The 82,675-nt window shown below is 72.7% G+C and carries 65 protein-coding genes and 1 pseudogene (1 of these 66 only partly in view); 29 read left to right on the forward strand and 37 right to left on the reverse strand.

Annotation, left to right across the window (positions count from 1 at the left end):
• Both glp and galU read right to left on the reverse strand, forming a co-directional pair.
• Nucleotides 1-607, reverse strand: partial view of a molybdotransferase-like divisome protein Glp gene (glp, locus tag ACWDYJ_RS09665; protein WP_451564949.1) — the 5' portion only. The gene continues 746 nt to the left of window position 1, outside the view; only the first 607 of its 1,353 coding nucleotides appear in the window; it begins with the start codon at nt 605-607; its stop codon lies off the left edge, out of view.
• A 4-nt stretch (nt 608-611) separates the two neighbouring features.
• Nucleotides 612-1,514 (reverse strand): UTP--glucose-1-phosphate uridylyltransferase GalU, encoded by a 903-nt coding sequence (galU, locus tag ACWDYJ_RS09670; protein ID WP_451564950.1) that lies wholly within the window; start codon nt 1,512-1,514, stop codon nt 612-614.
• Nucleotides 1,515-1,608: 94 nt separating this feature from the next.
• On the opposite strand from galU, the gene ACWDYJ_RS09675 reads away from it, so the two are divergent.
• Nucleotides 1,609-2,235, forward strand: coding sequence for a 5-formyltetrahydrofolate cyclo-ligase (locus ACWDYJ_RS09675; RefSeq protein WP_451564951.1), 627 nt, complete (start codon nt 1,609-1,611; stop codon nt 2,233-2,235).
• A gap of 12 nt (nt 2,236-2,247) precedes the next feature.
• Here the strand turns inward: ACWDYJ_RS09675 and ACWDYJ_RS09680 are convergent, their stop codons facing one another.
• Nucleotides 2,248-5,094: a penicillin acylase family protein gene (locus tag ACWDYJ_RS09680; RefSeq protein WP_451564952.1), complete on the reverse strand. Its 2,847-nt coding sequence runs from the start codon at nt 5,092-5,094 to the stop codon at nt 2,248-2,250.
• A 236-nt stretch (nt 5,095-5,330) separates the two neighbouring features.
• Between ACWDYJ_RS09680 and ACWDYJ_RS09685 the strand changes: the two genes are divergently transcribed.
• From ACWDYJ_RS09685 to mscL, 7 genes are all read left to right on the forward strand, one after another.
• A complete protein-coding gene (locus tag ACWDYJ_RS09685; protein ID WP_451565013.1) occupies nt 5,331-6,833 on the forward strand; it encodes a potassium/proton antiporter in 1,503 nt (500 codons plus the stop codon).
• 377 nt (nt 6,834-7,210) lie between these two features.
• A complete protein-coding gene (locus ACWDYJ_RS09690; protein ID WP_451564953.1) occupies nt 7,211-8,533 on the forward strand; it encodes an MFS transporter in 1,323 nt (440 codons plus the stop codon).
• A 67-nt stretch (nt 8,534-8,600) separates the two neighbouring features.
• Nucleotides 8,601-8,909, forward strand: coding sequence for an FmdB family zinc ribbon protein (locus tag ACWDYJ_RS09695; protein ID WP_451564954.1), 309 nt, complete (start codon nt 8,601-8,603; stop codon nt 8,907-8,909).
• A gap of 101 nt (nt 8,910-9,010) precedes the next feature.
• Nucleotides 9,011-9,844 carry an S-methyl-5'-thioadenosine phosphorylase gene (locus ACWDYJ_RS09700; RefSeq protein WP_451564955.1) on the forward strand — a complete coding sequence of 278 codons (834 nt, stop codon included), beginning with the start codon at nt 9,011-9,013 and terminating at the stop codon, nt 9,842-9,844.
• A 258-nt stretch (nt 9,845-10,102) separates the two neighbouring features.
• Nucleotides 10,103-10,660 carry a carboxymuconolactone decarboxylase family protein gene (locus tag ACWDYJ_RS09705; RefSeq protein ID WP_451564956.1) on the forward strand — a complete coding sequence of 186 codons (558 nt, stop codon included), beginning with the start codon at nt 10,103-10,105 and terminating at the stop codon, nt 10,658-10,660.
• A 335-nt stretch (nt 10,661-10,995) separates the two neighbouring features.
• Nucleotides 10,996-11,349 carry a hypothetical protein gene (locus tag ACWDYJ_RS09710; RefSeq protein ID WP_451564957.1) on the forward strand — a complete coding sequence of 118 codons (354 nt, stop codon included), beginning with the start codon at nt 10,996-10,998 and terminating at the stop codon, nt 11,347-11,349.
• 123 nt (nt 11,350-11,472) lie between these two features.
• Nucleotides 11,473-11,964 carry a large conductance mechanosensitive channel protein MscL gene (gene mscL, locus ACWDYJ_RS09715; RefSeq protein WP_451564958.1) on the forward strand — a complete coding sequence of 164 codons (492 nt, stop codon included), beginning with the start codon at nt 11,473-11,475 and terminating at the stop codon, nt 11,962-11,964.
• 13 nt (nt 11,965-11,977) lie between these two features.
• Here the strand turns inward: mscL and ACWDYJ_RS09720 are convergent, their stop codons facing one another.
• Nucleotides 11,978-12,199, reverse strand: coding sequence for a hypothetical protein (locus ACWDYJ_RS09720; RefSeq protein WP_451564959.1), 222 nt, complete (start codon nt 12,197-12,199; stop codon nt 11,978-11,980).
• A gap of 140 nt (nt 12,200-12,339) precedes the next feature.
• On the opposite strand from ACWDYJ_RS09720, the gene ACWDYJ_RS09725 reads away from it, so the two are divergent.
• A complete protein-coding gene (locus ACWDYJ_RS09725) occupies nt 12,340-13,527 on the forward strand; it encodes a low temperature requirement protein A (RefSeq protein WP_451564960.1) in 1,188 nt (395 codons plus the stop codon).
• Nucleotides 13,528-13,618: 91 nt separating this feature from the next.
• Nucleotides 13,619-14,875, forward strand: a complete 1,257-nt coding sequence (locus ACWDYJ_RS09730; protein ID WP_451564961.1) for a cytochrome P450 — start codon at nt 13,619-13,621, stop codon at nt 14,873-14,875.
• Between the two features lie 75 nt (nt 14,876-14,950).
• Here the strand turns inward: ACWDYJ_RS09730 and ACWDYJ_RS09735 are convergent, their stop codons facing one another.
• Nucleotides 14,951-15,445 (reverse strand): DUF5949 family protein, encoded by a 495-nt coding sequence (locus tag ACWDYJ_RS09735; RefSeq protein ID WP_451564962.1) that lies wholly within the window; start codon nt 15,443-15,445, stop codon nt 14,951-14,953.
• 495 nt (nt 15,446-15,940) lie between these two features.
• Between ACWDYJ_RS09735 and ACWDYJ_RS09740 the strand changes: the two genes are divergently transcribed.
• A complete protein-coding gene (locus ACWDYJ_RS09740; protein WP_451564963.1) occupies nt 15,941-16,363 on the forward strand; it encodes a DUF6299 family protein in 423 nt (140 codons plus the stop codon).
• 61 nt (nt 16,364-16,424) lie between these two features.
• Here the strand turns inward: ACWDYJ_RS09740 and ACWDYJ_RS09745 are convergent, their stop codons facing one another.
• The 4 genes from ACWDYJ_RS09745 to ACWDYJ_RS09760 form a co-directional block, all read right to left on the reverse strand.
• On the reverse strand, nt 16,425-16,568 hold the full coding sequence (locus ACWDYJ_RS09745) for a hypothetical protein (protein WP_451564964.1): 144 nt from the start codon (nt 16,566-16,568) through the stop codon (nt 16,425-16,427).
• Between the two features lie 94 nt (nt 16,569-16,662).
• Nucleotides 16,663-18,666: a SpoIIE family protein phosphatase gene (locus tag ACWDYJ_RS09750; protein WP_451565014.1), complete on the reverse strand. Its 2,004-nt coding sequence runs from the start codon at nt 18,664-18,666 to the stop codon at nt 16,663-16,665.
• A gap of 96 nt (nt 18,667-18,762) precedes the next feature.
• Nucleotides 18,763-19,056 carry a hypothetical protein gene (locus ACWDYJ_RS09755; protein WP_451564965.1) on the reverse strand — a complete coding sequence of 98 codons (294 nt, stop codon included), beginning with the start codon at nt 19,054-19,056 and terminating at the stop codon, nt 18,763-18,765.
• A gap of 24 nt (nt 19,057-19,080) precedes the next feature.
• Nucleotides 19,081-19,491 (reverse strand): hypothetical protein, encoded by a 411-nt coding sequence (locus ACWDYJ_RS09760; protein ID WP_451564966.1) that lies wholly within the window; start codon nt 19,489-19,491, stop codon nt 19,081-19,083.
• 171 nt (nt 19,492-19,662) lie between these two features.
• On the opposite strand from ACWDYJ_RS09760, the gene ACWDYJ_RS09765 reads away from it, so the two are divergent.
• Nucleotides 19,663-21,114 carry a glycoside hydrolase family 26 protein gene (locus ACWDYJ_RS09765; protein ID WP_451564967.1) on the forward strand — a complete coding sequence of 484 codons (1,452 nt, stop codon included), beginning with the start codon at nt 19,663-19,665 and terminating at the stop codon, nt 21,112-21,114.
• Nucleotides 21,115-21,119: 5 nt separating this feature from the next.
• On the opposite strand, the gene ACWDYJ_RS09770 is transcribed toward ACWDYJ_RS09765, so the two are convergent.
• The 8 genes and pseudogenes from ACWDYJ_RS09770 to ACWDYJ_RS09805 form a co-directional block, all read right to left on the reverse strand.
• On the reverse strand, nt 21,120-22,262 hold the full coding sequence (locus tag ACWDYJ_RS09770; RefSeq protein WP_451564968.1) for a GNAT family N-acetyltransferase: 1,143 nt from the start codon (nt 22,260-22,262) through the stop codon (nt 21,120-21,122).
• A complete protein-coding gene (locus tag ACWDYJ_RS09775; RefSeq protein ID WP_451564969.1) occupies nt 22,259-22,954 on the reverse strand; it encodes a lipopolysaccharide biosynthesis protein in 696 nt (231 codons plus the stop codon). Before ACWDYJ_RS09775 ends, ACWDYJ_RS09770 begins: the two co-directional genes overlap by 4 nt.
• A 108-nt stretch (nt 22,955-23,062) precedes the next feature.
• Nucleotides 23,063-24,337: a glycosyltransferase gene (locus ACWDYJ_RS09780; RefSeq protein WP_451564970.1), complete on the reverse strand. Its 1,275-nt coding sequence runs from the start codon at nt 24,335-24,337 to the stop codon at nt 23,063-23,065.
• A 20-nt stretch (nt 24,338-24,357) separates the two neighbouring features.
• The gene (locus ACWDYJ_RS09785) at nt 24,358-25,134 is read right to left on the reverse strand and encodes a polysaccharide deacetylase family protein (RefSeq protein WP_451564971.1); all 777 of its coding nucleotides are present in this window, start codon (nt 25,132-25,134) and stop codon (nt 24,358-24,360) included.
• Nucleotides 25,124-26,842 (reverse strand): murein biosynthesis integral membrane protein MurJ, encoded by a 1,719-nt coding sequence (murJ, locus tag ACWDYJ_RS09790; RefSeq protein WP_451564972.1) that lies wholly within the window; start codon nt 26,840-26,842, stop codon nt 25,124-25,126. The genes ACWDYJ_RS09785 and murJ overlap by 11 nt, the downstream gene beginning before the upstream one ends.
• A gap of 766 nt (nt 26,843-27,608) precedes the next feature.
• Nucleotides 27,609-28,932: pseudogene (locus ACWDYJ_RS09795) on the reverse strand (O-antigen ligase family protein); the annotation flags it as partial.
• A gap of 2 nt (nt 28,933-28,934) precedes the next feature.
• Nucleotides 28,935-30,473: a sugar transferase gene (locus ACWDYJ_RS09800; protein WP_451564973.1), complete on the reverse strand. Its 1,539-nt coding sequence runs from the start codon at nt 30,471-30,473 to the stop codon at nt 28,935-28,937.
• A complete protein-coding gene (locus ACWDYJ_RS09805; RefSeq protein WP_451564974.1) occupies nt 30,470-31,648 on the reverse strand; it encodes a glycosyltransferase in 1,179 nt (392 codons plus the stop codon). The genes ACWDYJ_RS09800 and ACWDYJ_RS09805 overlap by 4 nt, the downstream gene beginning before the upstream one ends.
• Nucleotides 31,649-32,218: 570 nt before the next feature.
• Between ACWDYJ_RS09805 and ACWDYJ_RS09810 the strand changes: the two genes are divergently transcribed.
• The 4 genes from ACWDYJ_RS09810 (at nt 32,219) to ACWDYJ_RS09825 (ending at nt 34,889) form a co-directional block, all read left to right on the forward strand.
• Nucleotides 32,219-32,629, forward strand: coding sequence for a rodlin (locus ACWDYJ_RS09810; RefSeq protein ID WP_451564975.1), 411 nt, complete (start codon nt 32,219-32,221; stop codon nt 32,627-32,629).
• Nucleotides 32,630-32,859: 230 nt separating this feature from the next.
• A complete protein-coding gene (locus ACWDYJ_RS09815) occupies nt 32,860-33,093 on the forward strand; it encodes a chaplin (protein WP_451564976.1) in 234 nt (77 codons plus the stop codon).
• A gap of 121 nt (nt 33,094-33,214) precedes the next feature.
• Nucleotides 33,215-34,360 (forward strand): chaplin, encoded by a 1,146-nt coding sequence (locus ACWDYJ_RS09820; protein WP_451564977.1) that lies wholly within the window; start codon nt 33,215-33,217, stop codon nt 34,358-34,360.
• A 181-nt stretch (nt 34,361-34,541) separates the two neighbouring features.
• Nucleotides 34,542-34,889: a hypothetical protein gene (locus tag ACWDYJ_RS09825; RefSeq protein ID WP_451564978.1), complete on the forward strand. Its 348-nt coding sequence runs from the start codon at nt 34,542-34,544 to the stop codon at nt 34,887-34,889.
• A gap of 78 nt (nt 34,890-34,967) precedes the next feature.
• Here ACWDYJ_RS09825 and ACWDYJ_RS09830 read toward each other — a convergent pair whose 3' ends face one another.
• Nucleotides 34,968-35,213, reverse strand: a complete 246-nt coding sequence (locus ACWDYJ_RS09830; RefSeq protein WP_451564979.1) for a chaplin — start codon at nt 35,211-35,213, stop codon at nt 34,968-34,970.
• 159 nt (nt 35,214-35,372) lie between these two features.
• The gene (locus tag ACWDYJ_RS09835; RefSeq protein ID WP_451564980.1) at nt 35,373-35,906 is read right to left on the reverse strand and encodes a hypothetical protein; all 534 of its coding nucleotides are present in this window, start codon (nt 35,904-35,906) and stop codon (nt 35,373-35,375) included.
• 298 nt (nt 35,907-36,204) lie between these two features.
• Between ACWDYJ_RS09835 and ACWDYJ_RS09840 the strand changes: the two genes are divergently transcribed.
• The gene (locus ACWDYJ_RS09840; protein ID WP_451565015.1) at nt 36,205-36,615 is read left to right on the forward strand and encodes a rodlin; all 411 of its coding nucleotides are present in this window, start codon (nt 36,205-36,207) and stop codon (nt 36,613-36,615) included.
• Nucleotides 36,616-36,717: 102 nt separating this feature from the next.
• Here the strand turns inward: ACWDYJ_RS09840 and ACWDYJ_RS09845 are convergent, their stop codons facing one another.
• On the reverse strand, nt 36,718-37,359 hold the full coding sequence (locus tag ACWDYJ_RS09845) for a vitamin K epoxide reductase family protein (protein ID WP_451564981.1): 642 nt from the start codon (nt 37,357-37,359) through the stop codon (nt 36,718-36,720).
• 192 nt (nt 37,360-37,551) lie between these two features.
• Between ACWDYJ_RS09845 and ACWDYJ_RS09850 the strand changes: the two genes are divergently transcribed.
• Nucleotides 37,552-38,331, forward strand: coding sequence for a DUF6227 family protein (locus tag ACWDYJ_RS09850; RefSeq protein WP_451564982.1), 780 nt, complete (start codon nt 37,552-37,554; stop codon nt 38,329-38,331).
• A gap of 33 nt (nt 38,332-38,364) precedes the next feature.
• Here ACWDYJ_RS09850 and ACWDYJ_RS09855 read toward each other — a convergent pair whose 3' ends face one another.
• The 4 genes from ACWDYJ_RS09855 to ACWDYJ_RS09870 form a co-directional block, all read right to left on the reverse strand.
• On the reverse strand, nt 38,365-40,437 hold the full coding sequence (locus tag ACWDYJ_RS09855; protein ID WP_451564983.1) for a PTS fructose transporter subunit IIABC: 2,073 nt from the start codon (nt 40,435-40,437) through the stop codon (nt 38,365-38,367).
• A 20-nt stretch (nt 40,438-40,457) separates the two neighbouring features.
• Nucleotides 40,458-41,408, reverse strand: coding sequence for a 1-phosphofructokinase (gene pfkB, locus ACWDYJ_RS09860; RefSeq protein WP_451564984.1), 951 nt, complete (start codon nt 41,406-41,408; stop codon nt 40,458-40,460).
• Nucleotides 41,405-42,166 (reverse strand): DeoR/GlpR family DNA-binding transcription regulator, encoded by a 762-nt coding sequence (locus tag ACWDYJ_RS09865; protein ID WP_451564985.1) that lies wholly within the window; start codon nt 42,164-42,166, stop codon nt 41,405-41,407. Before ACWDYJ_RS09865 ends, pfkB begins: the two co-directional genes overlap by 4 nt.
• Nucleotides 42,167-42,316: 150 nt before the next feature.
• Nucleotides 42,317-43,894 carry an MFS transporter gene (locus tag ACWDYJ_RS09870; protein ID WP_451564986.1) on the reverse strand — a complete coding sequence of 526 codons (1,578 nt, stop codon included), beginning with the start codon at nt 43,892-43,894 and terminating at the stop codon, nt 42,317-42,319.
• 63 nt (nt 43,895-43,957) lie between these two features.
• Between ACWDYJ_RS09870 and ACWDYJ_RS09875 the strand changes: the two genes are divergently transcribed.
• Nucleotides 43,958-44,902 (forward strand): helix-turn-helix transcriptional regulator, encoded by a 945-nt coding sequence (locus ACWDYJ_RS09875; RefSeq protein ID WP_451564987.1) that lies wholly within the window; start codon nt 43,958-43,960, stop codon nt 44,900-44,902.
• A gap of 310 nt (nt 44,903-45,212) precedes the next feature.
• On the opposite strand, the gene ACWDYJ_RS09880 is transcribed toward ACWDYJ_RS09875, so the two are convergent.
• Nucleotides 45,213-46,196, reverse strand: coding sequence for a sigma-70 family RNA polymerase sigma factor (locus ACWDYJ_RS09880; protein ID WP_451564988.1), 984 nt, complete (start codon nt 46,194-46,196; stop codon nt 45,213-45,215).
• Nucleotides 46,197-46,535: 339 nt separating this feature from the next.
• On the opposite strand from ACWDYJ_RS09880, the gene ACWDYJ_RS09885 reads away from it, so the two are divergent.
• Nucleotides 46,536-47,180: a Uma2 family endonuclease gene (locus ACWDYJ_RS09885; RefSeq protein ID WP_451564989.1), complete on the forward strand. Its 645-nt coding sequence runs from the start codon at nt 46,536-46,538 to the stop codon at nt 47,178-47,180.
• A 4-nt stretch (nt 47,181-47,184) separates the two neighbouring features.
• Here ACWDYJ_RS09885 and ACWDYJ_RS09890 read toward each other — a convergent pair whose 3' ends face one another.
• From ACWDYJ_RS09890 to ACWDYJ_RS09900, 3 genes are all read right to left on the reverse strand, one after another.
• A complete protein-coding gene (locus ACWDYJ_RS09890) occupies nt 47,185-47,940 on the reverse strand; it encodes a dioxygenase family protein (protein WP_451565016.1) in 756 nt (251 codons plus the stop codon).
• A 120-nt stretch (nt 47,941-48,060) separates the two neighbouring features.
• On the reverse strand, nt 48,061-49,596 hold the full coding sequence (locus ACWDYJ_RS09895) for an MFS transporter (RefSeq protein WP_451564990.1): 1,536 nt from the start codon (nt 49,594-49,596) through the stop codon (nt 48,061-48,063).
• Between the two features lie 61 nt (nt 49,597-49,657).
• On the reverse strand, nt 49,658-50,446 hold the full coding sequence (locus ACWDYJ_RS09900) for a TetR/AcrR family transcriptional regulator (RefSeq protein WP_451564991.1): 789 nt from the start codon (nt 50,444-50,446) through the stop codon (nt 49,658-49,660).
• Nucleotides 50,447-50,709: 263 nt separating this feature from the next.
• Between ACWDYJ_RS09900 and ACWDYJ_RS09905 the strand changes: the two genes are divergently transcribed.
• Together ACWDYJ_RS09905 and ACWDYJ_RS09910 are read left to right on the forward strand one after the other, a co-directional pair.
• Nucleotides 50,710-51,990: a M6 family metalloprotease domain-containing protein gene (locus ACWDYJ_RS09905; protein ID WP_451564992.1), complete on the forward strand. Its 1,281-nt coding sequence runs from the start codon at nt 50,710-50,712 to the stop codon at nt 51,988-51,990.
• A 120-nt stretch (nt 51,991-52,110) separates the two neighbouring features.
• Nucleotides 52,111-52,599, forward strand: a complete 489-nt coding sequence (locus ACWDYJ_RS09910) for a RidA family protein (RefSeq protein WP_451564993.1) — start codon at nt 52,111-52,113, stop codon at nt 52,597-52,599.
• 7 nt (nt 52,600-52,606) lie between these two features.
• Here ACWDYJ_RS09910 and ACWDYJ_RS09915 read toward each other — a convergent pair whose 3' ends face one another.
• On the reverse strand, nt 52,607-53,059 hold the full coding sequence (locus ACWDYJ_RS09915) for a hypothetical protein (RefSeq protein ID WP_451564994.1): 453 nt from the start codon (nt 53,057-53,059) through the stop codon (nt 52,607-52,609).
• On the opposite strand from ACWDYJ_RS09915, the gene ACWDYJ_RS09920 reads away from it, so the two are divergent.
• Together ACWDYJ_RS09920 and ACWDYJ_RS09925 are read left to right on the forward strand one after the other, a co-directional pair.
• Complete coding sequence (locus ACWDYJ_RS09920) at nt 53,058-53,204, forward strand: hypothetical protein (RefSeq protein ID WP_451564995.1); 147 nt, start codon at nt 53,058-53,060, stop codon at nt 53,202-53,204. The genes ACWDYJ_RS09915 and ACWDYJ_RS09920 overlap by 2 nt on opposite strands.
• Nucleotides 53,205-53,281: 77 nt before the next feature.
• Nucleotides 53,282-54,952, forward strand: a complete 1,671-nt coding sequence (locus ACWDYJ_RS09925) for a hypothetical protein (RefSeq protein WP_451564996.1) — start codon at nt 53,282-53,284, stop codon at nt 54,950-54,952.
• Here ACWDYJ_RS09925 and ACWDYJ_RS09930 read toward each other — a convergent pair.
• The 5 genes from ACWDYJ_RS09930 to ACWDYJ_RS09950 form a co-directional block, all read right to left on the reverse strand.
• Nucleotides 54,896-56,989, reverse strand: a complete 2,094-nt coding sequence (locus ACWDYJ_RS09930) for a hypothetical protein (protein WP_451564997.1) — start codon at nt 56,987-56,989, stop codon at nt 54,896-54,898. The genes ACWDYJ_RS09925 and ACWDYJ_RS09930 overlap by 57 nt on opposite strands.
• Nucleotides 56,990-57,056: 67 nt before the next feature.
• Nucleotides 57,057-58,196, reverse strand: coding sequence for a glycine amidinotransferase (locus ACWDYJ_RS09935; protein ID WP_451564998.1), 1,140 nt, complete (start codon nt 58,194-58,196; stop codon nt 57,057-57,059).
• 47 nt (nt 58,197-58,243) lie between these two features.
• On the reverse strand, nt 58,244-58,456 hold the full coding sequence (locus ACWDYJ_RS09940) for an MbtH family protein (RefSeq protein ID WP_451564999.1): 213 nt from the start codon (nt 58,454-58,456) through the stop codon (nt 58,244-58,246).
• A gap of 99 nt (nt 58,457-58,555) precedes the next feature.
• A complete protein-coding gene (locus tag ACWDYJ_RS09945) occupies nt 58,556-65,170 on the reverse strand; it encodes an amino acid adenylation domain-containing protein (RefSeq protein ID WP_451565000.1) in 6,615 nt (2,204 codons plus the stop codon).
• A 179-nt stretch (nt 65,171-65,349) separates the two neighbouring features.
• Nucleotides 65,350-66,120: a thioesterase II family protein gene (locus ACWDYJ_RS09950; protein ID WP_451565001.1), complete on the reverse strand. Its 771-nt coding sequence runs from the start codon at nt 66,118-66,120 to the stop codon at nt 65,350-65,352.
• A 244-nt stretch (nt 66,121-66,364) separates the two neighbouring features.
• Between ACWDYJ_RS09950 and ACWDYJ_RS09955 the strand changes: the two genes are divergently transcribed.
• Nucleotides 66,365-67,381 carry a diiron oxygenase gene (locus ACWDYJ_RS09955; RefSeq protein ID WP_451565002.1) on the forward strand — a complete coding sequence of 339 codons (1,017 nt, stop codon included), beginning with the start codon at nt 66,365-66,367 and terminating at the stop codon, nt 67,379-67,381.
• 96 nt (nt 67,382-67,477) lie between these two features.
• Here the strand turns inward: ACWDYJ_RS09955 and ACWDYJ_RS09960 are convergent, their stop codons facing one another.
• The 3 genes from ACWDYJ_RS09960 to ACWDYJ_RS09970 all read right to left on the reverse strand — a co-directional run bounded on the left by ACWDYJ_RS09960 (nt 67,478) and on the right by ACWDYJ_RS09970 (nt 70,489).
• Nucleotides 67,478-68,419 (reverse strand): HAAS signaling domain-containing protein, encoded by a 942-nt coding sequence (locus ACWDYJ_RS09960; protein ID WP_451565003.1) that lies wholly within the window; start codon nt 68,417-68,419, stop codon nt 67,478-67,480.
• Entirely contained in the window at nt 68,416-68,754 is a 339-nt protein-coding gene (locus ACWDYJ_RS09965) for a PadR family transcriptional regulator (protein ID WP_451565004.1), read from the reverse strand. The genes ACWDYJ_RS09960 and ACWDYJ_RS09965 overlap by 4 nt, the downstream gene beginning before the upstream one ends.
• A gap of 103 nt (nt 68,755-68,857) precedes the next feature.
• Complete coding sequence (locus tag ACWDYJ_RS09970; protein ID WP_451565005.1) at nt 68,858-70,489, reverse strand: AMP-binding protein; 1,632 nt, start codon at nt 70,487-70,489, stop codon at nt 68,858-68,860.
• Nucleotides 70,490-70,755: 266 nt separating this feature from the next.
• Here ACWDYJ_RS09970 and ACWDYJ_RS09975 point away from each other — a divergent pair, with 266 nt between their 5' ends.
• From ACWDYJ_RS09975 to ACWDYJ_RS09990, 4 genes are all read left to right on the forward strand, one after another.
• On the forward strand, nt 70,756-74,025 hold the full coding sequence (locus ACWDYJ_RS09975; RefSeq protein WP_451565006.1) for an amino acid adenylation domain-containing protein: 3,270 nt from the start codon (nt 70,756-70,758) through the stop codon (nt 74,023-74,025).
• A complete protein-coding gene (locus ACWDYJ_RS09980; protein WP_451565007.1) occupies nt 74,022-80,525 on the forward strand; it encodes an amino acid adenylation domain-containing protein in 6,504 nt (2,167 codons plus the stop codon). The genes ACWDYJ_RS09975 and ACWDYJ_RS09980 overlap by 4 nt, the downstream gene beginning before the upstream one ends.
• Before the next feature lie 176 nt (nt 80,526-80,701).
• Nucleotides 80,702-81,781, forward strand: a complete 1,080-nt coding sequence (gene gntD, locus ACWDYJ_RS09985; protein ID WP_451565008.1) for a guanitoxin biosynthesis L-enduracididine beta-hydroxylase GntD — start codon at nt 80,702-80,704, stop codon at nt 81,779-81,781.
• Between the two features lie 44 nt (nt 81,782-81,825).
• On the forward strand, nt 81,826-82,596 hold the full coding sequence (locus ACWDYJ_RS09990; RefSeq protein WP_451565009.1) for an SDR family NAD(P)-dependent oxidoreductase: 771 nt from the start codon (nt 81,826-81,828) through the stop codon (nt 82,594-82,596).
• Nucleotides 82,597-82,675 lie beyond the last annotated feature (79 nt).

The following is an 82,675-nucleotide window of genomic DNA, read 5'->3' on the forward strand; positions in this document are numbered from 1 at the left end:
GCCCGATGGCGGCCAGCAGGGCGATCTGCGGCGGGCCGAGGACGGTCCCGGCGGCGAGCGCCAGGTCACCGGCCTGTACGTCGCTTCCGCGCGAGCGGACGTGCGCCCGGGGCTCGGCGGCGCGGTGGACCCGTACCTCGCCGCCCGCGCCCTCGGGCGCGGCGCTGGCGGGGGTCATCCCGAAGGCGGCGCCGCCGCCCGTGCCGCCGTCGGTCCACTCGACCGGTACGACGGCTTCCGCGCCGGGCGGCAGCGGGGCGCCGGTCATGATGCGGGCGGCCTGGCCGGGGCCGACGGTGGGCAGGTCTCCGCTGCCCGCCGCGACGTCCCCGACCACCGTGAGCACCGCGGGGAACTCCTCGCTCGCACCCTGGACGTCGGCCGTGCGGACGGCGTACCCGTCCATGGAGCTGTTGTCGAAGGGCGGGAGGGCGACGGGCACGGTGACGTCCTCGACCAGGACGCAGCCCTGGGCGTCCAGCAGCTGGAGCTCGATGGGCTCCAGCGGCCGGACGGTGGCGAGGATGTCCGCGAGGTGCTCGTCCACCGACCACAGGCGGTGGTGGCCGCCCGCCGGTTGAGGATGCTGCGGTGCGGAACTGCTCAAGGTGCTACATCTCCTCCGTGACGTAACGGTGAAGCCAGGTGCGGAACTCCGGGCCCAGGTCCTCACGCTCGCACGCGAGTCGGACGATGGCCCGCAGGTAGTCCCCCCGGTCCCCGGTGTCGTAGCGGCGGCCTCGGAAGACCACGCCGTACACCGGGCCGCCCACGCTCTCGTCGGCGGCCAGCTTCTGCAGGGCGTCGGTGAGCTGGATCTCCCCACCGCGGCCCGGCTCGGTCTCCCGCAGTATGCCGAAGATCCCCGGGGTGAGGACGTAGCGTCCGATGACGGCGTAGTTGCTGGGCGCATCGGCGGCGTCCGGCTTCTCCACCAGCCCGGTGATCCGGACGACGTCCGGCGCGTCCGTGGGCTCGACGGCGGCGCAGCCGTAGAGGTGCACGCTGGCCGGGTCGACCTCCATCAGGGCGATGACGGTGCCGCCGGTGCGCCCGTAGATGTCGACCATCTGCCGCAGCAGCGGGTCGCGGGGGTCGATGAGGTCGTCGCCGAGCAGGACGGCGAAGGGCTCGCTGCCCACGTGCGGCTCGGCGCACAGGACGGCGTGGCCCAGGCCCCGCGGGTCGCCCTGGCGGACGTAGTGCATGGTGGCCAGGTCGCTGGACTCCTGGACCTTCTTCAGCCGGTCGTCGTCGCCCTTGGCGATGAGCGCGGACTCCAGCTCGTAGTTCCGGTCGAAGTGGTCCTCGAGAGGCCGCTTGTTACGTCCTGTGATCATGAGAACGTCGTCCAGCCCGGCGGAGACGGCTTCCTCGACCACGTACTGGATGGCCGGCTTGTCCACGACGGGCAGCATTTCCTTGGGCGTCGCCTTGGTCGCCGGAAGGAACCGAGTACCGAGGCCCGCGGCCGGGATGACGGCCTTCTTGATCACGGGGTGCAACTGAGTCATGGGCAGAACGATAGTGGGTCGCACCGAACCTGATCCGCAGTACCGGTCAATACGTCCGGATAGCACCCGATGAGAAAGGATATGTGAGTCGACCGTGCAGGAAGATCCGCCCGAAAACGCATCCCGGCCACCCGAAAAAGGAGCTTTGCGCCGAGAACTGCTCGCCGCCCGCCGCGCCTTGTCCCCCGCTTCCCGCCGTACGGCGGCCCACGCGCTCGCCCGCACCGCCCTCGCCCTGCCCGAACTGGCCCACGCGCGCACGGTCGCCGCGTACGTCTCCATAGGGACCGAACCGGGCACGCTCGAACTGCTCGACGTGCTCCGGACCACCGGGAAGCGGGTGCTGCTGCCCCTGCTGCTGCCCGACAACGACCTCGACTGGGGCCTGTACGAGGGCCACGGCAGCCTCGCCGCGACCGCGCACCCCGGCAAGCTGCCGCTGCTGGAACCCTCAGGGCCGCGGCTCGGGCCGGACGCGGTGACCGCCGCCGACGCCGTACTGCTGCCCGGACTGGCCGTGGACGGGCGCGGGATCCGGCTCGGCCGGGGCGGAGGCTCGTACGACCGGGTGCTGGAGCGGCTGGAGCGCGCCGGAGCGCATCCGGCGCTGGTGGTGCTCCTCTACGACGAAGAGGTGGTCGCGCGGATCCCGGAGGAACCGCACGACCACCCCGTCCAGGCGGTGGCCACCCCGTCGGGGGTGCGCCGCTTCAGCCCGTGATGCCCAGGACCGCTACGGCTTGAGGGTGAGGGTCTCGACCGTCGCCTTGTCGACGGCCTCCTTGCCGAAGGGCCACTCCAGCAGCTCGCCCTTGGCCCACATCGTCGTCTGGTCCGTGTAGTTCGAGTGGTACGCGTGTCCCGAGGCGCCGGTCAGGTTGATCCAGCGGGACTTGTCGAGGTCGTTGAGGTTGACGACCATCCGCATCGACGGCACCCAAGTGACGTCGTACCCGCTGGAGGCGTTCCATCCGGTCGCGTTGACGGTGGCCTCGCCGCCGCCCAGGTTCCACGGGCCGCGGTTGAGGAGCCACTGCATGAAGCCGGGGCCCTCCGTGCCGATGGTCTGGTTCTTCAGCGTCAGCTGGTGCAGCCGGCCCCAGCTCCAGGTGGACTGGTCCTTGCCCAGCTTGGCGGTCAGCTCCCAGCGGGCGTCCTCCATGGCCCGCGCGAACAGCCCGTCGCGGGTGGTGACCTCCGCCTTGGTGCGGGTGCCGGGCACCTTCCACCAGGGGGACTTCTCGTCCTTCACGAGGCGGCGGACCACCTCGAACCAGCGGTCGCCGCCGTCCGGCTGCGCCGAGTCGGAGCCGCGGCTGCCGCACTCGCGGACCAGCTCGGCCAGGTCGTCCCTCGGGCCGTTGCCGTTGCCCTGCACGTTCGTGCAACTGCCCTCGACGCGCAGCTCCTTCGGCATCTTGTCGCCGAAGGACAGCTTGAGGATGTTGCGCCAGACCGCGTTGAAGTACGCGGCGGCGGCCGAGTCGGGCTCCTGGGTGTAGTTCCAGCCCTCCAGCAGCTTCTGCGCCGAGCGCACGTCCGGGTCCGAGACCTGGATCTTGGCCAGCATCGGGGTCAGCAGCGCGGCGATCTCACTGCTGTTGTCCATCTGCATGGTGCGCATGTCGTCGGTGGAGATCTTGCCGCTGTCCTTGATCTTCGCCTCGATGAGGTCGTTGATCCGCTGGCTGCGGGCGCCGTAGCCCCAGTCGGTGGTCAGCAGGTACGGGTACTTGCCCTGGCCCGTGCCGTTCTCGGCGACCGCTTGGTTCGCGGTGACGATGTAGCCGCGCGCCGGGTTCAGGTCCCACGGCATCTCGTTCTGCGGGACGTAGCCCGCGTTGCCGTCCTTGCCGCCCTTCCAGGCGTACTTCGGGTCCCAGCCGGGGGCCGGCATGCGGCCGTCGCCCTGGCCGCGGACCGGGATGCGGCCCGGGGCCTGGTAGCCGATGTTGCCCGTGGCGCCCTTGTTGTCGGCGTAGATCAGGTTCTGGGACGGGACCTCGAAGTCCGCGGCCGCGGCCCGGAAGCTGGGGAAGTCCTTGGCCCGGTTCATCTTGAAGACCGCGTCCATGGACTTGCCGGGGTCCAGGGCGGTCCAGCGCAGCGCGATCGCGTAGCCGTCGCCGCGGTCGGGCGCGGAGCTGGCCACGGGCGCGCGGGAGCCGACCGCGGCGAGTTCGTCGCTGCGGTCGGAGATCAGCGGTCCGTTGTTGGTGCTGCGGACGGTGATCGTCTTGCTCGCGGCGCCCGCGATCTTGATCTCCTCTTCACGGACGGTGAAGGGGAGCACCTTGTTGTCGTAGACGTAGCCCTCGGACTGGATCTGCTCCAGGTAGAGGTCGGTGACGTCGGCGCCGAGGTTGGTCATGCCCCAGGCGATGTCGGCGTTGTGGCCGATGACCACGCCGGGCATGCCGGAGAAGCTGTAGCCGGCCACGTCGTACTGGCACCGCGGCGAGGCGGCGCGGCAGTGCAGACCCATCTGGTACCAGACGGAGGGCAGCTGCGGGGAGAGGTGCGGGTCGTTCGCCAGGAGCGGCTTGCCGGTCGTCGTGTACTTGCCCGCGATGACCCAGGAGTTCGAGCCGATGCCGCTGCCGTTGGGGCCGAGGATGGCCGGGATCTCGTCCAGGGTCTCGGAGAGGGCGGCGAGCTGCGTGCGCAGGCCGACGCTCGCACCCTGGGCGGTGGCGTTGCCGGCGAGGCCGGTGGGGGTGCCCGTGCTGGACCCCGTACCCGAGCCCGATACCGAGCCGGAGCCGGAGCCCGTACCGGAGCCGCCGGTCGAGCCGGAGCCCGCGGCGCCCGCGCCGCCCTGGGGCGCGTACTTGCCGCCCGCGACCGCGCCGCCCTCGACGATCGGCTTGTTCCGGTCGAAGGGGTACGGCGGGTACAGCTCGTCGATCTGGGCCTGCGTGAGCTTGGTCGACATCAGCGAGCGGTCGATCTCGTCCTGCATGTTGCCGCGCAGGTCCCAGGCCATGGCCTTGAGCCAGGCCACGGAGTCCACCGGCGACCACTGCTCCGGCGCGTAGCTCTCGCTCAGCTCGAGGGCGGCGTGCTCGACGGAGAGGCCCTTGCCGGACTTCCCCTTGAGGTACGCGTTGACCCCGTCGGCGTAGGCCTGCAGGTACTTCTTGGTCTCGGGCGAGAGCTTGGTGTCGTACTCGGCCTGCGCAACGTGCCGCCAGCCCAGCGTGCGCAGGAAGGCGTCGGTCTCCACCTGCTCCGGGCCGAACATCTCCGACAGCCGGCCGGAGGTCATGTGGCGGCGTACGTCCATCTCCCAGAACCGGTCCTGCGCGTGGACGAAGCCCTGCGCGCGGAAGAGGTCCTCGTCGCTGTCGGCGTAGAGCTGGGGGATCCCCCGCTCGTCGCGCTTGACGTCGACGGTCCCGGTCAGGCCGGGGACCTTCAGGGAGCCGGTGGTCTGCGGGAAGGAGGCGCGCACGGTGTCCACGCTCCAGTACGCGCCGTAGCCGAGGCCCGCCAAGAGCGCCAGGACCATGACGAGCACGAGAAGGCGTGCGCGTCGTCCCTTCTTCTTGACGGAAGGTCCGGATTCATTGGCGGGCATCGCTGTCCTTAGAGGGGCAGGGTGGTCCTGGGAGTGCTGGGAGCAACCATAGGCGCAGGACCGGTGCCGTTGATCCTCCAGGGGTCAAGGTCCACGGGGACAGGGGCGAAGAGGCGTTTCACAATGTGAGGAGCAGGTCAAGGAATCGTCAAAGATTAGGTAAGGTAACGAAGTACTTGCCGAGCGCGCCTTCGGGAGGAACGATCCGCCGGGCGCCTTGAGGAAAGGGCCGCCCGCTGACTGTCCACACGCTCAATGAGCTTCTGCTGGTCTGCTCGCTCGTGTTGCTCGTCGCCGTGGCGGCGGTGCGCCTTTCTTCACGCAGCGGCCTCCCCAGCCTGCTCATCTATCTCGGCATAGGCATCGCGATAGGCCAGGACGGCATCGGCAATGTCGTCTTCGACAACGCCGAGCTGACACAGGTCATCGGCTACGCGGCGCTCGTGGTGATCCTCGCCGAGGGTGGTCTGGGCACGAAGTGGAAAGAGATCAAACCGGCCCTGCCGGCTGCGGTCTCCCTGTCCCTGGTCGGCGTCGCGATCAGCGTGGGCGTGACGGCCGCGGCCGCGCACTACCTCGTCGGCCTGGAGTGGCGCCAGGCCCTGCTGATCGGCGCGGTCGTCTCCTCGACCGACGCGGCGGCCGTCTTCTCCGTGCTGCGCAAGGTGCCGCTGCCGTCCCGGATCACGGGCGTACTGGAGGCCGAGTCCGGCTTCAACGACGCTCCCGTCCTCATCCTGGTGGTGGCCTTCGCCACCGTCGGCCCGGTGGACGACTGGTACGTCCTGATCGGCAAGATCGCGCTGGAGCTGGCGATCGGCGCGGCCATCGGCCTGGCGGTCGGCTTCCTGGGGGCGTACGGGCTGCGGCACGTTGCCCTGCCCGCCTCGGGCCTCTACCCGATCGCGGTGATGGCCATAGCCGTGGCGGCGTACGCGGCCGGCGCGATGGCGCACGGCTCCGGCTTCCTCGCGGTGTACCTGGCGGCGATGGTGCTCGGCAACGCGAAGCTGCCGCACTGGCCCGCCACCCGGGGGTTCGCGGACGGGCTCGGCTGGATCGCCCAGATCGGCATGTTCGTGCTGCTGGGCCTGCTGGTCACCCCGCACGAGCTGGTGCACGACTTCTGGCCCGCGGTGGTCATCGGACTGGTGCTGACCATGGTGGCGCGACCGCTGGAGGTCTTCGTCAGCCTGCTGCCCTTCCGGATCCCCTGGCCGGAGCAGGTCCTGATGTCGTGGGCGGGCCTGCGCGGGGCCGTACCCATCATCCTGGCGACCATCCCGATGGTGTCCGGGATCGAGGGCAGCGACCGGGTCTTCAACATCGTCTTCGTGCTGGTCGCCGTCTATACGCTGGTGCAGGGGCCGACCCTGCCGTGGCTGGCGCGCAAGCTGAAGCTGGGCGAATCGGACGAGGCCGCGGCCGACCTGGGGATCGAGTCCGCGCCGCTGGAGAAGCTGCGCGGACACCTGCTGTCCTTCGCGATCCCGCCCGCCTCGCGGATGCACGGCGTGGAGGTCAGCGAGCTGCGGCTGCCGGCGGGCGCGTCGGTGACCCTGGTGGTCCGCGACGCGAAGAGCTTCGTACCGATGCCCTCGACCGTGCTGCGACGCGGGGACGAGCTGCTGGTCGTGGCGACGGACCCGGTGCGGGACGCGGCCGAGGCACGGCTGCGGGCGGTGGCGCGGGGCGGAAAGCTCGCGGGCTGGCTGGGCACGAGTGGAGAAACGCGGTAGAGCGGAGTTAGAGCGACGTTCTAATTCGGCCATTTTCGGTGGTGTATAGCCGGTTTTTGCCGCATTTCAGGGGTACTGGAATGCGAAGCTCCGGTTAATCGCAGGTGAAGACACTGCCTGTCGCCGTAATCACAGGGCGTGATAGTGGATTCCCCTGTACGATGAAGGCACACCAGATCGAACCAACTCTGCCTGACGCAGAGCTGGCGCGACCGCAAAGCGGCCGTGGCACCACCCGCGGTGGGCGCCCAGGTATCACTCGGTTCTGCGCAAGAGGACAGCTCTCGGGGCTCCCACATGTACGGGTGCGGTCGCTCACAAGGCGGCGCACCGTCCGCAGACGGGGACGCTCTACCAGGCAGCGGAAAGGCCAGGCCGTGACATCCGCGGTCACGACCGACACGTCCGCCCGCCCCGGCTACGGGCAGCTCCTGCGCACACCCGGCGCCCTCAGTTTCGTCCTCCCCGGCTTCGCCGCCCGCCTGCCCTTCGGCATGCTGACCCTGAGCATCCTGCTCCTCGTCCAGCACGCCACCGGCTCCTACGGCGACGCCGGCATCGTCGCCGCCGTCACCGGCGTCTCCATGGCCCTGTTCGCCCCGGTCATGGGCAAGCTCACCGACCGCCGCGGCCAGAGCGCCGTCCTCGTGCCGGTCGTCCTCCTCCACACCACCGCCGTGAGCGCCCTGACCGCGCTCGCCCTGCTCGGCGCCCCGCTGTGGGCGCTCGCGCTGGCCGCCGTCCCGGCCGGCGCCTCCGTCCCGCAGGTCGGACCCATGGTCCGGGCCCGCTGGGCGGCCAAGCTGGAGGGCTCCCCGCTGCTGCCGACCGCGGCCGCGTTCGAGTCCGTCACCGACGAGTTCACCTTCGTCGTCGGCCCGGTGCTCGCCACCGCGCTCTGCACCGGGATCCACCCGGCGGCCGGTCTGGCCACCGAGGCGGCCCTGACGCTGCTCGGCGGCCTGTTCTTCGCCGCCCAGCGCTCCACCGAGCCGAAGTCGGCCCCCCGCCCGGCCGACGGTCACAAGCACGCCTCCGCGCTGTCCTTCCCGGGCCTGCGCGTCCTGATCGTCGCCTTCATCGGCATCGGCGCCGTCTTCGGCGGCATGCAGGTCTCGCTCGCCGCCTTCTCCGAGGAGATCGGCAACCCGGGCGCCAACGGTCTGCTCTACGGCGTCTTCGCCGCGGGCAACATGATCGCCGGCATCGCCATGGGCGCCATCGCCTGGAAGATCGGCCCGCGCCGCCGCCTGATCCTCGGCTACATCGGCCTCACCGCCGCGGCCTCGGTCCTGTGGGCCGCGAACTCGATGATCCTGCTGGGCGCGCTCGGCCTGGTCGTCGGTCTGTGCATCGCCCCGGCGCTGATCACCGGCTACACCATGATCGAGCAGCTGATCCCGGCCGCCTCGCGGACCGAGGCCTTCACCTGGCTGACGGGAGCGGTCGCCTTCGGGCAGGCCGTCGCCGTGACCCTGGCCGGCCGGCTGACGGACGCGCACGGGTCCTCGTACGGCTTCCTGGTGCCGCTGGTGGCGACCGCGCTCGCGCTGGCCACCCTGCTGGCGCTGCGCGCGAAGCTGGCGCCGAAAGCCCCGAGCCGGATCGTCAGCTCGTCCTCGCCGGCGTCCGCGCCGGCCGCCCGTACCCGGGTGAACGAGCGTGGGATCGGTCACCGCACGCCGGTGACGGTGGACTGATCCGCCGGAATACGTCACCATGGAGCGTCGTTAGCACTCATCGAGTCAGAGTGCCAGGAGGAAATTCGTGCCGACCTACCAGTACCAGTGCACCGAGTGCGGTGAGGGCCTTGAGGCCGTGCAGAAGTTCACCGATGACGCGCTGACCGTGTGCCCGAGCTGTGACGGACGCCTGAAGAAGGTGTTCTCCGCGGTCGGCATCGTCTTCAAGGGCTCCGGTTTCTACCGGAACGACAGCCGTGGCGCTTCGTCGAGCAGCACCCCCGCCTCGAAGCCCGCGACGACGTCCGGGGCGTCGACCGCCGCCGCCGCTCCCGCCGCTTCGTCCTCCTCGACGTCGTCGAGCACGGGCAGCAGCTCCACCTCGGCCGCCTGACCGGGCCCACCCGGACTGCGCCCACCGAGGCCACGCCTACGAGACCCCGCCGCCCCCTCCGGGCAGCGGGGTCTTCGGCGTGCCCGGTTAGGGTGGGCGCCATGGCGAACGCAGAGATCGGTGTCATCGGCGGCTCGGGCTTCTACTCCTTCCTGGAGGACGTCTCCGAGATCCAGGTGGACACCCCGTACGGGCCCCCGAGCGACTCCCTGTACACGGGTGAGCTGGCCGGCCGCGAGGTGGCCTTCCTTCCCCGGCACGGGCGAAGCCACACCGTTCCGCCACACAAGATCAACTACCGGGCCAACCTGTGGGCGCTCCGGTCGGTCGGCGTCCGCCAGGTGCTGGGCCCCTGCGCGGTGGGCGGCCTGCGGGCGGAATACGGGCCGGGCACGCTGCTGGTCCCCGACCAGCTGGTCGACCGTACGAAGTCCCGCGCCCAGACCTACTTCGACGGGGAGCCGCTCCCGGACGGCACCGTCCCGAACGTCGTGCACACCACCTTCGCCGACCCCTACTGCCCGGTCGGCCGATCGGTGGCGCTCGCGGCGGCGCGCGGCCGCCAGTGGGAGCCGGTGGACGGCGGCACCATGGTCGTCATCGAGGGCCCGCGCTTCTCGACCCGCGCGGAGTCGCGCTGGCACGCTGCGGCCGGCTGGTCGGTCGTCGGCATGACCGGCCACCCCGAGGCCGTCCTCGCGCGCGAGCTGGGGCTCTGCTACACCTCGATGGCATTGGTCACGGACCTGGACGCGGGCGCCGAGACGGGCGAGGGTGTGTCCCACACCGAGGTCCTGAAGGTGTTCGGCGAGAACGTCGGCCGCCTGCGCGAGGTCCTCTTCGACGCGGTGGCGGCCCTCCCGTCGACGGAATCCCGCGCCTGCCTGTGCACCCACGCCCACGACGGCTGGGACCTGGGCATCGACCTCCCTTGACTTTCGCTCCCCTCCCTGAAGGGAGGGGATTCCTACCACGGTCGGCTGACCGTCTCGGCGGGTTCCTGCTTCTTCGCGCTGTGCCGGGACAAGTCCCGGCTCAAGCCCGATGCACTGCGATTGGTCCCGGTAGCCGACGGCAGGCCGTCCGGCGGGTCGCCCCGCGGGGCTGTCACATTCCGGAGGGCTGTCCGGTCTCAGCTGGTGAAGGGCCGCCGGAACAGGCGGTCCGGGACCACGGCCTCAGGAGACACCGTCATGCCGCGCATCTCGCTCAGCCCGCCCCGCACCCTCCTCATGCGCATCGGCGTCTGGTACTCGCGCCGCACCTACGGCAAGGTGCTCGAACCGGGGCTGGCGTACGGACACAACGCGCGCGTGATGTCCACGTACGTCCGCCTGGAACGCCAGGCGGCGAAGTGGAACGCCCTCGACCCCGGGCTCAAGCACCTCGCGGTGATGGCCTCGGCGGCCCGCATCAACTGCTCGTGGTGCTTGGACTTCGGTTACTGGGAGGGCCGCCGGATGGGCCTGTCGGCGCAGAAGATCGAGCAGGTGCCGCGGTGGCGGGAGGCCCCCGAGACCTTCGATGAGCTGGAACTGCTGGTCATGGAGTACGCCGAGGCGATGACCGAGACCGAGCCGGGGGTCACGGACGAGCTCGCCGCCGGCTTGATCGCGCGGCTGGGCGAGGCGGCATTCGTGGAGCTCACCGCGATGGTCGCCCTGGAGAACTGGCGCTCGCGCGTCAACAGCGCCTTCGGCCTGACCAGCCAGGGATTCGCGGAGACCTGCCGGGTGGGGCCGCGGAGTTGACTCCCCGCGGGTGACGGAGTTGTCCACAACCTGGGGATTGTCCACAGGGGCGAGCGGGATCCGGCGGGGCGGCGGATCGTGAGGGGTGTCCGGGCGCTGGATCCGGGCACCGGAACTCACTCAGCTTGGTGGTGGTCGTCATGTCCGGGACTTCTCCGGCCAGTTCCTCTCCCTTCTCCGCTTCTCCGTCCGCTTCGTCGTCCCCTTCGTCGTCCGCGTGTTCCCCCGCGCGCCCGGTCCCGCTCTTTCCGCCACTGCGTGTCGGGCGGGGCGCGGGGCGGCTGCGGCGCGCGGTGCGGCGGCGGCGGCGGACCGCGTCGGCCGGGCTGGCCGTGGTGGCCGCCGCCCTCGCGGTGAGCGGGACGGAGGCGCGGGCCTCCCTGGTCGCGGCGCCGCCCGTGACGAAGCCGCCGCCCGCGGTCGTACGTATGGTCTCGGCGCCCGTGCGCATCGCGGACGCGGCGACGGTGCGGCTGCTGCGCCCCGGGGACCGGGTGGACGTCGTCGCGGCGGAGCGCGCCGGGCCGCCCCGGGTGGTGGCGGCGGGGGCTCGGGTCGCCGAAGTGCCGGATCCGGAGACCGATGTCGGCGACGGCGGGGCGCTGGTGGTCCTGTCCGTGCCCCGGGACACCGCGCGGACGCTCGTGGGGGCGGGCACTGTGGCGCGGCTGGCGGTGACGTTGTGCTGATTCGCACGCGTGCGCAGTCAAGTCACCTTGCCGTGGGGACCGATTGGACACACCGGGCCCGGACTGCCGTAGCTTTCGGAACCGTTGGCTCCAAATTCGGCACATGTGAAGAAGGGCTCAGTGGTGAGCAAGCAGAAAGAGAGCGTCCTGGCGGGCTTCAAGGCCTTCCTGATGCGCGGCAACGTGGTCGACCTGGCGGTGGCCGTCGTCATCGGCGCCGCGTTCACGAACATCGTGAACTCGATCGTCAAGGGGATCATCAGCCCCGTGGTCGGCGCCATCGGCACGAAGAACCTCGACGTCTACAAGTCGTGCATCAAGGCCCCCTGCGGCCTCGACGCGCAGGGGCAGCCCACGGGCGTCGAGATCCTCTGGGGCTCGGTCCTCAACGCCACACTGACCTTCGTGATCACCGCAGCCGTCGTGTACTTCCTGATGGTGCTGCCGATGGCGAAGTACCTCGCCAAGCAGGAGGACCGCCGCAAGGCCCGCGAAGGCGTGCAGGAGACCATGGAGATCACCGAGCTGGAGGTCCTCAAGGAGATCCGCGACACCCTCGTCACCCAGCGGTCCGGCAGCGGTCCCGCGGCACCGGGGTCACGCGACGCCTTCTGACCGTCGCGGCGGCTCAGATGTGGTGCGGGGGCTTCTCGTCGAGGAAGCGGGCCAGGTCGGCGGTGCTGCCGCCGGCGGTCGGCCGCTCGCCCCAGCCGCGGTCGGTGTCGTCCGAGGACTGCTGGTCCAGCGGGTCGTCGAAGACCAGCCTGGGCTTCGGCCGGGGCTTCTCCTCGGGCCGCGCCGACTGCGACGGCTGTGAGGGCTGCGGTTCGGAGGCGGGGGCGGTGCGCATGCCTCAAGGGTACGGCCGCCCCCACGTCCGCCTCCGCTCCCGATTCCGCTCAGCCCCCGAAGACGCCGACCGGGGTACCGGCGCCGTGCGGACCGCGCGCCTCGCCGGACAGGCAGCCGGGCACTGCTGTCCTGAGCCGTATGACGTACGTACCGATGAGGGCCCGCAGCCGCGACGAGGGCCACCGGGCGGCCACCCCTCTGGAGCTGTTCTTCGATCTGTGCTTCGTCGTCGCGATCGCCCAGGCCGGGGCGCGTCTGGTGCACGCGTTGGCGGAGGGCCATCCGTGGACAGGGTTGATCGGCTACTTCCTCGTCTTCTTCGGTGTGTGGTGGGCCTGGATGAACTTCACCTGGTTCGCCTCCGCCTACGACTGCGACGACGTGCCGTACCGGATCGCGACGCTCGTCCAGATCGCCGGCGTCCTCGTCTACGCGGCGGGCGTGAGCCGGGCCTTCGACGAGAACGACTGGACCGTGGCCGTCATCGGCTACCTGATCATGCGCGTGGCGCTCACCGCCCAGTGGCTGCGCGCCGCGGCCGGGGAGAGCGGCGCGGCGCGGGCGGCGGCGCAGAAGTACGCGGCCGGGCTCGTACTGTGCCAGGCCGGCTGGGTGGCGCTGCTGTTCGCCCCGGACGGAGCCAAGCGCTGGCTGTTCCTGGTGATGGTCGTCGCCGAGCTCCTCGTCCCGGTGGTGGCCGAGCGCAGGCACCAGACGCCTTGGCACGCCCACCACATCGTGGAGCGGTACGGACTGTTCACCATCATCGTGCTCGGCGAGACCATCGCCGCGAGCACCGTGGCCGTGAAGTCGGCGGTCGACGAGCACGAGGCGCTGGGCGAGCTGCTGCCCATCGCCGCGGGCGGGCTGCTGATCGTCTTCGCCGCGTGGTGGATCTACTTCGCGGTGCCGATGCACGAGCGGCTGACCTCCAACCGCGAGGCCATCCCGTGGGGCTACGGTCACCTGCTGATCTTCGCCTCGGGCGCGGCGATCGGCGCGGGCATCGAGGTCGCCGTCGAGCACGCGGTCGGCAAGGCACACGTCTCGCAGCTCGCCGCCAATGCCGCCGTCACCGTCCCGTCGGCGCTGTTCCTGCTGATGGTGTGGTTCCTGCACTCCCGGCACTTCAAGCGCGGCCTCGCCCAGCAGCTGGTCCTGCCGCTCTCCGCCCTCGCGCTCCTGCTCTGCACCTGGGCGGGCCCGTACGCCGTCCTCTACGCGGGCCTCGTCGCGACGGCCACGGTGGTGATCGGCGTCATCCTGAGCACCCGCGCCCGCCGTACGCCGCACACCCCCGCCCGATCCGGCTCCGTCGGCGGCTGAGGCGCGACGGCCCCGCGCCGGACCCGTCACCCCGACGCCTTCCGACCCGTTCAGCAGCACAGCAGAACGGCGACAGGAAGAGAACAGGCCCATGGCGCTCCCGGCACAGCGGCACGACACCCCCATCGGCCCCGGAGGGGAACTGGCCGATCCGGGGTTCTGGCAGCAGCCCCCCGACCACCGCCTGGCCGCCTTCGCCCGCCTGCGCGCCCTCGGCGCTCCCGTCTTCGTCCCCGAAGGGCACGGCGGCCACTGGGCCCTCGTACGGCACGCCGACGTGCAGGAGGCGAGCCGCCTGCCCAAGGTGTTCGCCAGTGCGCCCGGTGTCACCACGCCGGAGCCTGCCCGGTGGGTGCGGGCTCTGTTCGGGGACTCCATGGTCAACCTGGACGGGCCGGACCACGCGCAGCTGCGGAAGATCGTGCAGCGGGCCTTCACGCCCCGGCTGCTGGCGGCGGCCGAGAAGGACATCCACGCGGTCGCGGCCCGGATCGTGGACGACGTACTCGCCGAGCGGCCCGAGGAGTTCGTCTCGGCCGTGGCCTCCCGGCTGCCGCTGGAAGTCATCTGCAACATGATGGGCATCCCCGAGCGCTACCGGGCGGAGATCGCCGACCGGGTCGACCACGCTTCGGAGAACATCGGCGTGGAGCGGGGGTGGGCGGCCCGGCTGCGGATGCCCGGGCGCGGCTTGCGGGCGCTGGCGCGGATGCAGCGGATGGTCGCGGGGATCGGGCGGGAGCGGCGCCGCCATCCGACCGACGACCTGATCTCGGCGCTCGTCCGCGCGAATGTGGACGGCCAGGCGCTCGGCGCCCGGCAACTCGGCGCCTTCTTCTCGCTGTTGATGGTGGCGGGGGTGGAGACCACCCGCAATGCCATCACCCACGGGCTGACCCTGCTGACGGACTTCCCCGAACAACGGGGCCTGCTGCTCAGCGACTTCGAGAAGTACGCCGACGGGGCGGTCGACGAGATGATCCGGCACTCGACCCCGATCATCCAGTTCCGCCGCACGGTCGCCGCCGAACACACCCTGGGCGGGCACCTGTTCCGGCCCGGCGACAAGGTGGTGCTCTACTACGCCTCCGCCAACCGCGACGAGGTCGTCTTCCCCGACCCGGACGCCTTCGACATCACCCGCTCGCCCAACCCCCACCTGGGTTTCGGAGGCGGCGGACCGCACTTCTGCCTGGGCGCGCACCTGGCGCGGGTGGAGATGAAGGCGCTGTTCCGCGAGCTCCTGACCCGGCCCGTGGACCTGCGCGCGGTGGGCCTGCCCGACCTGGCGGGTTCCAGCTTCGACAACCGCGTCCGCTCCCTGCGGTTCGCCTTCGACCGGCCCTGACGCCCCACGGGACCCGGACGGAAGGGACCGGCCACCGGGCGGGCTGGGAGCCCGGCGGCCGGAGGGTGCGTGGCGCTACCGCTGCAGGCTCTGCACCGTGAGGACGCAGTGGGCGCTGCTGGTCAGCACCTCTTCGTCACCCGCGAAGCCCTGGAGGATCTCCGCGGTCACCGGTCGGCCGGGAACGGCCTCGGGCCAGGCGCGCGTGGCGAAGAGGAAGTACGCCTGACCGCTCTCGTTCGCGGCGGCGACCCACTCGTCGGGGGCGGTGCAGGTCGCGTTCAGCCCGGGGAGGGTCAGCGCGATCTGGTTGTCCGCCAGCAGGATCTGCACCGCGAAGGTCTTCGGGCTGCGGGTGCCGTCCATGACCACGTCGCCGATGGGCAGGCCGATCTCCTCCAGCAGCCCGCGCGCGGCCTCCTCTCCGGCCTCGCGGCCCTTGGGGCCGTCGCCGAGCGTGTAGGCGAGGAGGTACGGGATGTCGTGGCCCTCGGAGGGGTCGCCGATCCAGGCGAGCACCGAAAGGGTGCCGAGCTGGGACCGGTCGATTTCGGCTTGGGTTGAAGTCATGCGCCGCACCTTAGTGCTCCCCCGGCCGGGCCTTTCACGGCCTTTCACCCGGCCGGGCTACAGGCTCCAGAATCCCCCTCCGGAATTCGTCTGGATGTTCGCGTCCTGGTCCTGGAGCCGTGCAACGCACCCGTTTTCCGGGATTTCGAACAGACCCGTCCCTCGGCCCGCTCACCGACCTCCGGGGAATCGAAGACGAGCGGTTTGCCGGTCGCCGGCTCACCCGTGCGCACCACCGGGTGGCGCTTCCCCGCGCTGCCGTACGCCCACATGCCCCCGAGCGCCCCGTACGAGGCCCCGCCGATGTTGACGAACGACGTCGAGGCCGGTCTCACGCGCCCGAGCGGGCCATTGCACACACCGACACGAGCGCGACCGCGCGTACGTGCGGCCGGTTGCCGGCCGGCTGCCACCACAATGCGTTCCGGCGGAATACCGCCTTGCGCACCGACCACACGCACCCCCGGAGGAACGATGGGCACGCCCCGCTCCCGAATGGCACTGGCAGCTCTGTCCGCACTGGCGGCAACGGCGGCATTCACCGCCCCGGCCACCGCCACAGTATTCGAGCAGGGAATTTCCGTACAGCCGTACGGTCATATCAGTGACGACGGCACGATCACCCTTTCCGGCACCTACCACTGCACCGCCGTGTCACCCATGGGGACGGTTCAGATCGCGGCGTCCGTCCTCCAGGACGGCACCCGGCTCGCCTTCGGCGGCGGGGAGGCGCACTGCGACGGCGGCGAGCACGCGTGGGAGGCCACCGGCTCGCTCCGCTTCACCCCGGGCGTTCACTCCGGCCCGGCGCTGGCCGAGGTCCGGCTGAACGAGATCCAGCGCTCGGGCCTGATGCCAAAGTCCATCGACACGGTCGCGGAGGACCGCCGGGAGATCCAACTGGTGGCCCGCCACTGAGGCCCGCCGCGGCCGTCCCTCAAGGCCGAGGCCCGCGGAACGCCCGGTCCGGTAGCCGCCGCTACCGGCACTCGGGCGCGACGCCCGTCATCGACATGAAGGCGACCGTCTGGCACCCGGGGTCCGCGTGCGGACGCCCCGTCGTCCAGTCCACGACCGTCGGCACCCCGGCCGCCAGCAGCAGCAACGCCAAGAGGCCCGTCACCGTGCCCCTGCTCAGCCGGCGCACAACGTGATCCTTTGCATAGCCGCATCATCACCCCACGCCCCACTTGCCACAACCCGGCGTGAGCGCGCGTTCACCCTGTGCCGCGCACGCCGCCCCCGACGTCGAACTCGCACCAGACGGCCTTCCCCTCTCCCCGCGACTCCACCCCCCAATGCGTGGCCAGGGCGTCCACCAGCAGCAGCCCGCGCCCCGTGGTGGCCGCCTCGCCCGGGGTGCGCCGGCGCGGCCACACGCTGGAGCGGTCCTTGACCCACAGCCGGATCCTGCGCACCGGCTCGGGGAGCACCTCCATGGTCAACACCGCCCCGCCGTCGGTGTGCAGCAGGGCGTTGACCAGCAGTTCCCCGGCCGCGAGCTCCACGTCGTCGGCGAGTTCCGGCACGCCCCAGTCGCGCAGGGCCTGCCGCAGGGCGTAGCGGGCCTCGGAGAGCCCCTCCGGGTCGGCCTGGTGGATGTACTGGTGGATCCGGGGAGCGCGCCGGGTGCCCGGGTCGGGTGCCCGGCGCAGGACGAGCAGGGCCACGTCGTCGCCGGAACCCCAGCGCTCCCAGAGCCGGTCCGAGAGGTGGTCGGCGAGCGCCCCGGCCTCCTGGGGTCCGCTGCGGACGGCGTGGGCGAGGGCGTCCATGCCCTGGCTGATCGCGGTCCCCGGTTCCTCCACGAGTCCGTCGGTGCACAGGACGAGCGTCTCCCCGGGCACGAGGTCGAGGCGGGTCTCGGGGAACTCCTCCTGTTCGAAGACCGAGGCCAGCCCCAGCGGCAGGCCGCCGCGCACGTTGGGCCAGCCGGTACGCCCGTCCGTGTGCCGGATCAGCGGGCCGAGGTGGCCCGCGCGGACCGCCCGTACGCCTCCGGTCTCCAGGTCCACCTGCGCGTACATGCAGGTGGCGAAGCGCTCGGTGTCCAGCTCGGCGAGGAAGCGGGAGGCGCGCGCCAGCACGGTGGACGGCGGGTGGCCCTCGCTCGCGTAGGCCCGCAGGGCGATCCGCAGCTGTCCCATGATGGCCGCGGCGTGCGTGTCGTGGCCCTGTACGTCACCCACCATGATCCCGACGCGGTCACGGGGCAGGGCGATCACGTCGTACCAGTCCCCGCCGACCTCCCGCCCGCTCCAGGCGGAGTGGTAGCGGACCGCGATCTCCCCGCCGTGGATCTCGGGGATCCGGCGCGGCAGCATGGCCGCCTGGAGCCCCGTCGCGAATTCCCGCTCCTGGTCGAAGAGGAGCGCCCGCTGGAGCGACTGGGCGACGATGCCGGCCAGGCCGAGGCAGAGGTTGCGCTCCTCGGGGCTGAACTCGCTGCGCCGCCGGTAGAAGAGCACGAGGCCGCCGATGGCCTGGGCCTGGGCGATGAGGGGGAGGTAGGCGGCCGCGTCGTAGCGGATCCGGCCGAGGTAGTCCGCGAGCGGCGGGAATTCTTCGGCCAGCGCGGCGAGCGAGGTGACGAAACGTGCCTTCCTGGTGATCACCGCGTGGGACAGCGGCAGCGATCCGTCCAGGCGGGTGAACCTGCGCTCGCCGAGGATCTCCAGCGACTCCCCGCTCAGCGCGATGATCTTGATGGCGCCGTTCTGGACCAGGCCCAGCGCCAGCCCGTCCGCGCCGAGGCGCTCCAGCGCGCCCGCGCCGGTCAGGGTGGCCGTCACGTCGTCGACCGTCACCGCCCGCGAGAGGGCCTCCGTGGTGCGCTGCACGATGGCGGCCTGCTGGGTGCGCGCCGACTCCAGCTTCCGCAGCACCTTCACGTGCGCGAGCTCGGCCGTGGCGTCCCTGACGATCCCGGCGATCCGCAGCGGCCGTCCCGCGGCGTCCCGCACCACCCGGCCCTGGGTGTGCGTCCACTGGTCGCGGCCGTCGCGCCGCCGCACCGTGAAGTACGCGCCGTACGTCTCTTCGCCGCTGTCCAGCACCCCGGCCACGGTGTCGGCCAGGCGGGCCGCGTCGTCGTTGGGGATCCGCAGGCCCAGGGCTTCCGGCGTCTCGTCGAACTCCTCCGGCTCCAGGTCGAAGACGGCCAGGCCCGCCTCGTCCAGCGCCAGGGTCCCGGCCACCAGATCCCACTCGAAGCTGCCCATGCTGTTCAGTGCCAGCCGCTCAGCGGGGCCGGTCACGGGACGGGGACGGTCCGGCCCGGCTGTGTCGCGCTCCGCCGCTGCCAACAGTCACACCACCTAACGGCCGGGCCAGCACGGCTGGGAGATCAGCCGCTCCCACTCCTCGTCAGGATGCCCCGGAAGGGTGCGTCCAGCCTCCTGCCAGCGCGTGAGGAGGGAGAGGTAGATCACGCACGGCTCGCCGGACGCGTACGGCCCGGACCCGTAGGACGACGACCCGTACGGTGCCGCCCCGTGCGCCCCCGCCCCGTACGGCCGCGCCGTGGCCGGCCTGGCCGGTGGCTGCTGCTCCGCCCGGCTGGCGGGGATGCGCACCCAGCCACGGCCGCCCTGTGCTCGCTCCGGCCCCATCGCGGACCCCTCTCACCGTGGATCTCAGCGTAGATACGTCTTCGAATGCCCGGCCGGCGCCCGGTCGAAGCGGTCGCCACCGGTGGAGCCCGGCTGTGGACCCCGCGCGCCGAGGCGCTCCAGGACTCCCTTCACCAGTCTCCCCGCCGTGAAGCCCGCGCCGTGCACGAATCGCATGGAAGGTCCGAATGAGGAGCCGTGGGCGACTCCGCTCCCCCACCGGCCACCGCCCGGTGCGACCAGTGCCCGAGCAGCACCGGGCGCCACACCGCCCAGGGGAGTTCCGACCGGGTGCGGGACGGTGTTCCAGTTCAGCCGGGAACGCCGGGCCGCCAGGGAAGGCCGGGCCCCCGCCTCCGCGAGCAGGGCGGCGATCTCCGGGGCGGCCCGCCCCGCGCCCAGGACGGCCACCGGGTCGCGGGGTCGCCGGCTCATCCGGTTCGTCAGCATCGGCGCGACCCGGGGCTCTTTCACCCGGTTGGGCCAAGCGGGGAGGATGCGCAGCTGCGAATGGCCTATGCAGCGGCCACCGGGCAGGCCGTTCGTCAGATGTGATGCCTAACGTCTTTGGAAAGCACACCTGTTCAGGAAAGCGCGGGAGACGCCATGGCCAGACCACGCCGCCGACTGGCGAGCATGTGCATCGGTACGGTCTCGGCCGCACTGCTCGTCACCGGCGCCGCGCTCGCGGCACCGGACGACGACCCGCCCGAGGGCGCGGACATCGCCATGGGCGCCTACCTCGACTACGGGCCGCCCGGCGTGGAACGGATCCCGTACCTGTCGCGCTGGCTCGGCGGCAAGGAGATCCGGGTCGGGCACACCTACCTGCCCGGCGACCAGTGGGCGGGCATCGAGGGCAACGTGAGCTTCCTGGCCCACTGGGCCGCGTGGCGCCGGGCCCAGGACGACCGGATCTTCGTCCTCAACGTGCCGATGCAGGAGCGCAACGAGGAGCGGGTGCCCGACCACCAGGTGGCTCAGCTGATCCGGGCCGGCGCGGAGGGCCAGTACGACCGGCACTTCCAGAGGCTGGCCGAGCGGCTGGTGGCGCTGGGCGTCCCGGACACGGTGATCGTGCTGGGCTGGGAGATGAACGGCATCACGTACACCCACCGCTGCGGGCCCGACCCGGAGGGCTGGAAGACGTACTGGAAGAGGATCGTCAACGCGATGCGCGCCGTGCCGGGACAGAAGTTCAAGTTCGATTTCGCCCCCAACCGCGGCACGGACGCGATCGGCTGGACCCGGTGCTACCCCGGCGACGACGTGGTCGACATCGTCGGCATGGATTCGTACGACCAGGCTCCCGGCCGCACCTTCGACGACCAGATCAACCAGCCGTACGGGCTCCAGCAGCAAGTCGACTTCGCGAAAGCACACGGCAAGGAGATCTCGTACCCGGAGTGGGGGCTGTTCCGCAACGGGGACAACCCGGAGTACGTGCGGCGCATGCTGCAGTGGATCGAACAGCACAAGCCGCTCTACCACACCATCACCGACTACTGCCCGCACGGCGTGTGGCAGTGCAAGCAGAACCCCCAGTCGTCCCAGGTCTTCCGCGAGGCACTGACCCCGCAGCAGCCCGGCCCGGCCGTCCCGACGCCGGTGATCCCGACGCCGGTGATCCCCACTCCGGTGATCCCCACGCCGGTCGTACCGACACCGGTGGTCCCGATGCCCGAGGTGCCGACGGTCCCGCCCGTGGAAGTCCCCACCCCGCAGGTCCCGACCCCGGAGGTCCCCACACCGGAGGTCCCCACACCGGAGATCCCCACACCGGAGATCCCCACACCCGAAGTCCCGACCCCCCTGCCCATTCCCGAAGAACCCTCGGTCCCGCCCGTGTTCCCACCCGCCCCGACGCCGAGCCCGCTGGTGCCCGAACCCCAGCCGCAGCCCCAGCCGCAACCGCAGCCGGACCCCCCGAAGCCGCCCGCCGACGAGCCGGTGTGGTGCGTGCCGCTGAATTTCAGCGAGTGGCTCTCCAAGCTGGTCGGCAACCAGACGGTCTGCCTCAAGGTCGACTGGCGCAAGGACTCCCGCTGGCCGTTCTAGACCGGTCATCGCACGCGCAGTTCGTTGATCCGCACCCGCCAGTCCCTGGCGGCCGGCAGCGCCTCGCGCAGCGCGTCCACCGCCCGCTCGCGCCCCGACACCTGCGACTCGTGCAGCCGCATCAGGGGCGCGAGCGCGTGCGTCGCCAGCAGGAAGCGCTGGTTGACGACGGTCCGCGGACGCCAGTGGTTCTTGTACGGCTCGTTGCCGCGCAGGAAACTCACCACGGGCCGGCCCTCCGCCAGGGCCCGGCCGGTCTCGTAGCGCAGCAGCAGCGTCGCCACGTCCACCTTCCGGCCGCGCAGGTCCGGATCGGCGCCGTACAGGTAGCCGCCGCTCAGCCCGGCCGACAGCAGCGTGACGTTGGCCGCGACGACCTTCCCGTCCAGCCGGAACTCGGTCAGCCGGCCCTCCCCGGCCCGCACCATCCGCCGCGTGGCCCGGGTCAGGTGCTCGGCGAACCGCGGCCTCAGGTGCTCGGGGGTCACGCCCCGGCCGCGCCACTGCTTCTCGTGGAGCCGCAGCAGGGTCCGTACGGCCTGTGGCACCTCCTGTTCGGTGACCTCGTGCTCCTCGATCCCCGCGGCATCCGTCTTGCGCAGCTTGGCCCGCACCCGCTGGGCACCGGAGGCCGGCATCCGCTTGACCAGCTCGTCGAAGGGCAGCGTCGGCAGCTCCATGCAGGTCGAGTCGGTCAGTTTGCCGCGCACCCCCGGCCACGCCTCGTACAGCGCCTCGGCGGCCGCCCCGGGCCGTACCTCGCGCAGGTCGACGACCGCGCCCCGGGCCGCCCGGTGCAGCCCCCGCGCGAGCGCGGGCACGACCTGGTCGGCGTGTCCGGCGGCCACGAGCACGTCGAAGTAGTCGGTGATCGCGCCGCCGAGCGGCACCAGGCGCGGCAGCGGCCGGTGTACGAGCGTCAGCGCGGCGGCGCCGACCAGCTCTTGGCCGCGCCGCACGAGTACGAGCCGCAGCCGGCCTTCCCTGCCGTACGACAGCCACCAGGAGTGCAGCCAGGCGTGGCTCTGGAAGGGGGTAGCGGTGGAGCAGCGGCGGACGAGCCGGTTCCACGACTCCTCCAGCGCGGCGAACTGCCGGGGGTCGCGGCACAGCGTCACCGACAGGGCCCCGGCGGCGCCCTGCTTCATCGCACGGACTCCTTCTCCTTGGCCGCGGCGGGCTCACCCTGCGCGGGCAGGGCGGCGTACTCCTCGACGACCGCCTGCTCCTCCGGTGCGCCCTTGCGCCGGGCGGGCCGGGCCAGCAGCCACAGGCCGCCGAGCAGCCCGCCCGCGCACAGCCCGACGGCGCCGCTGACGGGGGCGGACGGCGAGGCAGGATCGACCGGGGCGACGGCCTGGTTGAACAGCAGCAGCTGCACGCCGGTGTTCTTGGCGGCCTTGTTGCTGCTCAGCGACAGCGCGTCGGCGACCGCGTTGGCGATGTCGGCCGCCTCGGCGGGGCTCGTGGAGGTACCGGTGATGGAGATCATCGGCGACTCGGGGGAGGTCTCGGCGCGCACCTGGGTCCGCAGCTCGCGGGCGGTGATGCCCACGCGGGGCTGCGCGTGGGCGAGGGTGGAGCTGCTGGTGGCGATGCGGGCGTAGGCCTGGGCGAAGCCGAGGGCGGTGGCCGGCTCGGTGGTGTCGTCCGGCACGGCGACGACGTAGCTGGTGGCGGCGTACTCCGGCGCCTTGAGGACCCCGTACGCCCCGCCCGCGGCGAGCCCGAGCAGGGCGCAGACGGGCAGGGGCCACCAGGCGGGTGGCGGCGGCAGGCCCCTGCGCCGCTTCTTCTCCGAACGGTGGTCGGGCGTCTTCTGGTCGGCGGTGTCGGCCATGTGCGTTGCTCACTTCCTGGGTGGAGGGGAGTTCCTTCGGCCCCGGCCATTGCCCCGGCCGGGGGTGGAGCGACGGATCAGCCGTGGCCGCCCCGCCGAGCCCGGGCGCTACGGCCCGGCTGAATCGAGCCGCGCCGCCGCCTGGGACCCGGACCCGGGCGAATCCGGCCCCGCCGACACCGGAGGGGCTGGGTCCGGGGCGAAGCCCCGGGGGACGTCGGCGAAGCCGGGCGCGGCCACATCCACCCCCGACAGGGGGGGTTGAGGGGCAGGGGCCAGGGCCGAGCCCAGCGCGAGCTCGTACACGGACAGGAGCTGCCGCGCGCTGTGCGCGATGTCGTAGCGGCGCACCACCGGCGGCGGCGGCAACCGCCGCGCCCCCGCCTCCATGTGCCCGCGCAGGGCGGCGACCAGCTCCTCCGTGCCCGGACCGATCCGGCGCGCGCCCGGCGCCTGCGCGGCGGGGAGGTCGTCGATCGCCGGACAGGTGACGTGCAGGACGGGCAGCCCGGCGGCCAGCGCCTCGACCACCGCCAGCCCGAACGCCTCCTCCCGCGACGGGGACACGAAGACGTCCATCGCGGCCAGCAGCGCGGGGATGCCGGGCGTGCGCCCGTCGGCGCTGTCGCCCAGCGGATCCCGCTCCCCCAGCAGGTGGATCCGGCTCTGCGCGCCCAGCTCGGCGGCGAGGAGCCGCAGCGCGGCCCGCTCCGGCCCGTCCCCGGCGAGCAGCAGGTGCGCTCCCGGCAGCGCGGCGACCGCCCGCACGAGTACGTCGAACCGCTTGCCCGGGACCAGCCGCCCGACCCCGCCGACCACGAACGCCCGTTCCGGCAGCCCGGTCCGGGCCCGCGTGGCCCGCCGTACGCCCTCCTCGAAGCGGAAGCGGACGGCTTCGATGCCGTTCGGTACGACGTGGATCCGGGGCGCCGGCACGCCCCATCCCTCCAGCCGGGCCGCCACGGTGTCCGAGACCGCCACGGTCGCCGCGCCGAGCCGCTCGCTCGCCAGGTACAGGGCGCGGACTCCGCCCGTCAGCGGTCGGCCCTCGATCTCGCCATCGCCCAGGGAGTGTTCGGTGGCCACCGTGGCCCGCACTCCCGCGAGCCGGGCCGCGAGGCGCCCGTAGACGCAGGCCCGGTACAGGTGCGTGTGCACCAGGTCGTACCGGCCGCGCCGGATGAAGGTCACCAGCTTCGGCAGCGCCCCCAGGTCGCGGTTGCCCCGCATCCCCAGGTGCACCACCCGGACCCCGTCGGCGCGCAGCCCCTCGGCCACCGGTCCGGGATTGGTCAGCGTCAGTACGTCGCAACGCATCGGCATGTGCCGCAGCAGCAACCGCAGTTGCTGTTCGGCGCCGCCGACCCCGAGCCCGGTGATCACGTGAAGTGCCTTGACCGCCCTCACAGGTGCACCGCCCGCCGCAGGTGCCGCACCCGGTGCCGCAGCTGTTTGATCCGGAGCCGCCCGCCGCCGTCGGCCTGGCTGATGTGGGTACGCGGCAGGGCGTACCGGCCGGCGAACCGCCCGGGGTCGATCCCGCAGGCGTACCCGTACCCGGCGGCCCGGGTCGCCTCGACGACCCGGGCGTCGAGGTACCCGTACGGGTAGCAGAACCCCTCGGGCAGCGTTCCGGTCAGCTCGGCCAGCAGTTCGCGGCTGCCGCGCAGCTCCTGCTGGAGCACGTCGTCGGCCGCGGTGGTGAGGTCCTGGTGGAGCAGCCCGTGCGAGCCGATCTCCTGTCCGGCGGCGGCGACTTCGCGGATCTCCTCGTCGGTGAGCAGCGGCTTGCGCGGGCCCAGCGGGTCCCACACGTTGTCCGCGCCGAGCCGCCCGGACAGCACGAACAGCGTGGCCGTGCACTCGTAGGAGCGCAGCAGCGGCAGCGCCCGGGTCAGGAAGTCGGTGTACCCGTCGTCGAAGGTGAGCCCGACCAGGCCGCGGCCGTGCCCGGCCGCGTGGGCCCGCAGCAGCTCGCGAACGGACACCCCGCGCAGCCCCCGGGCGCGCAGCCACAGCAGCTGGGCCTCCAGGGCGTGCGGGGTGACGGTGATCCCGTACGGGTCCTCGGCGGGATCGGTGAACTCGGCGACCGAGTGGTACATCAGGACCCACGGCGGTGCGGCCCGGCGGGCGGGGCCCGCCGTGGCGGCGGACGCCGTGTCGGTGTCAGCGGACATTGCGGAACCTCTGGGTGAGCTGGGACGTGAGCTGGGCGATCTGAGCGGGCAGGGCGACGACCTCGAGGGCCCGTATGGCCATCCCGGTGGCCCCGAACATGGCCGGGATCAGCAGGCAGCCGAGCGCGGCGCTGAGCATCGGGTCGGGGACCATCGGCCCGGCGAGCCAGCCGGTGCCGCAGGCGGCGACGGCGGCGACCCCGAGGCGGCCGATGCTGACGGCGACCCGGCGGACCTGGATGGCGATGATCCGGGAGCCGAGTCCGGTGAGGAGCAGGACGGCGGTGGTGGAGATGCCGGCGGCGTTGGCGGCGGCGATGCCGTACGTGCCCCACCAGCCGACGGCGAAGGCGCCGGCCACGATGTTGACGAGCAGCCCGACCGCCATCGCGAACGCGGGGAACCAGATGGGCCGGGAGGTCGAGAAGAAGGGCCGGGACAGCGCCCCGACGAGGCAGTGCCCGAGGAGTCCGAGGCCGTAGATCCGCATGACGGAAGCGGTGGCGAGGGTGTCCTGGTGGGTGAAGGCGCCGCGCTCGAAGAGGACTTGGATGATCTGCGGGGCGTAGCCGATGACGAGCGCGCTGCCCATGAGGACGGCGAGCGAGGCCAGGGCGAGGTCGCGCTCGACCCTGCGCCGGGCCTTCTCCAGCTCACCGCCGGCCATGGCCTGGGCGACGACGGGGAAGGTGACGGTGCAGATCATCAGCGACAGCACCATCGGCATCTGCGCGACCTTCTGCGCGTAGTTGAGGTGCGAGATGGCGCCGGACGGCAGGGACGCGGCCAGGAACCGCTCGACCAGCACCTGGGACTGCCGGAAGACCGCGAAGAAGATGACGGGGGCGATGACCCCGAAGGCGATGAGGGTGGGCCGGTCCCGGTCGCGCTGGCAGCGCGGGGCGCCCTTGGGGCGGGACGGCCGGAAGCCCACGTTCCGGATGAACGCGGGCAGTTGGACGAGCACCATCAGCAGCCCGCCGACGGCGACCCCGGCGGCGGCCGCCCGTACCCCCCACAGGGAGTGCAGGGCGACCATCGCGGCGATGATCCCGACGTTGTACGCGACGTAGATCGCGGCGGGCGGCAGGAAGGACCGGTGCGCGCGCAGGGCGGCGCTGAAGTATCCGGCGATGCCGAAGGTGACCACGGTCAGTGCCGTCAACCGGGTGCAGTCGACGGCGAGTCGCGGGTCGGGCAGGCCGGGCGCGAGTACGGCGACGACGAGCGGCGCGGCCACGATGAGCACGGAGGCCACGGCGGCCAGGAGCACGACGAGCCGCGGCAGCGTCGCCCCGACCAGCAGCCGTACCGGGTCCTGCGCGCGGGCCTCCCGCCGGGTCAGCCCGACCCGGCCGGCCGCCCGCCGGGCGAGGGCGTGACTGAAGGCGGGCACCATCAGCAGCGCCATGGCGTCCTCGATCAGCAGCGTCGAGGCCATCTCCGGGACGGTCCAGGAGATCAGGAAGGCGTCGCTGTCGTGCCCGGCTCCGAAGAGGTGCGCGATGGTCTGGTCCCGCACGAGCCCGAACACCGCCCCGGCGGCGGTCAACCCGGCGGTCACGGCGGCGGCCTTGGCCAGGAACCGCCCCAACGGAGCCGGGGCGCCGCCGCTGCGGGAACCGGAAGGCGCGGCCACGCCGCCCGCCCGCCGACCCCGACCCCGACCGCGGCCGGGCGACCCGGGTGACGCGGGTCCTGCGCCCACCCGGCCGGACCATCCTCCCCTCGGGGCACGGCCCGCACCCGAAGAACCGCGCGGCTGACCGCCGCAGCCGAGCACGGGCTCGGGCGAGGGCGGTGCACCCGTATCCGTGCCACCGGCCCGCGCGCCGGCGCGCCCGGTGAGCACCGGGCCCCGCGGCGTACCGGGTACCGGCCCGGCCGAGCCCGACGCCTCACCCACGGATCCGGTGGACAACACCGGCCCCCGCCCCGAGGACCCGGCCACGAACCCCGGATCCGCCGCCACCACGGCGTCCAGCCCGGCGGAACCGGCGGAGCCGGACAACACCGGTCCGCGGCCCGGCCCGGCCGGGTCCGGCGGCGTCGGGCGTGACGGAAGGCCCGCAGCCGCGGCGAGGTCGGTCGCCGCGGCCGCGGGCCGCCAAGGCGTCGTATCGGTCACCGGGCCGCCGCACCGGCGCCGACGTCAGCCCGCCCCGCCCCGCCCGGACCGGTCCCACCGGCACTCCCCCGGAAGGGACCGGCGTCGCTGGGCCCGCCCGGGCGACCATCCCCGGCCTGCTTCCCGCAGGGACCGGCGCTGGACGCGGCCGACTGCCCGCCACCGCGGGGACGGACGGACGCCGCCAAGGGACCGCCACCCGTATCCAGCCCGGAGGCACGGGCGCCGGACCCGCCCGAACCGGTCCCGCCCGCATCCCGCCCGGAGGGACGGACACTGGGCCCGCCCAGGTGACCGCCACCCGCATCCCGCCCGGAGGGACGGGCGCCGGACCCGACCAGGCGGGCATCCCCCGCGCTCCCCCCGGAGGGAAGGGCCCACCAGGCCGCCAAGCCGATGATCACCCCGGTGAGGACGGTGGACGGCCCCCCGATGTCCGCGTAGAGGAAGTCGGTCAGCTGCCACACCAGCAGGCCGATCGCGACCAGCCCGCAGTCCCGGATCCCGCCGCCGGCCGCGTACCGCCGGATCCCGGCGACCAGCAGCGCCGCCCAGCCGCCCGCGAGCGCGGTCAGCCCGATCAGCCCCTGCTCGCTGAGGATCAGCAGGTACATGTTGTGCGGGGACAGAAGCGGCTGGCGCAGGTACGCCTGTCCGGCGCCGGCGGTGTCGCTGCCGGAGGACAGCCCCAGCGAGGAGTGGCCGTCCCGGTGGGCCGGGAAGCCCTTGAGGCCCACGCCGACCGCCGGCCGTTCGCGCCACATCGACGCGGCGGCGGCCCACATCGTGTAGCGGTCGGTCACCGACTGGTCCGGCGCGCTCGACACCTGGGTGATCGAGGTCAGCCGCTCCGCCACCATGGCGGAGCCGACCCCGAGACCGCCCACCAGGACGACCCCGGCCGCGGTCAGTGCCACGAGCACCTTCAGCGCCCGCCGGATCCCGGCCAGCGCCATCACCAGCACGCCCGCGCCGAGGGTGGCGATCCACGCGCCTCGGCTGAACGACAGCACCAGCGGCACCACCAGCACCAGCGCGCAGCCGCCGGCGATCCGCCGGACCCGCTGCGGCAGCCCCGGCGCCAGCGCGGCGGCGGTCGCGACGACCAGCCCGTACGCGACCACCGTGGCCATGCCCATCACGTCACCGGGACCGAAGGTGCCCACCGCCCGGACGTCCTCGCCCTGGTACGAGGCCCCGGTATGGGTCGCGTACTGCACGACCCCCACCGCCCCCTGCACCAGCGCCAGGACCACGAAGCACCCGGCGGCCAGCCGGAACTCCCGGGCGCCCCGCACCAGCAGCACGACGGCGCCCGGCACCAGCACGAAGACCTGGAGGTAGCGCACGAAGCCCGGCAGGGCCGCGTACGGGTCCCCGGCCGTCATCGTCGCCACCGCGAGGCCGACGGCCGGCGTCCCGAGCACGAGCACGCCCAGCGGGGTCAGCGCCCGAACCCGGCCCCTCAGCGCCTGCACACCGCAGACGAAGACCAGCAGCAGCGAGGCGGCGTCGGCGGGGCCGACCTTCCCGGAGGCGGTCGCGTCCCCGGCCGGGAGCGGGGCGAGCAGGAAGAGCACGGTGGCCGCGAGCGGCAGCAGCGGCCAGTGCCGGCGCAGCGGGCCCGGTACGTCGGGAGGCCGGGCGGGGCCCGGCAGGGCGAGGCTCATGCTCAGCTACCTCCCAGCCGGAAGCGGAAGAAGGAGGCCGCGGTCCGGGCGAGGATCCACAGGTCCTGCCACAGCGACCAGGTGTCGATGTAGTGGTTGTCGAAGCGGGCCCGGTCCTCGATCGAGGTGTCTCCGCGCAGCCCGTTGATCTGGGCGAGCCCGGTGATCCCGACGGGCATCCGGTGGCGGGCCTCGTAGCCGGGGTGGATGCTGCTGAACTTGGCGACGAAGAAGGGCCGTTCGGGTCGCGGACCGACCAGGCTCATGTCACCCCGTACGACGTTCCACAGCTGCGGCAGCTCGTCCAGCGAGGACTTGCGCAGGAAGGAGCCGACCGGGCTCATCCGGCGGTCGCCCGCGACCGTCCACCGGGTGGCGGACTCGTGCGGGTCGGCGCGCAGCGTGCGGAACTTCAGCAGGGTGAACGGGCGCCCGTACAGGCCGACCCGCTCCTGTCGGAAGATCACTCCCGGTCCGTCGGAGATCCGCACGGCCAGCGCGCAGAGGCCCATGACGGGGGCCGCGGCCAACAGCGCGAGCGCGGCGAGCGCGGAGTCCAGGGCCCGCTTCGCATGCCGCTCCAGCGGCCGGGCGGGACGCGGCAGCAGCGGCTGTACGGCGTACCCCCACAGCTGGTCGGCGGGCTGCGCCACCCGCATGCCGGTGACTTTGGCGGTCCCGGCCGGGTCGGCGAGCCAGAGCCGGCAGCCGTGGTCGTGGAAGAGCCGGACCAGGGCGGCGGTGCGCTCGTCGGCCTCGGCGGGGCGGGTGAACACGGCGTGCCGGACGGAATTCTGGATGACCGCCCGCCGGACGTCCTCGTGGGTGGCGAGTACCGGGAGCTGACCACCCTTCCCGTCGGCGCCGGATCCGGTGTCGGCGATCCCGACGGGCCGCAGCCCGTACTCGCGGCGCCCGTGCAGGGCGGCGGCGACCGCGCGCGCGCCGTCGCCGGGGCCGACGACCAGGGCGGAGAGGGGCCGGCGGACAGCCGAGCGGCGGTGCACCCGGTTCACGAACCCGCGCCCCGCGCACGCCAGTACGACCTGAAGGCAGACGGCGGTCAGGAGCACGCTCCAGCCGAGCACCTGCCGGGGCTCTGCGGCGGCCAGCACGGCGGCGACCCCGCACCACAGGACGGCGGCCCGCCCGGCCAGCGCGGGCAGTTCGAGCAGCGCGGAGGGCGCGAGCCGGGGCCGGTACAGGCCGGCCTGCGCGTGCAGGGCGGTGACCAGCAGCGCGAGCAGGGCGGTGACCGGTACGGCGGTCCGGGGCGTGAGTTCCAGTCCGGGCACGGCCGTCATGGTCGCCACGGCGGCCAGCGCGTCGGCGGTCAGCAGCGGGAGCACACCGTCGCGGCGTCGTACCCGCCGGGGCCGGACGACGGGCCGCGCCCGGTCGGCCCTGGGGCCGCGCGGCGGATGGATGGCGGCCACGGAGCGGCGGGATTCCGAGGGTGGTGCGGGCGCGTAGGCGCTGCCGCCGGCGGCCCCCGTGCCGCCCTGCCCGGTGTGCCGAGCGGGTGCGCTGTCCATCGTCATCGGCTGATGCGCTCCTGGTTCAAGGGCCGGGGCCTGCCCAGCAGTTCGTGGTACAGGCCGGTGACCGCGTCCGTGGTCCGCCGCACGTCGAAGTCGGTCCGGGCGTGCTGCTGGGCCTGCTCGCCCAGTTCGGCGAGCAACCGCGGTTCGGCGAGGAGCCGGCCCAGGCCCTTGGCCAGCGCCGCCGGATCCTCGGGCGGCACCAAGCAGAGCCGCCCGTGGCCGGACGGCAGGCTCTCCCGGGCACCGCTGACGTCGGAGACCAGGACCGGCCGGCCACAGGCCATGGCTTCGAGCGGGGCCAGCGCCATGCCTTCCCACCGCGACGGAAGTACAACGAGATCGGCGGCCCGAAGCCACGGTCGGATGTCGGCGGCGGCCCCCGCGAAGAACACGCCCGGGGGCGCGGTGCGGCGCAGCCGCTCGGTGTCGGGGCCGTCGCCGACCAGGGCCAGCCGGGCGTCAGGGACCGTGCCCAGCAGCTCCGGCCAGGCCCGCAGCAGGATGTCCTGGCCCTTTTGCGCACAGAGCCGCCCGACGCAGACGGCGAGCGGCCCGTCGCCCTGGAAGGTGGCGGGCAGCGCCAGGGCGTCCCGGGCCTGGGCCCGGTCCTGGTCCCGGTCGGGGTGGCCGGGGCGGAAGTGGCCGAGGTCGACGCCGTTGCGGATCACCGACCAGCGGGCGGTGATGCCCTCGGACTCACCCGCCCGGCGCTCGGACGCGCTCACGCAGAGCACCCGCTCGGCCCAGCGGGCGCCGAACCGCTCCCAGCGCAGCGCGAGCGCGGCGGTCGCCCCGCCGACGGCGTCGAAGGACCAGGCGTGCGGCTGGAACACCGTGGGGAGGGCGCCCCGTACGGCGAGCCGCCCGGCCAGTCCCGCCTTGGCACTGTGGGCGTGCAGCAGGTCGGGGCGCACGCGGCGGATCAGCCGCGCCGCACCGAGCACTTCGGCGGGCAGTCCCGGCCCGGGGGCCCGCCCGGCGCGCCAGGTGAGCACCTGGGCCCCGGCGGCGCGGGCGTCGTCGGCGAGCCGTCCGCCGCGCGGGCAGCCGACGAAGACCCGTAGTCCGGCGGCGGTCTGCGCCCGGACGAGGTCGGTGACGACCCGGGCGACACCTCCGTCGACGGGCTGGACGAGGTGGAGGACGGTGAGGCTCTGTGCTGATGAAGACACGTGGGGTGGTCTCCTGCGTTCAGCGGCGCGCGTCTGTCTGAACGAAGAGCACACCGAGGAATTGGCCCTGCCTTTCGCCTGTGAACGTGGAATTCAGGCTGTGGGCACCACCGGACAGGGCGGGAATCGCATCGAACACATGAGTGAAGGGGGCGCGCGGCAATTCGCGCGGTCCGGCGGTTGCCGCCGACCCCCGCCGCGGAGGCGTACGCGGAAAGTGTGAGGCAGGACAGCAGGCCGAGCGTGCCGAGGATTCTTCGGAGGAACCCAACACCCTGTCTCCATTTTCGATCAAGGGGGCAAAACAGGAGTGAACTTTGTCAGAAATCAGGCTGGAAATCACGTCGGACTCGCTCGTACGGCCTTTTGGGCGATGGCACGCACCGTTGCGGCGGGCGGGTCGTTATGGACTGGAACATTGTTCGAGAGCAAGACCCGCGTGAACGCCTGAACGTCAACAGCGCGGGCCGAAACGGCGGCATCCGGGTGAAGTCACGCAACCCGAACCGGGGGCGGACCGTTGTTCCGGGTGCTCCAGTACCGGGCAGTCCTGCCAAAAAAGGAACGATAATGATCAAGAAGTTTGTGGCCGGCGCAGCGGTTGCCGCCTCCGTCGTGGGTATCGGTGCCGCCATGGCCCCGCAGGCGATGGCCATCGGGAACGACACGGGGATCAACACCGTCAACGGCAACGGTGCCTCGCAGATCTACGGCAACCAGGCCACGTACGGCCACATGAGCCCGCAGATGGCGCTGATCCAGGGCTCCTTCAACAAGCCCTGCATCGCCCTGCCCGCCAAGGCCAACGTGCAGTCGATCCTGGCCCTCGTCAACGTCGGCGTCCAGGACATCCCGGTCCTGTCCAACCCGCAGACCCAGCAGTGCACCGAGAACTCCACCCAGGCCAAGGGCGACGAGGCTCTCTCGCACATCCTCAGCAACATCCCGATCCTCTCCGGCAACGCGTCCGTCGGCAGCTGATCGAAGCCCCGCGCCGGCGAGGCCGCCGCACCTTCGGGTCGCGGCGGCCTCGCCGCGTGCAGGGCCCGCGCATTCCGGCCGCAATAGGCCTCGGAATTCCGGGCACCCGGACCTCCTGGGCATCTGAGTGAATTGCCCGGCAGTCACGGAAAATCTGCGGTTTCTTTTCTCGGAGCCGCTCGTTGTTATTTGTGCAGCGGATACACCTCTGCGGGAAGGATCGAAATCAAATGAAGTACAAGAAGGCAGTGGTGCTGGCCGCCGGCGTTCTGATGGCCGCCGGTGCCGCCTCGCCCGCCATGGCCGGCTCCGACGCCCACGGTGCGGCCGTGGGGTCCCCCGGCGTCCTGTCCGGGAACCTCCTCCAGGTCCCCGTGCACGTCCCGGTGAACGTCTGCGGCAACACCGTCAACGTGATCGCGCTGCTGAACCCGGCGTTCGGCAACACCTGCGTCAACGCCTGACGAAGTGCCTGAGCCCGCAAGGGCAAACCTCCTCGGGGTGGCCTCGGAGTGCACGGCGGTGCACTCCGGGGCCACCTTCGATTCAGCACCGGCCGCAGTGCCGGTAGACAGGGAAGGACCCATGCGACAGGTACTGAGCCGACAGGTACTGGGCAAGGGGATGCTCACGGCGGCGGCCGCCTCCAGCCTGCTGTCGATCGCGACCGGCGCGGCCTACGCGCAGCCCGGGTCGATGGCCGAGGCCTCGCACTCACCGGGCGTGCTGTCCGGCAACAGCGTCTCGGTACCGATCACCTTCGCGCCGAACGTGTGCGGCAACAGCGTGGACGGGGGCGCGGCGCTCAACCCTTCGATGGGCAACACCTGTGCCACCACGACCGGCTCGGACGTCGACTACGACTACGAGCGCCACCTGAGCCCCGAGCACGCGGAGACCTTCGAGCGCTACCTCGACGAGCGCCGGGGCGGCCGACACGCGCTGCCCCCACAGCGCCGGGACGAGCAACGGCGCTACGAGGAGCCCCGCGCGCACGCCCCCAAGCACGCGGCGCCCCGGCACGAGGAAGGCCCCCGGGACGACGGCTACGGCGACTCCGGCGAGGGTGAGGAGCGACCGGAGGGCGAGGAGGAGTGCGACGACCACCCCCCGCAGCCCGCGCCCGAGGCGGAGCACCCGTCCCCGCTGCCCGCGCCGACCCCGCTGCCGCAGCCGGAGCCGGAACCGCTGCCCGAGCCCAAGCCGGAACCGAAGCCCGAGCCCGTCGGGGAGCACCCGGCTCCACCGCCCGCGCCGGCTCCCGAGCCGGTGCCCGAGGTGCCGCCCATGCCGCTCCCGGCGCCGGAGCCCGCCCCGGCCCCGGTTGGGGAGGCACCGCAGCCCCAGCCCGCACCGCAGCCACAGCCCCTCCCCGTCCCGGAACCGGCCCCCGCCCCGGCGCCGCCCGTCGCGCACGAGCCCCCGGCTCCCCAGCCGCCGCACGGGAACAAGCCCGTGGAGCAGCCGGCCCCGGAGCCCGCCCGTCCGGCGGACCAGCCCCCGGCCGCCCCCGCCGGTGACATCCCGGTCGACCTGCCCCCGGCTCCGGCTCCCGTCCCGGCCGCCGCCCCGCCGGTGACGGCCGTCCCCGCGCCGGCTCCCGCGCCCGCCTTCGCCACGCCGCCGGAACTGGCCGCCACCGGTGCGGGTCAGGCCGGCGCCGCCGCGGCCCTCGCCTCGGCCCTGATCCTGGGCGGTGCGATTTTGTACCGGAGGTCCCGAATCGCCTGACCGGGATCAACGGTGATCAGAAGAAATATCGGCCGGAGAATTCCTTGTCGGATTCTCCGGCCGTTGCCGTACGCCGTACCGTCCGCGTTTCCGTATCGGCCGGGAATCGTTACGCAGGTCGAAAGCGGCGCGACGGTCGCCGCTGACGCCTCTGCCCACGAAAAGAATGAGGATTTCGACCATGAAGCTCAAGCAGGTTGCCGCTGTCGTCGCCGGCTCCGTCGCCGCCCTCGGCGCCGCGGCTCCCGCCTTCGCCGCCGAGACACCGGCCGCGATGCCCCCCATGAGCGTGACGAGCGGGCTGTCGGAGGTGCTGAACACCGCCGGACCCGTCACCGAGGCGCTCCCCCAGACGGTGGGCAACGGCCTGGCCGAGCAGGGCGAACACGTCGACAAGGTCGTCGGCACCGTCCAGAGCGTCAACAAGGTCCGCAACGACGCCCCCGCCGAAGCGCTGAACCTCGCGAACGGCGCCACCCAGGCGTCCCCGCTGCTCGGCGGTGTGAAGCTCAACGGCGGCGGCCACTGAACGGCCCCCGACATGACTGTGGGCGCCACCGGCGAGGCCGGTGGCGCCCACAGTCGTACGTGCCGAATGCGACTGACGTCAGTCGTTGACGCAGACGTTGCCGAACGCCGGGTTCAGAGCGCCGATGAACTGCGCGGAGTTGCCGCAGACGTTGATCGGGACGTGGACCGGGACCTGACCCAGGTTGCCCGACAGGACGCCGGGGGACTCCACGGCCGCACCCTCGGCCGAAGAGTCGGCGACGGCGGAGCCGGCGGCACCGGCCGCAGCGAGACCGGCGGTGGCCAGGACCAGGGCGGCCTTCTTGGCAGCAGCAGAGTTCATGGGAAGTGCACCTTCTGTTCGATGTCCTGCCCCGAGGCCGGGGCTCACACCGAGCGAAACGCTCCACCTTCCCGGACGACACGGTTTCGAAGCGGATCAGACCTGTTCAGCCCAATAGTCGTAACCATCCGTCCCGTTCCCGCCGCCGCCTCGCCCCTTCTAGTGGACGGGGATATCAGGGATGTCGGGGATGCCGGGGATCTCGGGGACGAGGTTCACCGGCGGCACGGCCGGAGTCGTGGGAGTGGTCGGAGTGGTAGGGGTCGTCGGAGTGGTAGGGGTCGTCGGAGTGGTCGGCGTCGTCGGCACGGCCGGAACGGTCGGCACGGTCGGAACGGCCGGCAGATTGGGGATCTCGATCGGGAGGTTCGGGAGCCCCGGGATCTCCGGCAGGGCGGGGAGCTTCGGCAGCTCGATCACCGGCAACTTCACCCCGGCGGGCAGCAGGCCCTCCAGCGACTTGAGGAGGTCCTGGATCGTCTTGGTGATACCGGCGAGGAGGTCGTCGATCGGACCCGCCGCCGCGCGCTCCTCGATCCCCTCGATCTTCTCCTGGACGGCCGCCACCCGGTCGTTCAGAGACGCGGAGCTACCGTCCGCGGCGGCCGCGGGGGCAGCCCCGCTGGCCAATATGACGACCGCGAGGGCCGACGGGACAAGGACGCGGAGCCGGGACGGCTTGGTGCGGTGCATGAAGGTTCCTTCTGGGTGGTCGCACGGAAAAGCGGACCGGAGTGATCCGCTTCCTCCTTACCCACCGTGCGAACACCTCGCACGGAGCGCAACCGGATCATGAACGGCCGGGCGGTCGCCGCGGGCCACTGCGGGCTGCGTACGGGCTTCGCGCACGCGTCCGGTACGGCCTCACCCTCCCTGGGGATAAACGCACTCCGTACGGGCCGTTTGAGTGAACCAGCGGAACCAAGACCCCGGAAGCCCAGTTGATCAGGGCGCTCCACTAGCGGGCACTCGTGCGACAAAAGGACCAATGATGCTCAAGAAGATCATGACCGCTGCCGCGGTCTCCGCTGTTGCCGTTGGCGTGGGCGCTGCCGCTGCGGCCCCGGCCATGGCCATCGGAAACGACACCGGGGTCAACACCGTCAACGGCAACGGTGCCTCCCAGATCTACGGCAACCAGAAGACCGAAGGCCCGATGAGCCCGCAGCTCAGCCTGGTCCAGGGCACCCTGAACAAGCCTTGCATCGGCCTGCCGGCGAAGGTCAACGTGCAGTCGATCCTGGCCCTCGTCAACGTCGGCGTCCAGGACATCCCGGTCCTGTCCAACCCGCAGACCCAGCAGTGCGCCGAGAACTCCACCCAGGCCAAGGGTGACGAGCCGCTCTCGCACATCCTCAGCAACATCCCGGTCCTCTCGGGCAACCTCTCGTCCGGCAGCTGACTTCCGCTCCCCTTCCTGGTCAGGGCCTCTGGTGCCCGTGGAGCGATGTGACGAGGGCCCCGGCAGCCTCCAGCTGCCGGGGCCCTCGTACGCGTGCGGCCGTCAGCTGGTCCAGAAGTCCCACCAGCGGGTGAGGACCAACATCCCGATCACCCCGGCGTGCAGGGCGGGCGGGGCCCAGCCGAAGTCGGTGAAGAAGACCCGCAGCGGACCCGGCGCGGGCAGGTTTCCGGTGCGGACGTTGTGCGCGGTGACCGCCCAGAACATCAGCAGCGTCGCCAGCCAGGCCAGGCAGCACCACAGGCAGAGGGCGTTGATCTCGTAGAGCGACTGGACCATCAGCCAGCCGCAGAAGCCGGTGCCGAAGAGGGTCCCGGCGTTGAGCCCGAGCCAGAACCAGCGGCCGTAGCGGGCGCCCGCGAGCAGGCCGGCTCCCACGCAGACCACGACGGCGTACGCGGCCAGGCCCAGCATGGGGTTGGGGAAGCCGAAGGCGGCCGCCTGCTCGCTCTGCATGACGCTGCCGCAGGAGACGACCGGGTTGAGACTGCAGGCGGGCTTGAAGTCCGGGTCCTCCAGCAGGAGGAACTTGTCGAGGGTGATCACCCAGGAGGCCAGCACCCCGGCCGCCCCGGTGAGGGCCAGCAGCCAGGCCAACCCCCTCGGGGCCGCGGCCGGTTCGCGCTCGGGTCCACTGCGGGGCAGGCCCTGTTGACGGGGTACGCCCACTGTATTCGTTGCCATGCGGCCCATAGTCGCGCGCAATGCCATAGACCGGGGCTAACCATGCCTAGATATACGCAAGTTGACCTGAAGGTGTGGCGGGAACCCCAGATTCTTCCCGGACGTTTTACCGAACCCCGGACGTGATGTCAGAGCCAGGGGCTACGTTGTGCTTCCGCGAAGTGACAAGCTGCGACGGCCTGGAGACCCACCTTGAGCGATCCGTACGAGACAACCGAGGCGCACCTCGAGCGACTCCTGGGCCGCGCCCTCAACTCCTTCGACCTGACGGACCGGTTGGTCGAGCGCCTCGGTACGGCGCTCGCCCACAGCTCCGCGCTGTACACCACGCACCACAGCCCGTCGGCGGGCCTGTGGCGGGAGACGCACCGCCACACCTATCTGCTGGCCGACGGCGGATCGGTCTCGCTCTGGGAGGCCGCCTACCGGCTCGAGGGCGACCGGAGCACCCGGTACGAGGTCTTCGCGAGCAAGAGCGAGTTCTCCCAGGCGGTCGCCCGGATATGCGGCGGGATCCCGGCGGAGGCCGTGCTGGACCCCACTCTGACCGCCGCCGAGGAGGAGGACGGGTCCGAGAACGACCTGGCGTTGTTGAGCGCCCTGTTCGCCGCCGCCGCCTCGCCGAGGGAGCGGTACCGGGAGTACACGGTGGAGCAGTCCGCCGACCACGCCCGGCGGGTGCTGCGTCGCGCGGAGAACGCCGACCGGCCCGGCGAGGACGTGAGTACGCTGCTGCGCTCGGCGTACGCCCACCAGATCACCCAGGCCTTCGGCGGCCGGCAGTGCCTGGCCGACGGGCGGGACGCCGGATTCAGCCTGTACGAGCACGCGTTCGTCCTGCTGGACGGACGGGAGTTCAGTCTGTGGGAGGTCGAGCACACCGCGACGCCGGACGGGCGGCACATGTGCGAGGTCTACGAGAGCGAGGCAACCGCGCGCGGAGCGATGGAGCTCCGCGCGCGGGTGCGGTGACGCTGCCGCCGGTGATCGCGGGCGGCGGCCGGATCAGGCCGCCACGGCGACCTTCGGCGGCTCGGCGGGCTCTGCGGTGCGGCGCATCCCCTTGAGGAGGATGACCAGACCGGCGGTGGTCACCATGCCGGCGGCGATGGCGAGCAGGTAGAGGAACGGATACCCGATCAGCGGGACGACGAAGATGCCGCCGTGCGGGGCCCGCAGGGTGCACTCGAAGGCCATCGAGAGGGCTCCGGTGACCGCGCCGCCGGCCATGGCGGCGGGGATCACGCGCAGCGGGTCGGCCGCGGCGAAGGGAATGGCGCCCTCGCTGATGAAGGAGGCCCCGAGGAACCAGGCCGCCTTGCCGTTGTCCCGCTCGGCCTTGGAGAAGAGCCGGCCGCGCACGGTGGTCGCGAGGGCCATCGCGAGCGGCGGCACCATACCGGCGGCCATCACGGCGGCCATGACCTTCAGGCTGCCCTCGTTGGGAGCGGCGAGCCCGCCGATGGCGAAGGCATAGGCGACCTTGTTGACCGGGCCGCCGAGGTCGAAGCACATCATCATGCCGAGGATCACCCCGAGGATGACCGCGTTGGCGCCGGAGAGGCCCGACAGCCAGTCGGTGAGCGCCTGCTGGAGCGAGGCGATGGGCTTGCCGACGACGAGGAACATCAGGAACCCGGTCACGGCGGAGCCGATGAGCGGCAGCACGACGACCGGCATGATCCCGCGCAGCGGGGTGGGTATCTTCAGCCGCTGGACGGCGAGGACGGTGCCGCCCGCGACCAGGCCGGCGATCAGGCCGCCGAGGAACCCGGCGTTGATGGTGAGGGCGACGGCGCCGCCGACGAAACCGGGGACCAGACCCGGGCGGTCGGCCATGCCGTAGGCGATGTAACCGGCGAGGACGGGGATGAGGAAGCCGAAGGCGAGGCCGCCGGTCTGGAAGAGCAGCGCCGCCCAGCTGGCGGCCTCGGTCCAGAGGAAGTGCTCGGCGACGGACGGGGCGGTGTTGATCTCGTACCCGCCGATCGCGAAGGCGAGGGCGATGAGCAGTCCGCCCGCGGCGACGAAGGGGACCATGTAGCTGACGCCGGACATGAGCCAGGTACGGAGCTTGGCGCCGTAGCCGTCGGTGTCCTGGCCGGCCTGCTCGACGGGGGTGGGCGTGTGCGACTCCACCTCGCCGCGGGCCGCCTTGTCACGGGCCTCGACGAGGAGTTCGGCGGGGCGGTTGATGCCCGCCTTGACGCCGACGTCGACGGTGGGCTTCCCGGCGAAGCGGCCGCGGTCGCGGACGGGGACGTCGTGGGCGAAGACGACGGCGTCGGCCGCCGCGATGTCCTGCGGGCTGAGCCGGGTGAAGCCGGCCGAGCCCTGCGTCTCGACGGTGATGCCGATGCCGGCGTCGGCCGCCGCGCGTTGGAGGGCCTCGGCCGCCATGTAGGTGTGCGCGATCCCGGTGGGGCAGGAGGTGACGGCGACGACGCTGAAGCCCGCCCCTTCGGAACCGGTTCCCGAACCGGGCTCGGCCCGGACCCGCGCCCCTGGCGAGACGGCAGAGCCCGCCGCGGCGGTCGGGGTCGGGGTCGGGGGCGCAGCCCCGGGCGCGGTCCCGGGCGCAGCGCCGGTTTCGGGAAGGGGCGGGGTGGGGGAAGGGCTCCGCGCAGCGGACCCGGTCTCCGGGCCGGCCAGGGCGGCGGCGGCCTCCGCCGGGGTGGCGGCCGTGCGCAGGGCCGCCGTGAACTCGGGACGCATCAGGCGGCGGGCCAGGGAGGACAGGATCGTCAGGTGCGCGTCGTCCGCGCCCGTCGGGGCCGCGATCAGGAAGATCAGGTCCGCCGGACCGTCCGGGGCGCCGAAGTCGACGCCGGCCGCGGCCCGGCCGAAGGCCAGGGTCGGGGCACTCACATGGGGCGACCGGCAGTGCGGGATGCCTATCCCGCCCTCCAGCCCGGTCGGCATCTGGGCCTCCCGCGCGGCCACGTCGGCCAGGAAGCCGTCCAGGTCCGTGACCCGGCCCAGCGCCACCATGCGGGTGGCGAGGGCGCGCGCCGCGTCCTCCTTGGACTCGGCGGACAGGTCGAGGTCGACCAGCTCGGGGGTGATCATCTCGCTCATCACGGGCTCCTTCGCGCGCGTCAGACCGTGGCGGGGTCGGTCAGGGGGAGGTCCAGCGGCAGGTCCTGGGTGACGCGTACCGCGTCGGGGCGCAGGTCTGCGGGGGTGGGCATGGCGCTGCCGGGGAGTTGTACGGCGGCCGCGCCGTGGGCCAGGGCGGAGGCCAGGGCGGAGGGGCCGGAGCCGCCGGCGATCAGGAACCCGGCCAGGGAGGCGTCGCCGGCCCCGACGTCGCTGCGTACGGTCGGGGCCGGCGCGGTGCCGTAGAAGGTTCCCTCCGCCGAGACGAGCAGCTGACCGTCCGCGCCGAGGGAGGCGAGGACCGCGCCCGCGCCCCGGCCGACGAGTTCCTCGGCCGCCTTGACCGCGTCGCCGAGGGTGGCCAGCGGGCGGCCCACCGCTTCGGCGAGTTCCGCCGCGTTCGGCTTGATGACATCGGGGCGGGCGTGGAGCGCGGCCGACAGGGCCGGGCCGGAGGTGTCCAGGGCGATCCGGGCGCCCGCTTCGTGGGCGCGGGCGACCAGTTCGACGTACCACTCGGAGCCCAGGCCCCGGGGCAGGCTGCCACAGCAGGCGATCCAGTCCGCGCTGCCGGAACTGACGCGGACCGTGTCCAGGAGCAGGGCCGATTCCTGGGGTGTGAGTTCCGGGCCCGTCGCGTTGATCTTCGTCAGGGTGCCGTCGGGTTCGGCGATCGAGATGTTGGAGCGGGTCTGCCCGGCGATCGAGACCACGGTGACGTCCACCCCCTGCGCGCTCAGCAGTTCGGCGATCAGCGTGCCGGGGGCGCCGCCGAGCGGGAGGACCGCCGTCGTGCCGACGCCCGCCGCCGCGACGGCGCGGGAGACGTTGACCCCCTTGCCGCCCGGATCGACGCGGTCGGCGGTGGCGCGCAGGACCGCGCCGCGGTCCAGCGAGGGGACCTCGTACGTCCGGTCGAGGGAGGGGTTGGGGGTGACGGTGAGGATCATACGAGCACAACTTCCGTACCGGCGGCCTCGATCGCCGCCTTGTGGGCCGGGGCGAGCCCGGTGTCGGTGATGAGCAGGTCCACCTGCGCGAAGGCACCGAAGCGGGCGAACTGCTCCTGGCCGGCCTTCGCCGAGTCGGCCAGCAGTACCACCCGGCGGGCGGCGGCGATCGTGGCGCGCTTGACGGCGGCCTCGGCCAGATCGGGCGTGGTCAGGCCACCCTCGGCGCTGAAGCCGTTCGTGGCGAGGAAGAGGACGTCGGCGCGGATCTCGGCGTACGCGCGCAGCGCCCAGGCATCGACGGCGGCGCGGGTGCGGTGGCGGACGCGGCCTCCGACGAGGTGGAGGTCGATGCCGGTGTGGTCGGCGAGCCGGGCGGCGACGGGCAGCGCGTGGGTGACCACGGTGAGCGCGGTCTCGACGGGGATGGCAGCGGCCAGGCGGGCGACGGTGCTGCCGGCGTCGAGGATGACGCTGCCGCCGTCGGGCAGTTCGGCGAGCGCGGCGGCCGCGATGCGGTCCTTCTCGTCGGCGGCGGTGGCCTCGCGCTCGGTGAGGTCGGGCTCGAAGTCGAGCCGCCCGGCCGGCATGGCGCCACCGTGCACCCGGCGGACCAGGCCGGCCCGGTCTAGGGCCTTCAGGTCACGGCGTACGGTCTCGGCGGTGACCTGGAACTGCTCGGCCAGGGAGAGGACGTCGACCCGTCCGGCCTCGCGGGCGAGGCGGAGGATCTCCTGCTGACGCTCAGGTGCGTACATGTGGGTTTGAGTCCGTTCAATGCCCGAATCTGTTGTTCCTTCCCTACCGTACGCCTCGTCGCAGAAGAAATAAAGAGAAACGGACATGCCCGCCGTGTGAGGGCGGGCATGTCCGTGGAAGTGGGGCCGACGCCCCCAGATGAATGAGTCCTAGCCGGCCGGGACCTTCTCGGCGGCGGGCCGGGCGGGGCCGGCGGGCTCGAAGACCTGGGTGCCGTCCTCCTGCTCGTCCATCGGGATCTGCTTGCGCGGCAGCATGAACATCACCGCGAAGATCGCCACGAGCACCGCCGCGACCCACCAGAGCGCGCCGCGGAAGGCCTCGACGTAGGGGGCGCCGTAGACCATGTCGTCGTCGATCAGGCCGAAGAAGACGACGGAGGTCAGGCCGAGGCCCAGCGCGTTGCCCATCTGGCCGGTGGTGTTGATCAGACCGGAGGCCGATCCCGCGTGCTCACGCGGGACCTGGGACAGGACGGTGTCGGTGAGCGGCGCCACGATCAGACCCATGCCGATGCCCATGAGGACCAGCGGGGCCACCATCTGCCAGGACGTGATCTCCATGCCGTAGTGCTCGGACTCCCAGATGTAGAGGAGCAGACCCGCGGCCATGACCGCGGCACCGGCCTGGAGCACCTTGCGGCCGAAACGCGGGACGAGCTTCTGCACCGAGATACCGGCGGCGGCGGAGACGGCGAGGGAGAAGGGGATGCCGGTGACGCCCGCGTGCAGCGCGCTCCAGCCGAGGCCCATCTGCATGTACAGCGTCCAGACCAGGAAGAAGATGCCGGTCGCGAGACCGAAGGTCAGCTGGACGGCGATGCCGCCCGCGAAGCTCTTGACCTTGAAGAGGGACAGCTCGACCAGCGGGGAGCCGTCCTTCTTGATCTTGTACTTCTCGTACGCGATGAAGCCGGCGAAGAGGAACGGCACGGCGCCCATGCACAGGAAGCCCCACAGCGGCCAGTCGTTCTCCCGGCCGTGGGTGAGCGGGAAGATCAGCATGACGAGGCCGAAGGTCGCGAGCACGACCCCGACCAGGTCGAGGCGCAGGGCCTGCGGGGCCTTGGACTCGGTGATGAACTTGCGGCCCAGGATCACGCCGGCGATGCCGACGGGCAGGTTGATCAGGAAGATCGGGCGCCATTCGAGACCGAAGAGGTTCCACTCGGTGAGCAGCGCGCCGAGCATCGGGCCCGAGACGGCGCCGAGGCCGACGATGGCACCGAACATGCCGAAGACCTTGCCGCGCTCGTGCGGCGGGAAGGTGACGTGGATGATCGCCAGCACCTGCGGGACCATCAGGGCCGCCATGGCGCCCTGGAGGATGCGGGAGGCGACGAGCATGGAGGGGTTGGCGGCGATGCCGCAGAGCAGCGAGGCGGCGGTGAAGCCGGCGATGCCGATGAGGAAGAGGCGCTTGCGGCCGTAGATGTCACCGAGACGGCCTCCGGTGATCAGGCCGGCGGCGAAGGCGAGGGCGTAACCGGCGGTTATCCACTGGATCGCGCTGGTGGAGGCGCCGAAGTCCTGACGCATGCTGGGTATCGCGATGTTGACGATCGTGACGTCGACCAGGTCCATGAAGGCCGCGGTCATCACGATGGCGAGGGCCAGCCAGCGGCGGCGGTCGGCGGGCGAGCTGGGTGCGGTGGCTGTGTCGGTCCGCTCTTCTTGTACGGGCCCGTTCTCTCTTTCGGGCGATGTCTGGGGCGTCTCGGTGCTCATGGAGAGAAACCTAGACGGCATGTAGGTCAGATGGTGACCTATTTCCCTGGCAGCCTTGATCCCATGAACGACACCCCGGCACGGCTGCTCACCCTGCTGTCCCTCCTCCAGACCCCGCGCGAATGGCCCGGCAGCGAACTGGCGGAGCGGCTGCGGGTCAGCGCCCGCACGATCCGGCGGGACATCGACCGGCTGCGCGAGCTGGGATACCCGGTGGAGGCCACGCTCGGCGCCGATGGCGGGTACCGGCTGGTCGCGGGGGCGGCGATGCCGCCGCTGCTGCTGGACGACGAGGAGGCCGTGGCGATCGCGGTCGGGCTGCGGGCGGGGGCCGGCCACGCGATCGAAGGGGTCGAGGAAGCCTCCGTACGGGCCCTGGCGAAGCTTGAGCAGGTGCTGCCGTCACGGCTGCGGCACCGGGTGAGCGCGCTGCAGTCCGCCACGGTCGCGGTGACGCGGGGAGACGGGGCCAGCGTGGATCCGCGGACGCTGACCACGATGGCCGGGGCGGTGGCGGGGCCGGAGCGGCTGCGGTTCGCGTACCGGGCCCGGGACGGGGCGGACACGCGGCGGCTGGTGGAGCCGTACCGGCTCGTGAGCACGGGGAGCCGGTGGTACCTCGTCGCCTACGACCTGGAGCGGGAGGACTGGCGGACCTTCCGGGTGGACCGGGTGAGCGAGCCGTTCGCGACGGGGGCCCGGTTCACGCCGCGGGAGCTGCCGATGGATGCGGGCGAGTTCGTGCGGCGGGGGCTGCGGGGCGGGGAGACGTACGCCGTCGACCTGTCGTTCGCCGTGGGGGCGGGGGATCTGCCGGTGTGGTTGCGGGGAGAGGCGGTCCCGGAGGCAGGGGGTGCGCGGGTGCGGTTCGAGACGGGGGACGCGCCGGAGTGGCTGGCGGTGCGGCTGGCGTTGGTGGGGGTGCCGTTCACGGTGCGGGGGCCGGAGTCTCTGGCAGCCGCCGCCCGTGCGCTGGCCGCGCGGTTGTCGGATGCGGTGGGGGCGTAGGCCCTTGCCCCGGCCGGGCCTTTGCCCTGGCCGGGCCGGGTGCGGGGGCCCTGGCCGGGCCGGGTGGGGGCGGTGGGCCGGTGCCAGGGCGGGGTGTCGTCCGGGACTGCATGAGTTATGGCGCCCGATCCCGGACACAGGCGTGAGACCTCGGTCGCGCCACACATCACGTTTTACGTCCCGGACAACACCCCGCCCCGTCCCCGTCCCCGCTGGGAGGCTCCGTTCCTGGCCTGCCGGATGATGGAGCAGGAAAAAGGGGAGCCCCGGCACCTGGGGGGGGTAGGTGCCGGGGCTCGTTCGGGGGGCCTTAGGCCACGGCGTCGAAGCCGGTGTCGCGGGCCATGCGCTTCAGTTCGAGCAGCGCGTGCTTCTCGATCTGGCGGATCCGCTCGCGGGTCAGGCCGTGCTGCTTGCCGACCTCTGTCAGCGTACGCTCCCGGCCGTCATCGATGCCGTACCGCATCTTGATGATCGACGCGGTGCGGTCGTCGAGCTTGGCGAGCAGGTCCTCCAGTTCCTCGCTGCGCAGCAGCGAGAGCACGGACTGCTCGGGCGAGATCGCGGACGTGTCTTCCAGCAGGTCGCCGAATTGCGTGTCGCCCTCGTCGTCGATGCCCATGTTGAGGCTGACCGGGTCACGCGCCCAGTCCAGGACGTCGCCGACGCGCTTCTCCGTCGTGTCCAGCTCGGCGGCGATCTCCGCGTGCTCCGGGTCGCGGCCGTTCTCGCGGTTGAACTCGCGCTGCACCCGGCGGATGCGGCCGAGCTCCTCGACCAGGTGGACGGGGAGGCGGATGGTGCGGGACTGGTCGGCGATGGAGCGGGTGATGGCCTGGCGGATCCACCACGTGGCGTACGTGGAGAACTTGAAGCCCTTGGCGTAGTCGAACTTCTCGACGGCGCGGACCAGGCCGGCGTTGCCCTCCTGGATCAGGTCGAGGAGGGGCAGCCCGCTGCGCGGATAGCGGCGGGCCACCGCCACGACCAGGCGGAGGTTGGACCGGATGAACACTTCCTTGGCGCGCTCGCCTTCGGCGGCCAGCGCCTCCAGCTCCGCACGTACTGGAGTGGCACCGTCGGGAGTGGCCCCGTCGCGCTCTATCGCTCCGTCGAGGATCCGCTGGGCGTATACGCCCGCCTCGATGATCTGCGAGAGTTCCACTTCCTTGGCGGCGTCGAGCAGTGGGGTCCGCGCGATCTCGTCCAGGTACATGCCGACGAGGTCACGGTCGGCGATGTCCCCGGACGCGCGGCTCGTGGACGGACGACGGGCGGCGGCGCGGGTTGCCATGCGTGCTCCCTTGCGATGCGATGAGTCGGTCGCGGTATGTCCCCCGGACACTCTCCCGAGTGCCGGCTTCCGAAGGAAACAACGACTGGAAACGGGACAGAATTCCCATGCCGGTCCTTCTTTTTCGAGATCTTGCAGTACCCTGCGCCGCCGTCAGTGCGGCGCCCTTCTCTCCGGAAGACGGCCCTCACCGGTTTCTGGTTGCCATCGGCCGGCCCTCACCCGTCCGAGTGAGGGCGGTGGCATATCCCTGCGGCATGGGACATCACCGTCTTAACGTCGGGGCGTCGCTTGTGCCGTCCGGTCGGCGACGCCCACACTGAGAGGAGGTGCTGCACCTTGACCGCTCTCGCCCACGAGACGCTGGAGGCCGTAATGCCGAAGGTCGCGACTCCCCCGTCGGACCTTGACGACGTCCTGTGGCAGGCATGGAAAGCCATGGAACTCCCCGAGGGCTACCACGCCGAGATCGTCGAGGGGTTCATCGAGGTGTCACCCACGGGCCGCTACTCCCACGGTCGGATCGCCAATCGCCTGCGCCGCGCCCTGGACAGGTTCCTGGACGGCAGCGAGTTCGCCGCACATCAGGACATCAACGTCATCCACAAGCGCAAAGTCTGGATCCCGGACCTGTTCATCGCCTTGGAGGACGCCGAGGAGCACGTCACCGAGGACGGCCTGGGCATCGAGGCCTCCGCCGTGCAGCTGATCGCCGAGGTCGTGTCCCCCGGCAAGGACAGCCTGGAGCGGGACCGCAGCCGCAAGCGGCGGGCGTACGCCCGGGCCGGGATTCCGGTGTACCTGATCATCGACGACTACGACGGGCACGGCACCGTCAGCCTGCTGACCGGCCCGGTGCCCGGCGAGGAGCGGTACGCGTCCGAGGTGCGGATGCCGTACGGGACCGAGGTGGTCGTCCCCGAGGGGCCCGCCAAGGGGTTCACCATCGACGAGACGATCACCGGGGCGCTCCGGGAGGCCTAACAAGTCAGCCGAACTGGAGGGAGCGCTTCGAGAGGCCCATCCAGAAGCCGTCCACCGGGGTGCTCTGCGCCGTGAGGTCGGATTCCGCCGCGCCGAGGGTGACGAAGAGCGGGGCGAAGTGTTCGGTCCGGGGGTGGGCCAGGCGGCCCGCGGGGGACTTGGTCTCGAAGTCGAGGAGGGCGTCGATGTCGGCCGCGGCGAGGGCTTCGCGGCCCCACGCGTCGAACTCCGCCGACCAGCCGGGCACGCCCGGGTGCCGCAGGGCCGCCAGGTTGTGCGTGAAGAAGCCGCTGCCGACGATCAGGACGCCCTCGTCGCGCAGCGGGGCGAGCCTGCGGCCGAGGTCCATCAGGCGGGCCGGGTCAAGGGTGGGCAGGGAGATCTGCAGGACCGGGACGTCGGCCCGCGGATACATCTCCACCAGCGGTACGTATGCCCCGTGGTCCAGTCCGCGGTCCGGTATGTCCTGGACCGGGGTGCCGGGGGCGCGTAGGAGGCCGCGGACCGAGGCGGCCAGCTCCGGCGCGCCCGGGGCGTCGTAGCGCACCTGGTAGTAGTGCTCGGGGAAGCCCCAGAAGTCGTACACGAGGGGGACCGGCTCGGTGGCGCCGAGGGCCAGGGGGGCCTCCTCCCAGTGGGCGGAGACCATCAGGATGGCGCGCGGCCGGGGGAGGTCCGCCGACCAGGCGGCGAGTTCGGCCGGCCAGAGCGGGTCGTCGGCCAGGGGCGGGGCGCCGTGGCTGAGGTACAGCGCCGGCATGCGGTCTCGGGTTTCGCTCACTGGGCGCGCTCCTCGTTCATGGGAGTGAAGACTGACCCCGCCCCGTTCAAATTTGAACGAGGCGGGGCCGTCAGTCATTCCCGCGACGCGGGTCCTACGTCAGTGGGCGACCACCGGGACCTTGAGCACCGAGTCCTCGGAGTCGGAGCCCGCCGCCGCGCCGCCCGAGCCGGGACGGCCCGTGTTGATCAGGGTGAGGGCGAGGGTGGCGCTGATCACCAGGATGCCGACGGCCCACCAGATCGCGGACGTGTAGCCCTCGACCATGGCCTGCGCCTGCACCAGCTGCGCCGCCGCGCCGCCCGCTGCGGCCTCGGCCGCGTGGCTGCCCAGGTACGCGGTCGTCGCCGAGGCGGCGATCGTGTTCAGCAGGGCGGTGCCGATCGCGCCGCCCACCTGCTGCGAGGTGTTGACCATGGCCGAGGCCACACCGGCGTCGGCCGGGTCGACCCCGTGCGTGGCCAGGGACATGGCCGGCATGAAGGACGTGCCCATGCCGAGGCCCAGCAGCAGCTGCGCCGGCAGGATCAGCGCCGCGTACGAGGAGCCGACCTCCAGCTGGGTCAGCAGCAGCATGCCGGTGGCGGCGACGAGGAAGCCCGGCCCCATGAGCAGCCGCGGCGGCACCCGGGTCATCAGGCGGGCACCGATCTGGGTCGAGCCCACGATCATGCCCACGATCATCGGCAGGAAGGCGAAGCCGGTCTTGACGGGCGAGAAGCCCTTCACGACCTGGAGGTAGTAGGTGAGGAAGAGGAACAGGCCGAACATCGCTATGACGGCCAGGCCGAGCGAGAGGTAGACGCCTCCACGGTTGCGCTCCAGCAGGACGCGCAGCGGCAGCAGCGGGGACTTGACCTTCGACTCGACGTACACGAAGGCCAGCAGCAGGGCCGCCGAGGCGAAGAACAGGCCGACGGTCGTCCCGTCCGCCCAGCCCTCGGACTCGGCGCGCGTGAAGCCGTAGACGAGCGAGACGAGACCGAGGGTCGACAGGACCACGCCGGGGATGTCGAGCGGCGCCTTGTTGCGGGAGCCGGCCGGCTCGCGGATGACCATCCAGGCGCCGACGGCCGCGACGATCGCGAAGGGGATGTTGACGTAGAAGGTCCAGCGCCAGTTGAGGTACTCGGTGAGGAAGCCGCCGAGGATCAGGCCGACGGCGCCGCCACCGCCCGCGATCGCACCGAAGATGCCGAAGGCCTTGGCCCGCTCCTTGGCGTCGGTGAAGCTGACGGCCAGCAGCGAGAGGGCGGCCGGGGCGAGCAGTGCGCCGAAGGCACCCTGGAGGGCGCGGGCGCCGAGCATCATCGCCTCGCCTGTGGCGGCGCCGCCCAGCGCGGAGGCCAGGGCGAAGCCGATGAGGCCGATGACGAAGGCGTTCTTACGGCCCCACTTGTCGGCGATGCGGCCGCCGAAGAGGAGCAGTCCGCCGAAGGCCAGCGCGTACGCGGTGATGACCCACTGGCGGTTGGCGTCCGTGATGCCGAGGTCGGTCTGGGCGGACGGGAGGGCGATGTTCACGATGGTCGCGTCGAGGACGACCATCAGCTGTGCCAGGGCTATGAAGACGAGGGCCTTCCAGCGACTGGGATCGGCAGCGGCCGGCGGTGCCGACTCGGCTGTTTTTGACATGGGGGTACCCACTTCACTGTGCGGAATGACTGGAAGAGACTAGTTATGAGGGGTTTTCGAGTCACCTGGTTTTACGCCGGAAGTCCTGCAACGTGGCTGCCGCGCCCGGCAGTTCGGAGCGGGCCGGTGCCCGCAGGCCGTCGAGGAAGAGCTGGAGGTGACGGGGGGCGAACCGGTTCGCTTCCGTGCAGCCGATGCCCGGCAGGGGGCGGCTGAGCTGGGACAGGGCCATCATCAGGTCACCGACGCCGATGTCCGGGCGCACCTGGCCGCCCGCCTGGCCGGCGGCGACCAGGGCTTCCACGGCTGCCTCCAACGAGGCGCGGGAGGCCAGGAGTTCGGGGTGGTTGTGGTCGAAGTCACCGGCGAGCATCGGGCACAGGGCGCCGATCCGCTCGTCGGCGGCGGCGTGCGCGAACCGGCACAGGGCGGCGAAGGCGTCCGGCCGCCCCGCCTCGGCGAGGCCCTCCGCGGCGAGCACTTCTTCGGCTAGCACCGTCTCGGCCAGGGTCGCGACCCGGTCCATCACATGGAGCACCACGTGGCGGACGAGGGTGGGCCGGTCGGGGAAGTGCCGGTAGAGGGTGGCGTTGCCGACGCCGGCCCGGCGGGCGATCTCGTCGAGCGGGGCCTCCGCGCCGAGCTCCACGAGCATCTCGCGGGCCGCGATCAGGATCCGCTCCCGGTTGCGCACGGCGTCGGCGCGCGGCTTCGGCACGTGGGTGGGGGTGACGGCAGGGGCGACGGCGGGGACGACGGTGGGGATGTGCGTGCGGGCGGTCGCGGGATCCGCTCCCGGGTCCACGGGAGCACCGGGGGCGGCCGCCGGTGTGCGGGTGGAGCTCTTCATTCCGGGGGCCTTCCTGAGGCAGGGACGCGCAGGGCTGCTCCGAAAAACGGGGAGCCCGTCCCCGCTTTGTGGGACCTCCGTGCAAACGGGGATTGCGTCCCCGCTTATTTCACTCGTCCGTGTGAAACGGGTCACACCATGACGCGGGGCCTTGATCCCGTTTGGCCGCTCCCGGCGCGCGGGCGGCCCGCAGCCGTCGGAGGGTGGGCGCACGGAGCGCAGACCGGGCCCGGCCGGCTGCCGCGGACCCGAAGGCGATCTCCATGCCGCAGACCCGCCACCGGATACGCAGACCCTGTCACCGCACGAGCGCGTACATCGGCCTCACCGCCCTGGCCCTCGGCGTCACGGCCACCGCCAGCGCCGGCATACCGGGCCGGGACCACGCGGCGGCCGGCCCCGTGGCGTCCACCGCCGAGTCGGTGCTGGCGCCCTGCCGGATCGCGGGGACCATGGGTGTGCAGATGTCGGAGGGCCTGCCGACCCCGCCCGGGTACTCGCGCTCGACCGGCGAAGTCCGCGCGCTGAACCTGATGATCGACTTCCCCGACGCCAAGGGCGAGGGCACGGCCATGGACCGGCTGGCGGAGTTCTTCCCCCAGACCTCCGACTGGTTCCGGATCAGCTCCTACGGACGGCTCACCTACCGGCCCGAGGCGCCGGTACGGAACTGGCTGCGGATGCCGATGCCCTTCGCGGCGTACGGGATCGAGCGCGGGTCCCCGTACGAGCCCGGCTACCGGCAGCTCGTCGAGCACATCGCGAAGGCCGCCGACGCCGACGTGGACTTCAGCCGCTACGACCTGATCAACATCCTGGTCACCCCGAACGCCGGGCCCTCCGCGCTGGACACCGTCCTGTCGGTGACCTTCTCGGGCAACGGCGAGGCGCCGATGGCCGACGGGGTGCCGCTCGCGAACACGTCCTTCGTCTACAGCCGCCAGGACGACGGCTCGGGCTCCTACCGGGAGACCGGCTACCGGGTGCTCCCCCACGAGAACGGGCACGTCTTCGGACTGCCCGACCTCTACACCGCCGACGGGGGCGGCGCGGTCGGGCACTGGGACATCATGAGCGAGGACTGGGGTGCCAACAACGACCTGCTCGGCTGGCACAAGTGGAAGCTGGGCTGGCTCGACGGCACCCAGATCAGCTGCGCCTCGAAATCGGGGGTCAGCGATCACGTCCTGTCGCCGCTGGCGGTGGAGGGCGGCACGAAGCTGGTCTTCGTCCCCCTCTCGGAGAGCACGGGCTTCGCGGTCGAGGTACGGACGCAGGCCGGGAACGACGAGGCCGTCTGCAAACCGGGGGTGCTCGTCTACAAAGTGGACTCGGACGTGGACACCGGGCGCGGGCCGGTGACGGTGTCGGACAGCACGGCCGCCAGCGGGGGCTGCACCCGGCGGCCCAACGTGCACGTGGAGCTGTCGGACGCGCCGTTCCGGTCGGGCGAGACCTTCACGGACGAAACGTCGGGCGTCGCCGTGGCGGTGGTGGGCGAGCTCCCGGGCGGCAGCTACAAGGTGCGCGTGACCCGGCCGTGACCCGGCCCTGACGGGACGCGAACCCTCCTTCACCCGGGTGGAGGAGGGCTTTCGGCGGCTTTCGGGTCGGGATGCGGGCATGGTCGGAGCACTCGTCCACTTCCCGCGAAGGAGCCCGTCGTGACCGCGACCCCCACGACCCCCGAAGAGCGTCTGGCCGCGGCCGGGCTGAAGCTGCCGCCGCCCCCGGCTCCCGTCGCCGTGTACGTACCGGCCGTGCTGAGCGCGCACCACGTGTACACCTCCGGCCAGCTGCCGATGGTGGACGGCGCGCTCACGCGGACCGGCAAGGTGGGCGCCGAGGTGACCCCGGAGCAGGGCGAGGAGCTGGCGCGGCAGTGCGCGCTGAACGCGCTCGCCGCCGTCGCCTCCGTCGCCGGGGACCTGTCCGCCGTCAAGCGGGTGGTCAAGGTCGTCGGCTTCGTCGCGAGCGCCCCGGACTTCACCGGCCAGCCGGGCGTCCTGAACGGCGCGAGCGAGCTGCTGGGCACCGCCTTCGGCGACGCGGGCATCCACGCGCGCAGTGCGGTCGGGGTGGCGGTGCTGCCCCTGGACGCGCCGGTGGAGGTGGAGCTCATCGTAGAGCTGCACGCCCCGATGGGGGTGTGACGAAGCGCTACGGGGCGCCGTGCGCGGGACCGGTCGGCGGCTGGTGGAAGGTGCTGCCGCCGAAGTCCTGGCCCAGGAAGACCTGGCTGTTGAAGGTTCCGCCGCTGATGGTGTTGTGGACGGCGGGCGCCGCGGGCTCGCGCCAGCCCGGGTTCACCTCGTCCAGCAGCTCGGCGAGTTCCCGCGCGGCCGCCTCGTCCTGCTGGAGCAGCGCCCGCAGCCGCTCCCGCCAGCCCTCCTCGACCCGGGCCGCGGCGGCCTCGTCCCCGTCGGCGCGCGCCATCAGCAACTCGGCGCGGGACGAACGCAGTTCGAGCGCGACCGCCTCCTCCGGAGCCGCGTCGCCGTCCCCGTGGCCGAGGAGGCGGGCGAAGCGCCCGCCGACGTAGGTCCACGCGTCGGAGGCCATGAGCCCGACCACCGTGGTCGCGCCCGCCGTCACCAGTGCCGAGACATCCATGGCGCCCATGCTAAGGGCTTGCAGGGACTCAAGGCGTGAGCACAAGTGCATCGCCTGCGGCCTGACCGGCAAGCGCGACCTCGTATCCGCCGCCCTCGCCGCTTTCGTCCGCCTCACCGACGTGGACGACCCCAAGACCGCGTAGCGGAACAAGTCTTAGCCGTAGGCTGACGGCTGGGTGGGCGGTTCCGGACGAGGGCCGAGGGGGAAAGACGGGGGCGGATGCGGACCGAGCGGGGGCTTTTGGCACGGCGGTGGCTGACCGTGCCGGCCGAGCGCACGGTGCTGGGCGTCATCCACAACGTCACCTCGGCGACCCGGCTGCTCGACGTGCTCACCGTCTTCGAGGGCGACCCGCGGGTCCGCGTGGTGTTCACCTGCACCGGATCCTCCGCGTTCGAGGACGGAATCGCCGAATTCATCGCCGCGCGCGAGCTGTTCTTCATACCGTGGGAAGAGGCTCTGGCGCGTTCCTTCGACCTCGCGGTGAGCACCAGCCGGGGTGGAAACATGGAAGATATTTCCGCTCCTCTCATTGGCACGCCTCACGGCGCCGGATACAATAAAAAGCTCAGCAGGAATCCGGAATCCGGAATCCGGAATCCGGAATCCGGGGCAGGGGCTTTCGGGCTGTCTCCGGAGTGGCTGCTGCACGACGGCGCGGTCGTACCGGCCGCGATCGTCCTCTCGCACGAGGAACAACGGGCCCGGCTCGACCGTGACTGCCCCGAAGCCGCCCTGCACGCGCACGTCCTGGGCGACCCCTGCGCGGACCAGCTCGACGTCTCCGCACCCTTCCGTACGGAATACCGTGCGGCCCTCGGAATCCGGCCGGAACAGAAACTCCTCCTGATCACCTCCACCTGGGGCGGTGAATCCGTCCTGGGTTCCTCATTCGACGTCGTACGGCGCGCCCTCGCCGAATTGCCGTCCGACGAATTCCGGGTCCTGGCCGCCGTCCACCCCAATGCCTGGTACGGCCACGGCGGCTGGCAGATACGGACCTGGCTCGAACCGTGCCTGCGCGCCGGGCTCCTCCTGCCGCCGCCCGCCGGGGACACCTGGAAGGCCGCGATCTGCGCCGCCGACGCCTACCTCGGCGACCACGGTTCCCTCTCCCTCTACGCCGCCGCGCGCGGCCTGCCCGGACTGCTGGCCGCCTTCGACGAGAACACCGTCGCCCCCGGCTCCCCCATGGCCTGGCTCGGCGAGCGGCTGCCCCGGCTGGACCCCTTCGCCCCGCTGGCCGCTCAACTCGCCTCGGCCGTCGCCCTCCCCGGGGCGGCTGCCCGGGTCACCTCGCGCCCCGGCCGGTCCCTCGGCCTGATGCGCGCCCTCTGCTACCGGCATCTGCGCCTGCCCGAGCCTCCGTACACGTGCCTCGCGCGCCCGGTGGCCCTGCCCGCGCCCGCGCCGGCCGGCGTGCCGGCCGGTCCGGCGCTCCTCGTGGACGCCGCCGTCGCCGGCCGGGAGGTGACCGTACGCCGCTACCCGGCCGAGCCGCAGGGCCGGGGCACGGCCCACCTGGGCGCCGACCCGCACACGGTGGCCGACGCCGCCGAGCCCGATCCGCGGTGGCGCGCGCGGGCCGAGGTGCTGGTGGCGCGGGCGGGGTCGGAGCCGGGGGAGCTGCTGGCCCGGCATCCGGGATGCGTCCTGGTGGCGGGTCCGGGCGGCCGGCTGGTGCTGCGGGACGGCCGGGAGTTCACGGCGACGGGCGGGGCGGGCGCGGCGGGCGGGGTGGATCCCGCTCTGGCCGGGTCGGCGCTGCTGGCCCTGCTGGGCGCGGGCGCCGAACCGGAGGGCGAGGTGGCCCTGCGGGTCGGCGGCACCGTCTCAGCCCTGCGGCTCACCCTGCTCGGGGACGCCGGTGACGCCGCAGGTGCGCGCTAGCCGGATCCGGGGCTCCTCGGCGCGGACGCTGCCGAGCCGCTCGTACAGGGCCAGGGCCTCGTGCCAGTCGGCCCGGGCGGCTTCCGGCTGCCCGAGGGCCGCGCGTACGTCTCCCCGTACGAGCACGGCGTCGGCCCGGTTGACCGTGGGCTGCGTGAATTCCGCGAACGCCTGCTCCAGCGGCCCTTCCGCCTCCTCGGGCCGCCCGGCCGCCAGGCGGGCCGTGGCCAGGCGCAGCCGGGTCTTGGCGGCGTTGGCGGTGTCCGGCCGCTCCAGTGCCAGGAACCGGCGCAGCGCCTCCCCCAGGTGCGCGGCGGCCTCCTCGTGCTGCCCGGCCGCGACGGCCGCGTTGCCCCGGTGGTACTCCAGCAGGGCGTGGCCGCGCGGGTGGTCGAGGTCCCCGAGGGCGGTGCGGGCCTGCCCGTACAGGTCCATGGCCGCGCGCGGGTCGCCGGACCTGGTCGCGAGCTGTCCGAGCCCTTCCAGGGCGGAGGACTCCGTACGGGCGTGGCCGATCCGGCGGGCGCTCTCGCGGGCCTTGTCGTACTGCTCGCGGGCCTCGGCCAGGTCCTCGGCCGAGCCGCGGTCCGCGAGGGCGAAGGCCAGCTCGAAGTGGGCGCGGGCGAGGGCGAGTCCGTCGCCGGTGCGCCCGGCCGCCTCGACGGCCGGGCGGACGATGTCGATCCACAGGCTGTGGTGGCCGCGGGTGAAGAAGAGGCCGTGCACGGCCTCGGCGAGCTGCCCGAGGGCGGCGGGATCGGCCGTCCGGCACAGCCGGGCCACGGCGGCGAGGTTGTGCCGGTCGGGTTCCAGGGCCGCCACCGCCCGCGCCTTGTCCTCCCCGAACACGGCCTTGAGGGCGTCCGGTTCCGCGAAGAGCGGCCCGTAGTGCCAGCGCCCGGACAGCGTGTACTCGGCGGCCGCGGCCCGCCGCAGGTACCAGTCGGTGATCAGCGCCGCGTTCTGCCGCGCCTCGGCGGCCCCCAGCTCCTGGGCGTGCCCGTGCAGGGCACCGTTCAGCCGGGACCGCTCGCGGGTGACGCGCTCCAACAGGCCGGCCGCGTACAGGCCCGTCAGGGCGCCGGGGGCGAGGGCGTCGAGGAGGGCGTCGGCGAACTCCGGGCCGGGATGGGCCCCGAGGAGCCGGAAACCGCGCCGGCCGGCCGGGTCGAGCGCCGCGTACATGAGGTCGAGGGACACCCCGATCACCTCCAGGACGGACGTGCGCTCGGCGATCCGCCCGGCCAGCCCCTCGACCCCGCCGGACAGCGGATCGGCGGCCTGCGCCGCGGCGATGCGCACCACCAGCGGCAGCCCGGCCGAGGCCCGGATCACCGTGCGGAACGCCTCTCCGGCGCCGTCCGCGTCCTGCCCCGCCACGGTGCGGAACAGCTCGGCGCACGCCTCCTCGGCCAGCTCCTCCACCCCGATCCGCACCGGCATCCGGTCGGGTCCGAAGGCGCTGAGGCGGAAGCGGCTGGTCATCACCACCATGCTCGCGGGGTGGCCGGGCAGCAGCTGCGCCACGTCGGCCGCCCGGACGACCCCGTCGAGGACGACGAGCGAGGGCTCGGCGTCCGTCAGGCCCCGGAAGCGGGCGGCCAGGCCGGCCGTGGTGGAGGGGAGTTCGGCGCGCGGGGCGCCGGTCATGCCGATGAACGACTCCAGTACGGCGGCGGGGTCGACGCCCGCGCCGACCCCGTCGGGGCTGAGTTCGGCGTAGAACGCCCCGCCGGGGAACCGCGCCTGCCGTAGGCGCGCCCAGTGCAGCGCCAGGCCGGTTTTGCCGACCCAGGGCGTGCCGTGCAGCAGGACCAGCAGCGGGGTGCCGCGCCGATCCCGCCCGTCGAGCAGTTCGTCCAGCCGGGCGCGCAGTCCCTCGCGGTCGACGAAGCCGTCGGGTCCGTGGGGCAGCATGCGGGGTACCAGCGGTGCGCGCGGGGCCATGGCGCCATGCTGCTGCACGTCGATCTCGCGGCCCAGGATGACCGGGCCGTAGAAGGTGCCGCCGGAGATGCTGTTGTTCACCGAGTCCACGCGGCGCAGTGTTCCACTCCCGCTCCCCGGACGGCGGCCTTCCGCGACATCGTCCGGAAAGTGCCGGTCAGGACAGCGGCTTGTAGTCGAGCTTCGGGAAGTAGTCCTCCCGCTCGCCCTCGCGGCGCACGTCCCAGGTGGCGCAGTGCAGGGAGCCGCCGTACTCGAAGACGTTGCGGAACGGGATCGGGAAGACCTCGAAACCGCGGGCGGCGAGCAGGTCCTGGAGGGGCTTCTCCTGCTCCTCGCAGATGACCTTGGTCGGCGAGATGCTCAGCACGTTCATCGAGAGCCACTTGGAGGACTGGCAGTACTGCGGCATCTCCTCGTTCGTCAGGACGGGCTGCGGAACCTCGACCAGCTCCCAGTCGTTCTCGAGGAACATCTTCTCCTCGCCCTCGCGCAGCGGCCGGTCCGGGTTGGTGAGGATCAGGCCGGGGCGCAGCGGCACGAAGGTGCAGTCGATGTGCGAGGGGAAGAAGTCCAGCGGGAAGTGCACGGGGTGGACGCGGAAGCCGCGCGGCTCCAGGTGGCGCTTGAGCCAGTGGATGCCCGCCCGGTTGGTGGTCATCGACTCCTGGACGAGGATGTCGCGCCCGAACCGGCTCATGTCGGCGGCGTCGAAGACGACCTCGTCCTGGTGGACGCAGAACTCGAACGAGTGCATCTGCGCGTGCCGCTTCTCCAGCGGCCAGTCCCAGAACTCCTCGCGGTACATGCCCTCGGCCATCGACGGCTTGGGGGCGGTGGTCCACTGGGTGCGGGAGTCGGCGTTCCAGTACTCGTACACCAGCTTGCGGTAGGGCTGGTACTCGAAGTAGCGGGACCGGCGCGACATGGTGGCTTCGATGATCTCGTTGCCGATGGTGATCATCACGTCGCGCGGGCAGACGGCGCAGTACTGGTTCTCGACCTCGAAGTCCGGGGTGCGGACGGGGGCCGAGAAGTCGTGCGGCTCGGGGCGGCGCACGGTGACGCCCTGGGACCGCAGCAGGGAGGCGAGGCCGTCGAGTTCCTCGTTGGCCAGGTAGATGGCCTCCTTGGACTTCGGGCCGGTCGGGAACGCCGTGTCCGGGGCGTTGCGTATCGAGGGACGGCTGCCGGGCTCGGTCGGCTCGAAGCAGGCGTTGTCGGCGGAGCCGACCACCATCTCCCGCAGCGGGTCCCACTCGTTCCACGAATTGACGACCGGAGCGTTGTTCTGCATGTCTACGACACCTATCTGTGCAGGGTGTGTGGGCAGCGGGTTCGGGGTCAGGCCGCGTCGGCGGAGCGGGCGAGGCTCGCGGGACGCATGTCCGTCCAGTGCGTCTCGATGTACGTGAGACATTCCTGCCGGTCCGTCGCGGCGACGACGATGTCCCAGCCGGGGGGCACCACGACGAACGCGGGCCACAGGCAGTGCTGGCGTTCTTCGTTGACGAGCACGTGGAACGTGCCGTCCTCGTTGTCGAAGGGGTTTGCCATGGCGTGAGTCCTTCTTGTCCGGGGCCGGCGCTCTGCCGGCCGTCAGGCGGTGTTGACCTCGGGTGGCCTCGAGTGGGCCTCGGGTGACCTCAGGTGACCTCAGGTGAGCGCGCCGGCGAGGGCGCGCGCGGTGCGGCAGCGGAAGACGGCCTCGATGTCGACGTCCCGTCCCAGCACCACTTCGATCCGGCCCGCCAGGCGCAGCGCCGTCAACGAGTCGCAGCCGAGGTCGAACACGTCGTCGTCGGGGCTGACGACGTCGTGTCCCAGCACCTCCGCGATCAGCTCGCACAGGAGCCGCTGCGGCCCGGGTCCGACGGCCGACGGGGGCGGGGACGTCAGGAAACGTTCCGTCGGGACCGTCAGCGATCTGGGCAGCTCGGCGAGCAGGGCCTGCAGTTGGACGGCCATCTGCTGCGCGAGGTCGGCGTCGAAGAGGTCGGGGCGGTAGCTGACCTCCAGGTAGAGCCGCTCACCGGGGACGGCCATCAGCTTCAGCGGATAGTGGTAGGCGTCGTGGCCGGTGATGTCCAGCAGCCGCAGGTCGTCGTCCGGGCCGCTCGGCATGCTGTCGGCGTTCGGATAGTTCTCGAAGACGACGCAGCTGTCGAACAGCGTCCCCAGGCCCGCGACCCGCTGGATGTCGGTCAGGGCCAGGTGGTGGTAGGGGATGAGCTCGGCGTGCTTCTGCTGGAGGCGGTCGAGGAGGTCGCCCACCGGCTCGGCCGGGTCCAGCCGCACCCGTACGGGCACGGTGTTGATGAACAGGCCGACCATTTCCTCGACGCCCGGGAGTTCGGCCGGCCGTCCCGAGACCGTGGCACCGAAGACGATGTCCCGCTGCCCGGTCCGACGGTGCAGGCACAGGGCCCACGCCAGCCGGACCAGCGTGTTGAGGGTGACTCCGTGGCGGCGCGACATCTCGTACAGCGCGGTGGTCCCCGCCTCGGACAGCTCGACGGCGATGCGCTCCGGGAGCGCGCGCACCCGTGCGGTGTCCTCGTCCGGAGTGACCAGCGTGGGCTCCTTCAGGCCCGCCAGCTCCTCCATCCAGGCCGCGCGCGCCTCGTCGAGGTCCTGCTCGGCCAGCCACCGCAGGTAGTCGGGGTAGTGGACGGGCTCGGGCAGGACGCTCTCGTCGCCGGCGTGGTCGTACAGCGCGAGCAGGTCGCGCAGGACCAGCGAGCTGGTCCAGCCGTCCACGAGCAGGTGGTGCATGCTCAGCACGAGCTGGTTGCGGTCCTCGGCCAGGGCGATCCGCGTGCAGCGCATCAGGGGTGGCAGGGCGGGGTCGAACCGCCGCCGCCGGTCGGCGTCGAGCAGCGCGTCCAGCCGCTCCGCCTGGGCCTGCGGGTCGAGGCCGGTCAGGTCGTGGGTGTGCCAGGGCATCGGGACCGGGTCGGGGATGACCTGGACCGGCTCTCCCGACCGGAGCTGGAGGAAGCCCGCGCGCAGCATCGGGTGGCGGCGCAGCACGGCGTCGCACGCTGCCCGGAACCGCTCGACGTCGAGCTCGCCCTGGACGTCCAGGGAGATCTGCACGTGGTAGACGTCCAGGTCCCGGCTGTCGTACCGGGCGTGGAAGAGCAGCCCCTCCTGCATCGGCGTCATCGGCAGTACCTGGGCGAGGGTCATGCCCGTGCGCGAGCTGAACCGGGCCAGTTCCTCCTGGTCCACGTCCCCCGCGCCCTGCGGGAGTGCGGAAGCGGGACGACGCGTGGTCCGCTCGGGATCCGTCCCGTACGCCACCAGTGCGCGCAGCGCCGCGAACCAGAGCCGGGCCAGCTCGTTCAGGTCCGCCTCGGGCAGGACCAGGCGGGCCCACAGCCAGTGGGCGACCAACCGGGGGCCCGACGGGCTGTCGGTGACCGCCGCGTTCAGCTCGATCACGTGCGCCATCGGCATCCGGGGATCGGCTCCGACGGGCAGCGCGTCCGACTCGGGCGCCAGGTCCCAGTCGTCCTGGCCCGCGCCGCCCTGCCGACCGAGGTAGTTGAACCCGATCTGCGGGGCCGGGTGCGCCGCCAGTTCGGCGGCCGTGTCGGGGTTGAGGTGGCGCAGCAGGCCGAAGCCGATCCCGCGTCGGGGGACCGCGGCGAGCTGCGCCGTGATCCGGCGCACGGCCTCGCCGAGACGCGCGTCGGCCGGGTCGCCGACGGGCGTCCAGTCGCCGGTCCCGGCGTCGATCCGTACGGGGTACAGCGAGGTGAGCCAGCCGACGGTCGCCGACAGGTCGATGTCCTCGGCGATCTCCTCGCGGCCGTGTCCCTCGACGTCGACGAGGACCGCGGTGTTGTCGGCCGGTTCCCGGCGGCCGCGCCGCCAGGCGGCGACGGCCAGGGCCAGGCCGGTGAGCAGGACCTCGTTCGTGCGGGTGCCGAAGGCTGCCGGGACCGTCGTGAGCAGCGGCGCGGTCAGGTCCTCGGGGAGGGTGAGGCTGAGTTCGCCGGCCGTCGCGTAGACGTCGCGGGACGGCGAGAGCGCGGCGTCGGTGAGCGCGCCGCCGCCGGCGCCGAGGGTCCTGCGCCAGAAGGGGAGCTCGCCGAGCGCGGCGGGGGCCTTCGCCGCCGCGCGCAGCGTACGGCTCCACTCGCGCAGCGGGAGCGGTACCGGTTCCAGCCGGGGGGCGGCGCCCGCCACCGCGCTCTCCCAGGCGGTGTACAGGTCGGTCAGCAGGATGTGCCAGGACACCGCGTCGACGGCCAGGTGGTGGACGGTGACGAGCAACCGGCCCTGCCCGCCCTCGCCGGCGTCGAACCAGGTGACCCTCAGCATGGCGCCGTCCCGGGGGGCGAGCGCGCCGGCGTCCTCCCGGGCGCAGGCGGCGATCCGCGCGTGCAGGGCGTCGGGGGCGAGGCCCGAGACGTCGACACGGCGCACCCGGTCCCGCTCTCCCGCCGGGTCGGCCGGCCGCGGGGACTCCAGAGGCTTCAGGGGCTCCAAGGGTTCCAAGGGCTCCAGGGCGAGGGACCCGTCCGCCCGCAGGCGTCCGTTCAGTGCCTCGTGGCGTTCTACGACGGCCCGTACGGCGAGGGTCAGCGCCTCGGTTCCGAGCCCGGACGGCACGCGCAGCAGCGTCGACTGGTGGTAGGCGTCGGCCGTTCCGCCGAGCTCGCGCAGCCAGTGCATGATCGGCGTGGCGGCGCTCGCGGTGGGCGCCTCGTCCGCGGTGCGGGAGCCGCCCGCCGTGTCCCCTTCGCCGCGCCGGCGCAGGAAGGCGGCGAGGGCGGCGGGGGTGCGGTGGGTGAAGACGTGCTTGGGGGTCAGCCGCAGCCCCGCCTTGCGAGCACGGGCGACCAGCTGGATCGCGGTGATCGAATCACCACCCAGAACGAAGAAGTCCGACCCCGCCTCCACCCCCTCCACACCCAGCACCTGAGCGAACAGCCCGACGAGCGTCGCCTCCGTGCCGTCGGGCGCCGCGGCGGGCCGCTCGGTGGCGGTGTCCGCCGTGCCGCCCTGCCCGCCGTCCCGCCGGTTGTCCGGCGCGCTGCCCTGTGACAGGAACGCGGCGAGGGCGGCCGGGGTGCGGTGGGTGAAGACGTGCTTGGGCGTCAGCCGCAGCCCCGCCTTGCGAGCACGGGCGACCAGCTGGATCGCGGTGATCGAATCACCACCCAGAACGAAGAAGTCCGACCCCGCCTCCACCCCCTCCACACCCAGCACCTGAGCGAACAGCCCGACGAGCGTCGCCTCGGCGGTGTCGGACGGCCGGGGGCCCTGCGCCTGCGGGCGCTGCGGGCCCGGCGTCGCCGCCGGGCCCGCCTCCTCTTCCGCGCCCGGTTCGGGCAGCGCCGCGCGGTCGACCTTCCCGTTGGGCGTCAGGGGCAGGGCGGGCAGCGTGACGAAGGCGCTCGGGACCATGTACGCGGGCAGCCGCGCCGCGATCCGCTCCGCGAGCGTGCCCGGTTCGGCGTGCCCGTCGGCCGGGGCGACCACGTACGCCACCAGCCGGGGCGCCCCGAGCCGGTCCTCCCGGACCACGACCGAGGCCTGGGCGACGGCGGGATCGGCCGCGACCGCGGCCTCGACCTCGCCCAGCTCGATCCGGAAGCCGCGCACCTTGACCTGGTCGTCGGACCGGCCGCCGTAGACCATGACGCCGTCGGGCCGCCACCAGGCGATGTCGCCGGTGCGGTACATCCGGGTGCCGGGCGCGCCGAAGGGGTCGGCGACGAAGCGGGACGCGGAGAGCCCCGGCCGGTTGACGTAGCCGCGGGCGAGTACGTCACCGCCGATGTACAGCTCGCCGGGGATGCCCGCCGGGACCGGGCGCAGGAAGGCGTCCAGGACGTACACGCGGGCGTCAGGGACGGGCCGGCCGATCGGCACCGCTCCCCGCGGCAGCGGGTCGCCGGGCTCCAGGCGGTACTCCATGCAGCCCACGGTCGCCTCCGTGGGGCCGTACTCGTTGACGACCGTCACCCCCGGGTGGCCGGCGCGCCATCCGGTCAGCGCTTCGCCGGTCAACTGCTCGCCGCCGAGGACGAGTTCGCCGGTCGGCGAGTACCACTCCTGGGAGGCGACCAGGACCGGCAGGTGGCTCGGTGTGGCCTTCACGAAGGCGGGCGCCCGGCCCGCGGATCCGAGGGGGGCGTCGAAGTCGTCCAGGTCGACGACGCGTACGAGACCTCCCGCGAGCAGCGGCCCGAAGATGCCGGTGACGGTGAGGTCGAAGGAGGGGGGCGAGTGCACCAGCGCCTGTTCGGCGAGGCCGGGGTAGGCCGTACGGGCGAAGGCGAGGTAGCCGTCGACGGTGCGGTGCTCCACCGCGACGCCCTTGGGGCGGCCGGTCGAGCCCGAGGTGTAGATGACGTAGGCCGTGTCCGCGAGCCTGACCGGCGCGCCGCGCTCGGCGTCGTCCATCCGGTGCCCCGCGAGCAGCGCCAGTTCGGCCCGTACGGCGGGGTCGCGGACCGGGACCACGGACGGGTGCCCGGCGAGCGCCGGATGGGCGGCGTCGGCGCAGACGACGACCGACGGAGCGGCGTCGTCCAGCATGAACGAGATCCGCTCCTCGGGGTATCCGAGGTCGATCGGCACGTACCCGGCCCCCGCCTTCAGGGCGGCGAGCAGGGCCACGATCAGGTCGGTGGAGCGCGGCAGCGCCACGGCGACCAGGTCACCGGGCCGCACTCCGCGCTCCCGCAGGAGCCGGGCGAGCCGGTTGGACGCCTCGTCGAGCTCGCGGTAGTCGAGGGTGCGTTCCGTGTCGGCCACGGCCGGCGCCGCCGGGGTGGCGCGCGCCTGCTCCTCGAACCGCTGCGGGAGTGTCGCCGGGGTGCGGCCGGGAGACCGGGGCGCCCGCGTACCGGGGTGGCGGCCCCAGTCGCCCAGCACGCGGTCCCGCTCCGCGGGGGTCAACAGCGGGATCGCCGCGACGGGGGTGGTGGGGTCGGTGAGGAAGGTGTCGATCAGCAGCCGCAGCCGGGAGCCGATCAGCTCCATGCGGTCGGCGTCGAACAGGTCGGTGCGGTAGTTGAGTTCGAGCCGCAGGCGGGGGCCGGGGACGGCGAAGACGCTCAGCGGGTAGTGGGTGGACCCGGTGATCTCCTGCTGTCCGGTCGCCTCCGTGTCCCCCTCCAGCATGGCCACGCGCAGGCCGGGGACGATCTCCTGTACGGAGGCCCAGTCGAAGGGCGCGTTGCCGAAGCCGGTCGAGGTGTCGAAGAGCGGGCCGAGTCCGGCCAGCCGCTGCACCTCGGCGAGCCCGAGGTAGTGGTGCGGGTCGAGCCCGTACTGCTCGTCCTGGATCCGGAGGAAGAGGGCGGCCATCGACTCCGCGGGGTCGATCCGTACCCGGACCGGGACCGCGTTCATGAGCAGCCCCACCATGGAATCGGCGCCGGGCAGCCGCGTCGGGCGGCCGTGCACGGTCTGGCCGAAGACCACGTCGTCCCGCCCGGTCAGCAGGCAGAGCACCAGCGACCAGAGGCCCTGCACCACCGTGTTGAGGGTGAGGCCGTGCCGCCGGGCGCTCGCGGTCAGCGCGTCGGTGGTGTCCTCGGGGAGCGTCACGAAGGTCAGCCCGGGCATCGCGCCCGCGCCCGCCGCGGGTACGCCGGGGGCGACGAGCGTCGGCTCCTCCAGGCCCTGGAGGGCGCCGCGCCACGCCTGTTCCGCCGCCGGGCGGTCCTGCCGGGCGAGCCAGCGCAGGAAGTCGGAGAAGGGCGTGACGGGATCGAGCCCCGCGTCTCCCTCGCCGGCGCCCGCGTACAGCGCGAGCAGGTCCCGCAGCACCAGCGGCAGCGACCAGCCGTCCAGCAGGATGTGGTGGTACGTCAGGATGAAGGCGTGCCGCCCCGGCGCCAGCCGGATCAGCGCGAACCGCATCAGGGGCGGCGCCGTCATGTCGAAGCGGCGCAGCCGCTCCTCCTCCAGGAAGGCCATCAGCCGTTCCCGGCCCGCCGACTCGGACTCCTCGGACAGGTCGAGCTCCGTCCAGGGCGTCTCCACCCCGCGGCGGACCAGTTGGACCGGCTGCCCGTTCCCGCGCAGCCGAAAGCCGGTGCGCAGGATGGCGTGACGCGCGAGCGTGGCTTCGCAGGCTGCCCTCAGCCGCTGCGCCGACACCTCGCCGCGCAGCTCGAAGTCGGCCTGGATGTTGTAGACGTCCACGTCCTCGGAGTCGTACAACGCGTGGAAGAGCATGCCCTCCTGGAGCGGAGTGAGGGGCAGCGCCGACTCGATGGGTGACTCTTTCACTTCGTTCACTGAGAGGGATTCCCCGTAAGCGGTCGGCGTGGACTGTGGTGGGTGGCGGGCTGCGAAATGGGGGGCGTGGCAGACTCGGCCGATGTGGTGATGCTCCCCCACGGCCGGGGAGCCGGACAGGCACTGGACCGGCAGCTTCCCTGCCTGGACCCGGCCCTTCGGCCGGTGCCCGGTGCCGGTCAGGGCAGGGTCGCGACGAGGGCGCCCAGCGCTGCGGCGGCACCGGTGAAGAGGTAGTCGTGGCCGCCCGGCAGTAGCCGGACGGTGAAGTCGGCCGCGGCGCAGTCGCGCCAGCGCTCCAGCTGCGCCCCGCTCACGAGCGGGTCCTCGGCGCCGCCGAGGACGTGCAGCGGGCAGGTGACCGGTTCCGGTCCTGCGGCCAGGTAGGTCTCGGTGAGCGCGAGGTCGCGCCGGACGGTACGCAGCGCGTACCGCAAGTACGCCGGGTATCGGGCGAGGTCGGGCGGGAAGCCGCCGAAGCCGTCCAGCCAGGCGAGCAGGCCGCTGTCGTCCAGGTCCGAGATCCGCTTGCGCACGGGGGTGTGCGGCGCCCGCGAGGCGGACACGAACAGTGCGCGGGGCGGGGTCAGACCGCGCCTGGCGACGCGTACGGCGATCTCGTAGCCGAGGAGCGCGCCGAAGCTGTGCCCGAAGAGCGCGTACGGCTCGTCGAACTCGTCCGAGATGCCGTCGATCACGGCGTCGGCCAGCTCTTCGAGGGTGTCCGGCAGGTCCTCCGCGCTGCGCACGCCCCGGCCGGGCAGCTCCACGGTCGCGAGCTCCACGCCGGGTGGCGGTACGAGGCGCCAGGGTGCGAACGAGCCGGCGCTGCCGCCCGCCTGGGGCAGGCAGATCAGCCGCAGCCGTGGTTGCGGCGGGATCACCCGGCCGACGATCCACGGAGAGTCGTGAGCGGGGCGGGTGAGGGGGGCGGCGGCATGGGTGCGCATCCCGCTCCTTCCGTCGGCCGGTGCTTCGGGGGCTGGAGGTGCCCTGGGGGCTGGAGGTGTCGTCGGGGCCGGCTACTGCCCGTTCCCCTCATCGTGGGGCGGAGGTGACGTCGGGGCCAGGCACGGGCACCGGCAACCGGTCTGCCGCCAAATTGCCCCGCCGGTGCCTGGAGAGGCGCTCCGCGCGGCGCAAAGACTGACGGTCAATCATTCTGTTCCGCGCCGAGGGGTGGATCTCAATCCCATGACCACAGTTCCCGACGAGGCGTCCGACACGACGCTCTTCACCCTGGATTCCGTCAAGACCGACCTCATGGAGGTCGATGCGATGTTCCAGGCCTGCCTGAACTGGAACTACGGGAACCGCGACACCCGTGTGTGGAGCCTCTACGAGAAGAACAAGGTCAACCAGTGGAACGCCACCACCGACATCGACTGGGACCACGACGTCCACTTCGGCGCCGAGCTGTCCGAGGAGAACGGTTCCAGGCTCGCCTCCTTCGTGGTCGGTGACGGCAGCCCCGTACCGCGCGAACTGCTCACCCAGTTCCGCTGGGAGTACCAGGCGTGGATGTGCAGCCAGTTCCTGCACGGCGAGCAGGGTGCGCTGGTGACCACGGCGCGCCTCGTCGAGACCGTGCCTGACCTGGACGCCAAGACCTACGCCGCCTCACAGGTCGCCGACGAGGCGCGGCACGTCGAGGCCTTCGCGCGGTACGTCGACGAGAAGCTGCAGTCCGTGTACCCGATCAACCCCGGACTCAAGACGCTGCTGTACGACCTGCTGTCGGAGTCCCGCTGGGACATCGTCTACCTCGGCATGCAGGTGGTCGTCGAGGGCCTGGCCATCACCGCGCTGCGGCTCGCGAGCAGCGGTTTCGGCGATCCCGTGATCCGGCAGATCACCAAGCTGGTCGCGCAGGACGAGGCCCGGCACATCGCCTTCGGGGTCACCGCGCTGACCGGCATGTACCAGCAGGTCACCTCGGCCGAACTGCGCGAGCGCGAGGACTTCCTGCTGGAGGCGATCCAGCTGATGTCGCGCCGGTTCATGCTCCGTGAGGTGTGGGAGCGGATGGAACTCGACGTGAACAAGGGCCTGCACTTCGCCCGGACCAACCCGATGATGGCCACTTACCGGCAGATGCTGTTCCAGCAGGTCATCCACGTGCTCCGACAGCTGGACATGCTCTCGGACCGCGTCAAGGACCTGCTGCTCGCGGAGAACCTGGTGCGGCCGGAGGCCATGCGGATCCGCTGAGGCCGGCCCGTTCGAACCCGGCCGGAAGCCACGGTGCCCGAGTCGGACGCGTTCACACCGCGTCCGCTCGGGCACCGTCACGTCGGGGGGCCGCCGTCACCGCCGCGCCGCGCGGAAGCTCTTGACGGCGGCGCTCGCGCCGACGAGGAGCACGATGACCGCCGCGCCCGTGTAGACCTCCTGCGTCAGCCCGTTCGAGCTGGCGTCGGCGAGGAACCGCGGGTTGAGGAACATCTGGCGGTGCAGGATCCAGGCCAGCGGCAGCGCGAACACCGCCTGGGTGACGGCGTTCAGGCCGGCCAGTGGAACGGTCCAGCCGCGCGCGGCCACGCGGGCCAGCGCGACCGCCAGCATTCCGGCGAGACCGACGAGGACGGGCCAGATCCAGCCCGACCACAGGGCCGGGTCGAGCACCTCGATCTCCTCGCCGCCGCCGGTGCGGTAGGGCCGCGCGAAGTGCTGCCACCCGATCAGTGCGATCAGCAGCGCGTCCCACGCCACCGCGGCGTAGGCCGCGACGCCGCCCTTGTCCGGCTGCCGTACCTCGGGCAGGTCGTCGAGGGTCCAGGTGGCGGTACGGGCCAGTGCGCCGTCGCGGTTGCGGACCCGCTCGGCCACCGCGAACGCCAGGGTGAGCACGGCGATCAGCTGGGCGCCGACCGTGAGCACCGTGCTGATGCCGGCGCCGACGGCCGCGGCGGCGTCGTGCGTGTCGGCGAGTTCCATCAGCGCGAAGACGATGGTGATCACCGGCAGCACGGAGGTCAGCAGGACGACCAGCAGGCGGACGTACATCGGGTAGAGGTCGGGCCCGATCAGGGCGAGCGGGCGGTCCGTGTAGCGGGCGGCGTACCGGATGGGGTCGCCCATCTCGCTGAGCACCTCGCGCTCCGCCGCCTGGAGGGCGGCCGGGTCACGCGCTTCGATGGTGTCGGCGATCGTGGCGCGGAGCTCCTCGGCGATGTCGTCGCGCTGGTCCGCCGGGAGGCGCCGGACCACCTCGTGCACATAGCGCTCGGTGAGCGTGGTGGTGCTCATCCATTCTCCTTGGTCAGTCGTGAGATCGAGGTGACGAGGTCCCGCCACTCTCGGACCAGGCCGGTGAACACCAGGGAGCCGTCGGGGCTCACCCGGTAGAACTTCCGTGGCCGGGACTCGTCGGTGTTCCATTCGCTGGTGAGCAGGCCTTGTTTCTCCAGCCGGCGCAACAGGGGGTAGAGGGTGTTGCCGTCGACGGTGACCCCGGCGCCGTTGAGCGTCTCGAGGAGCGCATACCCGTACTGCGGCTCCCTGAGCAGCGCCAGGCAGGCCAACACGACGGTCCCGCGGCGGAGTTCCTGGGACTGAGCGAGAGTCAGTTCTTCTACGGACACGAGAGACACCATACTGTGCGCCGCACACTAATGCCAGTGAGACAGCACAGTGCGACGGTAAGGGTGACGCCGCCGACCGGGTCGGCGGCGTCACCCCGCCGCGTCACCGCGCGGTCAGCGGCTCCGTGGTCCCGGAGTACTCCCCCGCGCACAGCGCCTTCCAGATCACCCGGCGGCGGGGCTTGCCGCTGGAGGTGACCGCGATGCCGCCCCGGGGCAGCTCGACGGCCTCCAGGCGTGCCTCGCCGAGCCACTCGGCCAGGACCTCGTGGGCGCTCTCCCGCCAGCCCGGCTGTACGCCGCCGAACACGGCCACGCCCGTCGGCGCGCCGTCACGGACGCCGAGCAGGACGGCGACGCGGCGCTCGGGGATGCCCCGCTGGTGCAGCAGGGTCTCCAGGCTCTCGGCGAAGACCATCTTCCCGTTCACCTTGAGCCCGTCGCCGAGCCGGCCGATCACGAACAGCTGCCCGTCGCGCACGAATCCCGCGTCACCGGATTCGAGCCCCTTCTCCGCGAGGCTGGTGCCGGAGGCGGAGCCGGCGTCGCCGACGTACCCGTTCGCGATCGACACCCCGGTGACGACGATCTCGCCGACCTGGCCGTCCGGCAGCTCCTCGCCGTCCTGCGACACGATCGTCACCGTCCGGCCCTCCAGGGGACGGCCGCAGCCGACCACCGCCGTTCCGGCGAGGGACGCGGCGTCCCCGTCGTCGGGCACCTGCGTCGTCCAGCCTTCGCCGGGACGCAGGCCGGTCACCGCGAGGGTCGCCTCCGCCCCGCCGTACGCGGGCAGCAGGGCGCCGCGGTCGAGGCCGTGCGGCCCCAGCAGCGCGTGGAACTCCTCCAGGACCTGCGGGTCGACCCGTTCCGCGCCGATGATCACGGCCCGCATCGAGTCAAAGCGCAGCCCCTCCAGCTGGGCCGGCTTGACCCGGCGCAGGATGTACGCCAGCCCGAAGTTGGGCATGCCCGTCATGGCGGCGCCGTTCTCGCTGACGCAGCGCAGGTACCGCAGCGGCGAACGGATGAAGTCGTCGGGCTGCATCATCCAGCCGTCGCAGCCGGTGACGACCGCGTTCAGCAGGAAGCCGACGAGGCCCATGTCGTGGTGCACCGGCAGCCAGCTGATGCCGGGGTGCTCCGGGGTCCAGCCGATCCAGCGGCGCATGCCGGTGAGGTTGGCCCGCAGGGCGTCGGCGGAGATCCGCACGCCGCGCGAGAAGCCGCTCGACCCCGAGGTGAACTGCAGGAGAGCGATCTCCGGCAGCGGCAGTGGCCGCTCCAGCGGTGCGACGCCCGCGACGAGTTCCTCGAAGACCTCCGGCTCGGTCAGCCCCGCCCCGGCGGTGACCTTGCGGATCCGCTCCAGCGACTCGTCGTCACAGATGGTGTACCGGGGCCGGGCGGTCTCGAAGAGATGGCCCGCGTGCTGCTCGTACTCGTCGGCCCGCTGGAAGGCGAACGGCGGGGCGATCGAGCACGGAGTCGCGCCGGCGGCCAGCGCGCCGAAGAACCCGGCGACGAAGCCCGGGCTGGAACGCAGCACCAGGCCCACCACATCGCCCTCGCGGACGCCCTTCGCCCGCAGCGCGGCGGCCGTCCTCAGCACCAGTTCGCCCAGGTCGCGGTAGGACCAGAAGTCCCAGTCGTCCCCGCGGTTGGCGTAGTACAGGCCGCGCTCGGTGGACGCCTCGTCCAGCCACGCGAGCAGACCCCGGTCCGGGATTCCCAACGTACTTGTCCTCTCCAGGAGTTCACGGCACGTCCGGTACGCACGGGGGTGCGGTGTCGTGCCCGGATGCTGCGCATCATCGCCACGCGCTCCGGGCGGCCACCAGGCAAGCGGCCGGTAACTCCCGCCGGGCCGGGCGGCATTTCGACCAGCACCCCGATTGCCGGTCGGTTGCCTGGCGGGCGGCCGCGCGGGCGATGCAGCATTCGTCGCGAGATCCGAGCTGCTGACCCGCCGGAGTGCACGAGAGAGCGGTTACCCACCCGATGACTTCACGCGACGCCGAGAACGGTCTGCTTCCGCTGACGGCTGCCCAGCGAGGAGTGTTCTTCGCCCAGCGGCTCGACCCCGACAACCCCGCCTACAACACCGTGGTCGTCATGGAGATCCGGGGTCCGGTGGACGGCGGGCTGCTCCGGCGCGCGATCCGCCGGGCGGAGGGCGAGAGCGGGACCTTCGACGTCGAGCTGGTCGAGCGGCCGGACGGGCCGTACCAGCGGCCGGTCGCGCCGGGCTGCTCGACGTGGCGGGAGCTCGACCTCAGCGCGGAGCCGGAACCCTTCGCCACGGCCCGCGCGCTGATGGACCGCGACCGCGCCACCGCCCTGGACCTGCTCGACGACGCGCTGTCCGCGCACGTCCTCATGCGCGTCGGGGCCGACCACTACCTCTGGTACCAGCGCAGCCACCACATCCTGTCCGACGGCTACGGCTCGATGCTGCACTCGCGCAGGATCGCCGCCGTCTACGAGGCGCTCTCGGCGGGGACCGAGCCCGCGGGCGAGCCGCTGGGTCGGCTCCAGGCGCTGCTGGCGGACGAGGCGGCCTACCGCGACTCGGCGGAGCACGCCGCGGACACCGAGTACTGGACCCGCGTCTTCGCCGACCGGCCGGAGACCGTCAGCCTGGCGCCGGGAGTGCCGACGAGCGCCGCGGGGATCGCCCTGTCCGCGACCACGGCGCTGGCGCGGACCGAGCTGCGCGCGCTGCACACCGCCGGACGGGCCGCCCGTAGCCCGTGGACGGTGGCGATGCTGGCGGCGGTCGCCGCGTACCTGCACGGCATGACCGGGGCCCGCGACCTGACCATCGGTGTCCCGGTCACCGCGCGGCTCGGCGCGAACTCCCACAACGTGCCCGGCATGCTCTCCAACACGCTGCCGCTGCGGCTGACCGTCGATCCCGCGCTGAGCCGCACCGAGCTGGTCCGGCACGTCGCGCGGCGGCTCGGCGAACTCCTCACGCACCAGCGCCACCCGTACGACGAACTCCGGCGCGACCTGCGGCTCCTCGGCTCGAACGAGCAGCTCTTCGGCGTGCTCGTCAACATCATGCCGTCGGGCTCCGAGACCCCGTTCGCGGGGCGCGAAGCGGTCCTGACCGCGCTGTCGGGCGGACAGGTCTGCGACCTCAACATCACCTGCCATCCCGGTCCGGACGGTCACGACCTGCGGATCGAGTTCGAGGCCAACCCCGACCGCTACACCGCCGGGGACCTCGCCGAGCACCAGGGCCGGTTCATCGACTTCCTCGGCCGGTTCCTGGCCGCGCCGCCGGACCTCCCGCTCGCCCGGGTGGACGTCACGACGGCCGCCGAACGCGGCCGGGTGCTCGCCGCGGGCGCCCGGACCGCAGAAACGATTCCTCCGACGATCGCGCCCCAGACCTTCCCCGAACTCTTCGAGGCGCAGGTCCGCCGGACACCGCACGCTGCCGCCGTGCTCTCCCCCGCCGGCAGCGTCGACTACGCGGAGCTCAACGCCCACGCCAACCGCCTGGCCAGGGCGCTGATCGAGCGGGGCGCGCAGCCCGAGCGCCTGGTGGCCGTCGCCCTGCCGCGCGGCGTCGCCGCGCTGACGGCCGTACTCGCCGTGCTGAAGTCGGGCGCCGCCTACCTGCCGGTCGACCTGGACTACCCGCGGGCCCGGGTCACCGGCATGCTCGACGACACCGCCCCCCTGCTCCTGCTGACGACGCGCGCGGCCGACGACGGGACGCTCGCCCCGGGCGTGCCGCGGCTGTACCTCGACGACGCGGACGGCCCCACCGCCTCCGCGGCGGCCGGGCTGCCCGCCACCGACCTCGGGGACGGCGACCGCCCGGCACCCCTGCTGCCCGGACACCCGGCCTACGTCATCTACACCTCCGGCTCGACCGGCCGCCCCAAGGGCGTGGTCGTCCCGCACACGGGCCTGGCCGCTCTCGTGCGCCAGCAGACCGCCGCCCTCGCGGTGACGCCCGATACCCGTCTGCTGCAGTTCGCGTCGCCCAGCTTCGACGCGTCGGTCTGGGAGCTGTGCACCGCGCTGCTCACCGGCGCCTGCGCCGTCGTCGCCCCGGCCGAGCGGCTGGCCCCCGGCCGCGAACTGGCGGACCTCGTCGAGGAGACGGGGGTCAACTGCCTGCTGCTCGCTCCCTCCGCGCTGGCCGTCATGCCCCCGGACGGACTGCCCGAGGGCGTCACCCTGGTCGTCGGCGCCGAGGCCTGCTCGCCGGACCTGGTCGCGCGCTGGTCTCCGGGCCGGCGCATGGTCAACGCGTACGGGCCCAGCGAGTCGACGGTCATCGCCACCATGAGCGAGCCGCTGTCCGGGCGGATCGTGCCGCCCATGGGCCGCCCGGTCCTCGGTACCCGCGTCCGGCTGCTCGACGACGCGCTGCGGCCGGTGCCCCCGGGCGTCGCGGGCGAGTTGTACCTGAGCGGCGACGGACTCGCCCGCGGTTACCTCGGCCGCCCCGGGACCACCGCCGAGCGGTTCGTCGCCGACCCCTTCGGCGCGCCCGGTGCGCGGATGTACCGGACGGGCGACGTGGCCCGATGGACGGCGGACGGCGCTCTGGCCTACCTGGGCCGCGCCGACGGCCAGGTCAAGGTGCGGGGCTTCCGGATCGAGCTGGGCGAGGTCGAGGACGTCCTCGCGCGGGCGCCGGGCGTCGGCAGGGTCGTCGTGATCGTCCGTGAGGACCGTCCCGGCTTCCGGCAGCTCGTCGCGTACGTCGTCCCCGCGCCGGACACCGACGCCATCGGCGAGTCCCCGGCCGGCGGGCCGGACCCGGTCGCGTGGCGCGGGTTCGTCGCGCGACGCCTGCCGGAGTACATGGTCCCCGCCGTCGTGATGGTGGTCGACGACTTCGCGCTCACCGCGAACGGCAAGGTGGACCGGCGTGCGCTGCCGGCCCCGCGGTTCGAGGCAGCGGCCGTGTACCGGGCTCCGTCCTCGGAGCGCGAACGCCTGCTCCACGAGGTGTTCGCCGCGGTCCTCGGCAGGCCGCGCATCGGCGTCGACGACAGCTTCTTCGACCTCGGCGGCGACTCGATCGTCTCGGTGCAGCTGGCGGCCGGGGCCCGCCAGGCCGGCCTGGTCCTCACCGTCAAGGAGATCTTCGTCCACAAGACCATCGCGCGGCTCGCCGAGATCGCCCGGACAGCGCAGGACCCCGACCCCGAAGCCGCGGCGCCCCGTACGGAGAGCCTCGTACGGATCGACGCGGACGAGCTCGACGAGCTCGAAGCCCAGTGGGAGACATCACTGTGAGACAGACATCCTTGGAAGCGGTGCTGCCGCTCACGCCGCTGCAGCAGGGCATGCTCTTCCACGCCCTCTTCGAAGAGGGGAACACCGAGGGCGAGCACGTCGACTTCTACAACGTGCAGACGCCCCTGGAGCTGGTCGGGGCCCTCGACGCCGAAGCGCTGCGCGCCTCCTGCGGGGCTCTGCTCGCCCGCCACGGAAGCCTGCGCGCAGGGTTCCTGCAGCGCCGCTCCGGCGAGGCCGTCCAGGCCGTCGCCCGGGAGGTCGAAGCGCCGTGGGAGGAGATCGACCTCTCCGGCTTCGCCGCGGAGGAAGGCCGGCTGCGGCTCGCCCGGCTGCTGACCGAGGACCGCGCCCGGCGCTTCGGCATGACCAAGCCGCCGCTGATGCGGTTCACGCTGGTGCGGCTCGCACCCGACCGGCACGTCCTGGTGATCACCAACCACCACATCCTGATGGACGGCTGGTCGCTCCCGCTGATCCTCGGCGACCTGTTCCGGATCTACCGCGACGGCGGGAAGGCGGACGGGCTGGAACCGGCCGCGCCCTTCCGGGACTACCTCGGCTGGCTCTCGGAGCAGGACCACGGCGAGGCCGAGCAGGCCTGGCAGGCCGCCCTTTCCGGTGTCGACGGCCCGACGCTGGTGGCGAACGGAGCGGCCACCGGCTCCGCCCACCGCGGCCAGCAGCGCGTGGTCGCGCACCTCTCCGAGACCGAGACGGCGCAGCTCATCGCCGCCGCCCGCGCGCGCGGGCTCACCACCAACACCGTGGTGCAGGGCGGCTGGGCCCTGCTGCTGACCGTACTGACCGGACGCCAGGACGTGGTCTACGGCAACACCGTCGCCGGACGCCCGCCGGAGCTCCCGGCCGCCGACCGCATGGTGGGCCTGATGATGAACACCGTCCCGTCCCGGGTACGGATCGACCCCGCCGAGCCGGTGGCGGACCTGCTCTCCCGGATCCAGCACGAGCAGACGGCCGTGATGGGGTACGAGTACCTCGGCCTCGCCGACATCCACCGCGCCGTCGGCGTCACCGAACTCTTCGACACGACGGTCGCCTTCGAGAACGTCCCCGTCGAGCAGGCCGTCCGCACCTCCGTGGTCCCGGGCCTCTCCGTCGCCATGCTGCGGGACATCGTCGAGGACACCCTCGAAGGCACCCACTACCCGCTGAGCCTGGCCGTCCACCCCGGCGACCGGCTCCGCTTCGAACTCAACTACCGCGAGGACGTCTGGACCGGGGAGGCGGCCGCCGACATCCTGTCGCGCCTGTGCGCCCTGCTGCGGGACATCACCGCCCGGCCCGAGCTGCCGGCGGGACGGCTGCCGTCGCGCTCGGCCGCCGAGTCGCGGGAGATCCTGGAGGCGTCGAGCGGCCGGAGCGTCGCCCACGCGGCCCGGATCCTGCCCGAGCTGTTCGAGGCGCAGGTCCGCGCGACCCCGGACGCGTGCGCCGTCGTCGACGGCGTCACCGCCCTGACCTTCGAACGGCTCAACGCCGACGCCAACCGGCTCGCCCGGCTGCTCGTCGCCCACGGCGCCGGCCCGGGCCGGCTCGTCGGCGTCGCCCTGCCCCGTACGACCGAAGCGGTGACGGCGATCCTGGCCGTCCTCAAGTCGGGCTCCGCGTACCTGCCCATCGACGCCGAGCATCCCGCGGAGCGGATCGCGGCGATCTGCGAGGAGGCCGGACCGGCGCTCCTCCTGACCGCCGCCGCCACCGCGTCCGCCGTGCCCGAGGGGGTGCCGGCGCTCCGGGTCGACGAGAGCGTACGGCCCGATGACGCGACGGACCTCGGCGACGGCGACCGCCTCGGCGCGCTGCGGCCCGCCGACCTGGCGTACGCCGTCTACACCTCGGGATCGACCGGCCGTCCCAAGGGCGTGGCCGTCGAGCACCGCAACCTGGTCAACATGTTCCACAGCCACCGGGCGAACTTCTTCGAACCGGAGCGGGCGAAGGCGGGCGGCCGTCCACTGCGCGCCGCGCTCACCAACTCGCTCGGCTTCGACGCCTCCTGGAGCCAGTTGCTGTGGATGGTCGCCGGACACGAACTGCACATCGTCGACGACACCGTCCGCAAGGACTCGCTGGCCCTCGTCGACCACGCGATGGGCGCGGCGATCGATGTCCTGGACACGACGCCGTCCGTCGCCCGGCAGATGCTGGCGGCGGGCATGTTCGAGGCGGAGGGGCAGCGGCACCGGATCTCCACCCTCGCCCTCGGCGGCGAGGAGGTCGGCGACGACCTGTGGCAGGAGTTGCGAGCCGTACCTGGCCTGTCGGTGTACAACCTGTACGGTCCCGCCGAGTGCACCGTCGACGCGATGCTCTGCCACGGCGACGGTTCCGCCCGGCCCTCCATCGGTACGCCCGCCGACAACACCCGGGTGTACCTGCTCGATCCCTTCCTGCGGCCGGCGGCGACCGGGGTGGTCGGCGAGCTGTACATCGCGGGTGACGGCGTCGCCCGCGGCTACCTGAGCCGTCCGGGGCTGACCGCTGAGCGGTTCGTGGCCGACGTGTTCGGCCCGGCCGGCGCCCGTATGTACCGCACCGGTGACCTGGGGCGCCGCCGGGCGGACGGCGTCGTGGAGTACTGCGGGCGCATCGACTTCCAGGTCAAGATCCGGGGCCACCGCATCGAACTGGGCGAGATCGAGGCCGCGCTGGCGGCGGATCCCTCGGTGGACCAGGCGGTGGCGTCGGTGTCCGCCGACAGCGCGGGCGTACGGCGGATCGTGGGGTACGTACGGGCCGCGGCCGGCGCCCGGGTGCGGCCCGAGGCGCTGCGCGAACTGGTCGCGCGGCGGCTGCCGGAGTACATGGTCCCTGCCCTCGTGATGGCCGTCGACGCCTTCGCGCTCACCGCGAACGGCAAGGTGGACCGGCGTGCGCTGCCGGCCCCGCGGTTCGAGGCGACCGCCGTGTACCGGGCCCCCTCCTCGGAGCGGGAACGCGTACTGCACCAGGTGTTCGCCGAGGTCCTGGGCCAGTCGCGCGTCGGCGTCGACGACAGCTTCTTCGACCTCGGCGGCGACTCGATCATCTCCATGCAGCTGGCGGCCGCGGCCCGCCGGGCCGGGCTGGTCCTCACCGTCAAGGAGATCTTCGTCCACAAGACGATCGCCCGGCTCGCCGAGGTCGCCCAGGACGCCGATCCGCAGGCCACGACCGCGGCGGCGGCGCCCGACCTCGGGCCGCTGATCTCCCTGACGGACGCGGAGCGGGCCGAACTCGCCGCCGACAGCGGCCACCCGATCGCCGACGTGCTGCCGCTGACCCCGCTCCAGCAGGGCATGCACTTCCACGCCCTGCTGGCCGCCGACGGCGTGGACGTCTACACCGCCCAGGCACCGGTCAAGCTCACCGGCACGCTCGCTCCCGCCGTGCTGCGCAAGGCCGTCGACGCGGTCCTCGCCCGCCACACGGCGCTGCGCGCCTCCTTCACCCTCCTCAGCACGGGCCGTTCCGTCCAGGTGGTGCACGAGGACGTGCACGTGCCGTGGCAGGAGGTCGATCTCCGCGCACTGGACGAGGACGAGCGCCGCCGCCGCCTCGGGAAGCTGGTCGACGAGGACCGCGTACGGCGCTTCGACCTCGCGCGACCCCCGCTGCTGCGGGTCACCCTGGTCCGGCTCGCGCCCGACGAGCACCTGCTGCTCGTGACCTACCACCACGGGCTGCTGGACGGCTGGTCGCTGCCGCTGTTCTTCCGCGACCTCTTTTCGCTCTACGCCCGTGGCGGGACCGACGGGGCCCGTCCGCCGGCGCAGTTCGCCGACTTCCTGCGCTGGCTCGACGGCCAGGACGAGGAGGCGGCGGCGAAGGCCTGGAGCGAGGCGCTGGCGGGCTTCGACGAGCCGACACTCGTCGCTCCGGACGCCGATGCCGCCACCGCGACCGTGCCCCATCTGGTCACGTCGGTGCTCGACGCCGAGGAGACCGCGGCGCTCTCCGCCGCGGCCCGCGGCGCCGGCCTGACGCTCAACACCGTGGTGCAGGGCGCCTGGGCCGTGGCGCTGGGCCAGCTGCTGGGCCGCGACGACATCGTGTTCGGCGCGTCCACCGCCGCCCGTCCGCCGGAGCTGGCGGGCGCCGAGGAGATCGTCGGCCTGTTCATGAACACGGTCGCGGTCCGGGTCGTACTCGACCCCGCGCGGCCGCTCGACAGGGTCCTGGCCGACCTCCAGGCCGAGCAGGCCGAGCTGCGCCCGTACCACCACCTGGGTCTCACCGAGGTGCAGCGGATCGCGGGCCTGGGTGAACTCTTCGACACCGTCATCGGGTTCGAGAACACCCCCTTCGACGGGGCGGCCATCCAGGAACAGGTCCCGGGCCTGCGCCTCTCCCTCGACGACGAACCCGTGCCGGGCGCCTCCCACTACCCGCTCAGCCTGGTCGTGATGCCCGGCGAGCGGCTGAGTCTGGAACTGAGCTACCGCGCCGACCTCTTCACCGCCGAGGCGCCCGCCGCGCTCCTCACCCGGGTGCGCAAGGTGCTCGACACCTTCGTCCACGAGCCGGCGCTGGCCCTCGGCCGGATCGACCTGCTCACGCCGCAGGAGCGCGGTGAGCTGCTCGGTGCCGCCGCCGGCGCGGAGCGTGAGCTGGCGCGTACGACGTTCCCCGAGCTGTTCGAGGAGCGGGTACGGGCCCGGCCCGACGCCGTCGCGGTGCATGACGGCCCGCTCGCGGTCGGGTACGGCGAACTCAACGCGCAGGCCAACCGGCTCGCGCGGGCGCTGGCGCGGCGGGGCGTCGGCCCGGAGGGCGTCGTCGCGATCGCGCTGCCGAAGTCGGCCATGTCCGTCCTCGCGGTCCTGGCCGTCCTCAAGACCGGCGCCGCCTACCTGCCGCTGGACGTCGACTATCCCCTGGAACGGCTGCGCTACGTCATCGGCGACGCGCGGCCCGACCTGGTCCTCACCACCGGTGGGGCGGCGGAGCTGATGGCCGGGGCGGGCGCGGGGCGGACGCTGCTCCTGGACGGCCCGGCGCCGGTCGCCGGTGCCCCGTTCGAACTCCTCGGCGAGGCGGCGCAGTGGGCCCGTGGCCTGTCCGACGCGGACCTGACCGACGCCGACCGGACGGCGCCGCTGCGGCCCGACACCGCCGCGTACCTCATCTACACCTCCGGGTCGACCGGCCGTCCCAAGGGCGTGCTGGTGCCCCACCGCGGCATCGCGGCCATGGTCGAGCAGCAGCGCGACGGGCTCGCCCTGCGCGCGGACGAGCGGGTGCTGCTGTTCGCTTCGCCCAGCTTCGACGCCTCGGTGTGGGAACTGGCCACCGCCCTGCTGACCGGGGCGAGCGCGGTCACCGCGACCGCCGACGAGCTGCTGCCCGGGCCGGCCCTGGCGGCGACGGTGGCACGGCACGGTGTGACCACCCTGCTGCTCCCGCCGTCCTCGCTCGCCGTGATGCCCGTGGACGGCCTGCCGGCCGGTGTCACCCTCGTCGTGGGCGGCGAGGCGTGCCCGCCGGACCTGGTCGAACGCTGGTCGGCCGGACGCCGCATGGTCAACGCGTACGGACCCACCGAGGCGACCGTCATGGCGACGATGAGCCGTCCGCTGGCGGGCCGCACCGGTCCGCCGCTGGGCGACCCGGTCGTGGGCGCCCGCGTGTACCTGCTGGACGGCGCGCTGCGGCCGGTCCCGGTGGGGGCGCCCGGCGAGCTGTACCTGGCGGGGGACGGCCTCGCGCGCGGCTACCTGCGCCGGGCCGGGCTCACCGCGGAGCGTTTCGTGGCCGACCCGTTCGGCCCGGCGGGCGCGCGGATGTACCGCTCCGGCGATGTGGCGCGCCGCACCCCTGACGGCGTCCTGGAGTACCTGGGCCGCGCCGACCAGCAGGTGAAGGTGCGCGGCTTCCGGATCGAGCCGGGCGAGATCGAGGCGGTGCTGGCGGACGACCCGTCGGTGGCCCGGGCTGCCGTGGTCGTCCGGGAGGACCAGCCCGGCCTGCGGCGTCTGGTGGGGTACGTGGCCCCGGCGGCGGAGGGCCGGCCGGACCCGGCGCGGCTGCGCGAGCGGGTCGCCGCCGCCCTGCCGGAGTACATGGTGCCCGCGGCCGTCGTCGTCCTCGACCGGCTGCCGGTGACACCGAGCGGCAAGCTCGACCGGGGCGCCCTGCCCGCGCCGGACTTCACCGGCGCGAGCGCCGGACGGGAGCCCCGCACCGCGCGCGAGGAACAGCTGTGCGCGCTGTTCGCGAAGGCCCTCGGTGTGGAGCGGGTGGGCATCGACGACAGCTTCTTCGACCTCGGCGGCGACTCGATCATCTCGATCAGGCTCGTCACCCTGGCCCGTGCGGAAGGCCTGGACATGGGTCCCCGCGACGTGTTCAGCCTCAAGACCGTGGCCGCGCTCGCCGCCGCGGTGAAGGAGGTGGCCGCCGATCCCGGCCCGGAGGGCGGGGAATCCGGCCCCGAGGAGCCGCTGCTCGTCCTGGACGAGGACGAACTCGCCGAGTTCGCCGAGGACTGGTCGTAGCCGGCCCGAACACCTGACCACCCCGCACCACCCCGCACCATCGCTGGACCACAACGGCCGGGACCCTGCTCGGCCGGTCCAGTGCGCACCACACGCGGTCCGGCGGCGACGCGCGGACCCCACAGGACCGGACGACGGACGACCCGAGCGGTCACGACCTGGTGAGGACCACCCACATGACGACCTTTTCCCCCGCTGTTGACACCTCCCGCCCGGACGCGGCCGACCGGGACGCCCGCCGGCCCGACACCCCCGTCGAGTACCACCTCGACGCCGAGGAGGCCGCCCAGCTGCGCGCCGCGGCGGCGCAGCTCGGCGACGCCCACGGGGCGCCCGACCTGCCGGAGTTCTACGACCGCGCCCACGGGGCCGAGGACCTGCTGCCTCCCGGACTGCGCTCCTTCCTGCTCTCCTACCGCCGCACCGAGCGGTCGGCGGCCGCCCTGGTCCACGGCTTCCCCGTGGACGACGCCGAGCTGGGCCCCACGCCGGACCACTGGCGCGAGGCCATCCGCGGCAAGGCGGCCGGGGAGCAGGCGCTGTGGCTGGCGCTCTGCGGCATGGTGCTGGGCGACCCATTCGGCTGGGTGACCCTCCAGGAAGGCCGCATCATCCAGAACATCCTGCCGATCCGCGGCGACGAGGACCGGCAGAGCGGCTACGGCAGCGAGAGCCTCCTGGAGTTCCACACCGAGGACGGCTTCCACCCGAACCGCTGCGACTACCTGCTGCTGCTCGGGCTGCGCAACAGCGACCGGGTGCCGACCATCATCGCGTCCGTGGGCGACATACGGCTGGACGACCGCGACCGCGCGGTGCTCGCCGAGGCCCGCTTCCACATCCTCCCGGACACCGAGCACATCCGGCAGCTGGAGACGGCGGCGCCCGGCCACCCCGCGCTGGCCCGGCTGTACGACATGGTGGACCGGCCCACGCCGACCGCGGTCCTCTTCGGCGACCGGCTCAACCCGTACCTGCGCATCGACCGGCCCTTCATGCACGTCGGCTCGGGGGACGCCCCGGCCGAGGCGGCGCTCGACCGGCTCATGGCCGAGCTCCAGCGGGTGCAGCAGGACATCGCGGTGGGCCCCGGCTCGATGCTGCTCGTGGACAACTACCGAGCCGTGCACGGGCGCCGCCCGTTCACCGCCCGGTACGACGGGACCGACCGCTGGCTCAAGAAGCTCACCGTCAGCCGCAATCTGCGGCGCAACTTCAGCGGGTACGCCCTCGACCACCACCGCGTCATCGTCTGAGCCGCACCCCGCCCCGCGTCCCCGCAGAAAGGCAGCACCCGCCCATGCGCACAGTCATCGTGTCCGGCGCGTCCAGCGGCATCGGGCAGGCCACCGCCGAGCGCTTCGCCCGCTCCGGCGACCACGTGGTCAACCTCGACCTCCAGCCGCCGGCTCCCGACGCCGTGGACGGCCCCCGCGAGGGCGGCGGCCACCTCCGCTGGATCGAGCTGGACGTCGCCGACTGGTCCGGCGTACAGGACGCCGTCGACCGGGTCCACGCCGAGCGCGGCCGGATCGACGTCGTCATCGCCAACGCGGGCATCAGCGTCCGCCGCGGCATCCTCGACCTCACCGAGGCCGAGGCGCGGCGCACCCTGGACGTCAACCTGATGGGCGTCCTCGCCCTGTGGCGGCACGCCACCCCCCACATGCTGCGCCAGGGGGACGGCGTCCTGCTGGCGACCGCGTCCGTCAACGGCTCCCGCGGCTACCCGCTCTACGCCGACTACAACGCCAGCAAGGCGGGCGTGGCCTCGCTGTGCCAGACCTTCGCCGTCGAGCTGAGCCCGCTCATCCGGACCGCGTGCGTCGCGCCCGGCGCCGTACTGACTCCCATGCAGCGCGCCGAGTACACCGACGCCATGCTCGACGAGGTCAACGAGCGCATCCCGGCCCGGCGCCACGCCCTCCCCGAGGAGATCGCGGACGTCTTCCACTTCCTGGCCTCGCCGCAGGCCTCGTTCATCTCGGGCCAGCAGTTCGTGGTGGACGGCGCCGAGACGGCGGGTGCCACCACCGCGTTCTTCCCCGGCCCCACCAAGCCGCTGAACTGACGAGGACATCACCATGGACACCCGCCCCGCGCTCACCCCGGACCGGCTCGGCGAGATCGATCTCGCCGAGCCGCAGCTG

Source organism: Streptomyces sp. NPDC003042 (assembly GCF_053591315.1).

Bases quoted from the DNA above. Each gene is read 5' to 3' on its own strand.
- ACWDYJ_RS09865 (WP_451564985.1), bottom strand. From the start codon at position 42,166: ATGTACGCACCTGAGCGTCAGCAGGAGATCCTCCGCCTCGCCCGCGAG.
- ACWDYJ_RS09855 (WP_451564983.1), bottom strand. From the start codon at position 40,437: ATGAGCGAGATGATCACCCCCGAGCTGGTCGACCTCGACCTGTCCGCC.
- pfkB (WP_451564984.1), bottom strand. From the start codon at position 41,408: ATGATCCTCACCGTCACCCCCAACCCCTCCCTCGACCGGACGTACGAG.
- ACWDYJ_RS09680 (WP_451564952.1), bottom strand. From the start codon at position 5,094: ATGCCCGCCAATGAATCCGGACCTTCCGTCAAGAAGAAGGGACGACGC.
- ACWDYJ_RS09720 (WP_451564959.1), bottom strand. From the start codon at position 12,199: ATGCGCACCGCCCCCGCCTCCGAACCGCAGCCCTCACAGCCGTCGCAG.
- ACWDYJ_RS09725 (WP_451564960.1), top strand. From the start codon at position 12,340: ATGACGTACGTACCGATGAGGGCCCGCAGCCGCGACGAGGGCCACCGG.
- ACWDYJ_RS09820 (WP_451564977.1), top strand. From the start codon at position 33,215: ATGCGACAGGTACTGAGCCGACAGGTACTGGGCAAGGGGATGCTCACG.
- ACWDYJ_RS09830 (WP_451564979.1), bottom strand. From the start codon at position 35,213: ATGAACTCTGCTGCTGCCAAGAAGGCCGCCCTGGTCCTGGCCACCGCC.
- ACWDYJ_RS09955 (WP_451565002.1), top strand. From the start codon at position 66,365: ATGACCACAGTTCCCGACGAGGCGTCCGACACGACGCTCTTCACCCTG.
- ACWDYJ_RS09845 (WP_451564981.1), bottom strand. From the start codon at position 37,359: ATGGCAACGAATACAGTGGGCGTACCCCGTCAACAGGGCCTGCCCCGC.
- ACWDYJ_RS09765 (WP_451564967.1), top strand. From the start codon at position 19,663: ATGGCCAGACCACGCCGCCGACTGGCGAGCATGTGCATCGGTACGGTC.
- ACWDYJ_RS09880 (WP_451564988.1), bottom strand. From the start codon at position 46,196: ATGGCAACCCGCGCCGCCGCCCGTCGTCCGTCCACGAGCCGCGCGTCC.
- ACWDYJ_RS09755 (WP_451564965.1), bottom strand. From the start codon at position 19,056: ATGGGGCCGGAGCGAGCACAGGGCGGCCGTGGCTGGGTGCGCATCCCC.
- ACWDYJ_RS09950 (WP_451565001.1), bottom strand. From the start codon at position 66,120: ATGCGCACCCATGCCGCCGCCCCCCTCACCCGCCCCGCTCACGACTCT.
- ACWDYJ_RS09735 (WP_451564962.1), bottom strand. From the start codon at position 15,445: ATGACTTCAACCCAAGCCGAAATCGACCGGTCCCAGCTCGGCACCCTT.
- ACWDYJ_RS09870 (WP_451564986.1), bottom strand. From the start codon at position 43,894: ATGAGCACCGAGACGCCCCAGACATCGCCCGAAAGAGAGAACGGGCCC.
- ACWDYJ_RS09990 (WP_451565009.1), top strand. From the start codon at position 81,826: ATGCGCACAGTCATCGTGTCCGGCGCGTCCAGCGGCATCGGGCAGGCC.
- ACWDYJ_RS09935 (WP_451564998.1), bottom strand. From the start codon at position 58,196: ATGCAGAACAACGCTCCGGTCGTCAATTCGTGGAACGAGTGGGACCCG.
- ACWDYJ_RS09875 (WP_451564987.1), top strand. From the start codon at position 43,958: ATGAACGACACCCCGGCACGGCTGCTCACCCTGCTGTCCCTCCTCCAG.
- ACWDYJ_RS09925 (WP_451564996.1), top strand. From the start codon at position 53,282: ATGCGGACCGAGCGGGGGCTTTTGGCACGGCGGTGGCTGACCGTGCCG.
- ACWDYJ_RS09940 (WP_451564999.1), bottom strand. From the start codon at position 58,456: ATGGCAAACCCCTTCGACAACGAGGACGGCACGTTCCACGTGCTCGTC.
- ACWDYJ_RS09915 (WP_451564994.1), bottom strand. From the start codon at position 53,059: ATGGATGTCTCGGCACTGGTGACGGCGGGCGCGACCACGGTGGTCGGG.
- ACWDYJ_RS09840 (WP_451565015.1), top strand. From the start codon at position 36,205: ATGCTCAAGAAGATCATGACCGCTGCCGCGGTCTCCGCTGTTGCCGTT.
- ACWDYJ_RS09900 (WP_451564991.1), bottom strand. From the start codon at position 50,446: ATGAAGAGCTCCACCCGCACACCGGCGGCCGCCCCCGGTGCTCCCGTG.
- ACWDYJ_RS09800 (WP_451564973.1), bottom strand. From the start codon at position 30,473: ATGACGATGGACAGCGCACCCGCTCGGCACACCGGGCAGGGCGGCACG.
- ACWDYJ_RS09730 (WP_451564961.1), top strand. From the start codon at position 13,619: ATGGCGCTCCCGGCACAGCGGCACGACACCCCCATCGGCCCCGGAGGG.
- ACWDYJ_RS09825 (WP_451564978.1), top strand. From the start codon at position 34,542: ATGAAGCTCAAGCAGGTTGCCGCTGTCGTCGCCGGCTCCGTCGCCGCC.
- ACWDYJ_RS09975 (WP_451565006.1), top strand. From the start codon at position 70,756: ATGACTTCACGCGACGCCGAGAACGGTCTGCTTCCGCTGACGGCTGCC.
- ACWDYJ_RS09760 (WP_451564966.1), bottom strand. From the start codon at position 19,491: ATGAGCCGGCGACCCCGCGACCCGGTGGCCGTCCTGGGCGCGGGGCGG.
- ACWDYJ_RS09905 (WP_451564992.1), top strand. From the start codon at position 50,710: ATGCCGCAGACCCGCCACCGGATACGCAGACCCTGTCACCGCACGAGC.
- ACWDYJ_RS09775 (WP_451564969.1), bottom strand. From the start codon at position 22,954: ATGGCCGACACCGCCGACCAGAAGACGCCCGACCACCGTTCGGAGAAG.
- ACWDYJ_RS09920 (WP_451564995.1), top strand. From the start codon at position 53,058: ATGGCGCCCATGCTAAGGGCTTGCAGGGACTCAAGGCGTGAGCACAAG.
- ACWDYJ_RS09895 (WP_451564990.1), bottom strand. From the start codon at position 49,596: ATGTCAAAAACAGCCGAGTCGGCACCGCCGGCCGCTGCCGATCCCAGT.
- gntD (WP_451565008.1), top strand. From the start codon at position 80,702: ATGACGACCTTTTCCCCCGCTGTTGACACCTCCCGCCCGGACGCGGCC.
- ACWDYJ_RS09890 (WP_451565016.1), bottom strand. From the start codon at position 47,940: ATGCCGGCGCTGTACCTCAGCCACGGCGCCCCGCCCCTGGCCGACGAC.
- ACWDYJ_RS09700 (WP_451564955.1), top strand. From the start codon at position 9,011: ATGGCGAACGCAGAGATCGGTGTCATCGGCGGCTCGGGCTTCTACTCC.
- ACWDYJ_RS09705 (WP_451564956.1), top strand. From the start codon at position 10,103: ATGCCGCGCATCTCGCTCAGCCCGCCCCGCACCCTCCTCATGCGCATC.
- ACWDYJ_RS09750 (WP_451565014.1), bottom strand. From the start codon at position 18,666: ATGGGCAGCTTCGAGTGGGATCTGGTGGCCGGGACCCTGGCGCTGGAC.
- ACWDYJ_RS09785 (WP_451564971.1), bottom strand. From the start codon at position 25,134: ATGTCCGCTGACACCGACACGGCGTCCGCCGCCACGGCGGGCCCCGCC.
- ACWDYJ_RS09815 (WP_451564976.1), top strand. From the start codon at position 32,860: ATGAAGTACAAGAAGGCAGTGGTGCTGGCCGCCGGCGTTCTGATGGCC.
- ACWDYJ_RS09740 (WP_451564963.1), top strand. From the start codon at position 15,941: ATGGCACTGGCAGCTCTGTCCGCACTGGCGGCAACGGCGGCATTCACC.
- ACWDYJ_RS09835 (WP_451564980.1), bottom strand. From the start codon at position 35,906: ATGCACCGCACCAAGCCGTCCCGGCTCCGCGTCCTTGTCCCGTCGGCC.
- ACWDYJ_RS09770 (WP_451564968.1), bottom strand. From the start codon at position 22,262: ATGAAGCAGGGCGCCGCCGGGGCCCTGTCGGTGACGCTGTGCCGCGAC.
- ACWDYJ_RS09810 (WP_451564975.1), top strand. From the start codon at position 32,219: ATGATCAAGAAGTTTGTGGCCGGCGCAGCGGTTGCCGCCTCCGTCGTG.
- ACWDYJ_RS09960 (WP_451565003.1), bottom strand. From the start codon at position 68,419: ATGAGCACCACCACGCTCACCGAGCGCTATGTGCACGAGGTGGTCCGG.
- galU (WP_451564950.1), bottom strand. From the start codon at position 1,514: ATGACTCAGTTGCACCCCGTGATCAAGAAGGCCGTCATCCCGGCCGCG.